The sequence below is a fragment of the Granulicella sp. L60 genome, assembly GCF_009765825.1.
Lineage (GTDB): Bacteria > Acidobacteriota > Terriglobia > Terriglobales > Acidobacteriaceae > Edaphobacter.
The window spans coordinates 1-115,343 of sequence record NZ_LMUR01000004.1 but is presented as its reverse complement, the minus strand read 5'-3'; the positions used below and the strand labels follow the sequence as shown (position 1 = coordinate 115,343).

The 115,343-nt window shown below is 55.5% G+C and carries 90 protein-coding genes, 2 tRNA genes, 3 rRNA genes, 1 pseudogene and 1 riboswitch (1 of these 97 running past the window's edge); of the genes and pseudogenes, 56 read left to right on the top strand and 40 right to left on the bottom strand.

What is annotated here, in order from left to right:
- A protein-coding gene (locus GSQ82_RS02850) for a sigma-54-dependent Fis family transcriptional regulator (protein ID WP_158790512.1) crosses the window boundary here: on the bottom strand, nt 1-977 show its 5' portion. The gene continues 121 nt to the left of window position 1, outside the view; the window shows 977 of its 1,098 coding nt (coding positions 1-977); the start codon lies at nt 975-977; the stop codon falls past the left edge of the window.
- Nucleotides 978-1,480: 503 nt separating this feature from the next.
- Here GSQ82_RS02850 and GSQ82_RS02845 point away from each other — a divergent pair.
- Both GSQ82_RS02845 and GSQ82_RS02840 read left to right on the top strand, forming a co-directional pair.
- Nucleotides 1,481-2,929, top strand: coding sequence for a sigma-54 dependent transcriptional regulator (locus tag GSQ82_RS02845; protein ID WP_158790511.1), 1,449 nt, complete (start codon nt 1,481-1,483; stop codon nt 2,927-2,929).
- A gap of 17 nt (nt 2,930-2,946) precedes the next feature.
- Nucleotides 2,947-3,435 (top strand): hypothetical protein, encoded by a 489-nt coding sequence (locus GSQ82_RS02840; protein WP_158790510.1) that lies wholly within the window; start codon nt 2,947-2,949, stop codon nt 3,433-3,435.
- A gap of 518 nt (nt 3,436-3,953) precedes the next feature.
- Here GSQ82_RS02840 and chrA read toward each other — a convergent pair.
- Together chrA and GSQ82_RS02830 are read right to left on the bottom strand one after the other, a co-directional pair.
- Nucleotides 3,954-5,279, bottom strand: a complete 1,326-nt coding sequence (gene chrA, locus GSQ82_RS02835) for a chromate efflux transporter (protein ID WP_158790509.1) — start codon at nt 5,277-5,279, stop codon at nt 3,954-3,956.
- A complete protein-coding gene (locus GSQ82_RS02830; protein WP_158790508.1) occupies nt 5,276-6,010 on the bottom strand; it encodes a GntR family transcriptional regulator in 735 nt (244 codons plus the stop codon). Before GSQ82_RS02830 ends, chrA begins: the two co-directional genes overlap by 4 nt.
- Before the next feature lie 383 nt (nt 6,011-6,393).
- Here GSQ82_RS02830 and GSQ82_RS02825 point away from each other — a divergent pair, with 383 nt between their 5' ends.
- Nucleotides 6,394-7,767 carry an alginate export family protein gene (locus GSQ82_RS02825; RefSeq protein WP_254061380.1) on the top strand — a complete coding sequence of 458 codons (1,374 nt, stop codon included), beginning with the start codon at nt 6,394-6,396 and terminating at the stop codon, nt 7,765-7,767.
- Nucleotides 7,768-7,861: 94 nt separating this feature from the next.
- Nucleotides 7,862-9,124, top strand: coding sequence for a cupin domain-containing protein (locus GSQ82_RS02820; RefSeq protein ID WP_158790507.1), 1,263 nt, complete (start codon nt 7,862-7,864; stop codon nt 9,122-9,124).
- 78 nt (nt 9,125-9,202) lie between these two features.
- Here the strand turns inward: GSQ82_RS02820 and GSQ82_RS02815 are convergent, their stop codons facing one another.
- On the bottom strand, nt 9,203-10,132 hold the full coding sequence (locus GSQ82_RS02815; protein ID WP_158790506.1) for a branched-chain amino acid transaminase: 930 nt from the start codon (nt 10,130-10,132) through the stop codon (nt 9,203-9,205).
- Between the two features lie 219 nt (nt 10,133-10,351).
- On the opposite strand from GSQ82_RS02815, the gene GSQ82_RS02810 reads away from it, so the two are divergent.
- Both GSQ82_RS02810 and GSQ82_RS02805 read left to right on the top strand, forming a co-directional pair.
- Nucleotides 10,352-11,032 (top strand): MarC family protein, encoded by a 681-nt coding sequence (locus tag GSQ82_RS02810; RefSeq protein ID WP_254061379.1) that lies wholly within the window; start codon nt 10,352-10,354, stop codon nt 11,030-11,032.
- A 50-nt stretch (nt 11,033-11,082) separates the two neighbouring features.
- Entirely contained in the window at nt 11,083-12,204 is a 1,122-nt protein-coding gene (locus GSQ82_RS02805) for a serine hydrolase (RefSeq protein ID WP_158790504.1), read from the top strand.
- A 4-nt stretch (nt 12,205-12,208) separates the two neighbouring features.
- Here the strand turns inward: GSQ82_RS02805 and GSQ82_RS02800 are convergent, their stop codons facing one another.
- Together GSQ82_RS02800 and GSQ82_RS02795 are read right to left on the bottom strand one after the other, a co-directional pair.
- The gene (locus GSQ82_RS02800; RefSeq protein WP_254061378.1) at nt 12,209-12,721 is read right to left on the bottom strand and encodes a DUF4337 domain-containing protein; all 513 of its coding nucleotides are present in this window, start codon (nt 12,719-12,721) and stop codon (nt 12,209-12,211) included.
- A 48-nt stretch (nt 12,722-12,769) separates the two neighbouring features.
- Entirely contained in the window at nt 12,770-13,591 is an 822-nt protein-coding gene (locus GSQ82_RS02795) for an alpha/beta hydrolase (protein WP_158790502.1), read from the bottom strand.
- A gap of 879 nt (nt 13,592-14,470) precedes the next feature.
- On the opposite strand from GSQ82_RS02795, the gene GSQ82_RS02790 reads away from it, so the two are divergent.
- The 6 genes from GSQ82_RS02790 to GSQ82_RS02765 all read left to right on the top strand — a co-directional run bounded on the left by GSQ82_RS02790 (nt 14,471) and on the right by GSQ82_RS02765 (nt 20,443).
- Nucleotides 14,471-15,972, top strand: a 16S ribosomal RNA gene (locus GSQ82_RS02790).
- A gap of 315 nt (nt 15,973-16,287) precedes the next feature.
- Nucleotides 16,288-16,364: transfer RNA gene (locus tag GSQ82_RS02785), tRNA-Ile, on the top strand.
- Nucleotides 16,365-16,400: 36 nt separating this feature from the next.
- Nucleotides 16,401-16,476: transfer RNA gene (locus GSQ82_RS02780), tRNA-Ala, on the top strand.
- Between the two features lie 399 nt (nt 16,477-16,875).
- Nucleotides 16,876-19,827, top strand: a 23S ribosomal RNA gene (locus GSQ82_RS02775).
- Between the two features lie 157 nt (nt 19,828-19,984).
- Nucleotides 19,985-20,101: ribosomal RNA gene (gene rrf / locus GSQ82_RS02770) — 5S ribosomal RNA — on the top strand.
- Together the 16S, 23S and 5S rRNA genes with 2 tRNA genes alongside form the textbook arrangement of a ribosomal RNA operon.
- A 102-nt stretch (nt 20,102-20,203) precedes the next feature.
- Complete coding sequence (locus GSQ82_RS02765) at nt 20,204-20,443, top strand: KTSC domain-containing protein (RefSeq protein WP_158790501.1); 240 nt, start codon at nt 20,204-20,206, stop codon at nt 20,441-20,443.
- A 35-nt stretch (nt 20,444-20,478) separates the two neighbouring features.
- Here the strand turns inward: GSQ82_RS02765 and GSQ82_RS02760 are convergent, their stop codons facing one another.
- On the bottom strand, nt 20,479-22,314 hold the full coding sequence (locus GSQ82_RS02760; RefSeq protein ID WP_158790500.1) for a gamma-glutamyltransferase family protein: 1,836 nt from the start codon (nt 22,312-22,314) through the stop codon (nt 20,479-20,481).
- A gap of 218 nt (nt 22,315-22,532) precedes the next feature.
- Between GSQ82_RS02760 and GSQ82_RS02755 the strand changes: the two genes are divergently transcribed.
- Nucleotides 22,533-23,381: a TlpA disulfide reductase family protein gene (locus tag GSQ82_RS02755; protein WP_158790499.1), complete on the top strand. Its 849-nt coding sequence runs from the start codon at nt 22,533-22,535 to the stop codon at nt 23,379-23,381.
- A gap of 89 nt (nt 23,382-23,470) precedes the next feature.
- Nucleotides 23,471-24,418, top strand: coding sequence for an S-adenosyl-l-methionine hydroxide adenosyltransferase family protein (locus tag GSQ82_RS02750; RefSeq protein ID WP_254061377.1), 948 nt, complete (start codon nt 23,471-23,473; stop codon nt 24,416-24,418).
- A 54-nt stretch (nt 24,419-24,472) separates the two neighbouring features.
- Here the strand turns inward: GSQ82_RS02750 and GSQ82_RS02745 are convergent, their stop codons facing one another.
- The 6 genes from GSQ82_RS02745 to GSQ82_RS02720 all read right to left on the bottom strand — a co-directional run bounded on the left by GSQ82_RS02745 (nt 24,473) and on the right by GSQ82_RS02720 (nt 30,474).
- Entirely contained in the window at nt 24,473-26,191 is a 1,719-nt protein-coding gene (locus GSQ82_RS02745; protein WP_158790498.1) for a DUF4097 family beta strand repeat-containing protein, read from the bottom strand.
- A 4-nt stretch (nt 26,192-26,195) separates the two neighbouring features.
- The gene (locus tag GSQ82_RS02740; protein ID WP_158790497.1) at nt 26,196-27,509 is read right to left on the bottom strand and encodes a B-box zinc finger protein; all 1,314 of its coding nucleotides are present in this window, start codon (nt 27,507-27,509) and stop codon (nt 26,196-26,198) included.
- Nucleotides 27,506-28,498 (bottom strand): anti-sigma factor, encoded by a 993-nt coding sequence (locus GSQ82_RS02735; RefSeq protein ID WP_158790496.1) that lies wholly within the window; start codon nt 28,496-28,498, stop codon nt 27,506-27,508. The genes GSQ82_RS02740 and GSQ82_RS02735 overlap by 4 nt, the downstream gene beginning before the upstream one ends.
- 1 nt (nt 28,499) lies before the next feature.
- Nucleotides 28,500-29,315 (bottom strand): RNA polymerase sigma factor, encoded by an 816-nt coding sequence (locus GSQ82_RS02730; protein WP_158790570.1) that lies wholly within the window; start codon nt 29,313-29,315, stop codon nt 28,500-28,502.
- Nucleotides 29,316-29,424: 109 nt separating this feature from the next.
- A complete protein-coding gene (locus GSQ82_RS02725) occupies nt 29,425-29,790 on the bottom strand; it encodes a nuclear transport factor 2 family protein (RefSeq protein ID WP_158790495.1) in 366 nt (121 codons plus the stop codon).
- A 171-nt stretch (nt 29,791-29,961) separates the two neighbouring features.
- On the bottom strand, nt 29,962-30,474 hold the full coding sequence (locus tag GSQ82_RS02720; protein ID WP_158790494.1) for a superoxide dismutase family protein: 513 nt from the start codon (nt 30,472-30,474) through the stop codon (nt 29,962-29,964).
- Nucleotides 30,475-30,643: 169 nt separating this feature from the next.
- Between GSQ82_RS02720 and GSQ82_RS02715 the strand changes: the two genes are divergently transcribed.
- Nucleotides 30,644-32,164, top strand: coding sequence for a S10 family peptidase (locus tag GSQ82_RS02715; RefSeq protein WP_158790493.1), 1,521 nt, complete (start codon nt 30,644-30,646; stop codon nt 32,162-32,164).
- A gap of 219 nt (nt 32,165-32,383) precedes the next feature.
- On the opposite strand, the gene GSQ82_RS02710 is transcribed toward GSQ82_RS02715, so the two are convergent.
- From GSQ82_RS02710 to GSQ82_RS02670, 9 genes are all read right to left on the bottom strand, one after another.
- Nucleotides 32,384-32,986, bottom strand: coding sequence for a thymidine kinase (locus GSQ82_RS02710; protein ID WP_158790492.1), 603 nt, complete (start codon nt 32,984-32,986; stop codon nt 32,384-32,386).
- A gap of 237 nt (nt 32,987-33,223) precedes the next feature.
- Nucleotides 33,224-33,703: a VOC family protein gene (locus GSQ82_RS02705; protein ID WP_158790491.1), complete on the bottom strand. Its 480-nt coding sequence runs from the start codon at nt 33,701-33,703 to the stop codon at nt 33,224-33,226.
- 71 nt (nt 33,704-33,774) lie between these two features.
- Nucleotides 33,775-34,164 (bottom strand): VOC family protein, encoded by a 390-nt coding sequence (locus GSQ82_RS02700; RefSeq protein ID WP_158790490.1) that lies wholly within the window; start codon nt 34,162-34,164, stop codon nt 33,775-33,777.
- 148 nt (nt 34,165-34,312) lie between these two features.
- Nucleotides 34,313-34,735 carry a VOC family protein gene (locus GSQ82_RS02695; RefSeq protein WP_158790489.1) on the bottom strand — a complete coding sequence of 141 codons (423 nt, stop codon included), beginning with the start codon at nt 34,733-34,735 and terminating at the stop codon, nt 34,313-34,315.
- A 140-nt stretch (nt 34,736-34,875) separates the two neighbouring features.
- Entirely contained in the window at nt 34,876-35,529 is a 654-nt protein-coding gene (locus tag GSQ82_RS02690; protein WP_158790488.1) for a potassium channel family protein, read from the bottom strand.
- A gap of 197 nt (nt 35,530-35,726) precedes the next feature.
- On the bottom strand, nt 35,727-36,086 hold the full coding sequence (locus GSQ82_RS02685; protein WP_158790487.1) for a YbjQ family protein: 360 nt from the start codon (nt 36,084-36,086) through the stop codon (nt 35,727-35,729).
- A 75-nt stretch (nt 36,087-36,161) separates the two neighbouring features.
- The gene (trpD, locus tag GSQ82_RS02680) at nt 36,162-37,268 is read right to left on the bottom strand and encodes an anthranilate phosphoribosyltransferase (RefSeq protein ID WP_158790486.1); all 1,107 of its coding nucleotides are present in this window, start codon (nt 37,266-37,268) and stop codon (nt 36,162-36,164) included.
- Between the two features lie 40 nt (nt 37,269-37,308).
- A complete protein-coding gene (locus GSQ82_RS02675) occupies nt 37,309-37,887 on the bottom strand; it encodes a PPC domain-containing DNA-binding protein (protein WP_158790485.1) in 579 nt (192 codons plus the stop codon).
- 300 nt (nt 37,888-38,187) lie between these two features.
- Entirely contained in the window at nt 38,188-39,732 is a 1,545-nt protein-coding gene (locus GSQ82_RS02670) for a radical SAM protein (RefSeq protein WP_371417151.1), read from the bottom strand.
- Nucleotides 39,733-40,165: 433 nt separating this feature from the next.
- On the opposite strand from GSQ82_RS02670, the gene sucC reads away from it, so the two are divergent.
- From sucC to GSQ82_RS02645, 5 genes are all read left to right on the top strand, one after another.
- Nucleotides 40,166-41,344: an ADP-forming succinate--CoA ligase subunit beta gene (sucC, locus tag GSQ82_RS02665; protein ID WP_158790484.1), complete on the top strand. Its 1,179-nt coding sequence runs from the start codon at nt 40,166-40,168 to the stop codon at nt 41,342-41,344.
- Complete coding sequence (gene sucD, locus GSQ82_RS02660) at nt 41,344-42,219, top strand: succinate--CoA ligase subunit alpha (RefSeq protein ID WP_158790483.1); 876 nt, start codon at nt 41,344-41,346, stop codon at nt 42,217-42,219. Before sucC ends, sucD begins: the two co-directional genes overlap by 1 nt.
- Nucleotides 42,220-42,434: 215 nt before the next feature.
- Nucleotides 42,435-44,168, top strand: coding sequence for a hypothetical protein (locus GSQ82_RS02655; RefSeq protein ID WP_158790482.1), 1,734 nt, complete (start codon nt 42,435-42,437; stop codon nt 44,166-44,168).
- Between the two features lie 92 nt (nt 44,169-44,260).
- Nucleotides 44,261-44,455, top strand: coding sequence for a type II toxin-antitoxin system VapB family antitoxin (locus tag GSQ82_RS02650; RefSeq protein WP_158790481.1), 195 nt, complete (start codon nt 44,261-44,263; stop codon nt 44,453-44,455).
- A complete protein-coding gene (locus tag GSQ82_RS02645) occupies nt 44,452-44,820 on the top strand; it encodes a type II toxin-antitoxin system VapC family toxin (RefSeq protein WP_158790480.1) in 369 nt (122 codons plus the stop codon). The genes GSQ82_RS02650 and GSQ82_RS02645 overlap by 4 nt, the downstream gene beginning before the upstream one ends.
- Before the next feature lie 9 nt (nt 44,821-44,829).
- Here the strand turns inward: GSQ82_RS02645 and GSQ82_RS02640 are convergent, their stop codons facing one another.
- Nucleotides 44,830-44,991: a hypothetical protein gene (locus tag GSQ82_RS02640; RefSeq protein ID WP_158790479.1), complete on the bottom strand. Its 162-nt coding sequence runs from the start codon at nt 44,989-44,991 to the stop codon at nt 44,830-44,832.
- Nucleotides 44,992-45,086: 95 nt separating this feature from the next.
- Between GSQ82_RS02640 and ndk the strand changes: the two genes are divergently transcribed.
- The 3 genes from ndk to GSQ82_RS02625 all read left to right on the top strand — a co-directional run bounded on the left by ndk (nt 45,087) and on the right by GSQ82_RS02625 (nt 47,011).
- Complete coding sequence (gene ndk, locus GSQ82_RS02635; protein ID WP_158790478.1) at nt 45,087-45,503, top strand: nucleoside-diphosphate kinase; 417 nt, start codon at nt 45,087-45,089, stop codon at nt 45,501-45,503.
- A gap of 61 nt (nt 45,504-45,564) precedes the next feature.
- A complete protein-coding gene (locus GSQ82_RS02630; protein WP_216846999.1) occupies nt 45,565-46,377 on the top strand; it encodes an oxaloacetate decarboxylase in 813 nt (270 codons plus the stop codon).
- Nucleotides 46,378-46,384: 7 nt separating this feature from the next.
- Complete coding sequence (locus GSQ82_RS02625) at nt 46,385-47,011, top strand: HAD family phosphatase (RefSeq protein WP_158790477.1); 627 nt, start codon at nt 46,385-46,387, stop codon at nt 47,009-47,011.
- Nucleotides 47,012-47,033: 22 nt separating this feature from the next.
- Here GSQ82_RS02625 and GSQ82_RS02620 read toward each other — a convergent pair whose 3' ends face one another.
- Nucleotides 47,034-48,260: an SGNH/GDSL hydrolase family protein gene (locus GSQ82_RS02620; protein WP_158790476.1), complete on the bottom strand. Its 1,227-nt coding sequence runs from the start codon at nt 48,258-48,260 to the stop codon at nt 47,034-47,036.
- Nucleotides 48,261-48,453: 193 nt separating this feature from the next.
- On the opposite strand from GSQ82_RS02620, the gene GSQ82_RS02615 reads away from it, so the two are divergent.
- The 5 genes from GSQ82_RS02615 (at nt 48,454) to GSQ82_RS02595 (ending at nt 57,419) form a co-directional block, all read left to right on the top strand.
- Nucleotides 48,454-49,539, top strand: a complete 1,086-nt coding sequence (locus GSQ82_RS02615) for an aldose epimerase family protein (protein WP_158790567.1) — start codon at nt 48,454-48,456, stop codon at nt 49,537-49,539.
- Nucleotides 49,540-49,595: 56 nt separating this feature from the next.
- The gene (locus GSQ82_RS02610; RefSeq protein WP_158790475.1) at nt 49,596-50,300 is read left to right on the top strand and encodes a CoA transferase subunit A; all 705 of its coding nucleotides are present in this window, start codon (nt 49,596-49,598) and stop codon (nt 50,298-50,300) included.
- On the top strand, nt 50,297-50,950 hold the full coding sequence (locus GSQ82_RS02605; protein ID WP_158790474.1) for a 3-oxoacid CoA-transferase subunit B: 654 nt from the start codon (nt 50,297-50,299) through the stop codon (nt 50,948-50,950). Before GSQ82_RS02610 ends, GSQ82_RS02605 begins: the two co-directional genes overlap by 4 nt.
- A 73-nt stretch (nt 50,951-51,023) precedes the next feature.
- Nucleotides 51,024-51,221, top strand: a riboswitch (cobalamin riboswitch).
- A gap of 118 nt (nt 51,222-51,339) precedes the next feature.
- On the top strand, nt 51,340-55,698 hold the full coding sequence (gene cobN, locus GSQ82_RS02600) for a cobaltochelatase subunit CobN (RefSeq protein WP_254061376.1): 4,359 nt from the start codon (nt 51,340-51,342) through the stop codon (nt 55,696-55,698).
- Entirely contained in the window at nt 55,695-57,419 is a 1,725-nt protein-coding gene (locus GSQ82_RS02595) for an AAA family ATPase (protein ID WP_158790473.1), read from the top strand. The genes cobN and GSQ82_RS02595 overlap by 4 nt, the downstream gene beginning before the upstream one ends.
- A gap of 100 nt (nt 57,420-57,519) precedes the next feature.
- On the opposite strand, the gene GSQ82_RS02590 is transcribed toward GSQ82_RS02595, so the two are convergent.
- Together GSQ82_RS02590 and GSQ82_RS02585 are read right to left on the bottom strand one after the other, a co-directional pair.
- A complete protein-coding gene (locus tag GSQ82_RS02590; protein ID WP_158790472.1) occupies nt 57,520-58,395 on the bottom strand; it encodes an oxidoreductase in 876 nt (291 codons plus the stop codon).
- 57 nt (nt 58,396-58,452) lie between these two features.
- Nucleotides 58,453-59,100 carry a TetR/AcrR family transcriptional regulator gene (locus GSQ82_RS02585; protein WP_158790471.1) on the bottom strand — a complete coding sequence of 216 codons (648 nt, stop codon included), beginning with the start codon at nt 59,098-59,100 and terminating at the stop codon, nt 58,453-58,455.
- 283 nt (nt 59,101-59,383) lie between these two features.
- Between GSQ82_RS02585 and GSQ82_RS02580 the strand changes: the two genes are divergently transcribed.
- From GSQ82_RS02580 to GSQ82_RS02545, 8 genes are all read left to right on the top strand, one after another.
- Nucleotides 59,384-60,877 carry a TolC family protein gene (locus GSQ82_RS02580; protein ID WP_254061375.1) on the top strand — a complete coding sequence of 498 codons (1,494 nt, stop codon included), beginning with the start codon at nt 59,384-59,386 and terminating at the stop codon, nt 60,875-60,877.
- Nucleotides 60,874-61,143, top strand: coding sequence for a YtcA family lipoprotein (locus GSQ82_RS02575; RefSeq protein WP_158790470.1), 270 nt, complete (start codon nt 60,874-60,876; stop codon nt 61,141-61,143). The genes GSQ82_RS02580 and GSQ82_RS02575 overlap by 4 nt, the downstream gene beginning before the upstream one ends.
- A gap of 9 nt (nt 61,144-61,152) precedes the next feature.
- Nucleotides 61,153-62,352 carry a biotin/lipoyl-binding protein gene (locus GSQ82_RS02570; protein WP_158790469.1) on the top strand — a complete coding sequence of 400 codons (1,200 nt, stop codon included), beginning with the start codon at nt 61,153-61,155 and terminating at the stop codon, nt 62,350-62,352.
- Between the two features lie 93 nt (nt 62,353-62,445).
- On the top strand, nt 62,446-64,416 hold the full coding sequence (locus GSQ82_RS02565) for an FUSC family protein (protein WP_254061374.1): 1,971 nt from the start codon (nt 62,446-62,448) through the stop codon (nt 64,414-64,416).
- Nucleotides 64,417-64,494: 78 nt separating this feature from the next.
- On the top strand, nt 64,495-64,947 hold the full coding sequence (locus GSQ82_RS24660; protein WP_216846998.1) for a hypothetical protein: 453 nt from the start codon (nt 64,495-64,497) through the stop codon (nt 64,945-64,947).
- 450 nt (nt 64,948-65,397) lie between these two features.
- Entirely contained in the window at nt 65,398-66,192 is a 795-nt protein-coding gene (locus GSQ82_RS02555) for a sulfite exporter TauE/SafE family protein (RefSeq protein ID WP_158790467.1), read from the top strand.
- 435 nt (nt 66,193-66,627) lie between these two features.
- The gene (locus GSQ82_RS02550) at nt 66,628-69,216 is read left to right on the top strand and encodes an Ig-like domain repeat protein (protein ID WP_158790466.1); all 2,589 of its coding nucleotides are present in this window, start codon (nt 66,628-66,630) and stop codon (nt 69,214-69,216) included.
- 86 nt (nt 69,217-69,302) lie between these two features.
- Complete coding sequence (locus GSQ82_RS02545; RefSeq protein ID WP_158790465.1) at nt 69,303-72,686, top strand: TonB-dependent receptor; 3,384 nt, start codon at nt 69,303-69,305, stop codon at nt 72,684-72,686.
- A 61-nt stretch (nt 72,687-72,747) separates the two neighbouring features.
- Here the strand turns inward: GSQ82_RS02545 and GSQ82_RS02540 are convergent, their stop codons facing one another.
- Complete coding sequence (locus GSQ82_RS02540; protein ID WP_158790464.1) at nt 72,748-73,587, bottom strand: S1/P1 nuclease; 840 nt, start codon at nt 73,585-73,587, stop codon at nt 72,748-72,750.
- A gap of 251 nt (nt 73,588-73,838) precedes the next feature.
- Here GSQ82_RS02540 and GSQ82_RS02535 point away from each other — a divergent pair, with 251 nt between their 5' ends.
- Together GSQ82_RS02535 and GSQ82_RS02530 are read left to right on the top strand one after the other, a co-directional pair.
- Nucleotides 73,839-75,308, top strand: a complete 1,470-nt coding sequence (locus GSQ82_RS02535; protein ID WP_158790463.1) for a VWA domain-containing protein — start codon at nt 73,839-73,841, stop codon at nt 75,306-75,308.
- 184 nt (nt 75,309-75,492) lie between these two features.
- Nucleotides 75,493-77,217 (top strand): lipopolysaccharide assembly protein LapB, encoded by a 1,725-nt coding sequence (locus tag GSQ82_RS02530; RefSeq protein ID WP_158790462.1) that lies wholly within the window; start codon nt 75,493-75,495, stop codon nt 77,215-77,217.
- Between the two features lie 21 nt (nt 77,218-77,238).
- On the opposite strand, the gene GSQ82_RS02525 is transcribed toward GSQ82_RS02530, so the two are convergent.
- Both GSQ82_RS02525 and GSQ82_RS02520 read right to left on the bottom strand, forming a co-directional pair.
- A complete protein-coding gene (locus GSQ82_RS02525; RefSeq protein ID WP_158790461.1) occupies nt 77,239-79,671 on the bottom strand; it encodes a bifunctional diguanylate cyclase/phosphodiesterase in 2,433 nt (810 codons plus the stop codon).
- Between the two features lie 198 nt (nt 79,672-79,869).
- Entirely contained in the window at nt 79,870-80,520 is a 651-nt protein-coding gene (locus GSQ82_RS02520; RefSeq protein WP_158790460.1) for a TetR/AcrR family transcriptional regulator, read from the bottom strand.
- A gap of 64 nt (nt 80,521-80,584) precedes the next feature.
- On the opposite strand from GSQ82_RS02520, the gene GSQ82_RS02515 reads away from it, so the two are divergent.
- The 3 genes and pseudogenes from GSQ82_RS02515 (at nt 80,585) to GSQ82_RS24650 (ending at nt 82,786) form a co-directional block, all read left to right on the top strand.
- On the top strand, nt 80,585-80,983 hold the full coding sequence (locus GSQ82_RS02515) for a darcynin family protein (protein WP_158790459.1): 399 nt from the start codon (nt 80,585-80,587) through the stop codon (nt 80,981-80,983).
- Nucleotides 80,984-81,359: 376 nt separating this feature from the next.
- A pseudogene (locus GSQ82_RS24865) lies at nt 81,360-81,703 on the top strand (hypothetical protein); the annotation flags it as partial.
- A gap of 432 nt (nt 81,704-82,135) precedes the next feature.
- Entirely contained in the window at nt 82,136-82,786 is a 651-nt protein-coding gene (locus GSQ82_RS24650) for a hypothetical protein (RefSeq protein ID WP_216846996.1), read from the top strand.
- Between the two features lie 480 nt (nt 82,787-83,266).
- Here the strand turns inward: GSQ82_RS24650 and GSQ82_RS02500 are convergent, their stop codons facing one another.
- Complete coding sequence (locus GSQ82_RS02500; protein ID WP_158790457.1) at nt 83,267-85,048, bottom strand: hypothetical protein; 1,782 nt, start codon at nt 85,046-85,048, stop codon at nt 83,267-83,269.
- Between the two features lie 756 nt (nt 85,049-85,804).
- On the opposite strand from GSQ82_RS02500, the gene GSQ82_RS02495 reads away from it, so the two are divergent.
- From GSQ82_RS02495 to GSQ82_RS24850, 7 genes are all read left to right on the top strand, one after another.
- Nucleotides 85,805-87,193 (top strand): aldehyde dehydrogenase family protein, encoded by a 1,389-nt coding sequence (locus tag GSQ82_RS02495; RefSeq protein WP_158790456.1) that lies wholly within the window; start codon nt 85,805-85,807, stop codon nt 87,191-87,193.
- Between the two features lie 824 nt (nt 87,194-88,017).
- Nucleotides 88,018-88,887, top strand: a complete 870-nt coding sequence (locus GSQ82_RS02490) for a TolC family protein (protein ID WP_158790455.1) — start codon at nt 88,018-88,020, stop codon at nt 88,885-88,887.
- Nucleotide 88,888: 1 nt separating this feature from the next.
- Entirely contained in the window at nt 88,889-89,602 is a 714-nt protein-coding gene (locus GSQ82_RS02485) for a biotin/lipoyl-binding protein (RefSeq protein WP_158790454.1), read from the top strand.
- A gap of 237 nt (nt 89,603-89,839) precedes the next feature.
- A complete protein-coding gene (locus GSQ82_RS02480) occupies nt 89,840-90,142 on the top strand; it encodes an HlyD family secretion protein (protein ID WP_158790453.1) in 303 nt (100 codons plus the stop codon).
- A 59-nt stretch (nt 90,143-90,201) separates the two neighbouring features.
- Complete coding sequence (locus tag GSQ82_RS24860) at nt 90,202-90,420, top strand: hypothetical protein (RefSeq protein ID WP_254061389.1); 219 nt, start codon at nt 90,202-90,204, stop codon at nt 90,418-90,420.
- Nucleotides 90,417-90,617 (top strand): MFS transporter, encoded by a 201-nt coding sequence (locus GSQ82_RS24855; protein ID WP_254061387.1) that lies wholly within the window; start codon nt 90,417-90,419, stop codon nt 90,615-90,617. Before GSQ82_RS24860 ends, GSQ82_RS24855 begins: the two co-directional genes overlap by 4 nt.
- A gap of 68 nt (nt 90,618-90,685) precedes the next feature.
- Complete coding sequence (locus GSQ82_RS24850; protein WP_254061373.1) at nt 90,686-91,597, top strand: MFS transporter; 912 nt, start codon at nt 90,686-90,688, stop codon at nt 91,595-91,597.
- 372 nt (nt 91,598-91,969) lie between these two features.
- On the opposite strand, the gene GSQ82_RS02470 is transcribed toward GSQ82_RS24850, so the two are convergent.
- Together GSQ82_RS02470 and GSQ82_RS02465 are read right to left on the bottom strand one after the other, a co-directional pair.
- A complete protein-coding gene (locus GSQ82_RS02470; protein WP_158790452.1) occupies nt 91,970-93,259 on the bottom strand; it encodes a hypothetical protein in 1,290 nt (429 codons plus the stop codon).
- Between the two features lie 28 nt (nt 93,260-93,287).
- Nucleotides 93,288-94,766, bottom strand: a complete 1,479-nt coding sequence (locus tag GSQ82_RS02465) for an NAD(P)/FAD-dependent oxidoreductase (protein WP_158790451.1) — start codon at nt 94,764-94,766, stop codon at nt 93,288-93,290.
- A 1,083-nt stretch (nt 94,767-95,849) separates the two neighbouring features.
- Between GSQ82_RS02465 and GSQ82_RS25515 the strand changes: the two genes are divergently transcribed.
- Nucleotides 95,850-96,572: a helix-turn-helix domain-containing protein gene (locus GSQ82_RS25515; RefSeq protein WP_371417152.1), complete on the top strand. Its 723-nt coding sequence runs from the start codon at nt 95,850-95,852 to the stop codon at nt 96,570-96,572.
- 369 nt (nt 96,573-96,941) lie between these two features.
- On the opposite strand, the gene GSQ82_RS25430 is transcribed toward GSQ82_RS25515, so the two are convergent.
- Together GSQ82_RS25430 and GSQ82_RS02450 are read right to left on the bottom strand one after the other, a co-directional pair.
- Nucleotides 96,942-97,139, bottom strand: a complete 198-nt coding sequence (locus GSQ82_RS25430; RefSeq protein WP_216846995.1) for a carboxymuconolactone decarboxylase family protein — start codon at nt 97,137-97,139, stop codon at nt 96,942-96,944.
- A gap of 210 nt (nt 97,140-97,349) precedes the next feature.
- Nucleotides 97,350-98,804: a catalase gene (locus GSQ82_RS02450; protein WP_158790449.1), complete on the bottom strand. Its 1,455-nt coding sequence runs from the start codon at nt 98,802-98,804 to the stop codon at nt 97,350-97,352.
- Nucleotides 98,805-99,460: 656 nt separating this feature from the next.
- Between GSQ82_RS02450 and GSQ82_RS02445 the strand changes: the two genes are divergently transcribed.
- Entirely contained in the window at nt 99,461-102,340 is a 2,880-nt protein-coding gene (locus tag GSQ82_RS02445; RefSeq protein WP_158790448.1) for a winged helix-turn-helix domain-containing protein, read from the top strand.
- Nucleotides 102,341-102,533: 193 nt separating this feature from the next.
- Here GSQ82_RS02445 and GSQ82_RS02440 read toward each other — a convergent pair whose 3' ends face one another.
- From GSQ82_RS02440 to GSQ82_RS02425, 4 genes are all read right to left on the bottom strand, one after another.
- Nucleotides 102,534-103,559 carry an alcohol dehydrogenase catalytic domain-containing protein gene (locus GSQ82_RS02440; protein ID WP_254061372.1) on the bottom strand — a complete coding sequence of 342 codons (1,026 nt, stop codon included), beginning with the start codon at nt 103,557-103,559 and terminating at the stop codon, nt 102,534-102,536.
- A 132-nt stretch (nt 103,560-103,691) separates the two neighbouring features.
- Entirely contained in the window at nt 103,692-104,369 is a 678-nt protein-coding gene (locus GSQ82_RS02435; protein WP_216846994.1) for a hypothetical protein, read from the bottom strand.
- Between the two features lie 604 nt (nt 104,370-104,973).
- Nucleotides 104,974-105,936 carry an HPP family protein gene (locus GSQ82_RS02430; protein WP_158790446.1) on the bottom strand — a complete coding sequence of 321 codons (963 nt, stop codon included), beginning with the start codon at nt 105,934-105,936 and terminating at the stop codon, nt 104,974-104,976.
- Nucleotides 105,937-106,198: 262 nt separating this feature from the next.
- A complete protein-coding gene (locus GSQ82_RS02425) occupies nt 106,199-107,155 on the bottom strand; it encodes a GlxA family transcriptional regulator (protein WP_158790445.1) in 957 nt (318 codons plus the stop codon).
- Nucleotides 107,156-107,550: 395 nt separating this feature from the next.
- Between GSQ82_RS02425 and GSQ82_RS02420 the strand changes: the two genes are divergently transcribed.
- The 4 genes from GSQ82_RS02420 to GSQ82_RS02405 all read left to right on the top strand — a co-directional run bounded on the left by GSQ82_RS02420 (nt 107,551) and on the right by GSQ82_RS02405 (nt 111,654).
- Nucleotides 107,551-108,339 (top strand): HD domain-containing protein, encoded by a 789-nt coding sequence (locus tag GSQ82_RS02420; protein ID WP_158790444.1) that lies wholly within the window; start codon nt 107,551-107,553, stop codon nt 108,337-108,339.
- A 150-nt stretch (nt 108,340-108,489) separates the two neighbouring features.
- Entirely contained in the window at nt 108,490-109,335 is an 846-nt protein-coding gene (locus GSQ82_RS02415; protein WP_158790443.1) for an RNA polymerase sigma factor, read from the top strand.
- A gap of 121 nt (nt 109,336-109,456) precedes the next feature.
- Nucleotides 109,457-110,107: a hypothetical protein gene (locus tag GSQ82_RS02410; protein WP_216846993.1), complete on the top strand. Its 651-nt coding sequence runs from the start codon at nt 109,457-109,459 to the stop codon at nt 110,105-110,107.
- 314 nt (nt 110,108-110,421) lie between these two features.
- Nucleotides 110,422-111,654, top strand: a complete 1,233-nt coding sequence (locus tag GSQ82_RS02405) for an aminotransferase class I/II-fold pyridoxal phosphate-dependent enzyme (protein ID WP_216846992.1) — start codon at nt 110,422-110,424, stop codon at nt 111,652-111,654.
- 456 nt (nt 111,655-112,110) lie between these two features.
- Here the strand turns inward: GSQ82_RS02405 and GSQ82_RS02400 are convergent, their stop codons facing one another.
- Entirely contained in the window at nt 112,111-112,581 is a 471-nt protein-coding gene (locus tag GSQ82_RS02400; protein WP_158790441.1) for a hypothetical protein, read from the bottom strand.
- Between the two features lie 371 nt (nt 112,582-112,952).
- Nucleotides 112,953-113,438 (bottom strand): response regulator, encoded by a 486-nt coding sequence (locus GSQ82_RS02395; protein ID WP_158790440.1) that lies wholly within the window; start codon nt 113,436-113,438, stop codon nt 112,953-112,955.
- A gap of 605 nt (nt 113,439-114,043) precedes the next feature.
- Between GSQ82_RS02395 and rpiA the strand changes: the two genes are divergently transcribed.
- Entirely contained in the window at nt 114,044-114,751 is a 708-nt protein-coding gene (rpiA, locus tag GSQ82_RS02390) for a ribose-5-phosphate isomerase RpiA (protein ID WP_158790439.1), read from the top strand.
- A gap of 84 nt (nt 114,752-114,835) precedes the next feature.
- Nucleotides 114,836-115,291, top strand: a complete 456-nt coding sequence (locus GSQ82_RS02385; protein ID WP_216846991.1) for a DUF417 family protein — start codon at nt 114,836-114,838, stop codon at nt 115,289-115,291.
- The last annotated feature ends 52 nt before the right edge of the window (nt 115,292-115,343 follow it).

Sequence of the window (115,343 nt, the reverse complement as noted above, 5' to 3'; positions counted from 1 at the left end):
TTATAGAGCAGGGAACGATAGCTGATCTGGAGCCACTTTGCGGTCTTCTGGCGGTTCCAGCTGTTTTCCTGCAGCACCTTGAGGATGATCTGGCGTTCGAGGTCGTGGGTGGCCTTTTTGGTGATGGTCTTGAGGGAGACTGATTCGCTGAGGTCGATGTCGGTGACGATGCCGCCGTGGGGCTGGTCGGGCATCAGCTCTGCGACCAAGGCCTCTTCGCTTCCTATAAGGACGTAGCTTCGGATGAGGTTCTCGAGTTGGCGGATATTTCCCGGCCAGTGATAGTTCTGCATGAGGCGGACAGCGCTCTTGGAGAGTAATTCCGGTGCACAGTGGAAAGTTTTTGCATAGTGGTCGATGAAGTAGTCGATGAGGATGGGCAGGTCGGCGATGCGCTGCCGCAGGGGCGGAAGATTGATGGTGACGGCGTTGATGCGGAAGAGGAAGTCCAGACGGAAGGTTCCTTCTTCGACCTGGTTGCGAAGATCGCTGTTGGAGGCGGAGACGAGTCTAGTGGCGATGGTGCGTGGCTCGTGGCCGCCGACACGGACGAAGGTTCCATCCTGCAGGACCTGAAGTAGCTTGGATTGGACGGCGAGATCGAGGCTGCCGACCTCGTCCAGGAAGAGGGTTCCGTTGTGAGATTGCTCGACACGGCCGAGTTTTGTGGACATTGCGCCTGTAAATGCGCCTTTTTCGTAGCCGAAGATCTCAGTTTCGAGGAGAGAGTGGGGGATGGCGGGACAACTTACCTTGACCAGAGAGCCGTTTGCGCGGAGGGAAAATGCGTGCAGAAGGCGGACACAGATCTCCTTGCCGGTGCCGCTCTCCCCCTGGATGAGAACGGGGACATCGGTCTCCGCGACGCGCTCGAGCTTATTTCTGACAGACTGCATTGCGGCGGTCTTGCCAAAGATAATGTCGAGCGGCGGCAGATTCAGGGCGGCGGTAGAGTCGGAGTTGTGAACCAAGGTCATTTTTTTCCTATTCGCTGGGCGCAGCGCAAACTTGCAATGTTCTTCACAGTGCACGTAAAGCGCCAATCGAAAGGCTGTGAAGAAAAAAAGGCGCCTTTATGGCCCTCAAATATGGATTCGGCTGTACGAGCTGGAGTTCGAATCGGATTGGAATTTTGATTTTTCTAGATTTTTCGGGGTTACCATTTGGGATTTGACCAAAGTAACCTTGCAAAAAAAGTTGTTTTTTTCGCATTGTGTTGTGACACGTAGCATGTAAGCTAGGCCTACCCGACAGGGGAGTGGAAAAGCTTTATCTCTTTTGTCGGCAAAATTGTTAACATTTATTTCCAGAGTCATCTTGTAGCATCTAAAATCTGCCTTAGGTAATACGTTGTGAAGACTCCCCACTTCGCGACTGACGGATTACCGGGATGAGTGGCGGACTCGACGTACGATCCGGGTCCGAGAGCAATACAAGGGTTGGGCCAGCGAGCCTAGGCCTGAACAATAGGGGTATTGGTATGTCAGCTTCGGTTTCGTATCCGGTCTCTGCCTTCAAGTCGAGTGGTAAAGCGCGTGCCCAGGTTCTGATCCTGGAGCCGGATCTTGCAGTGCTCGATTATCTTCGGACGACGCTTGCGCCTCAGTACTCTCTGAGTCTCTTCTCAGAGGAGCAGACTTTGCTGGACCGGCTGGAGAAGGCCGAACAGCCTGATCTGCTGCTGTTGGCGTTGCATACGAATCGGGACCCGCTTCCGCTTTTGACCCATATCCGTTGCACTAAACCGCATCTGCCGGTGATTGTGTTGTCGTGCTCGGCAGAGCTTCGTGACCTGGAGATGGTGATTCGGCTGGGCGTTCGCGCCATTGTGATGAAGCCGTTTACCGGAAGCGATGTGGAGCAGGCGATCGAGGAGCACCTGCTGGCTGCGGACAAGAAGATGCCCGCGGCGGATGCGCTGAAAGAGATTCCGCTGAACGAGACGCACTCGTTTGTGCGTTCGAGCAAGCGGATGCGCGATCTGGAGGCCCAGGCGGCTCTGGTGGCGCGCGCCGATATTCCTTTGCTGATTCTGGGCGAGAGCGGCACGGGGAAAGAGATTCTTGCTCTCTATACCCACAAGATGTCTTCACGGAGTCAGAACATCTTCCTGAAGGTCAACTGCGCGGCGGTTCCGGCGGATCTGCTGGAGAGCGAACTGTTCGGATATGAACAGGGCGCGTTTACCGGGGCGGTGAAGACGAAGCCAGGTAAGTTCGAAGTATGCACGGGTGGAACGATCTTCCTGGATGAGATCGGCGAGATGCCGGCGATCTTGCAGGCGAAGCTGCTGCAGGTGCTGCAGGTGCTGCAGGATGGAACGTTCTCGCGTCTGGGCAGCCGGTCGCCGATGAAGGTGGATGTGCGTGTGATTGCGGCCACGAACATCAATATGAAAGAGGCGATGGCGAATAAGACGTTCCGCGAGGATCTGTACTACCGCCTGAACGGATTTACGCTGAGCATTCCGCCGTTGCGTGAGCGCAGGGAGGAGATTCCGGTGCTGGCGGAGTATTTCATGCGCAAGGGGGCGAAGCGGTATGGGCGGGAGCCGCTGTCGCTGTCGCCGAACCTGCTGAATGCGCTGGCGGAGCATACGTGGCCGGGAAATCTCCGTGAACTGGAGAATGTGATCAATCGGTATCTGGTGCTGGGGGAGGAGCGGTCGATTGTGGACGAGCTCTCACCGGCTTCTGTGTATCAGGGCGGCTCGGCTGCGGTGCAGCAGGAGGCTCCGAACGGTGCAGGGCTGAAGGCGATGGTCCGCAATCTAAAGGGTGATGCGGAGTCTGTGGCGATTGCACAGGTATTGGAGGGTGTTGGATGGAATCGGAAGGCAGCGGCAAACGATCTGCAGATCAGCTACAAGGCGCTTCTGTACAAGATCAAACAGTACGACTTGTCTCCACGGAACCACGCGCAGAGCTAAAAAAGACTGGAAAAGAGTTGGCTGAAAAAGAGCTGTCCGATACTTATCGCATTGTCATCCGCTTTGAGAACCATGCTGTGAGGGGTTTGATAGAGCCCAGCGAGTTGGGGTCGATCGACCAGTTGCTGCGGAATAATCCTGTCTATCCACTTGATTCGATTCGGCTTCGCGTGCTGGAGACGGATGTGGTGGAAGAGGTGGCGACGAAGGACGCCAAGGCGGTCTTCTTTGTGAAGACGTTTGATGGAGATCTTCGCCATAGAGCCCTGCATTTTCATGAACATGCGCCGGTGGTTCAAGGGCTTTGGGTGCGGGTGTACTTCTATGACGGCGAGATGATCGAAGGGATTATCAGCAATACCCGGGATTTTGTTCTGGAGTCGGGATTTTTCCTGAAGCCTACGGATCCGAATGGAAATAATCGGCTTGTCTATATTTTGAAGGGCGGGCTGAAGGATTTTCATGTGTTGGGCATGAGGAATGTGTCGAAGACTACGACTGCCTGATTTTTCTGATTTTGCATAAAAAGTTGCGGGTGGTGGTGGGCGCGGAAGTGTGCGTTTTGCTGGGATTTTTGAGGCACTTTTGGGAAAAGTGCTGCGCCGGTGTGGTTTTTTGCTGGTGAGTTGTGGTGGATAGTGTGGTGGGCGTGGTCGTTTGACTGTCGCTTTTCCGGGGGCTTAGGGTACGCCACGGATTTCGGATTTATTTTCATTGGTTGATTTTTGGGAACTGCGTCTGGCGGTTTTAGCCGAGTTATAGTGCCGACGAGTCGATTTGCGGCGCTTTGGGTTTGTGGACAGTGGACGAGAAGGTGTACCCCAGGGCTGAAGCCCCATTTTGGGCGGGGTTGAGAGACCCAAGGCTAAAGCCTTGGGGTACCTCAGATGCAAAAGCGCAGATTTCAGGCACGGCCTAGTCCGAGCAACTTTGCTACGGTCTTGGGATACCTCAGAAGCAAAGCGTTGGGTTCCTCAAAAGTAAAAGCCGTAACGTCTCAGACAAAGTCTCGGAGCAGCGGTTACTAGAGGGTGAGTAGGTGGCGGAGGAGGCCGAAGGCGATGCTGATTAGGATGAGGTAGATGACGTTTAGTTTGAGTTTTTGCAGGAGAAGGAGAGAGAGGATGATCCAGGTTAGGGAGATTGCGTCGAGTCGGTGGAGGGTTACGGTGCCGGAGGGGAAGAGGACGGATCTTCCGAGGAAGAGGGTGAGGTCGAGGATGGCTCCGACGACGACGGCGGTGATCAGTCCGAGGACGCCCTGGATGGTGGATCTGCCTTGTGTTCTCTCGACCAGGGGTGCGCCGGCGAAGACGAATAGGAAGCAGGGCAGGAAGGTGTAGAAGGTGGTGGCGAAGAGGCCGAGCGTGCCCATCCAGAGGGAGCCGTGGAAGTGGTTGTAGGCGGCCATGAAGCCGACGAAGGCGACGACGATGATGAGTGGGCCGGGGGTGGTCTCGGCGAGCGCGAAGCCGTCCGTCATCTGGAGGCGGGTGAGCCAGTGCAGCTTTGAGACGGTGATCTGGGCTACGTAGGGGATGACGGTGTAGGAGCCGCCGACGGTTACGAATGCGGTTTTGGTGAAGAAGAGGGAGAGGCTCTTCCAGAAGGCGAAGTCCGGGGTAAAGAGGTAGAAGAAGGGCAAGGGCAGGAGCCAGAGCAGGGCGGTGATCGCGGTGAGCTTTGCGGCGTGTTTGAGGAGCGAGGCGGGCTCGGGCATGAGGGAGTGCCGGTTGATGTAGTAGCCTGCTTCGTCTTCGCTGGTGGCTGCGTTGCCGGGGATGTGAAGGAGGCCGGGACGCAGGCGGGCGAGAATGACTCCGAGGACGATTGCGCTGAGCAGGATCAGGGGCAGGGAGAGATTGAAGAAGAACATGCTGCCGAATGCGCCTGCGGCTACGAGGCATTGGATGATGCCGTGGAGCGCTCGTGTGGCTACACGTTGCAGCGCGAGGATGACTAGTGCGATGACGGCGGGTTTGAGGCCGTTGAACATGGCGGCGATGGCTGGGAGGTTGCCGAATCGCACATAAATGAGGCTGAGCGCGAGGAGGACAAACATGGACGGGAGTACGAAGAGTGTTCCGGCGACCAGGCCGCCGCGTTTGCCGTGCAGTCTCCAGCCGATGTAGATGGCGAGTTGTTGGGCCTCGGGTCCGGGGAGAATCATGCAGTGGCTGAGGGCGTGGAGGAAGCGGCTGTTGCTGATCCAACGCTTCTTCTCAACGAGTTCGCTGTGCATGATGGCGATGTGTGCGGCGGTGCCTCCGAAGCTGATCCAGCCGAGTTTGAACCAGAAGCGGAGGGCTTCGCGGAAGGAGGGCTTTCGGGTTGCGGCGAGCTGGGTCAACGGGAGGGCTTCCGGGCGAGACGCGTGACGAAGCGGATGAGGTCGCCGCGATAGGAGAGTCTTTCGTAGTCCACGGGCTGGCTGCCGGTGGAGTATGAGGTTCGTTCGATGCGGAAGATGGGGCTGCCTGGCTTTATGTCGAGTGCGGAGGCGACGTTGGCTTCGGCGGCTACGGCTTCGAGCTTGTACTCGGCTTCGACGAGGGGGATGTTGTACTTGCGTTCGAGGAGGGAGAAGATCGGCTTGACGGTGAGGTTGTTGGTCACGATCTTTCTGCCGATCTCGAGGGGGAGATAGGTCTCGTCGAAGGAGATGGGAACGCTGTCTGCGAGGCGGACGCGATGAATTCTGACGACGCGCTCGCCTTTGGTGAGGCGGAGGTGGCGGGCTACGATCTCGTCTGCGTGGACGATCTTTTTTTCGATGAGGCGGGCGGTGGGCTTGCGGCCGAGGTTCTCCATGTCTTCGACGAATCCGCTGAGTTCGGTGAGCTCCTGGGTGATCTTGGGTTGGGCGACGAAGGTGCCTTTGCCGCGATGGATCTCGACGAGGTTGCGGAGGATGAGGTTCTGGATGGCTCTGCGGATGGTGATGCGGCTTACGTTGAAGCGTGCGAGGAGTTCGTCTTCGCTGGGCAGGCGGTCTCCGGGCTTGAGGGATCCGCTGGCGATCTCGGAGGCGAGGACGGATTCTACCTGGGCGTAGAGCGGGCCGGTGGGTAGAGAGGACATGTAGATATTATAACGTCATGTTGTCTGTCGGGCGGCGGGATGGAACGGGCTGCTGGTTTTTTCTCGTGTGGCTGCTGGGGTCGGGGACAAGAGGAAATTCGATTTGATACGTATTGTTTCGAACAGGCGGGGGAATACCTTACCATAACCGTGTTTGACTGACGTTAATACTAGCGAGTATCTTCACGAGCGAGGTCGCATTGCCGATATCTGCTGTGTAGGTTTGGCGTTCAGGTCTGTTGTTTTGCGTTTTATGTGGTCAGGAGATTACGAAATTGGAATTTGCGACCGGGTTCAGAGGTTGTTGGGTGAAGTTGTTTAGGGAAGGTGCAGTTGGGATCGGTACAAACGAGAGAGCGGATGGCGGCGGTCTATGTAGGAGCGTGGCTCGATTCGGATTGCTGGCGGCGGTGGTGGCCGGGACCGGGTTTTGCTGGCAGGTTCAGGCGCAGCAGGTTGCGGTGCGGTACATCGATTATCCGCAGACGCGGGGCGCGCAGCAGGAGTTTCAGCTGAAGGGGATTCCGAAGTGGGTGTCGTTCGATATGTACCTGAGGGGACGGACGGAGTATCAGAGTTCGGACAACTACATCTCGGGGAATGGGCAGACGTATGAGCTGACGCGTGCGTATGGCGGGATGGAGGTGCGGCCGACGAAGTTTCTGACTGGATATATTCAGTTCATCGATACGCATGCGCTGGGGTTGCCGTTGAAGTATGTGGCGGCGAATCAGCGGGACGTGTTTGACGACCGGCAGGCGTATCTCGAGTTTCATACGAAAGAGGTAAAAGTATTTGCCGGGCGGCAGGAGCTGAAGTACGGCGGCGAGCGGCTGGTGGGTATCAGCGACTGGACGAACAACAGCCGCACGTGGGATGGGTTTCTGGCGCGGATCGGAGACAACAACCGGCTGGATCTGTTCAGTACGTCGGTGGTGGCGGTGCATGCGAGTTCGCTGGATAAGCATGGCGCGGGGTTGACGTTCCACGGAGCTGTGGGGACGATCGGGACGTGGGTTCCGCATATGGTGATACAGCCGTTTGTGTACTTCAAGTCGTTTCCGGGGGAGACGAGCCAGCAGGCGATCAAGGGGTCGGATCTGTTTGTGACTTCGGGAGCTGAGGTTGCGGGGCAGTTCCCGATGGGGCTGGACTTCGATGCGATGGGCGCGCTGCAGCGTGGGAACTACGTGAACGACACGGTGAAGGGCGCGGCGGGTTATGTGAAGGCGGGATGGAACTTCAAGAAGAGGACATGGAAGCCGCGTTTCCGGGGCGAGTACGACTATGCTTCGGGAAATAATCGGAAGGATCTGAATCGGGTTGGGACGTTTGACCAGCAGTATCCGAGTAACCACAATGCGTTCGGCTTGACCGACTTGTTTGGATTTCAGAATATCAAGCAGGAGAGGATGAATCTGGATCTGATTCCGTCGCAGCGGCTGGCGCTGCTGTTCCAGCAGGAGTGGCTGCAGATGGCGACGCCGTTCGATAGTATCTACAGCGGATCGGCTGGGGTCGTGGTGAAGGCACCGGTGACGGGACTGTTGAGTTCGGATATCGGGCGGGAGTTCGACGCTGCGGGAAAGTACCTGATCACGAATGCGGTGGTGGTGAATGCTGGGGTGGGGCACTTCTCTCCAGGGACGGTGATGCGAGAGAATACGCATGGGGCTCCGCTGACGATCGCTTACTTCAGCTTGACGTATCGGTTCAAGCTGGATCATAAGGGGACGGCGCCGACACCGGCGCCTTGATCTTTGGTTGCGAATGTAGCGGTTTATAAACGACGCTTTTGCGTGGAATGTTTCATCTAAGTTCAAGTTTCACAGTGAAGAGAGGACGTTCATTATGGCAGAGGAAAAAGATCAATCGAGGTTGAGCCGGCGGAAGTTTCTTGAGACCGGGTCGGCGGTGTTTGTAGCTGCGGCGGGGTTGCAGGTCGCACAGGGGCAGCAACAGCAGAACAAGATCTATCCCACGGATACGCATACGGGGATCAATGAGAGCCAGCCGGGGCCTCCGCCGAATACGCTGCTGGATGAGCAGAATCCTGATTCGGCATGGCCGCCGACGACAGATGCGGGCGGACAACAGCCGTTCAAGTACTCGTTTTCGCTGGCGCATAAGCGGATTGAGGCGGGCGGATGGACGCGGCAGGTGACGGTGCGCGATCTGCCGATCTCGAAGACGATGGCTGGCGTTGAGATGCGGTTGATCTCGGGCGGCATTCGGGAGCTGCACTGGCATGTGGCTTCGGAGTGGGCGCTGATGCTGTATGGCTCGGCGCGTATTACGGCGGTGGATCAGAAGGGCCGAGCGTATGTGAACGATGTGCATGAGGGCGACCTGTGGCTGTTTCCGGGCGGCATTCCGCACTCGATCCAGGGATTGGGGCCGGATGGATGCAAGTTTCTGCTGGTGTTCAAGGATGGAAACTTCAACGAGTTCGGAACGTTTTTGCTGACGGAGTGGATGCACCATACGCCGAAGGAGGTTCTGGCGAAGAACTTCAATGTGCCGGAGTCGACGTTCGAGAAGGTGCCGGCAAAGGAGTTGTTCATCTTTCCGCGGGAGCTGCCGCGTCCGTTGGCTGAAGAGAAGGCGCAGGTAGAGGCAGGTACGGGTGCGGTGCCGAATACGTTCGATTTTCGGCCGAGCGAGATGAAGCCGACGAAGGTGTCCAAGGGCGGAGAGGTGAAGATCATCGATCGCAAGAACTTTCCTGCGACCGATATTGCCGCTGCTATTGTGACGCTGAAGCCGGGCGGACTGCGGGAGCTGCACTGGCATCCAAACGCGGACGAGTGGCAGTACTACGTGAAGGGCAAGGGCCGGATGACGGTGTTTGCCGCAGGCGGGCTGGCACGGACGATGGACTTCCAGGGCGGCGATGTGGGGTACATCGATATCTCGATGCCGCACTACATCGAGAACACGGGAGATGAAGACCTGGTGTTTGTCGAGGTGTTCCCGACGCCGTTCTACGAGGATATTTCGCTGGCCGAGTGGCTGGCGCATACGCCTTCGCGGCTGGTGGATGAGCATATTGCTACAGGTGAGGATTTCCTGAAGAATATCGCGAAGAAAGAGATGGTCATTACGCCGGAGTAGCTGGCGAAAACGATGTGGTTACAAATAGAGGAGGCGGCCGCAATGGCCGCCTCCTCTATTTGTAACTGGTTTGATTGCTTATGCGCCGACGGGTTCGGCGACCTTGACGTTGACTGGGGTGAGCCAGTTGTGACGGTCGGGGCGGGTGCCGTTGACGATGCCGAAGAACTCGTCGTGAAGGACCTTGGTGATGGGGCCCATGGTGCCGTCGCCGACGAGGATGCGGTCGACGGAACGGAGGTGGGTGACTTCGGCGGCGGTGCCGGTGAAGAAGGCTTCGTCGCAGATGTAGAGCATCTCGCGTGGGAGCGCCTGTTCGACGACCTCGATGCCGAGCTGGCGGGCGAGGGTGAGGATGGAGCTGCGCGTGATGCCGTTGAGGACCGAGTTCGCGAGCGGGGTGGTGTAGAGGACGCCGCCGCGGACGAGGAAGAGGTTTTCTCCGGAGCCTTCGGAGAGCAGGCCGTTGGTGTCGAGGCCGATGCCCTCGGAGTAGCCGTTGATCTCGGCCTCCATGCGGATGAGCTGAGAGTTCATGTAGTTCGCGCCGGCCTTGGCGAGGGTGGGCATGGTGTTGGCGGCGAGGCGGTTCCAGCTGGAGACGCAGACATCGGCGCCAGCGTCACCGTGGACGTACTTGCCCCAGGGGAAGTTGGCGATGTAGATCTCGACGGGAGACTTGAGGGGATTGACGCCCATCTCGCCGTAGCCGCGGAAGGCGATGGGGCGGATGTAGCAGGGGGCGACACCGTTGGCCTCGACGACGTCGATGACTGCGGTGGTGAGCTGCTCCACGGTGTAGGGCAGGGGCATGCGGTAGATCTTGGCGGAGTCGACGAGGCGGGCCATGTGTTCGGGCAGGCGGAAGATTCCGGGGGTGTAGCAGCGGATGCCCTCGAAGACCGAGGAGCCGTAGTGGACGACATGGGACATGACGTGGATGTTGGCCTGATCCCAGGGGATGAGCTGTCCGTTGTGCCAGATGTGGTTCGTGGTTTGTATGTGCATGCTTACGCTCCTCGGGCTGAAGAATAATTATAGCCAGTTGGCGCGGGGATTGAGTTGGTTCGCAGCTTTTTTACAGAGGGGCTTTTGAGGGCGTGTGTCGGCCGGATGGTTTGGACGCTTGCTGCAGTGAGGTGGCGGATGTTGCAGTAGATGCAGGCTTTGGTGGGACTGCCGCGCATGGGCTAAGCGGTGTGGCGGGGAGGCGTGAAAGAATGGAGCGTGTCCTTTGATGCTCATACTGTAAGTTTTGCGGTGCTGGAGAAGTCGGCGTATGTGCGGTTCTCCGTGCTGGCGCTGAGCTCTATCTTTTTTCTGGTGGACCCGTTCGCGGCGCTGCCTACGTTTCTTGCGGTAACGGCTGGGGCGGATGCGCATCGGCGGCGGAAGATGGCGTGGAAGGCTTCCGTGACGGCGCTGGTGGTGCTGAGCGCGTTCGCGGTGGCGGGGCAGTACATCTTCAGGATGTTCGGGATTACGCTGCCGGCGTTTGAGATTGCGGGCGGGATTATTCTGCTGCTGATTGGGCTGGACATGCTGGAGGCGAAGCGGTCGCCGACGCAGGAGTCTACCGAGGAGACGACGGAGGCGGCGCAGAAGGAAGATGCGGGGATTGTGCCGCTGGGGATTCCGATGCTGGCCGGGCCGGGTTCGATTACGAGCGTGATGGTGCTGGTGGGACAGGCGCAGACGAAGTGGCAGATGGTGGCGATTCTGATGTCGATTTTTATTACGGCGGCGATTTGCTATCTGGTGCTGGGGAACTCGGATAGAGTGGCGCGGGCGATGGGCGATACGGGTGTGAGGATTCTGGTGCGCATTATGGGGTTGCTGCTGGTGGCGCTTGCGGTGCAGTACTTCGTGAATGGGCTGGTGGATCTGGGTGTAATCGCAAAGCCTTAAGTCTGGAGGATTGCGCAGGAGATTCATTTTGGTTTGCTAAGATCTGCGTCATGCGGCGTTGTCTGGGGATCCTCTCTGTGCTGTTTGTGTTGTGTGGGCTGGCGGTGCCGCCGGTGGGCGGCCAGAGCACTCCCCGGATTGTGGGGGACGTGGTGCCGGGTGCGGATTGGCAGCAGACGTCGCCGGAGTCGGAGGGGTACTCCAGTAGGCAACTGGAGGCGATGCGGGGCTGGTTGAAGACGCAGGCTACGGGTTCGATGATGGTGATCGTCGGGGGCCGGGTGATCTTCTCGTATGGAGATGTGACGCATACGAGCAAGGTGGCGAGCGCGCGGAAGAGCGTGCTGGGGATGTTGTATGGGAAGTACGTGATCAATGGAAAGATCGACGCCTCGAAGACGGTGAAGGAGCTTGGCCTGGACGACAAGGTTCCGTTTCTGCCGATGGAGGAGAAGGCGACGCTGGAGCAGTTGATGGCGTCGCGATCCGGGATTTATATTCCGACGGGCAATGAGGATCAAAGAAGGCTGCTGCCACAACGCGGATCGGAGTATCCGGGGACGAACTACTTCTACAACAACTGGGACTTCGATGCGGTGGGCGTGGCGTTTGAGAAGGCGACGGGGTTGGGGATCTATGACGCACTGCAGACGGACCTGGCGGCGCCGCTGGGGATGCAGGATTACATGATCTCGAAGCAGAAGAAGATCTTTTCGCCGGAGAGTCTGCATCCGGAGTATGCGATGTATCTTTCGACGAGGGATATGGCGCGGCTGGGCTTGCTGATGTTGGACTACGGGATGTGGAACGGCAAGCAGGTGATGTCGGGGGACTGGGTTCGGTATATGACGACGCTGGTGACGCCGTTTCGCGAGATGCATCCGACGGGATTTCAAAATGCAGGCGAACCGGAGCGCTGGGGGTACGGGTTGCTGTGGTGGGTGTGGGATCAGCCGGGGTTTGTGGGCGGTGTCTACACGGGCTTTATGCAGGGTGCGTATAGCGCGATGGGCACGGGCGGGACGTTTATCACTGTGCTGCCGGCGAAGGACATGGTGGTGGTGCATCAGGTGGATATCGACAAGGACTATCGGGCGTCGGTATCGCCGTCGAGTTATATCGCGATACTGTCGATGATCGCGAATGCCAACTGTATGGATGATTGCAAGTAAATCTTTATTTCAAGAGTAGAACGGAGGCGGCGATGAGAAGGCCTCCGGCTCCGATGGCGAGGCCGAGGAGGAAGTAGGCTCGGCGGCGCGTGAAGAGGGTGATGGAGCAGAGGACGACGGCGATCTGGAGGAGGGCTTCGCCTAAATCGTAACGGGCGGCTGTAGCTTCGGCGCGGGTGACTTCATGCTCGAAGTCGCGGGCTTTCTCCTGTTCTTCGGCGAGGTCTTCTTTCCACTTTTCGATATGCGCCTGGTACTCCTTCGTCTTGGCGGCTACGGCGGCGGGATCGTTGCTGGGCTGCAGGCCGAGGAGATCGACGTCGACGGAGAGGTTGTCCATGCGGATCTTCTTGGCCTGGTACTCGTTCCACTGGTCGCCAGCGCGGGATTGCATGAGGACGGCTTCGGTGTGGCTGCGGTGGCCGAGGACCGTGACCATAGCGACGAGGACGGCGAGGATGGATATGCCGAGGGAGATGCTTCTGAGGGATTCGCCGCCCTCCGCGGATTCTTTCATCTGATCGGCGAACTCGTGTATCTCTTCTGGCTCCATAGTGGGTTCATTCTAGCCTTCGGAAGTGGGCGTGTGGAGGACGAAGTCGATGATGGGCTGCCAGTAGTCGAGGGTGGGGCGGGAGTAGGGCTGGCTGTGGGTGAAGCCCTTTGGCTGGACGAGCTGGACGGAGTGCCTGGAGTGGGCTTTGGCGGTGGCTTCGATCTGCAGGGCCATGGAGGAGGGGAATAGCTCGTCGGCGTCGCCGTGGACGATAAGGAGGGGAAGGCGGACGTCGGCTATGGTGCGGTGGGTCTGCCAGATGTCGGGCATGAGCGGAGAGAGCGCGGCGTGCACCAGGGCTGCGGAGGCAAGGCGTAGAGAGTTGAAGGACTGGCAGAGAATGAGTCCGGCTGGAGGCGGGGTGAGGTGAGGCGCGGAGTCGGTGGCTACGCCGCTGCCAAGAGAGAAGCCGAGGAGATGAATGGGGGTGAATGGCGGAATAAGGGAGCGGAGGGTTGCGTAGGCGGCCTGGGCGTCCTGACGGAGGTTGTGCGGGGTGGTGGCGCCGGTGCTCTTGCCGTATCCGGAGTAGTGAAAGATGAGGGAGGCTATGTTGTGCTGCGCGAGGAGGGTTTGGACGGATTGCCAGTAGATGAGGCGATCGCTTATGCCGTGGAAGAGGAGGATAGCCGCGGATGGAGCGGGTGGTGTGGTGAAGACGGCTTCGAGGGTGCGGTTGTTGTGGGGAATCGTGATGGACGGGGTGGAGGAGGTAGGTGTTGGGGGCTGGCGGGAGTTTTGCCTGGCGATAAGGAAGGAGTCGTAGGTCTGGATCACCGTTTTGGTGATCGAGATGAGGAGTCGAAAGCGTTGGGCGTCGAAGCGTGGCATAGGGGTAATCTTTTTTAGGTGCGTGTTTACTGGGTCAAAGTGAGTTTTCTACAAAAAGAATAGGTTATTCACAGGCTAAGGGTTGCATGAACGTAGCGTGACTGCTAATCTCAGGAAGTCGCAAAGAGGTGTACGGCAAGAAACGAAGTGAAAAGCATAAAAGCTTGCACGGAAACGAAAAGCACGATACTCTAAGTGAGTTGCAAAGAAAAAAAGAAATACTGCTTCGCACCTTGGTTCTTGAAGTTTGAGAACAGTAGCAAGGGATGACGGAGCGCAGTCCAAGCGTTTGATCGCGGTTTAGAGTCTAAGGGCCTACCGACAATCCAAACCCAAGCCACTGCAGTCGATTTGAGATGTACCAGGAGCTAAGTGCTCCGCGCTTGTCTTTCGATTCAAGCGTAACGATGTTTTGATATTTTGTGCTGTGCGAATGATTGTTAGCTGGTTTCGACGGATTTCTTCTGAGCCAGAAAAGCTCAAAGAAAACGAAGAAAAAAGTTGACAAGCGAGACGAAAGTTGATAATCTCAGAAAGTTCGCTAAAACGTTGCAAGCTGCTGAAGTAGTCCTCGACAGGCTGAAGATAGCCGAAAAGAAGTAGAACGAGAGACAAAGTAAGTAGCCAATACCGACGACAACAGCGCCTCAAGTTCGAGGACACGAATATGGCTTATGCCGATTCAGTCCTTGATCCAAAGCTGCCCGCTTAGGTGGATGCAGTTCGGATCTTTGACAACATAGTTGAACGTGCCAGTCGTGAGATGATACGAAATTTGGTTTAGTCATTCTCACTAGTTATAAACCTCCGGGTGTTTTCGAGCACCGGGGGCGCTTGATCCGCACCGACCCCTGTCGATGTGCGGCAAGCAAACCAAGATTAAACGAGAGTTTGATCCTGGCTCAGAATCAACGCTGGCGGCGTGCCTAACACATGCAAGTCGTACGAGAAAGGGGAGCAATCCCTGAGTATAGTGGCGTACGGGTGAGTAACACGTGAATGATCTACCTCCGAGTGGGGAATAGCTGAGGGAAACCTCAATTAATACCGCATAACACTTACGAGTCAAAGCAAGCAATTGCGCTTGGAGAGGAGTTCGCGGCCGATTAGTTAGTTGGCGGGGTAATGGCCCACCAAGACGATGATCGGTATCCGGCCTGAGAGGGCGCACGGACACACTGGAACTGAAACACGGTCCAGACTCCTACGGGAGGCAGCAGTGGGGAATTTTGCGCAATGGGGGAAACCCTGACGCAGCAACGCCGCGTGGAGGATGAAATATCTTGGTATGTAAACTCCTTTCGATGGGGAAGATAATGACGGTACCCATAGAAGAAGCCCCGGCTAACTTCGTGCCAGCAGCCGCGGTAATACGAGGGGGGCAAGCGTTGTTCGGATTTATTGGGCGTAAAGGGTGCGTAGGCGGTTTGACAAGTCTGATGTGAAATCTATGGGCTCAACCCATAGTCTGCATTAGAAACTGTCGGGCTTGAGTATTGGAGAGGTGAGTGGAATTTCCGGTGTAGCGGTGAAATGCGTAGATATCGGAAGGAACACCTGTGGCGAAAGCGGCTCACTGGACAATAACTGACGCTGATGCACGAAAGCTAGGGGAGCAAACAGGATTAGATACCCTGGTAGTCCTAGCCCTAAACGATGATTGTTTGATGTGGCAGGTACCCAATCCTGCCGTGTCGAAGCTAACGCGATAAACAATCCGCCTGGGGAGTACGGTCGCAAGGCTGAAACTCAAAGGAATTGACGGGGGCCCGCACAAGCGGTGGAGCATGTGGTTTAATTCGACGCAACGCGAAGAACCTTACCTGGGCTCGAAATGTACATGAATCCGGCAGAAACGTCGGCGTCTAGCAATAGACATGTATATAGGTGCTGCATGGCTGTCGTCAGCTCGTGTCGTGAGATGTTGGGTTAAGTCCCGCAACGAGCGCAACCCTTATCTTCAGTTGCTACCATTTAGTTGAGCACTCTGACGAAACCGCCTCGGATAACGGGGAGGAAGGTGGGGATGACGTCAAGTCCTCATGGCCTTTATGTCCAGGGCTACACACGTGCTACAATGGCCGGTACAAACCGCTGCAACCCCGCGAGGGTGAGCTAATCGGAAAAAGCCGGCCTCAGTTCGGATTGGAGTCTGCAACTCGACTCCATGAAGCTGGAATCGCTAGTAATCGTGGATCAGCATGCCACGGTGAATACGTTCCCGGGCCTTGTACACACCGCCCGTCACATCACGAAAGTGGGTTGCACTAGAAGTCGGTGCGCTAACCGCAAGGAAGCAGCCGCCCAAGGTGTAATTCATGATTGGGGTGAAGTCGTAACAAGGTAGCCGTAGGAGAACCTGCGGCTGGATCACCTCCTTTCTAAAGAGAACATGTCGGCGTATTTCAACGTCCTGCGAATGCAGGCAGTTTGGTTTTGCGACCATACTGAGTTGAGGTAGCGATCGACAACCATCTGCATAAGCGCAAGCAAGTGTAGATGAGCCTGAACTAAACCTTCTTTATTTCGTACTCTGTCAACACCGATGGTCAATAGCGGCGTAGCTGCTATGCACGTTCAACTGTGTCCTCGAAACCTTTCGAGAGAGCTCGATTTTTGACTCTTTGAGTCAACAACAGAGCAGCCTGCGCATCGGGTGTCCCAGCTAAAAAGCTGAGTACTGATGCTGTAGAGTCGGGCCTGTAGCTCAGTTGGTTAGAGCGCACCCCTGATAAGGGTGAGGTCGGTAGTTCGAATCTACCCAGGCCCACCACCTTTATCTCGCTGCTCAGGTATACTGAGCATCGATGGGGCTGTAGCTCAGTTGGGAGAGCGCCTGCTTTGCAAGCAGGATGTCATCGGTTCGATCCCGGTCAGCTCCACCATTACTTCTCGATTGGCATGTTCGAATATGTATCAAGCGATGTCTGCTTGAGGTTGAGTCTCTGCGGCTTGTAAATGAGCCAAGAGGTTGAACCTTGAGCAGGAATGCTCAAGCCGCCTAAGGGCGCGATGCGACAACGTAGCAATACGGTTCGCCTTATGATTTTTGACAACTGAATAGATTGGGTAAATATAACTACAAGGCTGAGCAGCATGTCTTCAGGTAGTTTCTGGAGAAAGCTGTCAATCAGTATTGAGTGTCTTTAGAATAATTTTCGTGTTACCGGCTGATATCTCGCACGTTGAGATTGAAGCTGTACGACACAGGCGTGGACTATTATCAAACGTAGATTCTCTATGTTGCAGAGGTTTTCACTCTGCTGCGTGCGAGTAAATTCTATGGTCAAGCTACTAAGGGCGCACGGTGGATGCCTTGGCAGAAACAGGCGATGAAGGACGCGGCAAGCTGCGATAAGCTTCGGGGAGCGGCACACACGCGTTGATCCGGAGATTTCCGAATGGGGAAACCCACCCAGGTAAAACCTGGGTATGTCCAACTGAATTCATAGGTTGGAACAGGCGAACGGAGGGAAGTGAACCATCTCAGTACCTCCAGGAGGAGAAAGAAACCTCGATTCCGAGAGTAGTGGCGAGCGAAATCGGAACAGCCCAAACCCGTTGCATTAAGGTGTATCGGGGGTTGTAGGGCCTGCGTAAGTAGAGTTACCAATCTGGTTGCTAGTCGAATCTTCTGGAAAGGAGATCCAAAGAGGGTGACAGACCCGTAGACGAAAGCGATCCAGACTCGAAGCAGGTACCTGAGTAAGGCGGGGCACGAGAAACCCTGCTTGAATCCACGGGGACCATCCCGTAAGGCTAAATACTCGTTTCTGACCGATAGTGAACCAGTACCGTGAGGGAAAGGCGAAAAGCACCCCATTGAGGGGAGTGAAAAGTACCTGAAACCGTGTGCCTACAAGCAGTGGGAGGACTATGCCCGTAAGGGAATGTCTGACCGCGTGCCTATTGCATAATGAGCCGGCTAGTTATTCTTGTCAGCAAGGTTAAGCGTGAGCGAGCCGCAGCGAAAGCGAGTCTGAATAGGGCGATAAGTTGGCAGGAATAGACGCGAAGCGGGATGATCTACCCTTGGCCAGGTTGAAGGTGAGGTAACACTCACTGGAGGACCGAACCGGTGTTTGTTGAAAAAAGCTCGGATGAGCTGAGGGTAGGGGTGAAAGGCTAATCAAATTCCGTTATAGCTCGTTCTCTCCGAAATAGCTTTAGGGCTAGCCTCGGGTGATTTGGATTGGTGGTAGAGACATGGATGGACTAGGGGGCTTTCCGGCTTACTGAATCCAATCAAACTTCGAATGCCAATTACAACCAGCCCGGGAGTCAGACTGTGGGGGCTAAGCTTCACAGTCGAAAGGAAAACAGTCCAGACCGCCAGCTAAGGTCCCAAAATTACAGTTAAGTGGGAAAGGAAGTCGGAACCCTCAGACAGCCAGGAGGTTGGCTTAGAAGCAGCCATCCTTTAAAGAAAGCGTAATAGCTCACTGGTCAAGGGGTCCGGTGCCGACAATACAACGGGGCTAAAACTGTATACCGAAGCTGCGGATGCACACCTTTTAGGTGTGCGTGGTAGGAGAGCATTCTGTCGTGGATGAAGCGTAACTGGGAAGATACGTGGACATTACAGAAGAGACCCTGCCGGCATAAGTAGCGATAATGAAGGTGAGAACCCTTCACGCCGAAAGTCTAAGGTTTCCTGAGGAAGGTTAATCCGCTCAGGGTTAGGCGGTCCCTAAGCTGAGGCCGAAAGGCGTAAGCGATGGAAATCCGGTTAATATTCCGGACCTCCCAATATCTCGTTATCACGATGGGGTGACGCAGAAGGATAAGCAGGACCTCCTATGGCTATGGGGTTCGATACGCGTAAGCTGGATTCTCTAGGCAAATCCGGAGAGTCTTAACAGTGAGGCGTAAAGCAGTAAGCTGAATGGCTGAAAGCTGCTGATTTCATGCTGCCAAGAAAAACCTCTAAGGAGAGAGATTGGGAACCGTACCACAAACCGACACAGGTAGACGAGGAGAATATCCAAAGGCGCTCGAGTGAAAGCTTGTTAAGGAACTCGGCAAATTAGACCCGTAACTTCGGGAGAAGGGTCGCCCTTCAGGGTGCAAGCCCAGAGGGGCCGCAGTGAAACGCGAACGGCGACTGTTTAACAAAAACACAGGTCTCTGCAAAGTCAAAAACGACGTATAGGGGCTGACTCCTGCCCGGTGCCGGAAGGTTAAAGGGAGAGGTTAGGGCGCAAGCTCGAAGCTTTGAACTGAAGCCCCGGTGAACGGCGGCCGTAACTATAACGGTCCTAAGGTAGCGAAATTCCTTGTCGGGTAAGTTCCGACCTGCACGAATGGAGTAACGATCGTTCGACTGTCTTAACGAGTTGCTCGGCGAACTTGTAGTACCGGTGAAGATGCCGGTTACCCGCAGCTAGACGAAAAGACCCCGTGCACCTTTACTATACTTTTACTATGAGTTACGGCAATTGCTGCGCAGGATAGGTGGGAGGCTTTGATACCAGACTTTTGGGTTTGGTGGAGCCAACGGTGAGATACCACCCTGCGATTGTTGTGATTCTAACTTACTCCCATTATCTGGGAGAAGGACATAGTAAGACGGGTAGTTTGACTGGGGCGGTCGCCTCCTAAATTGTAACGGAGGCGCGCGAAGCTACACTCAGGTCGTTTGGAAATCGACCGTCGAGTGCAAAGGCATAAGTGTGGTTAACTGCGAGACCTACAAGTCGAGCAGATGCGAAAGCAGGCCTTAGTGATCCGGTGGTTCTGTATGGAAGGGCCATCGCTCAACGGATAAAAGGTACGCCGGGGATAACAGGCTGATCGAAGCCAAGAGTTCATATCGACGCTTCGGTTTGGCACCTCGATGTCGGCTCATCACATCCTGGAGCTGTAGAAGGTTCCAAGGGTTCGGCTGTTCGCCGATTAAAGTGGTACGTGAGCTGGGTTCAGAACGTCGCGAGACAGTTCGGTCTCTATCTGCTGTGGGCGTAGGAGATTTGAAGAGGGCTGTCCTTAGTACGAGAGGACCGGGATGGACGAACCTCTTGTGTTCCAGTTGTCCTGCCAAGGGCACGGCTGGGTAGCGAAGTTCGGTTGTGATAACCGCTGAATGCATATAAGCGGGAAGCACGCTCTAAGATGAGATCTCCCAACCCAAAAGGGAAATGAAGGGCCCTAGAAGACCACTAGGTTGATAGGCTGGAGGTTGAAGTGCAGTAATGCATGTAGCTTACCAGTACTAATCGCCCGTTCGGCTTGTCCATAGAATTTACTCTGCGCAGTGAGAAAGTCCACTGTTCTAGAGTCATTCAATACAAGCTTTGTAGTTATAACTTTTGGATAAAATACGCAACAATGTAATACGTCTAAACCCAATCTATTCAGTTGTGGAAGATCGCGAGAGCGAAATTTCAAAATTTTGCCGGTGAGTTTACCGCGAGGGTCACACCCGTTCCCATCCCGAACACGGAAGTTAAGCCTCGTTGGGCCGATGGTACTGCACGCGTAAGTGTGTGGGAGATTAGGTGATCGCCGGCATAATATAGAAGCCCCATCCTTTCGAGGATGGGGCTTTTTACGTTATAAGCAATAGTCTTCGGAGTCAATTGATTGAGCAGGGCGGTGCCGCATCGAAGATGAATGAAGCGAATACGCGTCGATTCAATGAGCATTGCTTCGATTGGATATCTTCTGCCGAAGCGTGAGCTTGAGATTGAATTTCGCGATAGCGGCGATGTGTATTGCTATTTTGATGTCCCAGAGGAGATCTTTGCGGCGTTTATGGCTGCAGAGTCCAAAGGGACTTATCTGAATCAGGTATTCAAGCCCAGGAAAGATCGCTATGTCTTGATTTTAGAGGGCAAGAAGCCGCGGCCGTAGTGACCAGCTGAGGGGAAGTGCTGAAGTCAGTGTGGCTAGTAGGCGAGGGCGCAGCCGTCGGCTCGCATCTCTGAGGCGGCGGAGTAGACGCGGTCGGTGCCATCCATGCGGTGTTCGATGCATTCGTAGCGGCCAAAGCCTCCGTCAGATGGGCCCATCGGCCAACCCAGAGCGATGAGGGCTTGCCTGGTGGATTCGGGAACGCCTGCTTCGAGGCGGAGGATGCCGGTCGGGCCAAGTCCTTTGGGATCTTCGCCCATGCTTTGGGAGGAACCTTCGTGATGCCAGCGGGGACTGTCTCCGGCGGCTTGGATGTCGAGGCCGTAGTCGACTCGGTTGATGATGATCTGTGACTGGCCTTGCGGCTGCATATCACCGCCCATGACGCCGAAGGACATCCAAGGTTTGCCGTCTTTGGTGGCGAAGCCGGGAATGATGGTCTGGAAGGGGCGCTTGCCGGGGGCGTAGATGTTGGGGTGTCCGTCCTGGAGAGAGAAAAGCTCGCCTCGATCCTGAAACATAAAGCCGAGTCCGTCGGCGACGAGACCGGAGCCCATGCCGCGGAAGTTGGACTGGATCATGGAGATCATGATGCCGTCGGAGTCCGAGACGGTGAAGTAGGTGGTGTCGCCGTGGCTGGGGGCCTGGCCGGGGTGGACTGGCGTGAGAATGCTGTCCAGTTTGATGAGCTTGGCTCGATCGGCGGCGTAGGACTTTGAATTTAAGAACTCATACGGGATCTTGGCGAAGTGCGGATCGGCATAGTAGCGGGCGCGATCTTCGTAGGCTAGGCGCTTGGCTTCGATCTGAACGTGGATGGATTGTGGGGACTGGAAGCCCATCTTGCGGAGGTCGAAGTTTTCGGCGATGTTGAGGAGCTGGAGGGTGGCGAGGCCCTGGGTGTTGGCGGCCATGCCATAGACGTCAACGCCGCGATAGTTGGTGACGAGTGGGTCGCCCCACTCTGCGTGCTGGTCGCGAAGGTCTTCTGCGGAGAGCCAGCCGCCGATGCGCTTGAAGTAGGCGTCGATGGTCTTGGCGATTGGGCCGTCGTAGTAGGCATTGCGTCCGCCTTGGGCGATCATGCGATAGGTACGGGCGAGGTCGGGATTGCGGCGAACGTCGCCTTCATTCGGAGCTTTGCCGCCGGGGGCGTAGGTGTGAAGGGCGTTCGCGGTCTCTTCTACGCCGGAGCCGGTGCGGGTGAAGGCGGTGAGATTTCGTTTGATGTAGAAGCCGATGATCTGGGGCGTGGGAGAGCCGGTCTCGCAGTAGTGGATGGCCGGTTCGAATAGCTCTGCCCACTTGAGTTTGCCGTAGCGCTGATGCAGGGTCCACCAGGCATCGAGTGCGCCGGGGGTGGAGACGCTGATCGCGCCCAGAGCAGGAAGAACGCCGTTCTTTGCGCGGGAGCGAGCGGTTTCTAGGGTGAGGGATTTGGGAGAACGCCCTGAGCCAGCGAGGCTAACGACCTTGGAGAGCTTGGGGTCCCAGATCATGGCGTAGCAGTCGCCGCCGATGCCGGAGCTGGTGGGTTCGACGAAGCCGAGAGTAGCGTTGGCGGCGATTGCGGCGTCGATGGCGGAGCCGCCCTTTTTGAGGATCTCGATGGCGACGAGCGTGGCTAGCGGATGCGCGGTGCCGGCGGCTCCGGAGCAGCCCATGGCGGCGGATCGGCTGGCAAAGCTGGCTCCGGAGACGCGATCGCCGGCGTGAACGTCGGGCCGGATGAAGCGCTCTTCTCCTGCGGGCTGGAACTTTGGCAGGGACTCTTCGGAGGGCTTGGAGACCTGGGCAGACGCGGGTGAGAAGGATGCGACAGAGCCAGCGGCGGCGAGTGGGAGGGTGGCTAGAAAAGAGCGACGGCGCAAGATGTTTCTCCTGTAAGCGAGATGCAAAGAAGAGACGACCGAGGATAAATCACAAAAGAAATATCGGGTCTGAGATATTCAATATATCAGCATGAGCTAGGGGTGACCTTTTGCTGGATACGGATGCCAAGTAAACGCGGCAGCCAGCTCAAATTCAATATCCCTCAAGGATAACTCCGGCTAGAATCTTCGCAGACTCCGAAGGTTCACGAGACCGCATGCTGACGATAAGCCGTACGCTTTTGTTTGCTCTTCCGCTTCTACTCGTTACTGCTCTCTGCGCGCAAGCGACGGAGTCCTCGATTACGAATCAGCTTAGGGGGTTGCGCGCAGTACCAACTGTTGAGCGGCCTGCGGCAACGATCAGGATCGCGATGGACATTCGTACGCTTCCTGTGGGGCTTCCGAAGCTGAAGCTGGCGGATGGACTTGCACACCTTTCCACTGAAGGCGACCCAGGTCGGGAGGCGCTTCAGAGTGTTGCCGATACGCTGTCGCAGACCTTGTCTGAATCGCCGCTGCCGGCGAAAGGTGGAGAGCCTGCGATGCCGTACATGGATCTGGCCAGGCTTGCGCGATATGAGCATGTGACTGTCGATTTGAAAGATCCTCTCTTCGCAAAGGCGGATGAGATTCTTGCGGCGAATGACGCAGAGATTGAGAAGGCCGATTTTACGTTGAAGGATTTACACGGCAAGAAGGTTACGCTATCGGAACTTCGGGGCAAGATCGTACTTGTGAACTTCTGGGCGACGTGGTGCCCGCCGTGCCGTCTTGAGATGCCAGATCTGGATGCAATCTATACGCACTTCGAGCCGCAGGGGCTGGTGATTCTCTCGATCTCCGATGAGGATGTGTTCAAGGTTGGCTCATTCATTAATGCAGCGAGATATCATCCGCCGGTCCTGCTTGATCCTGGTGCGAAGGTAGCGAAGGTGTTTCACGTTGACGGTATTCCGAAGAGCTTTGTCTTCGATCGCGATGGCAAGCTCGTCGCGCAGTCTATTGATATGCGTACACAGCATCAGTTTCTTGTGATGCTGTCAAAGGCTGGTCTTCACTCCTGACAGAGGTTGACATCGATGCAAGGCGAGGGCACGGCTCGTCGTTATGGTCGTTATGATTGAGAGATTCCTATTATTTGGAGCGTTCTGTCTTGAGACGATTCGATCTATTTCGTAGATTCTGCTTTGTGGTTGTGCTGGCTAGCTTGTTGATTGGGGGCTCGGGCGTTTGGGCTTTGGGTCAGGTTTCGACTGGCGAAGGACAGCCTCGGCACGATGGGACGGCGTTGCGGACGATTGGCTTCATGACGGACTTCGATGTGAAGGACGATGCGGTAGGAATCTGCAAGGCGGTGATGGATGGAGTGGCTCCGGGAGTGCGGATTATCGATATCACGCACGAGGTGACGCCGTATGACATTGCAGAGGGTGCGCGATTTCTGGCGGGTTCGGCTCCTTATTTTCCGAAGGACGCGGTGTTTGTGGTGGTGATCGATCCGACGGTGGGGAGTGCGCGGAAGGCGATTATTGCGAGGTCGAAGAGGGGACAGTTTTTTGTGTTGCCGGACAACGGGCTACTGACGCTGGTGCAGGATCATGACGGCATCGAAGCGGTGCGGGAGATTACGAACCCTGCGTGGATGATTGGGGCGAAGACCTCGTCGACGTTTCATGGGCGGGATATCTTTTCGCCGGCGGGAGCGCACCTTGCGAGGGGGGATGACTGGACGGCTGCGGGACCGGTGGTGGATGTAGCGAAGCTGGTGCGGTTGGATGCTCACAGTGCCACGGTGGATGCGGCGGGACTGCGTGGCGAGGTGATCGGGACGGATGGACCGTTCGGGAACCTGGTGCTGAATGTTTCGGCGGATATGTTTGCGAGTCTGGGCTATCGGCTTGGCGATGTGGTGCCAGTGTCGGTGGGTGGGACGATGTTTCAACTGCCGTTCGTGAAGACGTTCAGCGATGTGGAGGTGGGCAAGCCGCTTGCTTATATCGATTCGCGCGGGCGCCTGAGCTTCGGGATCAACCGGAGAAACTTCTCGGAGCAGTATGGGGTTCAGGCGCCTGCGGAGGTAGTAATCGCCAGGAAGCAGTAGGGTCTCGGTCGCTTCATCGGTGCGGTGTTGCGGGTGGATCTAGTCTGCTGAGCGTTACTGGTTGTCGTCGTCCTTGTCTCGATGGTTGAGGTTTTTCGTGGCTTTCCTGGCTTCGGCGGCGGCCTCGGCTCCGGCTTGTTTTGCTTCGCGCTGGGCTTCCTGCATAGCCTGTTGTGCGATTTTATTCGCGTCTTTGATCGACTGCTGTGCGTCGGGTGGGATCACCGTGATCTTTGGCGGCATGGGCGGCATCGGAGGAAGGGGCATGATGCTGGCTTGCTTGAGCTCGACGTCGCCCTGGGTGGTGGTGATGCGGAGCAGCGGGCCGCCGTTGCCGATGGTGCCGCTGAGGGTGTTCTTCCGGCTGTCGTCGTCGGTCTTGATCTGGGAGAAGTCGCCGTCGATGTTTCCGTTGGTGGCTTCGAGCTGGTAGGCGAAGTTGGCTTTTTCGGGGAGGGTGACGCTGACGGAGCCGTTACGGTTCTCGATGGAGAGGTTGCTGAGCGGAGGAGCGCTGGTGACGTCTACTGAGCCGTTGCGGTTGATGACGGCGAGGTCGCCTGCGATGCGGTCGAGGGTGATGTTGCGGTTGCCGGTGGTGAGAGTGACGGGACCGAGAGCGTTGCTGGCGGTGAGGTCGGCGTTGTTGGAGATGTCGATCTCGCCGTCGAGGCGTGCGAGCTGGAAGTCGGTGCGGATTGTGTGGAATTTGATTGGGCCGCGGATGCGCTCGAAGTGCGTGGTGCCGAAGAAGTCGCCGCGCATGGTGAGGGGGCCGCTGAGATCGGAGAGGGTAGTGTCGTGGCCGTGGCCTTCGATACTGAGGGCTCCGGTGACGCTGTGGGCGGAGAAGTCGGAGTCGCCGTTGTTGACGCGGGCGATGACGTCGCCGGTGATGGCTGCGAGCTCGACGTCGCCGTGGTTGGCGGTGATCTGGACGGGAGCTTTGATGGCGGTTACGTGGACGTCGCCGTGGTTGGCGGTAATGGTGATAGGCGCGGCGGCGGGGAGGGTGACGGTGATGTCGGCACGGGCGCCGTCGAGGGCGGGGACGGAGAGGACGAGGCTGCTTCCGTTGGAGGTGAGCGACGGGCTGAGGTGCTCGGCTTTACTGTCGGCGTCGGAGTCGGAGCGGGTGTAGACCTGCTTGTGGACGGCGACGTGGATCTGGTTGTCGTCGCTGGTGCCGGTGATGGAGACGTCTCCGCGCGGATTGTTGATGGTGAAGGAGGAGCCGGTGGGGAAGGCCTGCGAGAGGGTCTGATCGCTCTCGTGCTTGTCGCCGAGGAACTCGTCCATGTTGTCCTGGTTGAGGTTCAGGCCGGGGAAGACTTTGCTGGTGCCACCCTCGCGGATTCCGCTGAGGATGAGGCCGGTGAGACCCAAAAGAAGAAGCATGGTGAAGACGCCTCCACCGACACCGCGGCGGTAGCGGGGTTTGTCCGGGTCTGACTGCATGTACTGGTCGAAGCCCCACTCGGCGAGCATGATGATGCCGGCGCCGACGAGGATGAGGGGCCAGAAGCGGCTGTACCAGTCCCAGAGGCGGTGGCTGTCGAGGTGGCCTGTTTGCACGAGGAGGAAGATGACCCCCAGGGCGATGAGTACAAGCGGCCCGAGGATGGAGCTTCGGCGCTGGCCGCGGAGCTGATAACGGTAGGCTTCGCGTTGGGCGCGGGCGTAGTCGCGCTGGACACGGGCCTGCTCCTTGAGGACGCGACGCTGGTACTTCCAGTCGTTTCCGTAGGGTGGTGGAGGCGGATAGGCTCCCATGGGTTTAGCTCCCTTCCTGGTCGTGGCTGGTGGGAGGGACGACTGGGGCGACGGGAGCTGCCGGGGCCGGTGGAGGAGCAGTGTATGGGTACGGTACGGCCGGCGGGTGGAAGGAGGCGCGCTGGAAGACGGCCATCAGACCGGCGACGATGATGAAGAGTGGCCAGCTGCGGCCCCAGGAGAGGATGTCGAAGGAGTCCAGAAGGAAGAGAACGCCGACAAGGATGACCCAGATGGAGCCACGGGCGGCGCGGAAGAGCCGGTACTGGTAGACAGGGGTACCGTCGTCTGCGAGGCCGTAGCCGGTTTCGGTCATCTTGTGGACGAAGAGCCAGACGCCGAGCCCGATGAGCAGGAAGGGAACGATGCGGTGGACGGGGAAGCCGTGGAAGAGGCCCGCGTTGCCGATGAGGAAGATGCATCCCAGACCGATGAGCCAGAGAGCGCCTGCGGGGAAGCGATTTCTCGGTATGGGTAGATTGGGGTCGGGCAGGTTCGGGTTGTAGGGGTACGCAGCGGCTCCGAAGGGCTGGGCCGGTGGAATGGGTGGGGTGGCGTAGCTCTCCCAGGAGGGCGTGTTCCACGCTGCGCCTTGGGATTGGGCCGGGGGGACGGTCTGGTAAGGGGCTTGCTGGGCAGACTGGGTCTGGTATTCCGTCGCTGCGTAGGGAGTGCTGCCGGAGGGTGGAACTGAGCTGTCGGAAGGTGGCGGCGGGGGTGTGCTGTACGGAGGATGGGAGCCGGGCCAGGCTTTGCCGAAGCCGAGGCGTTCGCTGAGATCGTTCAGGCCGAAGGGGTTGGGAAGCGGTGTGCCGTCGCGGCGGGCGCGGGCGGTGTGGTGAGCCTCGATGACCTGATAGCACACCCAACCCGCAATGAAGATGCCGAAGATGCCGTTCTCATTGGCGAGGCTGATCAGGATGACAAAGACGACGAGGTGAACGACGCCTTTGGCATACTGGCCGTTGTACATGGCGCCGACGCCGGGGATGAAGCCGAGGAGCGCAGCCAGGCCGGGGTTCGGCTCGCCGGGGAGACTTGGCGGAGGGATGACGCCGTTGACGGTGTAGTTCACGTCGCCAGCGGTCCCGGTATAGGTGTAGGTCCCGCCGGTGGGGGTGGAGGTAAAGGTGCCGGATGGGTTGCCACCAGAGGCTCCGGCTGGCGGGGGAACACCCGCTCCGGCGAGTCTGGCGGCCAGGCTCTCTTCGCAGTAGACGGCAGAGCCGACGTTGCGTGTGCATTCCTGGCAGAGTGGTTTGCCGCAGTCCTGGCAAAAAGCGATACGTTCACGATCAGGATGGTTTGCGCAGTTCATACCAATCCCCCTTCCTGCTTCAAGACACTGGGAATAAAGACAACAAAATCCGGGGCGGCGGCGAAGAGCGGCTGCCGTGGTGATTCGACCAGATGCATCGAGCCGCCGGGGATATCGCGCCGACTGGAGCCGGGATTGCGCGGGCGGTTCTGCTTCTGGTCCTGATTTTTGCCGTCAGGCTGCTGCTGATTCCCAGTGGGGGAGGGGGCGGACCCGGGCTTTGCCGCGGGGTCGTTCTGGGGAGCTGGCGTGCTGGTAGGGCGGGAGGATCCATCGTCGTCGGAGGAGCGTTGCAGGTCTCGGACGCGGGATTCCAGTTCGTAGACGACGCGCAGGTTGTCGGAGTAGCGGACGACCTTGGCCTTGGCCTCGTAGCAGCTGCGCAGGATGCTGGAGGGTTTGAGATCGCTGGCTCGAAGCTCGCTGAGCCGGACGCCGGTGAGGTTGAGAGTAAGGGCGATGGAGAAGAAGGCCATCGCGGCGGTCATGGCCAGGCGAGGCTGCAGCATGGTGTGGCCAACGGAACGAAGGCCATGGGTGAGACGGGTGCGGAAGGGAAGGACGTTCGTGGAGGCGTAGGCTGCGGGCTGAATCCCAGCAGGCACCAGCATGGGGCGGCCGAGCAGGGTGTTGGGGATGCGCGGGCGAAGGTAGTCGTTGGCGCCAAGGACGATGGCAGGGGTGGGGTTGTTGACGGTGTCGGGAGTTGCTTTGCCGCTGGTCTGGGCGAGGATGCGCTCGAAGAGGCTGGCGGGCGGCTCCGGACGGGGAGACTTGAGCATCTCCATCCAAGTGGCGCCGCGCTGAGCGTCCTCTAGCATGCTGGAGCAATTAGGGCAGCCGACCAGGTGGAGGTCGAAGGCGGCCTGGTCTGCGGCGGAGAGGGTGCCGTCGATGGCATCGGCGAGCATGGCCTCGCACTGCGCGCACCGCTGCGGATCGCTGACCGGGCTGGGTTTCGCGCTGCCGAATTGATTGAAGTCTGCCACTTTAAACCACCTGCCCTTCTATACGTTTCAAAAGCCTTGCAAGTTCCCCCCGACCGCGACTGATGCGGCTTTTTACGGTGCCTTCGGGGATGCGTAGAACCTGCGATATCTCTTTGTAATCCATATCCTCCAGATCGCGAAGGATGACGGCTTCGCGGAGCTCTGGGGAGAGCTGTTTGAGCGCGTTCTGGACGCGGACCTTGAGCTCGAGGCCGGCGACGTGGTGCTCCTGCGAGGGACGCGGATCGGCGAGGCGGTCTGCCATGGTGGGGCCGTCCTCTTCGCCGTCAAAGGTGGCGTCGAGGGAGTCGGAGGCGCGGTCCAGGCGGGTGCGGCGGAAGTGATCGACCAGCAGGTTGCGGGCGAGGGTCGTGATCCAGGTCTGGAAGCTGCCTTTCTGGGTATCGAAGCTGGCCAGGTTTTTGTAGAGCTTGAGGAAGACATCTTGCGTGAGGTCCTCGGCGTCGGTACTGGAGCCGGTGAAACGATAGCAGATGGCGTAGATGCGGCGGTGCTGCGAGGAGACAAGTTGTTGCCACGCCTGCGAATCACCGGCCATGCACTGGCGTACCAGTTTGGCGAGTGCTTCGTTTGCAACTTCTTGTTCTGCCGTGCGTTCCAACTTCGCCTCGAATGGTTTTACGGGTGGAAGCAGTGTACCCCGCGGACCGGGCTGTGGAGCGATTTGTTGCAGCATGGGTGGTGCAGAAGGGGTGCTGGAGATGGTGCGCGGGAGGCGACGAGGCGCGGGGCTGGAGCCTTTGTGGAGGCCGGGAAGCCGGTTCGCCGTCGGGATCGCTATGTGCAAAACGCCCATGCTGCTAGTACGCATGGGCGTTGCGGTTAGTTCACTTTTAGCTTCCAGCTTCTTCGTGTTCAGGTGTTTGCTTACTCTTTGAGGGAGCTACCGATGTGCCGGTTTGGGTTCAAGAGGCAGGATAGGCGACCGTACAAGAAAGAACAAACTTGCCGTTGCGAACGACGGAGGTGTCGTGAAAGGTGAGGCCGAGGGAGTGGATGGTGAAGTTGCATACCACGACGTCTTTGTGAATGGTCTGGAAGTGTACGACGGTGGACTCGGGCTTTCCGCGCAACATGGCGAAGAGGTTCTCGAAAAAGCCACGGATGGCAGAGCTGCCGATGAGAACCCCCTGGGGAGTGGAGTAGACGGACTCCTCGGAGAAATCGGACATGACGGTTTCGATGTCGCCGGCCTGCGCTGCAGCTACATGGCGGTTCCATACGGCGAGTGTTTGGGTTTCAAGGTGTTCTGAGTTCTCAGTTGTCGTCATGGTGTTCCTTCGCGATTATTTCTGGATTTGATCCGGCATGGAAGCGGTGCTTCCATGTCGTTCGGACGTTTGCGGGGTACGATTGGCGAGTTTTGGGCGCTGAAACAGGCGGATACGGTCTCTACAGAGAGAGACCGTATCCGCCTGTCATGTGTATGGATTGGATCAGAGCTAGGGGGTGGAGATGACGCCACAGGCGATGCGGTTGCCGGCGTTGCCGGTCTTCATGTCTTCGGCCATGGTGTGGACGATGATGGAGGTGCCGCCGTTGGCGAAGATGGAGTTGGGTGCGCCGGGGGCCATGGAGAGAGTATCGACCTTGTAGGTAGCCTGGCCGATGTGACCCTCACCGATGGTGATGCTGTTGGGCAGGTCGCCGGCGAGACGGACATAGACTCCCGGTGTGACGGTCTTGCCGTCGGGGTTGAAGTGGCCGCCGGCGGTCTTGAAGTCGGGAGCGTCACATTTGGGATTGGTGTGGACGTGGACGGCATGTTCGCCGACGGGGAGATTTTTGAGGTCGAGCTTGATCTTGACGCCGTTTTTGAGGGGGCTGAAGGTTGCGGTGCCGGCGTCTTCGCCTGCGCTGGTTTTGAGGCTGACGACGACGGAGTCTTTCTTGGGTTTGGCGAGGGCCGGAATGGCGAGGAGGCAAAGGGTGAGGGAGGCGAGAAGTCTGCGCATAGAGTAGTTCTCCATTCAGCTACAAGATCAGGATATCGAAGTATTTGTCTGTATGTGTCACGGCGTGGAGCATGTATGTAAAATTCGAGTCATGATTTCGGCTCGCTCTTTTGCATCTTCAAAATCTTCCAGATACCTGGTTTCGTCCTTTCTATTTACAACTTCGCTGATGATTTTTTCGCCAGCTCCGCTTGAGGCTGCTGTGCAGTCGGGGCAGGATGCTTCTGCGCATGTGGACGCGAAGACTACGGGAGGGGATGCGAAGGCTGCTGCTGCAGATGCGAAGACGGCGACGCCGGGGATGATGACTACGCTGCCGCCGCTGCCTGCGGATGCGCATGTGGAACAGACGATCCAGTTGAACGGCAAGGCGCTGCACTACACCGTTACCGTGGGGACGCTGCCGGTGCGCGACAGCAAGGGAGTTTTGAGCGGCGAGGTGGTTTATACCGCGTACACGGTGGAGGGAAAAGACAGGCCGGTGACGTTCGCGGTGAACGGGGGGCCGGGTGCCTCTTCGGTGTATCTGAACCTTGGAGCGATCGGGCCGAAGCGAGTTGCGTTTGGCGCGCAGGGGAATAGTCCGTCGGATCCGGCGACGCTGAATGACAATCCGGGAACATGGCTGGACTTTACCGATCTGGTGTTTATCGACCCGATTGGTACGGGTTTCAGCCGGTCGCTGGTGGCGGAGGGTGATGCGAAGAAGTTGTTTTTCACGCCGACCGCGGATGTGAATTATCTATCGCGGAATATCTACGACTGGCTGGTAAAGTATGGGCGGCTGGGTTCGCGGAAGTACTTTGTAGGGGAGAGCTATGGCGGGTTTCGCGGGCCGCGCATGACGCACTATCTGCAGACACAGCTTGGCGTGGCGATGAGTGGGGTGGTGCTGGTGTCGCCGTATCTTAACCCTGCGGTGGACGAGCATCCGGACTTGTCGCCGCTGCCGTGGATGATGACGCTGCCTTCGATTGCGGCGGCGCACCTGGAGCGGGAGCATAAGCTGACACCGGAGGCGATGGCGGAGGTTATCAGCTATACCGACGGGGAGTATGTGGCGACGCTGATGAAGGGCAAGAGCGATCCGGCGGCGACGGAGAAGATGCTCGCGCATGTGACGGAGATTACGGGACTCGATCCGGTGTATGTGCGGCGTTCTGGCGGCAGGCTGGAGACGCAGTCTTACCTGCGCGAGGTGTTCCGGTCGGATGGAAAGCTGGGGAGCAGATACGATCCGAACCTGGTGTCGTACGATCCTTTTCCGTGGGATCCGGACCAGCGCAGCAATGATCCTTTGCTGGAGAGCATCATTGCGCCGACGACGACGGCGATGGTGGACTTTGTGACGCGTGTGGTGGGTTGGAAGACGGATGCTCGCTACTATGCGCTGAGTGGTGACGTGGGGTCGCAGTGGGAATCTGGCGAGGATCTGAACAAGGGATCTGTGGAGCAGCTGCGTGAGTCGGTGGCGGCGGACCAGAAGATGAGGGTGCTTATTGCGCATGGCTGGGGCGATCTTTCGTGCCCGTTCATGGGGTCGGTGCTAACGGTGAACCAGATGCCGGCGATGGGCGATCCGGGGCGGGTTTCGGTGCATGAGTATCCGGGCGGGCATATGTTTTATAACCGGCCGGAGAGTCAGTTGATGCTGCGTAAAGATGTGATGGAGATGGTGAATCTTCACTAAAGGCGCTGTCCTGCCGGACGGGCCCACTGCTCGTGGGGAGGTCACTTCGTGACTTTTGTACCGGCCTTGGTGGGGCTGACTTCTTGGGGCCTCGTGTTGCTCGGCGGAGGATGATTCCGACCATTGGGAGGAGCTTTGCTGATGGTGATTGCGTGACCGGTATACGCGTCACGAAGTGACCTCCTGCTGAGGAAGCGGCCTGTCCGGCAGGACACGGCTTTAGAGGGTGGGAAGTTCGAGCTGCTCGGATTGATGTTCGTCGGTGAAGGGGGAGAAGTGGGTTCGGCAGCGGGCTTCGTAGAGGCCGGCGGCGCCTACGACAACGAGCTCCTGGCTTTGGCCGAGGCGCTGGGTGTGGATGGCGGGCTGGCCGCAGACCATGCAGACGGCGGAGAGTTTGGTGACCTCGTCGGCGATGGCCATGAGGTTGGGGATGGGGCCGAAGGGCTCGGCGGCGAAGGTGGTGTCGAGGCCGGCGAGGATGATGCGTTTGCCGAGGTGAACGAGCTCTACGGTGATGGGGACGATGGAGGCGTCGAAGAACTGGGCCTCGTCGATACCGATGACGTCGATCTCGTCTAACTGCGGCAATAGTGAGGCTTTGAGGTGCTCCACGTTGGTGACGGTGCAGGCTTCGTGCGTCTGGGAGCTGTGGCTGGCGATGGAGGTGCGGTGGTAGCGAAGGTCGATGTCGGGCTTGTAGCAGGCGACGCGCTGGCGGGCGATGCGGGCTCGCCTGAGGCGGCGGATGAGCTCTTCGGATTTGCCGGAGAACATGGGGCCGGAGATGACTTCGATGCGGCCGGGGAGGGTGGGGGTCATGGAGGAGCCTTTTCGGTGGTCTGTGGCTATCGTAACCGGGGTTGGCGGTGGATAAATCGGGTGTAACTTTGCTCGTTTTTCCTGCGCGTGGTGGAGTGGGGTTTTTGCAGGGTTTTTTGCGAAAAGTGGGGTGCAACGCGTGGTTTTTTGCTGGTGAGTTTGTGGTGGCTCGGTGGTGAGTTGTGGTGGTTTCGCGGCGGGTTTTTCTGCTCGGAAAAATGTGACAGGTTTTGAGATTTATTTTTGCGGGGCGGGGCCGTTGAGGTGCGAGCCGTCGTAGATGGAGTCTTCGGGAGTGTCGGTGGGGCTCTCGAAGTCGAGCTTGTAGCCGTCGGGGTCGGTGAAGAGGACGACCCACATGGCGTTGCCGACGGATGGGCGATGGGGTTGGAGGCCGCGGGCGATGGCTGTGTGGTAGATGGCGAGGGCGTCGGTGCATTGGAAGCAGATGGAGACGCCTTCGCCTAATTTGCCTAGGGGCTTTTGGCCGGGTTGGTATTGCTGGAGCATGAGGGCTGCGCCTTCGCGCTGGAGCCAGCACCTACGGAGTTTACCGTTGTCGATCCACTCTTTGGTCTTGGTGAAGCTGAGTCCGTCGAGGTAGAAGCGCAGGGAGGCGTCGAGGTCGGAGACCCAGAGGAAGGGGACGGCTTGCTGGATGTTGTGCGTGGCTGTGGATTCTGGGTTGAGTTCTGGATTGGTTTCTGGAGTTGTCATGCCGGCTCCGGATGGTCCGAGGTCAGGAGATGAGGGTGGTGCGTTGCTGCGGGAGTAAGACTGCTGCGAGTTCAGGGTTTGGGTGGGACGAGGGGTTGCCAGAGTTCGAGGCGATTGCCTTCGGGGTCGGTGATCCAGGCAAAGCGGCCGAACGCGGCTTCTTCGCGGTGGGGGTCGATGGTGACGCCGGCGGCGGCGAGCTGGGCGAGGAGGGCATCGAGGTCGTCGACGCGGTAGTTGATCATGGCCTGCTGGTGGTCCTTACCGAAGTAAGTGGTGTCCTGGGGGAAGAGCGACCATGCGGTTGAGCCGGTGGCGGGTGGGAGTTCGTCGGTCCAGAGGAATTTGGCGCCGCCCCACGCGTTGGGGACGATGCCGAGGTGGGTGGCGTACCAGTTGAGGAGAGATTTGGGGTCGCGGGCGCGCAGGAAGACGCCGCCTATGCCGGTCACTCGGGCCATGATTGCCTCCTGTGGTGATTCTTATTGTGTCGTGTGGGATTGGCAAGGAGATTCATGGGATGGCGGGGGGAGTTTTAATGCATGGATTTCAAATAGCCGAATTACTTTCAGGTTGTCGGCGGCCCTGAAGGAATGACGAGATGAGCGTTTATCGGGACTTACTGGCACCGCGGAAGTACCACTCGACTCCATAGCGATCTGTGAAACGCCCGTAGATCCCAAACGGCATCTCTCGCAGCTCAACGAGGAACTCCTGATCGGCGCCGTCACGCAGTTTCTCAAAGATGGGTGAAAGCTCGTCCAAACTGTCACCAGTGGCATACATAGCAGTTGTATTGCCGAGTTGTCGCTGATGGGTCGGGTGTAGCCAATCCGTCGCTGAGAACTCTACATTTCCGCTCTTAAGAAGAGCGTAGGTGATCTTGTGATGTTGTTCCGGCGGGAACTGAGCCTTCATGGGAGTGTCTCCGAGCCGCGTCAGGGTAAGATCGTCGCCGAAGCAAGACTGATAGAACTGCATCGCCTCTGCGCAGTTGCCATCGAACAGGAGGAACGGGGTCAGACTGAGCATGGATACCCCACTGGGATCAACTTCACGGGAATTGTAGGCTCTCAGGCTTCCTGAACACAAAGGCTTCCTGAACACAAAGCGATCGGTCTCGATAAGTCGGCTTGTGGGTAGGATAGCCCGGAAGGTCGAACGCAGGCACGTTATGGCAGGTTCGCGTCGTTGAAGCGGTAGCCTGCGACGAGGCGGGAGATGACGACGGCGATGTAAAAGACGCCGATGACGGCCTCGAATGCGGCGATATAGCGAACGTAATGGTTGATAGGCTGAACATCGCCATAGCCGACGGTGGTGAGTGTAGATAGCGAGAAGTAGAGGTACTCGCTTTGCTGATTTATGGGGACGGGGGAGTTGAAGCAGTTGGCCAGGTGGTGATCGAGTATCCAGTAGAGCTGCGAGAAGGCGACGGCGATGATGAGGTAGCTGATGACTGCTTCGGAGATGGCGCTGGCGGCGACGCGGGACTTGTGGTTGAAGCGCGACAGGATACCCCAGACGATTGAACAGGAGAGGGCGAGGCCGATGTAGGGCGAGACGTGCCAGCGTTCGCCAAGTTGCATCTGGGCGATGTGCGCGAGGATCCAGAGAGCAGCGAGGGGATAGATTGCAAAGCGAAGGATGCGTCCGCTGGCCATGTAGCTGCAGCCTGCAAGCAGAGCGGTTTCCAACAGAACAGCCATGGCAAAACCGATGTAGGGATGCGAGTCGGCCACCGGCGAGGCCACCAAAAGCGCGATGAAGAGGCACATCAGCAGCTGGGAGCGGTACTTTCGAAAGAAGGCTCGTGTGCGTTTCAAGAAACTGCTCCACTGGTGGCGGCGATTTTTACGGGCGTCGGGTTTCTGCTCACCGATGGTAATGGGTGACTGGATTTGAGTATGCCATTGGGGGGATGGTGCGTCCAGATGGATTGTGCGCGTTTGTCTGCCGACAGACGGCGATCACCCACTGCGGGGCGGGCGCGAGGGGGGATGTAGCTTGCTCTACAGCTTTTCTACGATTTTTCTACGATGACGGCGGTGCCGTAGGCGATGACTTCGGTGACGCCTTTTTGGAGCTCGTTGGCGTCGTAGCGGAAGGCGATGATTGCGTTGGCTCCGAGCTGGGCGGCGTGGAGGCTCATCATGGCGAAGGAGTCCTGGCGGGTTCGCTCGCAGAGTTCGGTGAAGAGGGTGATGTCGCCGCCGATCATGGTCTGGAGGTTGGCTCCGAGGGTGGCGATGACGTTGCGGGAGCGGACGACGATGCCGCGGACGACGCCTACGTTCTGGACGATGCGGTAGCCGGGGAGCTCGAGCGCGGAGGTGATGAAGGCATGGTTGAGGGCCTGGCTTGGTGGAGGGTAGGTCGACATGAGAGGTTCGCTCCTGCGGGCGCGTGGATCGGGTCGGCGAGACTCTGGCGCGGTCCGATACGAGTTGCGTCTGCTTTAGTTTTTACGTGCGAGGGCGGCGATTAGTTCCACGACGGCTCCGGTGTCGATGGTGTGGGCGGCGAGGGTGACGCCGGTGTGGAGGTCGCGGGTGAGGCCGGAGGCGACGAGGACGGCGGCGGCGTTGAGGAGGACGATGTCGCGGCGGGGGCTGCGTTCGCCGGCGAAGATGGCGGTGAGGATGGCGGCGTTGGTGTGGGCGTCGCCGCCGAGGAGGGCTTCGATGGGGGCGCGGGTGAGGTTGAAGTCTTCGGGGGTGATGGTGGAGAGGGTGACGGTGCCGAGGAGGTCGGGTGCGCCGCGGACTTCGGCGAGGTGGGTGGGGCCGGAGATGGAGATCTCGTCTAGACCGGTGGGAGGGCCGCTGGGGGATTCGGCTGTGCCGTGGACGACGAAGGCGTGGCGGGTGCCGAGTTGGGCCATGGCTTCGGCGACGAGCGGGACGAGGTGTGCGGCATAGACTCCCATGACCTGGGCGGAGGCTCCGGCGGGGTTGGTGAGGGGGCCGAGGAGGTTGAAGACGGTGCGGACGCCGAGGGCGCGGCGGACGGGCATGACGGCTTTCATGGCGGGGTGGAGGCTGGGGGCGTGGAGGAAGGCGAAGTGATGTTTTCTGAGGGCGACGGAGGCTTCGTTGGGGGTGAGGCCGACGGGGATGCCGAGGGCTTCGAGGACGTCCGCGGAGCCGGTCTGGGAGGTGATGGCGCGGTTGCCGTGTTTGGCGACCATGATGGTGGGGGAGGTGATGTTTGCTGAAGCGTTCTTTGTAGGGGCGATGGTGCCAGCGGCGGCGGCGACGAGGGCGGCGGCGGTGGAGATGTTGAAGGTGCGGCTGCCGTCGCCACCGGTGCCGCAGGTGTCGACGAGGGTGAGGCGCTCGGCTGGGGTGAGGGGGATGGGGGTGGCGGCGGAGCGCATGGTGTCGACGAAGCCGGCGAGTTCGGCGGGGGTTTCGCCACGGGCGGCGAGGGCTCCGAGGAGGGCGGCGATCTCGATGTCGGAGAGGTCGCCGGCGAGGATGTGCTGCATGAGGGTGCTGGCCTGTTCGCGGGTGAGGAGGGCGCGGCCTTCGACGATCAGCTTGAGTTGAGGCTGGAGGGGCATTGGGTTAAAGCGTAGCAGGTGTGTGGGCTGCGGCTTTGGGCTACTGGGTGGGGTCGATGAACTTCATGCCGGAGGCGTCGTCGGGCTTTTTCTTGAGGGGCGTGGTGTTGACGGTGACGAAGACTTCGAGGGTGGGGTCGACGTGGAGCTCGAATGCGTGGCCGCCGATGGTGGCTCCGGTGGATTTGCCGAGGACGACGTGGGTGTGGACGATGGGTTTGCCGTTGTAGGCGGCGATGTCGCCGATCATGGAGAGGACTTCGACCTGTTCGGTGACGGGGATGCGGTGGTACATCTTCTTTGGTAGATCGAGCCAGGCGAGGGTGGCGCTGCTGACGGCTCCGATGGCGGTGAAGTGGGCGTCGTCGATCTTGTTCTGGATGGCGAAGTCGGTGAGGCCGCTGATGGCTTCGTCGCCTTTGTGGAAGATGACGGCGTAGACCTTTTCTTCGGGGGTGTCCTTGACCTGCTTGACCTCCATGTGGGGAGCTTTGCCGGTGGGGACGGGGCGGGAGGGGGAGATGTAGAGGCTGTCGTCTGGTAGCTGAGCGTTGGCCGGGAGGCAGGCGAGTGCGGTGGAGGCACAGGCGAGAGAGAGCAGGACGGACTTCAGCTTCATGCGTGGTTCCTCCGGTGCGGGGCGGAAGTGCTGAGGTTTTATTTTAGTCGGGTTGTGGTGCGGATGTTTGTTGGTATCGACATATAGAACGATGCGGGACTGTCCCGCATGTGGTGCGAGATAAGGGGAGGGTATTGGCACGTTGAGCGTATGGCGGGTCCTTCGACTGCGCCTCTCGCGATAAAACTGCGAGAGGCTCCGCTCAGGATGACACTTTCACTATCAATCCATCACTTTCGCTCAGGATGACACTTTCTATATCAATCCATCACTTACGCTCAGGCTATATGTCGATACAGCCTAGAGGTCAGGGTTTGGGAGGACGATGAAGGGTGAGGTCTCCTGCGGGCCGAGGAAGGCTGGGCGGCGCAGGTTGGCGGAGGAGAAGGCGAGCTCCCATGCGGGGGACTGGAGTTCGGGCATGGGTTTAGCGGCGAAGAGTTTGCGGCACTGCTTCGCGGTCCAGCGGGCCCATGTTTTGGACTTCTTGCGGCGGGCGCTGTCGGTGGAGATGCCGGTGCCGGCGTACATCTGGCGGTAGAGCTTGGAGAGGAACATGAAGGCGACGCGGGCGCGGAGGGTTGGGGTGCAGGCGGAGCGCTGCCAGATGGAGGACCAGTCGTAGAAGCGGTCCCAGACTTTTTGCGTGCGCTGGCTAATTTCAACCGAAGTCATCGTCGGGTGCGGGGTGAACATCTTGGGACGGATGGCGGTGGGGATGAGCCAGTAGCGGGTGATGGGGATGTCGCCATCGGGGGTGGCTACGACTTCGGGGGCTTTGGCTTGCTCTTTCTCCCAGCGGTTGAAGTCGACGGTGCCGGGGAAGGGGGTCATCATGACGAACTGGGCGAAGGTGACGCCGGCTTTGAGGGCCATCTCGACGGTGGCGTCGAAGGTGGCGGGCTTGTCGGTGGGGAGGCCGAAGATGAAGGAGCCGAGGACGTGGACGCCGTGTTTTTTGAAGGTCTGGAGCTGGCGTGCGAGGGCTTCGCCGGAGTAGTTGAAGTCCTTGAAGACGGCTTTGAGGCCTTCGGGGGTGACGGCTTCTACGCCGACGAGTGCGCCCTTGATGTTGGCTTTGCGCATGGCGTCGAGGTACTCGCCGTCTTCGCCGGCTTCCATGGTGATCTGGGTGAAGAAGACCATGTCTTTGGGGAGCTTGGCGAGTTCGGCCATGAGGAGGAAGCGTTCGGCGCGGATGGCGGTGAGTTCGTCGAGCTTGGCCTGATTGTTTTGTTCGCGTGCGAGGCGGAGGTCGGTGAGGGTGACGGGGTAGAAGTTGTCGTCGGCGAGGGCGATGAAGCGGAAGCCGATCTGGCGGAGGTTGACGATCTCGTCGATGACGGACTGGAAGGCGCGCTGGCGGGGCTGCTGACCGTCGGTGCGCCAGACGCTGCAGAAGGAGCAGTGTTTGGGGCAGCCGCGGATGGTCTGGACGGAGGCCCACATGTACTTGTCGCGGGGCATGAGATCCCAACGGGCGGCGAGGAATTCGCTGCCGCCGATGCGTCCGCCGTCGTAGATCTTCTGGAGCGGTGCGCCGGTGAGGAGGTCGGTGACGGCTTTGCCCCAGGCGATGTCTCCGTCTCCGGTGACGACGGCGTGGGCGTGGCCGCGGTCGAAGGCTTCGTCGGGGAAGAGTGTGGCGTGGATGCCGCCGTAGATGACCGATGCTCCGCGTTCGTGGGCGATGCGGCCGACCTCGTAGCCGCGGAGGGCATTACCGGTGTGGACGCTGATGCCGACGATGTCGCCGGGCTGGATGGACTCGGGGACGATCTGCTCAATGGATTCGTCGATGAGGATGGGGTCGCCGGCGATGGAGGGGGTGGCGGCTGCGAGCACGAAGAGCCATCGAGGAGTGATGACGGCGGTGCCAAAGGAGTTGTCGCTGGGGTTTACAAGATGGACGCTGATTGAATCCGGCCTTTTCTCGTGCGAGTGCGGTGGATTCTGAGAGCGGCTGTCTCGAATGTGCGTGAATCAGTGCGGGCCGGCATGATCTCGGATCATGACTATTTCCGCCAAAGTAATGTCGTTTATCATACATTGCGCGCAGGGAGCCTGCTTGGGAGCAGGTGAGTGGAGAGAATCGCCTCCGGGGATTGCCTTCGAACTGAGAGCTGATGCGGTGTTAGCAAGATGAACCTTCCATGACCGAACCGAAAGACTGCTTTATGGGGCTCGGGCGGTAACCGCACGTTTGTGCGAGATTGCGTTGCGGGGTGTTGTTGGAGTCCGCTACACTTCTCGCGCGAGCGAAATTTAAAAGACACCTATGAAAATTCACGAGTATCAGGCAAAAGAGATTCTGCGGAAGTACAACGTGCCGGTTCCGGGCGGCGAGATGGCGACCACGCTGGAAGAGGCGGACACGGCTGCGAAGTCCTTGTTTGGCGCGGGTAATGCGGTGGTTGTGGTGAAGGCGCAGATCCATGCCGGAGGCCGCGGCAAGGGCGGCGGCGTGAAGCTGGCGAAGACGCTGGAGGATGCGAATGCGGCGTCGAAGGCGATCCTGGGGATGCAGTTGGTGACGCACCAGACGGGGCCTGCTGGGCAGAAGGTGCAGAGGCTGCTGATTGAAGAGGGTTCGGCGATCGATCGCGAGCTTTATCTTGGGCTGGTGCTGGACCGGGCTTCGGCGAAGATCGTGTTTATGGCTTCGAAGTCGGGTGGGATGGAGATTGAAGAGGTTGCGGCCAAGGACCCGGATGCGATCTTCAAGGAGTACGTCGATCCGGCGGTGGGATTTCAGCCGTACCAGGCGCGGAAGCTCGCGTTCAAGCTGGGGTTGAAGCCGACGCAGATTCAGCAGGCGGTGACATTCATGCTGGGGCTTTATAAGGCATTTGTAGAGACGGATTCGACGCTGATGGAGATCAATCCGTTTATTACGACGAAGGACGACAAGCTGCTGGCGCTGGATTGCAAGATTAATTTTGATGACAATGCGATGTTCCGGCACAAGGATTTGAAGGAGCTTCGCGATCTTGCTGAGGAAGATCCGCTGGAGGTTGAGGCGAGCAAGTATGCGCTGAACTACATCAAGCTGGATGGCACGATTGCGTGCATGGTGAATGGCGCCGGGTTGGCGATGGCGACGATGGACATCATCCAGTATGCGGGCGGGAGTGCGGCGAACTTTCTGGATGTGGGCGGTGGCGCGAACCAGGAGCAGATTGAGAATGCGTTTGGGATTTTGCTGAGCGATCCGAATGTGAAGGCGATCTTCATCAACATCTTTGGCGGGATTCTGCGCGTGGATGTGCTGGCGCAGGGTGTGGTGAATGCGGCGAAGAAGCTGGGTGTGAAGATTCCGATTATTCTGCGGCTTGAAGGAACGAACGTGGAAGAGGGCCGGAAGATTCTGGCGGACTCGGGATTGAACTTTCAGGTTGGGACGACGATGAAGGAAGCGGCGGATCTGGCTGTGGCTGCTGCGAAAGGTGGGAAGTAATGGCGGTACTGGTTGATAAAAATACGCGGTTGATTGTGCAGGGAATTACGGGGCGTGAGGGTACGTTTCACGCGAAGGGCTGCGCGGAGTATGGGACGAAGGTTGTGGGTGGGGTGACGCCGGGTAAGGGCGGGACTACGCATGAAGGCTGGCCGGTGTTCAATACCGTGGAAGAGGCGGTGAAGGAGACGGGCGCGAATGTGTCGGTGATCTTCGTGCCGCCGCCGTTTGCTGCGGATGGGATTCTGGAGGCTTCGGCTGCGGGGGTTCCGCTGGTGATCTGCATTACAGAGGGGATTCCTGTGCTGGACATGGTGAAGGTGTGGGAGGTCGTGAAGGGGACGAAGACGCGGCTGATCGGGCCGAACTGTCCGGGGGTGATCTCGCCGGGTAAGGCGAAGGTGGGGATTATGCCGGGGCGGATTCATAAGGAAGGCTCGGTGGGGATTGTGTCGAAGTCGGGCACGCTGACGTATGAGGCGGTGTACCAGTTGACGACGCGGGGGATTGGACAGTCGACGGCGATTGGGATTGGCGGCGATCCGATTATTGGGACGACGCATATCGATGCGCTGAAGCTGCTGAATGAGGATCCGGAGACCGAGGCGATTATTATGATCGGCGAGATTGGCGGGTCGGCGGAAGAGGCTGCGGCGAGGTACATCAAGGAGAATGTGAAGAAGCCGGTGGTTGGATTTATCGCCGGGCAGACGGCTCCTCCGGGACGGCGGATGGGTCATGCTGGGGCGATCATCTCTGGCGGCGAGGGTACGGCTGCGGAGAAGATGAAGGCTATGTCCGAGGCGGGGATTACGGTGGTGAAGTCTCCGGCGGATATTGGTGAGGCTATGGCTCGGTTGTTGGGGCGGGCTTAGACTTTCTAAAACGCGGATGACTGAGAGGCCGGAGAGTGATGCTCTCCGACCTTTTGCGTTTGAGAAAGATCAGTACAAAAAACAAAATCAGACGAGTGAGAGATGTACATTCCCACTCATCGCAGAGTGCGCGATGAATGGGGAACCCGATTAGTTTTGGTTGGTGTCAATGGTTTGCTTCGGGCTCCGTTCTGTTGGGTTTGTATACTTCGTGCATGCGATTAGGTGCTTTGTGTCTGGTGATGGCTTTGGCTGGTGGGGTTTCGTTGAGTGCGCAGACTGGAGTTCAGGCTGTGTCGGCTTCGTTTCCGGCTGCGCAGTCGGGTAAGGCTCTGGATGGGCGGCTTTACTTTTTGTTGTCGAACGATGCGTCCGAGGAGCCACGGATGCAGATCGACGATACTCCGCGAAGCCAGATGGTGTTTGGCGTGACCGTGGATGGGATGAAGCCGGGGCAGCGGGTGGCGGTGGGCGACGATGCGGCGGGGTATCCGGTGCGGAGTTTGAAGGATGTGCCGGCGGGTGACTATACGGTGCAGGCGGTGCTGGATGTGTATGAGACGTTTCATCGGGCGGATGGGAAGACGGTGAAGCTGTCGCCGGATCGGGGCGAGGGGAAGCATTGGAATCTTGCGCCGGGAAATTTGTATAGCAAGCCGGTGAAGGTGCATGTAGGTGCGGGTGGTGCGGCGATTGCGATCTCGCTGGATCAGGTGATTCCGCCAATTGTGCCTGAAGCGGATACAAAATATGTGCGACATATCCGGATACAGAGTGCGCTGCTGACGAAGTTCTGGGGGCGGCCGGTGTATTTGAGTGCTGTGGTGCTGGTGCCGGAGGGTTTCGATGAGCATACGGAGGCGCGGTATCCGCTGCTGGTGTTTCATGACCACTTTGTGACTGGGTTTGAAGACTTTCGGACGACGCCGCCGGATGCGAATCTGAAGCCGGATTATTCGGAGCGCTTTCATCTGGCGGGGTACAACCGGATTCAGCAGGAGGAGGCTTACAAGGAGTATCAGACGTGGGTTGCGCCAAAGTTTCCTCGGGTGCTGGTGATGAAGATTCAACATGCGAATCCGTTTTATGACGACTCGTATGCGGTGAACTCGGCGAATTTGGGGCCTTATGGGGATGCGATCGAGACGGAGCTGGTGCCTGCGGTGGAGAAGCAATTTCGCGGGATTGGGCAAGGATGGGCGCGGTTTATGTATGGCGGGTCGACGGGCGGGTGGGAGTCGCTGGCGGTGCAGATCTTCTATCCGGATGACTATAACGGGGCGTATGTGGCCTGCCCGGACCCGGTGGACTTTCATGCGTATATGACTCGGGATTTGTACAAGGACGACAACATGTTTTATATCGAAGGCGCGAATAAGCGGGTGGAGCAGCCTTCGATGCGGGACTATCTGGGGCATACGCTGATGTCGATGCGGGACAACATGGCGTATGAGGCGGCGCTGGGGGATCGCGGGCGGTCGGGCGAGCAGTTCGATATTTGGCAGGCGGTGTATTCACCGGTGGGTGAGGATGGGTATCCGGCTCCGATCTTCGATAAGGAGACGGGGAAGATCGACCATAAGGTGGCGGAGTTCTGGCGGGAGCACTACGACCTGGATGCGAAGCTGCAGCGGGACTGGGCGACGCTGGGGCCGAAGCTGCAGGGGAAGATTCACCTGTATGTGGGGACCGACGATACTTATTTTTTGAATGATGCCGTTTATCTGATGGAGGATTTTTTGAAGACGACGGGGACGCAGGGGCATGGGGTGCCGTATGAGGGCGAGGTGAAGTATGGACCTCGGGCGGAGCACTGCTGGAACGGCGATCCGACGCTGCCGAATGCGCTTTCGCGGCTGCACTACAACACGATGTACCTGCCGCAGATTATGGAGCGGATTGCGAAGACGGCTCCGGCGGGGGCGGATGTGACGAGTTGGCGGTATTAGGACGGTGCGACGGCTCAGGGCGGTGGATCATTGGCGGTATGCGATAATCGTCATCGTTTGATGCTAAAATTTGTGCCTGGAGGGTGAGAACGATGCGAACTACTCTTGCACTGGATGATGCTTTGATGGAGCGGGCGGCTTCTTATACCGGGCTTCGCGAGAAGTCTGCGCTGGTGCGTGAGGCGTTGAAGGCGCTGATCGAACGCGAGAGCGCACGCAGGCTGGCTGCGCTTGGGGGTAGCGAGCCAAAGGCAGCTTATATTCCGCGACGGCGTCCTGCAAAGTGATTCTCGTCGATACTTCGGTCTGGATAGATCATCTGCGAAAGGGTGAAGATCGGCTGCAATCTTTGCTGAAGAGCAACCAGGTGCTCTCGCATGCTTTTGTGATTGGCGAGGTTGCTATGGGAAGTTTCAAGCAGCGTGGCCTGATCTTAGATGGGCTGCGGAATCTTCCTCAGGCCACTATCGCAGAGGATGACGAAGTCCTTGAATTTATCTCAAGGCAGACGCTCTTCGGGACAGGCATTGGGTATATCGATGTTCATCTCCTGGCGGCGGTTAGGCTGACTCCCGGTGCGTTGTTGTGGACAAGAGATAAGCGCCTCAAGGAGATCGCAGAAGGTCTGAGTTTAGCGGCACCTGAGAGCTAACGCGATATTTCAGGTCTGGCGGCGGTAGAAGAGGCCGGCGGTGAAGAAGACGATGGCGACCATGAGGGCGATGCGGGCGTGGAGGACGTTGTGAAGGCGCAGGCTGATGAGGCTGTCGGCGAGCCAGGCTGCGAAGCCCAGGAACCAGATCCACGCTGTCTTTCGCATCATAGGCATGCTCCAGAGAGGTTTCGGCCGGGCCGAAGGGGCGCGGTGGGATGGCCTTGTTCTACACTATTGTTAGAGACTCACCCAGGAGAAATACGTTGTCACAGCGCACATTCAGCATTATCAAGCCGGACGCCGTTCGTAAAGGCCACTCTGGTGCTATTCTCGCCGCGATTGAAAAGGCGGGGTTTAAGATTGTCTCCATCAAGCGGCTTTCGATCTCGAAGGCACAGGCTGAGGGTTTTTACCATGTTCATGCGGCGCGTCCGTTCTTTGGCGAACTGACGGAGTTCATGTCGAGCGGACCGATCTTCCCGATGGTTCTGGAGAAGGACAACGCGATTGCCGACTTCCGCAAGCTGATGGGCGCAACCAACCCGGCGCAGGCGGAGGAGGGAACGATCCGCAAGCAGTTCGCTTCGTCGATCGGCGAGAACGCGATTCATGGTTCGGATGCCGAGGATACGGCGGCGTTTGAGATTGGATTCTTCTTCGCGGGTTATGAGCTGAAGTAAGTGTTCCGGCAATACAGAGAGTAATAGCGGCAGGCATGACCGGGCTGGAAGAGTGCCTGGTTTGTCTGCCGCCTCTGTCTTTTTGATTGATGGTTCTAAGGGGTTGCGTATGGCCGCTGATGTGAAGGCGAAGCGCGCTGCTTTTCGCAAGCTGCATGATGCGGGATGCTTTGTGCTGCCGAATCCGTGGGACATCGGCAGCGTGCGACGGCTGGAGAGGCTTGGCTTTGCGGCGCTGGCTACGACGAGCTCCGGATTCGCGTGGGCGATGGGGCGAGAGGATGGGGAGATGTCTCGCGATGAGGTGCTCGGCCACATGAGGGAGATCTGTGAGGCTACCGATCTGCCTGTGAATGCGGACTTTGAGGCTGGGTTTGCCGACACTGCCAAGGATGTGGGACGGAATGTCGCACTTGCGGTGAAGACGGGAGTTGCGGGGCTATCGATAGAGGATCGGGTGGGAGCTGAGTTGTACGATCTGGAGCTTGCGTGTGAGCGTATCCGGGCGGCTCGCGAGGCTATCGATGCATCGGGGGAAGATGTTCTGCTGGTAGGCCGTTCGGAGGGCTTTCTGGTGGGTCGAACGGAGCTATCTGCCACGATTGAACGTCTTGTCGCTTATGCAGAGGCTGGTGCGGATTGTCTGTATGCTCCGGGGATAAGGGAAGCTTCGGATATTGCGGCTGTGGTGTCTGCGGTTGCGCCGAAGCCGGTGAATGCTTTGCTGCTGGCGGGGATGCGGGTTGCGGATCTGGCTGCGGCGGGAGCGAGGCGCGTGAGTGTAGGCGGTGGACTTGCTGCCGCTGCGTGGGCTGGATTCGATCGCGCAGCTCGACAACTTATTAACGAAGGAACAGTGCCGCCACGCGGCTAAGGAGATGATGTTGAAGAACGAAACGCGGAAGTTGACGTTGCCGGAAGGGCCGTTCAAGGCTTATTTGTTCGATTGCGATGGGACGATTGTGGATTCGATGCCGCTGCACTATAAGGCGTGGAGCAAGGTGCTGGCGGAGTGGGGATGCGAGTTTCCGGAGGAGCTGTTTTATTCGTGGGGCGGCATGCCGGTGGCGGAGATTATCGCGACGCTGAATCAGCGGCAGGGGCTGTCGATGCCGGCGGACGAGGTGGCTCACCGCAAGGAGGGGATGTACTTCGATATTCTGCCGCAGCTGGAGGCGGTGCCGGAGGTACTGGAGCATATCGAGATGACGCATGGGAAGATTCCGTTTGCGGTGGTGTCGGGCAGTACGCGGGACTCGGTGACGCGGTCGCTGGAGGCGCTGGGGATTCTGGATAAGTTCGAGACGCTGGTGTGCGCGGGAGACTATGTGAAGAGCAAGCCTGATCCGGAGCCGTTCTTGGTGGCGGCGGCGAGGCTTGGCGTTGAGCCGAAGGACTGCCTGGTGTTTGAGGATACGGAGATGGGGATTCAGTCGGCTACGGCGGCGGGGATGGCTTCGGTGAAGGTGCTGCAGCCGTGGGAGCGGGAAAAGATACTAGCCGGGTAAGGCAGCTGGGTGCGTTCGGATTTTATTTGGTGAAGAGGTTGAGGTCGATGGATTCGCCCATGGCTTTGTAGCCTGCATCGTTTGGGTGGAGGTGGTCGCCGGAGTCGTAGAGGATGACGAGCATGCCTGGATGGGTGGGGTCGGTGGTGGCCTTGTCGAAGTCGATGACGCCGTCGAGTTGGTTCGAGGTGCGGATCCAGTTGTTGATGGTCTGGCGGATGGTTTCGCCCTCGGGTGACTGGTAGCCTGCGCCGACGTAGGGTGTGAGGGTGGCCCCGATGACCTTGATGCCGTGGGTGTGGGCGCGGGTGGCGAGCTGGGTGAAGCCGAAGATGAGATCGTCCGCAGTGACCGGGTCGCGGGGATGAGTGGGCGAGGTGGCGTTGCCGATGTCGTTGATGCTCTCCATGATGACGAGGTACTTGACGCCTGCCTGGGCGAGGACGTCGCGGTCGAAGCGGGCGAGGGCGGAGGGGCCGGTGTTGACGTGCAGGATGCGGTTGCCGCCGATGCCTTCGTTGAGCACGCCGAGGCGGTCGGTCTTCTTGTTGGCCTGGAGGCGGCGGGCTAGGACGTCGGGCCAGCGTGAGTTGGTGTTGCGTGTGCTGGCGGCGCCGTCGGTGATGCTATCGCCAAGGGTGACGATGGAGGCGGTGTCGTTGTCGGCGGCGACGTCGATTCCTTTGAAGAAGTCCCATGAGGTGTTTGTTTGGGGTGAGTCGAACGTGGCGGCGCTGATGGCGTTGCCGGGTACGAGGTAGTTGGTCTGGCTGGCGTTGGGGTGCTGGGTGAGCTGGGTGACGGGCTGGTCGGGCAGGAAGAGGCTGACGGCAAGGTCGGCGAAGGGCGCAACTTTGAGGGGAGCGGGGTCGCTGACGATGAGGGCTCCGGGAGGAATGGTGACGGAGGCGCGTCCGCCGAAGGTGAGCGGGGTGGCGCTGGAGGGAACGATGGCTCCGGCTCCGGCGCTGAGGGCAACCTGGGCGGCGGTGATGGTGAGGGGTTCGAGGCCGAACTCGTTGGTGAAGATGACGCGGATGGATGGGCCGCCGATGGAGATGTGCACGATCTCGCGGAGGGTGGTGCCGTCGGTGCCGAGGGCAGCAAACTTTGTGGCGGTGTTGTTTGGCGCCATGGGTGAGGCGGCCCAGGTGCCGACCCAGTGGTCGGGCGTTGCGGCGGTGGCAAGGCTAGTGGTCAGGGCGAAGAGGCAGAGAAGGGGAAGAAAGAATCTTGTGCGCGCGGTCATGACCATCCTGGGCTCGATTGTTTCGACGATCCATCTTACCGTGATCCGACTTCGTGTGATTCGATGGCGGTTTCGTGACGGGATGGGTTCACGTATAGTTGCGAAGGTTGCCGGAGTCGAGGCGACGATGCCGCGAGACGGCGGATCGAAAGACGAGCATGGGGGGAGTATCACGATGAGATGGCTAGGGATTATGCTGCTTAGCATGACAACTGCAATGGCGGCACACGGCTCTGTGACGAAGACGACCTTTGGAACCACGCCGGACGGGACGGCGGTGGATCTGTATACGCTGAAGAGTGAGGGGATTGAGGCGAGCGTGATGACGTATGGCGCGCGCGTGGTCTCGATTAAAACTGCGGATCGCGATGGCAAGATGTCCAATGTAGTGCTGGGATACAGCGCACTGGATGGATACCTCGCGGATAAGTCGACCTACTTCGGCGCGATTGTGGGACGCTATGGAAATCGCATTGCGTTCGGCAAGTTCTCGCTGGATGGGAAGCAGTATCAGATTCCGACGAACGATCATGCGAACTCGCTGCACGGCGGCACGGTGGGGTTCGACCGGATGGTGTGGCAGGGACGCGCGATTGCAGACGGCGTGGAGATGACGCTGGTGAGCAAGGACGGGGACCAGGGATTTCCGGGGACGCTGACGGTTCATGTGCGGTACACGGTCCATCATGGAGCGCTGCGTATCGACTATGTGTCTTCGACGGACAAGGATACGGTGGTGAATTTGACGAACCACTCGTACTTCAATCTGGCTGGCGATGGACAGGGAACGATTCTTCACGATGAGTTGATGCTTCCTGCGGATCAGTACACGCCGGTGGATTCGGGATTGATTCCTACAGGCGTGCTCGCTCCTGTGGAGGGTACGCCGTTTGACTTCCGTAAGGCGACGGTGATCGGGGCGCGCATCGACGAACCGAACGAGCAGTTGAAGCTTGCGGGCGGGTACGACCATAACTGGGTGCTTCGCGGAAAGAACGGCGAGGTGAAGACGGCGGCGCGGGTCTACGATCCTTTGAGCGGACGCGTGCTGACGGTGACGACGACTGAGCCTGGAGTGCAGTTCTATACCGGGAACTTCCTGACCGGGGCAAAGTACGGCACGGCACAGGAAGGGCACGAGAAGCATGCAGGGTTCTGCCTGGAGACGCAGCACTTTCCGGACTCGCCGAATCATCCTGCTTTTCCGACGACGGAGCTGAAGCCGGGTGAGACGCGGCACAGCACGACGACGTTTACGTTTTCTACGCAGGCGAAGTAGTACGTACAAGAGAGAACGCGGCGTGTGTGCGGCCGCCGCGTAAGGACTTCGAATCGATGAATAAAGTTGTGGAATCCGCCGATGCAGCGGTTGCAGATGTTGTCTCCGGGGCGACGATCATGCTGGGAGGGTTTGGGCTCTGCGGCATTCCTGAGAATCTGATTGCGGCGCTGGTGCGGAGGCGCGTGACTGGGCTGCATACGATCAGCAACAACATGGGTGTCGACGGCTTTGGCATGGGGTTGATGCTGGAGGCTGGGATGATCGCGTCGCATGTGGGGAGCTACGTGGGCGAGAATCGTCGGCTGGAGGCGCTGGTGTTGAAGAACGAGCTGGACCTGACGTTGATTCCGCAGGGAACTCTGGCAGAGCGGATTCGTGCGGGTGGCGCGGGGATTCCGGCGTTCTATGTGCCGACGGGGTTGGGCACGGTGGTGGCAGAGGGCAAGGAGACGCGGAAGATCGGCGAGAGGACGTATGTGCTGGAGCAGGCGTTGCATGCGGATGTTGCGCTGATCAAGGCGTGGAAGGGGGATCGGCTGGGGAATCTTGTGTATCGCAAGACTGCGAGGAATTTTAATCCTGTGATGGCGACGGCTGCGGACCTGACGATTGCTGAGGTGGAGGAGTTGGTTGAGCCGGGGGAGCTTGATCCTGACCACATTATTACGCCAGGAATTTATGTAAATCGCATCGTTGTGGGCGCGGCGTATCGAAAGCCGATTGAGTCGAAGTTTATCCAGTCGGGAGGTGCGGCGTGACGGGCAAGGAGAGGATTGCACGGCGGATTGCGCGAGAGTTTCAGGATGGCTTTTATGTGAACCTGGGCATCGGTCTGCCGACGATGATTGCGGGGTATGTGCCTGCGGGGATCGATGTGATGTTTCAGTCGGAGAATGGGATGCTGGGGGTGGGTGGGCCGCCGACGGATGAGTGTGCCGATCCTGATTTGATCAATGCGGGTAAGCAGCCGGTGACGGAGCTTCCGGGGTGCTCGTTCTTTGGCAGCGAGGAGTCGTTTGCGATGATTCGCGGCGGCCACATGGATATGAGCGTTCTCGGGGCGATGCAGGTGGATGAGAAGGGCAATCTCGCCAACTGGACGATTCCGGGAAAGATGGTGAAGGGGATGGGCGGGGCGATGGATCTGGTTGCGGGTGCTCGGCGCGTGATCGTTGCGATGGAGCACCAGACCAAGGACGGGGCTTCAAGGATTTTGAAGCAGTGTACGCTGCCGCTGACTGGGCAGAGTGTGGTGCACGATATCGTCACGGAACTTTGCTGGATTCGGGTGACAGCGAACGGGCTTGTGTTGACCGAGGTGGCGGAGGGGATGGACGCTGCCGGGGTGCAGGCGCGGACGGAGGCGAGGTTGATGGTGTCGCCGGAGTTGCGGGTGATGACGGCTTAAAGGGCGTTTGTGATGAGCTGGAACGCTGCGTCTGCGATGACAAACGGCTGACATTCGGCGTGTGGCCTTGTGGTATAACGGGACTATCTCAGGTGCCCGCCAGGGCATAACAGGGAAGTCCGGTGAAGAGCCGGCGCGGTTCCGCCACTGTAAGTGAGGAAAGCTGCTTTGATGTACCACTCGGCGTGACGGCTGGGGAAGGTAAAGCGGCGGTGCAGTCGCTGACTGCAACCTCCAAGCCAGGAGACCTACCTGAGAGCAGCCAGCAGGCTTCTGCGGAGAACAGGACGATGCATGATTCCAATTTTTTCATACAGCTTTTACCCTAAACACCTTTGTCTGGTTGTCGAGACTCTGACGTCGACGTCGCAGGTCTGTGGGAGGACGCTTTGAGTGACCTGCATCGTCAGCGTGTGGTACGGGCGGATGGACGTCCGGTAAATATCGTTCAGAGGCGTGCGCATCTCTCGTATTGCTTCACTGGCTGCTGCTGCGGCAGGACGGAGCGCGGCTATGCGCAGGTTCCGGTGGAGACGTACAAGGAAGAGTGGATGCGGCGGAGGATGCGCAACGCTGTTCATCTGACGAAGGCGGGATGCCTGGGGCCGTGTGTGCTATCGAATGTGGCGAGCCTGGTGTTCGACGGGCGCTCGGTGTGGTTCCACTCGGTGAATAGCCCGTGGCAGGTGAAGCAGATATTTGCGTATATCGACTCGATGCTGGATACGGATCGCTTTCTGCAGCCTCCTGAGGAGTTGCTGGAGTATGTGTTTAATTTTTACGACTGGGATGCGCGGCCTGCTGCTCCGGCGTTGATCTCGATTGAGGGTGAGAGGAAGACGATACAGGGGATTGCACTTCTGTCGCATGCCGATACCGATCTGGTGACGCTGCAGAATGCGCGGCCCGCACTTCCCGAGGGTGTCGACCTGGTGCCGTACTCGCTGAATGGATTGCGTAGCGAGGAGCAGATGGTTGCGCTGATCGAAGGTGCGTTGTCTCGTGCGCGGATCATCGTGCTGCGTCTGCATGGCCCGCTGCAGTCGGTGGCCGGCTTCCGCCAGCTGCGTGCGATGTGTGTTGCGCAGGATAGATTTCTTGTGGTGGTGAGTGGAACGGGTGAGTTCAATCCTGAATTTCTTAATGCGGGCACTGTGGAGGCGGATGTTGTCGCTTCGGTGACGACCTATCTGGAACGTGGCGGCGCTACCAATATGGCGGAGTGCGTGAAGTTTCTGTCTGACAGGCTGCTGCTGACTGGACATGGATACGAGCCGCCGCTGACGCCTGCCGAGCATGGAATCTACATGCAGGACATGGAGCATGCGGAGTATGAGGACTGGATGCGGCGGGTAGATCCGGCGAAGCCTACCGCGGCTATTCTGTTTTATCGCGCGCACCTTCTAAGCGGAAACACGGCGTTTATCGATGCACTGGCCGAGGCTGTGGAGGCTCGGGGGATGAATGCGCTGTGCGTCTTTACTTCGAGCATGAAGGCGATGGATGATGGGTTTCCCGCTGCGTTGCGCCTGGTGGAAGGACGGGCGAACGTGATCATCTCGACGTTGTCGTTTGCTTTGGGGCAGATCAATACGGGCGAGGTGACGGCTGCCGGCGAAAATATTTCGATCCTGGAGCGACTTGGTATTCCTGTAGTGCAGGCGATATCGAGCGGGATGCCGCGTGGGAACTGGGAGGTGTCGCGGCGTGGATTGAATGCGCTTGATACTGCGATCAATGTGGCGCTGCCGGAGTTCGATGGACGTATCATCTCGGTGCCGATCTCGTTCAAGGAGCGCAACGCGGCGCAGGGTGGGGATCTTTATGTGCCGCATGAGGAGCGGGTGGATCGTGTTGCGGGGATCGCGGCGAGGTTTGCGCGGTTGCAGCGTCTGCCGAATGCTTACAAACGAGTGGCTTTTGTTCTAACGAACTCGTCGACGAAGGCAGCGCAGGTAGGGAATGCGGTCGGTCTCGATTCACCGGCTAGTCTTTTGAATCTTCTTCGTGCGATGAAGGGACGGCGGTATTCGATTGGGGCGCTGCCGGAGTCGGCGGATGATTTGATTCATGATCTGATCTCGCGTGGGACTTATGACGATGCGCATCCGCTGGATGCATCGCGTGCGCATCGCTACTCTCGTGCGGTATATCGGCAGAGGTTTGATGGCTTTCCTGAGGCTCCTCAGAAGCGGATGAGAGAGATGTGGGGGCAACCTGCGGATCGTGGTTATACGCTGCGGTCTTCTTCGCCGAAGATTGATAAGAAGCTGATGAGCGAGGTAGCGACGAAGATTGCGGCGATGGACCATGAGCCGTGGACCGCTGCGGACGATTATTTATTTGCCGCGATGCATCTGGAGAATGCTCTGATTGCGATTCAGCCGCCGCGTGGATATGGGCTCAATCCGGATGCGATCTATCACACGCCGGACCTGCCGCCTACGCATCATTACACGGCGTTCTATCAGTGGCTGGCTACGCCGGTGGAGGCGGGCGGCTGGGGTGCCGATGCGATTGTGCATGTGGGCAAGCATGGCACGCTGGAGTGGTTGCCGGGCAAGTCGATTGGTTTGTCCGGCGATTGTTTTCCGGATCTTTTGCTGGAGGATATGCCGCTCATCTATCCGTTCATCATCAACGACCCGGGTGAGGGAAGTCAGTCTAAACGCCGAGCGCATGCGGTCATCGTCGACCACCTGACACCGCCGATGACGAGTGCTGAGACCTATGGACCGCTGGCTGCTTTGAATCAACTGGTGAATGAGTACTATGCTGTGGAGAAGCTGGATCCGTCGAAGCTGCCGTTTATTCAACAGCAGATATGGGAGCTGATTCAGGATGCGAATCTGAAGGCTGATCTTGATCTGAGAAATATGCTCTCGCGGGATCATGGCGACCATAAGCATGACTGGGATGATGAGTTGACGCCTGAGGGTGTGCCGGCGACGCTTGCTGAGATGAGCGGGAGTGAGGTGGCGCACCTGATTGAGGATATTGACGGCTATCTGTGTGAGCTTGGTATGGCACAGATTCGCGATGGACTGCATATTCTCGGGAACATGCCGCCGCTGCCGGAGATGCTGCGGTCGATGACGCGGTTGGTGAATGCAGGGGCTCCAAGCTTGCTGGATAGCATCGCGAGGAATCTTGGCTTCGATTATCAGGTGCTTCTAGATGAGCCGGGGCAGAGGTTGGAGAAGGCGGTTACGTTCGACGCGACGGTCTGCCACACGCATGCCGATGTGCTTGAGACTTTGGATGCGATGGCGTTGGATCTTTATACGAGGCTGGAGGAGTTTGGCTTCCGAATCGACAAGCTTGATGAGGTGCAGCGTGCGGTTATTGGTTCCGTCTCGGACGAGGTGACGGAGGCGCTTGCCTTTGCGTGTGAGCAGATTGTGCCGAAGCTGGAGCGTGCGAATGAAGAGGTCGAGCACGTTCTCGATGCTTTGGAGGGACGGTATGTTCCGGCAGGGCCTTCGGGTGCGCCAACACGGGGGATGGCGCATATTCTTCCGACGGGAAGAAACTTCTATGCGGTCGATCCTCGAGCGTTGCCGTCTGAGGCGGCGTGGCGGGTGGGGCAGCAGCTTGCGCATGAGGCGATTGAGCGTTACCGCGCGGAGGAGAATAAGTATCCGGAGACGGTGGGACTGAGCGCGTGGGGAACGTCGCAGATGAGAACGCACGGCGATGACGTCAGTGAGGTGCTTTCTCTGCTCGGCGTGCAGCCGATGTGGAATAAGCAGTCGCGGCGGCCGGAGGGGATTACGCTGATTGCGCTGGAGAAGCTTGGGCGTCCGCGCATCGATGTGACGTTGCGGATCAGCGGATTCTTTCGTGATGCGTTTCCACACTTGATCGATATGATCGATGACGCAGTAGCGCTGGTGATTGAGCAGGATGAGCCGTTAGAGATGAACTTTCCTCGCAAACACTATCTGCGCGACCTCGAAAAGAATCGAGATGAGGGGATGGAAGCGGCGGAGGCTTCGGCGCGGTACAGAATCTTTGGTGCGAAGCCTGGGAGTTATGGCGCGGGGATTTTGTCGCTGATGGAGACGCATCATTGGAAGACAGATAACGACCTGGCGAAGGTCTTTCTGGAGTGGGGCGGCTATGCGTATGGCAAGCAGGCGAATGGTGTGGATGCTCGCGCTATATTCGGCGAACGGTTGAAGAGCGTGCAGGTTGCGCTGCACAATCAGGACAACCGTGAACATGACATCTTCGACTCGGATGATTATTTTCAGTTTCACGGTGGTATGGTGGCGACGATTCGTGCGCTCACTGGCGTGCAGCCCAAGGCATACTTCGGTGATAGTTCGCGGCCGGATGCGGTGCGTATGCGGGATCTGCGGGAGGAGGCGCTGCGGGTCTATCGCTCGCGCGTGATCAATCCGAAGTGGATCGAAAGTGTGAAGCGGCATGGCTATAAGGGCGGGCTTGAACTGACGGCGACGGTGGACTATATCTTCGGCTTTGATGCTACAGCGCATATCGCTCCTGACTTTGTCTACGAAGGACTGGCGGAACACTATGCGCTGGATGAGAGCACTCAGGATTTTCTGAAGCAGTCGAATCCGTGGGCGCTGAATGCGATTGCGGAGCGGTTGCTCGAGGCCAGTGAGCGCGGTCTGTGGGAGCAGCCGAAGGCAGAGATGCTGGAAGCGCTACGCGGAGTTCTGCTGGATAGCGAGGCCCTGCTTGAGGCTCGCGGCGAGACCAGGAGGGTGACAGTATGAGCCGCGCGGTCTATCCATTTGCAGCAATCGTAGGGCAGGAGCAGATGAAGATGGCGTTGCTGCTTGCCGCGGTGGACTGGCGTTTGGGCGTGTTGTTGCGCGGTGACAAGGGCGCGGGAAAGACGACGACGGCGAGGGCGCTTGCTGAGTTGTTGCCGCAGCCCGCACGGTTCGTCAATCTGCCGATCGGTGTCACTGAAGATCGTTTGCTCGGCGGAATGGATCTGGGAAGCGCGTTGAAGGGTGAGCCGTCGCTTCGTCCCGGTCTGCTGTCGGAGGCCAATGGCGGTGTGCTGTATGTGGATGAGGTCAACCTTCTGCCTGATCATCTTGCGGATGCTCTTCTGGACGCGGCCGCGACGGGCGTATGTACAGTTGAGCGAGAGGGTTTTAGCATCGTGCAGGATGCGCGGTTTGTTTTGATGGGAAGCATGAACCCTGAAGAGGGCACGCTGCGACCTCAGTTGTTGGATCGGTTTGCTCTTGTCGTGGATATACACACTTCGGGAGTTGTTGCGGAACGAAGAAAGGTAGTGGAACGGAGGCTTGCGTACGACATCGATGCGGAGAATTTTGCGGGCCAATGGACGGAGGAGCAGTCTCATCTCCAAGAGCGCGTCGTTGCTGCACGGGCTCGACTTTCATCTGTTCGCCTTCCGCCAGAGATGTTGGAGCGGATCAGCACCGTTGTATGCGAATTGGGTGTGCTTTCGCTTCGTGCGGACCTTGCGATTGCGCGGGCAAGTTGTGCGCAGGCTGCTTTGTTGGGCAACGACGTCGTTTGCGAAGAGCATATCGATGCTGTGCTTCCGCTGGCACTTGCGCATCGTGTTAGCCGCGTGCCTCAAACTCCTCAGCCTCCGCAGAGTCAACCGCCTTCTGCCAACCAGCCGCCTGCATCTGAGCAAGAATCTAAGGCCAAGGATGAGCAGACGTTTGGAGAGGGAAGGGAACAGCAGTTTTCGGCGCAGAAGATCAAAGTGCCCGAGCTTCGCTGGCCGGTTGAGGATAGAAACGGAGTTGTGGCTGCACGAAAGGAGCAGGCTCCGGGGCCAGTTGTGAGGAGCAGGCGGACGGAGTCTCCCGACGAGTTGGATGTGCGATCTTCCGTCCTGGAGGCGGTGACGCAGACAGGGCAGCCAAAGCCGCGGCTGCAGGATTTGTATGAAAAAGTTCGTGAACCTCTGGCGGGGTCACGGTTTGTGTTTGTCGTTGACTCAAGTGGATCGCACGCGGCACGAGATCGTATGCGGGTGGTAAAGGGGGCGGTTGCCGGTCTGGTGAAACGTTCGCCGCGTCGGCGTGATGAGGTGGCGGTGATCGTATTTCGAGGGGAGAGGGCGGAGGTCCTGGTGGAGCCTACGAACGACGTCCCGACGGTGCTTGTTGCGTTGGAGTATCTGCCGACGGGCGGGCGGACTCCCCTGGCGCACGCACTGGAGCTTGCACATCAGTTCATTACTCCTGAGACGCTGCTGCTTTTGATTACGGATGGCCGCGCGAATGTTGCGTCTCGTACGGATGATCCTTGGCGTGACGCGCTCCAGGCGGCGGCGAGAATTCAATGTCAGGCACTGGTGATCGATTCTGAGTTCGGTAGCGGAGCTCTTGGCAGAGCGAAGGAGCTTGCTGAGGCGATGCACGCGGAGTTGATCCACCTAGATGCTCTTGAGGCTGGCTTTGACTTTCCCATTTTGCTGAAGAGAGTGCAAAGTCGGTAGGCCTGCCCTGGATAGAGAGGTGGCGAAGACGGTATATTCACCTCTCCACCACCTCTATTTAGGCTATCGCAGCTCGGTGCGTGATGTTCCTTATTGTTCGTTACTTCGAATCGACCAGGTGGGCGAGCCTTTTCGCGGGATCTTCGGTTCCTTCGTAGTCGGTCGACAGGCTCAAACTCTTCCACCTCTCGTCCTCCGCGGAACGCTGTGCCGCAACCAAGCCAGCGAGGTAGACAGCGTCGCTCCCCAGGAGCAGTCGCAGCGGCGGTTCAGCCATCTCCGCGACCTGGAGGATGACTTGCGCGGCTTTTGTCGGATCTCCCTGCTGTTTACCGCTTGAGGCTCGCGCATGTGCAGCGTGCGCGCCGACAGTGGCTTTGTACACGTCGCGTATCGCCGCAATCTGCATCGACGAGCCGGCCCAGTCGGTACGGAAGCCGCCCGGTTCGACGATGGTGACCTTGATGCCGAGAGGGCCGACTTCTTTGGAGAGCACCTCTGAGAAGCCTTCAACTGCCCACTTGGCTGATTGATAGGCGCTCAGGCCCGCCGCTCCAAGGCGACCACCGATCGATGAGACCTGAATGATATGTCCTGAGCCTTGTTTGCGGAGAACAGGAATAGCAGCGCGTGTGACGTTCACTACGCCGTAGAAGTTCGTGTCCATCTGCGCCCGCAGATCTTTATCGGTAATGTCTTCGATGGCAGCTATATTGCCGTATCCAGCGTTGTTTACGACGATGTCGAGACGACCGAAGGTGTCGACAGCAGTTTGAATTGCGTTGCGGGCGGCGAGCGGATTGGTAACGTCGAGTTCGACCGCATGGACCTGGTCGCCATATCGCTCAACGAGACCGGCAAGTTGAGCTGGATTGCGAGCGGTAGCTATCAACTGGTATCCGGCTGATAGAACAGACTCTGCGAGTTGACGACCAAGACCGCGAGAGCTTCCGGTAATGAGCCACACCTTAGACATAGTGAAATTTCTCCTCTAAGTAATGGATGAGTACTCACTCATAATGGATTCAGGCAGTTATCTTTTTACACTCTTCCAGAACATGTCGAATCCAAGGTCGCGATACCAGTCCGATTCCCTGGGATTCGACGCCATGAAGTTCATGGTGGTTTGTGCAGAGTTGTCCAAGGTTGCCGCGACGAATGCCATGGGAATGTTTTGTAGAATGCCTTGCTCGATCGCATCCTCGCCTAGAGTCTCTATTTCAGCAAAGGGTGCGGATCCGGCTTCTCTTGATTGAGTCGTGAGGATACTGGAGAGTTGAAGTTGTGTCAGGACCTTCCTCTGTTGCGGATGGCTGATGCCCCATGTCGTGTAGCAGTTCCATACGTGCTGGAGTCTGCTCCGAACGCTCTTTTTGCGGGGAAATCCAGACATCATCGCGTCGGCCAGATCCTGCTTGATCTCTCGATAGAGCGCATTGACTAGATCGTCTTTGGTTTTGAAGTAGGTGAATAGCGTTCCCTCGGCGATGCCGGCGAGAGCTGATATCGCGGAGGTCGGCGCACCCAGACCACGTTCTGCAAATATCTGCGTCGCGGCAGAGATAATCGCGTTTCGCTTATCGTCGCTCTTTGGGCGTGCCAGGTTGTTACCTCGAATGCGTGTTCTGTCAATGATATACAGGATAGAGGATGTGCCAATCGTTTTCCGGATCCCTCGCATCTCTAACGCGGAAGCGAGTGGACTGCTCTCTTTGATTTTGACTTATGCGAATTCGCAATTCTGCGCCGATTTAAGAAGCAGCACCTAGGATACATTTGAAGCTGCGTAAAAGATGATGCGCCGGGCTTGTTGCCGCGCCGATGTAGTAGCCGCTGTGATGCGGTGGGTCTGGTGACGGATGTAGAACGAATCGTAGGATTTCTGTATCACGGCGTGGGGTGTTTCTTATGCCGGATGGACGCGAAAAGGTTGGTCAAAAGAGATGGGGAGGCGCACAACGCGGATGATTGGAGGGAAGGGCGCCTGCATGCCGCGGAGGGCTGTAATGGTGGCTGCGGCTCTGGCTTCCTGCTGGAACTGCGCGGTTCACATGGGGCTCGCGCAATGTGCTGGGGCTGCATCGACTCCGAAGGCGGCGTCTGATTGCGTTGTGCATGCGCTCCCACTTCGTACGGTTGCGACGTTGAACCCGGCCCAGACGTATTCGCTGGCGCAGCTTATCGATGTCGCGGAGCAAAACAGTCCCCAGACGCAAGTGGCGTGGGAGCGCGCAAAGCAGGCCGCAGAGAGGCTCGGGATCGCCAAGAGCGCGTATTATCCGGTGTTGGCGGGGGTGGCAGCGTTCGCCGATAGCCGTGTCATCGAACCTTTTCCGGAGCCGCTTGCTCCTCGCGGCTATGTGATGGCGGAGGCTGTTGTGGTGCAGCCAGAGGTGACGCTCGAGTATCTTCTGTTCGACTTTGGCAGGCGAGGTGCGGCGGTGGACGCTGCTACGGCGGAGAAGCTGGCTGGAGGAGCGAATTTTATTCAGGCTAATCAGGATGTGGCGTTCCGCGTAGCTACTGCGTACTACAGACTTTTGACTGCACAGGAACGATTGCAGGCTGCCACCGAGACGCTCAAGACAGATCAGACGACGCAGGACGCGGCGGAGGCACAGTTGCAAAACGGCCGCGCGACGCTGCCTGACGTTCTCAATGCCAGGGCCCAAACGTCACAGGATGTATTCGATCTCGAGACTGCGGATGGAGATGAGAAGATAGCGCGTGTGCTGCTGACGGAAGCGGTCGGAGTGGAGCCTTCGCCCGATATTCGCATCGACGATCAACGGGATACGCAACTGCCACAGATGCTTACTTTGCCGATCGATGCGCTTATCGAGAGGGCAGTCGCCGATCGGCCGGACCTGATGGCGCAGGCCTCCGAGATTCGGGCTGCGGATGATGAGGTGCGAAAGGCGAAGGCCGCATATCGCCCCACGATCTCTCTTACTGCGGATGCCGCCCAGACAGTTCTTTGGCCATCTGTCGACTTTGGCAAGGTGGGCTATGCGAATGAACCGACGTGGGCTGCGACACTTGGAGTGGAATGGCGAATCTTTGACGGAGGCGAGCGCAGAAATCAATTGGCTATGGCTCAGTCGAAGCATCGTGAGGCACAGGATGAGATGAGGGAGAAGCATGACCAGGCAGTGCGTGAGGTGTGGACTGCTTATATCGCGTTTCGTGCGGCGCTCCGAAAGCAGCAGGCGGCAGTGTCGTTGATGGAAGCGGCGACAATGTCGTACTCGTCTTCCTTGGAGGCTTATAAATATGGCGTCAAGAATTTGATTGACGTAGTTACCGCCGAGAAGCAGTTAGCGCAAGCGCGTCTCTCCAGCGTCTCTGCTCGTTCTCAACTTTTTTTGGAGGCTGTCGATCTGGAGTTCACTACAGGAAATCTGCTTCGACATAAGCCATCGGCAACGCAGCCTCCCCCGCAGGATGGACATCCATGAATAATGTAAAGAAAAGTTATCCGTTCGCAATGCTGCTTTCTTTGATGGCCCTTACGGGATGTAGCCATGCTCCTTCGGTTGACATCCTCGGCTCATTCTTCCCTGTCTGGATGCTTTGCATCGCGCTCGCTATCGTGTTCGCTTTCGTGGTTCGTTATCTCCTGCTTCGATTTCGCTTGGAGCCCGAAGTGGGGCCGCTGGCGCTCTTCTACCCTTGCGTCGTACTTTTCTTCACAAGTCTGCTTTGGCTGATCTTCTTTCGATAGGAACAGAAAATGGAACAGGTGGCTGAAAATCTCGGGCGTAAGCGGCTTGGACGCTGGATCGGCGTTGGCGTCGTCGTTGCGGCAGTGCTTCTTCTGCTCGTCGTCATCCTGCAGACGGACCGCCACCCTCGCACGGATGACGCTTCGGTGAGGGCGAATCTCATCGAAATTGCGCCGGAGGTAAGTGGACGACTTGTGCAACTCCCGGTAAAGGACAATGCTTTTGTGAAGCAGGGTGATCTGCTGTTCGCGATCGATCCACGTCCGTATGAGTACGCCCTGCAACAGGCACTATCCGACCAGGAGGCTCTGGAGCAGCAGATCATCGACGAAAAGAGGCGGATTGCAGCTCAGCGTAGCGCAGTGCAGGCGGCACAGGCTGGGGTTCACAATACGAGAACCGGAATTCGAACTGCAGGCAGCAGTGTCGATGTTGCCAAGGCAAATGTTGTGCGTGCCCAGGCTTCCGTCGCGGCTGCGGATGCTCAGCTAAGGTATGCGACGAACAATCTCAATCGAATTGAGCCCTTGCTGCAAAAGCAATATGTAACGGTTGAGCAGGTCGATCAGGCGCATACGTCGGTGCGTGTAGCGCAGGGAAACTATGACGAGGCGCAGGCTGCCTTGGTTCAGGCGCAGGCTCAGGAGACTCAGTCTATGCTTCGCCAGCAGGAGGCCGATGCTACGGCTGCAGAGTCAGAGGCCAAGCTGGGACAAGCGGTTCACACGGTCGATACGGTCGATACACTCATGTCTGAACGTCCGGCCAAAGCATCGAAGGTGGACAGCGCGCGGCTCGATTTGGAGCGCTGCCGCGTGGTCGCTCCGTTCAATGCCTATGTCACGAATATGAACATCTCGGAGGGCGCTTACGTTCGCCCTGGGACTGCGGTGTTCACTCTCATCGACACGCGAACCTGGTATGTCATCGCTAACTATCGCGAGTCCAAGCTGAAGAACATCGGGCTTGGAACACATGTCGATGTCTTCCTGATGTCGCATCCAGACAGAAGGTTCGATGGGGTTGTGGAGAGTATCGGGTACGGCGTCTTTCCTGAAGACGGAAAGATCTCCGAAGGACTGCCCGACATTGAGCGCACCCTGAACTGGGTTCACCTCTCCTCGCGATTTCCTGTGCGTATTCGTGTGCAGAATCCGGATCCTGCGGTCTTTCGCATTGGCGCAACTGCAGTAACAGTTGTGAGGTAAGAGAGGATGAGTGCAGCTTCATCGCTCTGGGCGCAAAAGGTATGGAACGACCTGCAGCCTACTCCAGGGCGGCTGAGCAGTTCGTTGCGAATTGTGTTGACCACGATTATCGCGCTCATCCTCTTTATGACTCTGCGGGTGCCGGACGCATTCATCGGACTGTTCTTCGTATTCATCGTCGGACGCGATAGCCCTTCGACCACCTTCCGTACAGGCATGTTGATTATGCTGACTCTGGTTGCCGCGGTCGCGACAGAGCTTTTAGTTGTAATTCTTTCCGATAACGATCCGATTGCTCGTGTGCTTGGTGTTTCAGTGGTAGCTTTTGTCGCAGCGCTTCTCACAGTCACCACCACGCTTCCTGCGTTTCCGCCTATATGGGGTTTTCTCTTCTGCACTCTGATCGCATTGTGGGAGGTCCACGCGCCAGCAGGCACCCTGGTGAAAAATTCGCTATGGTTCGTGGCTGCCTGTGGCATACCGATTCTTTGTTCCATCGCAATCGAGTATGCCTTTCGTTCTCGAAGCCCAGTCGACATTCTTCAGGAGGAGAGGCGGACAAGGTATCAAGTTCTGTGGAAGATGTTTGCGTTATATGCCCAGGAAGATGCAGGCGAGGCTCTATCAGGTGCCCGACTGCAGGTGATTCGATTGGCTGCGGCGGGTCAGACTGCCATGCAGCGCCTCTACGATACGATCGTCGATCGAAATCTGGATCCAGGAGATCTTCCCGTTGGCGTGAGGGTGAGGATCTCGATGCTTGCGGAGCTTATGGATGTCTCAGCAGCATTTAGCGCGCAGTTCCCTGTGGCGGAAGACGCTGAAACTCGGAAACGCTGTGCAACGATCGCCGATCTCTGTCATACATTCAGCCAGAATCTTCGGCCCGCGGAGAAGGGTGAAATCAAGTTGAGAATGGGCGTGAACGAGACCCTGTTGGATCGGGTGGAAGAAGCGCTCCAGAACATCCTCTCGATGCCGCCCAACCTGGAACCGACACAAGATCGTAAACTGATCGCTCTCCCGTCGAACAAAGTCCCATTTTTTATTCCTGGATCCTTTAGCAACATAGACAATATAGCGTTTGCGCTGAAACTCTGTCTCTGCGCCACAGTTTGTTATGTCATCTACTTTGCCGTTGACTGGCCGGGAATAAGTACTGCAGTGATTACAGTATTCATTACAGGATTAAGCACAAGCGGCGCCATCAAGCAAAAATTTATTTATCGTCTACTGGGTTCCGTTATCGGAGGATTGATCTTCGGACTAGGATCCGCAATATTTCTGTTTCCGTATATGGACTCGATAACCTCGCTGGTGACGTTGGTTGCGGCAGTTTGCTTTATCGCGACGTGGGTCGCGGGTGGAAGGATATTCAACTACGTCGGCCTGCAGATCGCCCTTTCTTTCTATTTCGTAGCGCTGGAGGGATTCGGCGCTCCTACTCGACTTGCTCCACCACGTGATCGATTGGTCGGAATCCTGCTTGCGCTCATCGTGATGTGGTTTGTGTTTGACCGGATTTGGCCGGTGCGAACCGTCACGGTGATGCGCCGCACTCTTGCGGCGGTTTTACAAAATGATGCGAAACTCTTCCGGTTGGGGATGGAGAGCACAGAGTATGAGGCACGGTTGGAGCAGGCCGATATGCTGCGAGACCGGATCGGTAAGACGGTTGCATCTCTTCGAACGATGAGCGATGAGGTGGCATACGAGTTTGGAGAGAACCGAGCACTGCATATTCACTCCAGCGAAATAATGCTCAGGGCTGCCTTTTCCGCTGTTGCTTTGTTCTGGAATGAGTTCGTCATCCTACACGCCGAACATGACAAGGATTTTCTCCTGGCACCGCACTTGATCGCGTTGCGGCGAGAAGTCGCGGAACGAATGGAGAAAATGGCAGAATCAGTGGCTCACAAGGAGGCATACTTAACCACTGGGCCGATAATTTTGCCGGAGCGAAGACCGCTTGAGACGCTCCGCTATGAGGAGTACGCGAACAATGTAGCTTCGCGCTTCAACGATCTTCAAGAGAGTATTGCTTCGCTCGGCGTGAAAGTCTGACAGAATAGCCGATAGTAGTAACAGAGACCCTATTCTTGAATAATCTCTTTATTCGTTATTATGAACTCTGGAGAAGACATGAACTCTCAAACAATTATCGAGCAAATCGACTCAGAGATCTCGCGGCTGCAACAGATCAGGGAGTTACTGCAAAGCACCGAGGTTAAGAAAAGCACTGAGGTTAAGAATGGACCGAACCGTTCTGTAACGAGCAAAGGCGTATCCAGAAATCTCGTGGTCAAACCAGGCAAGCGTGCGATGAGTGATGAAGCGAAGGCAAGCATCGCAGCGGCGCAGAAGAAGCGCTGGGCTAAATCAAAGAGGGCAGAGAAGAAAGCAGCGAAGGTAAAGGCCGCGCAGTCTGTAAAAAGAAGAATATCTACCTCAAAGGATGCAGCGGAGCCAGTTAAAATCGCAGCCTCGGTGAAAGTTGTAAAATCTCCTGCCGCTGCCAAGCCGGTGGAGAAGAAAGCTCCCGCGAAAGCTGCAAAGTCGATAAAGTCTCCGGAGACTCGGACGAGTAAGGTCTGACGACAAAGCGTACGCGAAAAGAAGATGGAGAGGCGGGCTGCCAGGCGAACGATGGATGGCTTAATGCATCCACGAATATCGAGCCTCGTAATCTTGTCTACAAGGATGAAATGGAATTGAAACCACACTGGGCTGCCGAGGTAGATGCCCATCAGCCCAGTGTTCAGAGCTATCTTTCCGCACCCATGTTTCACTTTGAGCTCCTTGCGGAGTCTTAGTCTATCGTCGAGCAAAAATATCTTGAGAATAACCTGCCGCGGACGCTGGTTCTCATGGGGGAGGCCGCTCGATATGTATGCCGATCCAGTCGGTACGCCGTCAAATGATGCAGCTTGCCCAGGAATCCAAGTGCATTGCAGAAATCCTGATAATAGGATATTCATTATTCGTATATTCAGAGTGGGCCCGGCTACAGCCGCATCTTCAGTAATCTCCTGAAAGAGAGCCCTGATGAATCCCACTCTCGTACATCTTCTTTACGGGGCGGTCTTGCTGGGTGCCGGTCTAGGCTGCGGGCTGGTCAATACGCTCGCCTCTTCGGGGTCGGCTATTTCACTGCCTGTACTCTTGATGTTTGGGCTGTCGCCCCTCGAGGCAAATGCGACCAATCGATTAGCGGTGCTATTCGGTTCGCTCATGGCGTTACGTACCTTCCACGCCAAGGCTGAGGTGAACTGGCGCGCCGGCATCGTGATGGCGATTCCCGCTACGTTGGGCAGCGTGTTCGGTGTGCTGGCTGCGGAGAGAATCCCGGGGCGCAGCATGGGACTGGTTATCACAGCGGCCGTCATGGCAGCCCTTCTTTTACTCGTCTTCAAGATGCGAAGCGTACTCGAGCGGCCGCAAACCGGTATCGCTGGCATTACCACATCCGGTATGTTCGCTTTGCTTGGCGTTGGGTTTTGGCTCGGCTTCATCGTTCTGGATGGAGCTACCTATCTTCTGCTTGTGCTGATTCTCATGTTCCACTTCGATCTCGTGCGAGCGAACGCTCTGAAGGCACTCCTCGGCGTCACTACCACGCTGGTTCCGATTGTGATGTTCGCAAACTCCGGCAGCATCCGCTGGCGGGAGGGCCTCTTGATGTCGGTCGGCAGTGTTGCAGGCGGATACTTCGGGGCACGGCTCACCATGCACGAGCGCGCGAAGTACTGGATCTTCCGCACGCTCGTCGCCGTACTGCTGTTGGAGATTATTCACCTCGGCATCCAGTACGGTGCACCTTACCTACATCACGCGAGCTGAACTCAGTTTCGGTAAGTTACCTATGATTTTCCTGCGTACGCTAACTATTACACAGTATGTTAAGCGAGCATTGCCGACCAAGTTACTTCCGAGTCTATTTTCCAGCTTGCTTATGAAACTCGCTTGTGTAAGACATTCATACTCCGTCAATGCCGAGTTACAGCATGTTATCGAAAGCCTGGCGCACATGTTTGCGCTTGGCTGAACGTCCACAGCGCCCCGAAAGTTGCACTTGGCATGAATTCAGACAATTTGTTTATGTCTCATTAATAAAACTCATGCTAAATACATCTTGTTCATCTTGACTTAGCTAATGTGTGTCGGCGAGTGTTTTCCGGCATGTTCTATTAACCGTTCAAACGGAGTTCCCCGACTTATCGTGGAATTCCGGGGGGCTCTATTTTGATTCGCTTTAGATTTTCAGAAAACTACTCTATGCTGCGGTCTTCTTTCTTTGTTCTTTTCTCTGCTCTGGTCTTCGGTTTGGGTTCGGGCTTTTGGGCCTTCGGTCAAACGGCACCACAACTTCTGCCATATGCAACGACGCTGGTAGCTGGCGGCGGAACGACTGCAACATTTACTGTTCCTGGAACCTGCCCGGTCAGCGGCAGACCGGTCATGGACAAATTTGGTGACAACTGTCTTGCGACTGAAGTGCAACTCAATGACCCTCGCTATGTCACCGAAGACTCCGCAGGTAATATCTTCATCTCCGATACAAAAAATGCGGTAATTCGCCGGGTTGACGGCGCCAGCGGAGTGATTACGCTGATCGCCGGCGGCGGCACGTTAGGTAGTGGTACCACCACGGAATATACCAGCGGACAGGCGTGCGGTGACACCGACAAGAACTACGCAGCCGACTATCAGGGAGATGGATGCCTTTCGAGCTCAGTGAAGCTGGGATCTCCCGAAGGATTGGCGATCTCTCCGATCACGGGCAATCTTTACTTTGGCGACATCACGAATGGAACTGTCCGCATGATTGCCGCCGGATCGAACGGTTCGGTTACCGGACCCGGGTTGATCTCCAATGTGGTAGGAAACGTAACAGGAGTGAAAGCCACGTTTGGATATGCAGCCAACACTGCTTCGTCGACGATCAATCCAGCGACACAGGGAGCGCTCGACGATCCTTATGGTGTGACGTTTGATAAACAGGGGATTCTGTACGTTGCAGAGGAAGGCAAGAATGCTCTGCTCGCTGTGAATACGACGCAGTCTGCAGTGACCGTTGCAGGGATTGCGATTCCTGCGGGCACGATTGCAAAGCTCGCAGGGTTCCAAAACTTGACGGATGGAGCGTATTGCCCGAACGGCACTAGTGGCACCACAGGATGCGCGTTCGGCAACTGGACGAATGGCAGCAGTGCAAGCACCGCGCAGTTGGATAGCCCGATCGACCTGACGGTCAGCTCCACAGGCAATATTTTCTTTGCGAATAACTTCAGTACGAGCATTGCTATTGGTGAGGTTTCTGCGGAGGGTTCTATCTCGACGTATGCGGGTAAACAGGCGATCGGCATGGTGACCAATACGCGCGCGACGGCGAACACGATTCCTATCGGTTCGCCCTATGGCGTCACCGTTGATGCGAATGGGAATGTGTATGCTTCCGACGCCCTCAAGGGCTGGGTGTGGCGCATTGATGCAGCGAACCAAGGTATCTACGTGATTGCAGGCGGAGGAAGCTCGTGTAACTCTTCGCCCTATGGCGACGGATGTCCGGCAGGCCAGACGAAGTTTTCTACGGGAACAGCGGCGATGGATAAGACGAGTGGACTGCCATATGCGTCGGCTCCAGGCGTTGGAGGATTATATTCAGATGTCGCCGGCTCCCTGATCATAGCGGATGCGACGGCAAACCTGATTCACAAGATCGCAACCAATGCGGACTTCGGCACAATTCTACCGACACAGCCAACCCAGACGATCGATATTCACTTCGGTGCAAACGATGGTCCGGGTGGTGTAGCGTACACACTTACCAGCAACCCTGGAAACTTCTCAATTGGTGCGGCTAGCTGTACTTCGAATAGCGATAGCACGACCGACTGCCTACTTCCAATTACAGCGACACCGACGCAGGCGACCTCGGGTGCATTCTCTAGCACGCTGCATATCGCCAGCGCAAAAGGTGGCTCCGCTGATATTCCTTTGACTGGGAGCCTGGAACTAAACCAGCTTGCCAGCACTACCTCACTTACTCTCTCCGCCAACAGCACAAACCCTGTCTCCCCAGTGACCATCACAGCTACGGTGAGCAGCACCACAAACTCCGTTCCGATCGCGGGTACGGTTACGTTCTACAACGGCGGCACGCAGATTGGAATGCCCCAGAACGTTGTGAACGGGCAGGCGTCTATTCAGAACACGTTCGCTGCGGGTATGTACTCCATTACAGCGACCTATAGTGGAAACCAGTTTTTCTTTGGTTCGACCTCGGTCGCCTCTCCCATCACCTCAGTGATCCCGACATTTACAACCACGCCGCTGCAAACGACGCTCACCGTCGCGCAGGGTCAAACTGCGGCAGAGGGTCTCACGCTCATCACCGCAGGTGGCTATGCCGGTACGGTGTCCTTTGCTTGCTCCGGACTTCCGGCCAATGCCTCATGCCTATTCAATCCCTCTTCTGTATCGCTTGGAGCGGGAGGGGCTGTGGTGGCACTATCGATTCTCACCTCAGGGCCTGGCAGCTCCTCAGTTCATCCCTTTGCACTTCCAGGTTTCCACGGAGGGCAGATTGTATTTGCCTGTCTTCCTGGAGCAATGCTGCTGTTGATCGTGGTGCGTCGCCGTCCTAACCGGAAGCTCCCAATCTCTCTCTTGTCCTTGGGCGTGCTGATAGTTGGGACAGTTTTCCTAGGCGGATGCAGCGGCGGCACTCAGACTGCGCCGTCTACATCGACTGGAACAAGCGCTGTGACGGTCACTGTGACTGGAACACCCAATGTCGTTTCGACGGGAACAAATATCGTTCAGACGATTCCGTTGACCTTGGTAGTCACGGCTCAGCCATAACAGCTCCCGTCGCGATAGATATGGAAGATAAAAGCACCACGTGGCCGGACTTTCCCGGCGTGAAGCAGATTTCAGGAGATTCATTGATGCAGCGCAACTTCATTTTGTTTCTGATGCTAGTACTACTCCTTGGGCATTTTGTAACTCCTAACTCGATCGGTTATGCGCAATCTGCTGCAACGGGCGCAATCGGTGGAACCATCGTGGATCAGGGTGGCTCCATGGTCTCTGGCGCAACGGTTACCGTGACGAACACAGCAACAAGCGCGACACGTTCGGCTATTACCAATGGCGCGGGGCTCTATCGCCTTCCGGAGCTTGAGCCTGGAACCTACACCGTGGTAGTCACCTCTACTGGGTTTGCCACCTATCGAGAGTCGCAGGTGCCAGTCACCGTCGGCGGTTTTACCGATATCTCACCCAAGCTGACCGTTGGTAACGTCAGCCAGACGGTCGATGTCACGGATACCGCGCCAATGCTGCACACGGACTCCTCCGAAATATCCAGCGTCATCGATCAGACTCAGATCGACAATCTGCCGATCAATGGCCGCCGCTGGTCGAGCTTCGCCCTGCTCACTCCTGGCGTTGTCTCCAACAGCGACGGCTTCGGTTTGCTTAGCTTCCGCGGCATCAGCTACCTGCTCAACAACAATACCGTCGACGGTGCAGACGACAACCAGGCGTACTTCTCTGAGGCCCGAGGCCGCACCCGTGCTGCATATTCCATCTCTCAGGCGGCGGTGCAGGAGTTTCAGGTCAACACCTCCAACTACTCTGCCGAGTACGGTCGCGCTGCCGGTGGCGTAATCAACACGGTTACCAAAAGTGGCGGCAACCATCTGCATGGCGAACTCTTCTTTTACGATCGCGACAACAATTTGGGAGGAGCCGTCAATCCGTATACCCTCTTGACGGTGCCGAACGCCGCAGGCAATTACGTCACCTCTCCATACAACCCCAAAGACTGGCGCAAACAGTGGGGATTTGGCGTAGGCGGCCCACTGATTCACGACAAGCTCTTCTGGTTCTACTCCTACGACCAGCAGAAACGGAACTTTCCAGGCACTGCGCGCGCCTCCGACCCCGCCGACACCTTTGCTCCGGCAAACTCCTCACTTCCGGCCAACGAAAGTTGTAACACCAGCACTGGCACTCTAACCGTCAACGGTGTTGCGGAAGGCACTGGAACGGGCAACCGTCCAGGGGCGCCATGGGGAGGAGACTGGGAGTCTTGCCAACTCGCATCCGCAATCGGATCGAGCTATCAGGCTGGAGCCGCCTACTATTTGCAGGGCCTCGGCATCATGAACTCCTTTCTTGGCACCGTGCCACGCACCGGCGATCAGGTTATCAACTTTCCTAAGCTCGACTGGCAGATTAGCGAACGTAATCACTTGGCTCTTGAGTACAGCCGCTTCCGTTGGGACTCGCCCGCGGGCATGGAAACTCAGGCTTCAAACTTTGATGGTCGTGCTTCCTTCGGTAACGATTTTGTCAAAGAGGACTTTGGTATCGCCCGCCTGACTACTGTCCTCAACGACCACATGGTCAACAACTTTCTTTTTCAGTATGGCCGCGACCTAGAGGTTGAAACTTCCCAGGATCCACTACCCAACGAACTTCCGCTCTCGAACAACCAGTTCAACCGGCCTCCCAACGTTGAAATTGGATTTGAGTATGACCAGCAAGGCTTCAACATAGGCAAGCCCGACGACCTCGAGCGCCGCGCCCTCCCCGATGAGCGGCGTCTTCAGGGCATGGACTCCGTCTCCTGGAGCCACGGAAAGCACCTGACTAAGTTCGGCTTGGACTACAACCATATCTCTGATTACATCAACAACCTCTTCGACGAAAACGGAACTTACGAAGAAGACTATTCGTGGGAGTTCATCGGAGATTACCTGCACTCTGTGCTTGGTATTGGTGGAGCGAACTACGGCGCAAGCACCGGAGGTGGCAACTACTTCAGCTTCTCTCAGGGCTTTGGCAATCCATCTGCTTTGATTGCTACCGATGAGTATGCAGGCTTTCTGACTGACGACTGGCGCATCACTCCACGACTGACTATCACTGCCGGTGTGCGATATGAGTATCAATACATTCCATCGAGCCCCACGCCCAACCCCAGCCTTCCACAATCGTTCGGCCATCCCGACGACCGAAATAATATCGGGCCACGTGTTGGATTTGTTTATAACCTTTATGGCGACTCAAAGACCATTCTTCGTGGCGGCTATGGCCTGTACTACGGACTCGTTCCCAATGCGAATATTCTTCAGACCTACCTGGAATCGGGCGGTCCCAATGCACAGATCAACTATAGTGGCATCTTTCAAGCTCCCTGTGCGCCTGTCTTCCCCAATATCTACACCAATCCATCAAAGCTTACCGGTTGTGCAGGCGCCTCGACGATTGCTTATCTCTCTCCACATCTTCAGAATCCACAGGTTCATGAAGCCGATCTGGCTCTCGAGCAGGATCTCGGCCACAGTATGACCTTCTCTCTTACTTACATGGGCTCCTTTGGTCGCGAACTAGACAGCTCCAATGACACCAACGTGGCCCTAACCGGAAACGGAACCATCTCTTACGTCGTGAATAACAACACAACCCAGTCAGGTGTTCCAGGTGCGTATGTCACGCTACCGCACGGCGGGAAGAATGCTCCGCTTTCCAACGGCTTCGTCTACACCACTACATTATTTACCGGGACCAATCGTCCTAATCCCAACTACGGCGATATCCTCGAGATTGCCAGCAACGTCAACTCGAAATACAACGCCCTGGCAGTACAGTTGAATCGTCGCTATAGCCATGGACTATCCATCTTGTCCAACTTTACCTGGGCGCATGCGTTAGACTTCAACCCCTACATCGGAACGGGTGTCCCAACCTTCAACGTCTTTGATCCTACTAACCTTGGCAAAGAGTACGGCAATAGCTCGCTCGACGTCCGACATCGCTTTGTCTTCGCGGGCATCTATGAGCCAGCAATCCATATTGTGGGTTGGAAGAAGTATCTTGCCGATGGTTGGAGGATCGCGCCAGTTGTGCAGATTCAGAACGGTCTGCCCTACACTCCGACTGTTAGCGGAGGCACGAACGAAGGGGAGTTCAAGAGCATCAATGGCGTAGGATCGAGTGCGGACCGTATCGATATACTAGGTCGAAACCAAGTCACGATGCCGAAGACCGCGAATGTGGATTTGCGCTTAGGCAAAAACTTCTATCTCCCAGATAACCGTCTCGGCAGCTATCGTCTGGAGATCTTCGCTGAGGCTTTCAACCTACTTAATCACCAGAATATTACTAGCGTTTCGCACGGCGCTTACTCTATCTCTTCTGGTAGCGGAACAACGCCGAATACACTAAACTTCGTACAAAACTACGGGACTTACCTCAACGCGAACAGCAACAATACCTATAGCCAACGTCAGATGCAGCTCTCCGCTCGCCTGCACTTCTAATCTACTAGACGAAAGTAAGCAGGGTGGTTTTGAGTAGTAGCCACTCTGCTTATTTTGCAAACTACTGTGCAGCCGAAGGTGACGGTGGTGCAGTAAATATCTCATTCAGCACATGGGCCAGGCGAAGACCACCAAGTGCCAGTTGTTGATCGACGACCTTAATCTCCATCTCGTAGTATCTGGAGTCGATCAGAGTGCCGGCAGGAACAAATGCATGTTGGGCATAACGATGTGAAGCATTCGCCCAGACCGTCGGATCGCCTCCATCCTTGCGCTGCCAATCATTCTCTCGAATCTCTGATCTCAGTAGTCCAAGATACCCCTTTTCATGCATATTACGATACTCCAACAGGCCTTCATCCCAAGCCCCGTGCAGGTTGCACTCGGAGCGTTCGTCGCATTGCATCGTGCCAAACAGGATCACATGGATATCATTACCTTCACGCGCCTCGCCGATCGCGTGAAGGTAATGATGGATATCGCCAACCAGATGTACCAAAAACTTCAGTGCAAATGCCTTCTGCTTTTTGTCTGTCGATGAGCTCTGTGGTTGCTCTTCGAAGTAGAGAATCCGATCTGCCACACAATCGCGCCACTTCGACTGAGGATCGTTGTCAGGTTCAGGACAGTCCCGTACGCGGTCATAACTACTTGCCGAGCCGGGAATATTTACAAAGTGCCACCGCGCTGTTTCACGATGATCTTCCCTGTATTCATCCGCCCAGGAGGACACGTCCGCGAGACTTTGCTTGCCGAGGAGATAGCGCACATTTTCCTGTGCCAACGGCGTCAGATAATCCTCGGCCACCATCGCAGTCAACCGGTGTCCCTCGCGCCCCCATGCGAAGCACTGCTGTACCAAGGCAAAACAGAACAGATAGACAACAAGAATTCGTTTCACTATTTCTAACCGCCTTATGTGCTTTATCAAAAGTTCGAGTTAGACTTACCTGCTCGTCATTCTAGCCATATCGTCACGAAAAGATCAGACTATCTAACTACACAAGGATGACGCCGGTTTGTGTACTCTTAAGAGGAATATCTATGGAGCATCACTTGAGAAACTCCGTCTTCGGAACTGCTTTATGTTTTCTTGCCTTGGCTAGTACCACTCTCATTTTTGGAGCGCAGGCTAAAGCGCAACAGCCTGATGTGCCTACCCTAAACGTTAGCAGCCGCATCGTCCTGCTCGATGTCGTCGTCACTGATAAGCAAGGAAGACCTGTCACAGATCTAAAGCAGAGCGACTTCGCTGTATATGAAGACAAGCTTCCTCAGAAGATCTCTTCCTTCGAGGTGCCTTCCGTTCACGAACTCCCCGTAGTATCCAGTACAACTGAGCTAATCAATCCCGATGACCCTAAGAGCTTCGGACAGTCACCAGTTACTGTCCTGGTGCTTGACGAGCTCAACACCCACTTTGAAGACTCTTCTTTCGCCGTGCGCTCCGTCCGGCAGTATCTCGAATCTCACCCTGCGCTTCTTGCCCAACCCACGATGCTGCTCATCGTCGCTGACAACCGTTTTCATATGCTTCAAAACTTCACCCAAGATCGCGAGGCTCTCCTCAAAGCGCTCCGCGAACAGTCCGTCCACTACGCATGGAAGCTCGAAGGCGATAAGAGCATTGGCTATGGGCCAGTCGAACGCCTCGACCAGTCTCTCAGCGCGCTTGAGCAGATCGCTCAGGCTACCGCTCGTATTCCAGGCCGCAAGAACCTCGTCTGGGTCGGCCAGGGCTTTCCTTCACTCGATCCTGCCGAGCTTGCCACTCATGATCTGGATCTAGTCAACAATACGATCCAGCATGTGACCGATGTCCTCCTCGATAGCCGCGTTACTCTTTATGCCGTTGACCCAACTACCAGCGCTGCCGGTCTGACCGAGATAACCGATCCCACCCAGCTTGAGTTCGCGCAGGCAGCAGGAGACACGCTTGCCACCAACGTTGATCCCTTCGCCTCAGAGGCATCCTTCGACCGTCTCGGTCCCGTCACTGGAGGCCGCGTACTTCGCGGCATGAACGATATCGACAAACAGATCGCGCTCTCCATCGATCTCGGCACTCACTTCTACACGATCGGTTATGTCCCATCGGGAAGCAGCACGGTGCTACACCAGTACCGCAATATCCACGTCGTCTGCCTTCACCCTGACCTTACGGTGTCTACTCGCAACGGCTACTATGCTCTCCCTCCAAAGACTGCCAACTCAAGCGAGACGCTTACCTACGATCTCAACACTGCTGCTCTCAGTTCTATCCCGCTCACGGCACTCCGAGTTACAGCCGAACCAGCGAAGCCCCTGGCAGATTCATCGCCCACATATACCGTCCATGTGGATGCGACGATGCTTTCATGGCAGCCTGCAGAAAACGGTAGCCACTCCGTGAAGGTAGCCATCCTTGTCGTCGCGCTCTCGGCGAAGGACAAGATCCTTGCCCACACTCTGCGAAGCGAAACTGCGCTCGCAAGGGCGGGGGCTGATCTTCAGCAGGCAGGTAAGAATGCTGACTTCATCATTCCCACTCCTCTACCCAAAGGAGCAACGCGTCTGCGCTTTGTCGTTCGCGAAACCGCTACTGGACGTATGGGTACAGCGGACATAAAGGTTTCTCCATAGGTAGAAAAACTTTGGCGATGCTCCATCGAAAACGCCGAATCTTGCGTCCTGCAACCGGAGTGCTGATTGCCGCACGATCGACTCGACACGGAGTAAAGTTGTCTACATGGGAAAAACGGCTGTTTGTTTGATTGCCTGCGTGATATTTGCTGGTGGCTTAGGTATAGGTGCCCAGGCGCCCTGTATGAGCTCCGGAATGGCGATGCCGCCGATGGATGGAATGCGCCCCATTCCCCCGCCGGAGCAGCTACCCGTCCCTATCCATATGACCGGAATCGGCAACTCGCACATCACCATTAAAGCTAACACCGAGACGCAAGCGTGGTTCGACCAGGGACTCACGCTGCTGCATGATTTCTGGGACTACGAGTCGGCGAAGGCGTTCGAACAGGCCATCCGCACAGACCCTAACTGTGCGATGTGCTACTGGGGACTTGCCCAGGCGGAAGACATGCGTGGTGGTCCTAAAACGGTCTATAGCAACAAAGCTCTTGCTGAGGCGGTGCGTTTGAAAGGCAAAGAGAGCAAACCTAACCGCCTCTACATCGAAGCCGCCGAAGCCCAGTCTGCGGAAGAGGAAGGATCGCACTCGAAATCCATCGCAATCTATCGAGAACTGGTAAAGAAGTCGCCACGTGATATGGAGGCGAGCATCTATCTCGCGAATGACGTCGGCGATGGCTATGACAAAAACGGTGACCCGAAGCCAGGTCAGAAGGAAAGAATTGCGATTCTGGAAGCTGTGTTGAAGCAGGCTCCTGAAGACTCCGCCGCGAACCACTACTGGATTCATGCCATGGAGCCGAGCAATCATCCCGAACAGGCGATCCGAAACGCAGCTCTTCTTGCCAGCCTCGCGCCAACGAGTGGCCACATGGTCCACATGCCCGGACACATCTACTACCGCGTAGGGGATTACGTCAGCGCCGACCGTTGGTTTGCTGCCTCTACGGAGGCCGATGAGCGCTACATGCGTGAGCAGCATGTAGGTGTCGATGACGACTGGAACTACGTCCACAATCTCATGTACGCCATCGCCAATCTGATGGAGCAGGGCCGACTCAAGGAGGCCAATGCTCTGTCGGACCGGCTGGCGGGAGCACGAGGCGAGCTTTCGGCGACACTCTACATATGGAATGCACGAGACCAGATGTCACGCGTGAGTCGGCGCCTTCCGGTGGCGTTGCGCGTGGGCGACTGGGCAACGGTGCTCACCATGCTCGAAGACGGAAATCTCCTTGAAGATAAGAAGACAGCCAACCTGCGCTTTCTTCGCGACGAACTGCGCATCTTCGCCCAGGGTATGCAGGCACTTGATCGCGGAGACCTCGCATCCGCACAGTCAGCTTCGGCGCGGATGGACGCAGGCCTCTGGCGCCAGGGTCAGGAGGCACAGCCCGTCGCCGCCGACAAGCTCAAAGCGGACGCCACCAAATCAACCCCACCCATGGATTCCCTAAACCCCGATGCCCTTGCAGGCCCGCTGGTCAGTATGTTCAGCATCGAGTCGGTCGAACTGCGCGCGGGCGTGCTTTTGCTCCAGGGAAAAGTCGATCCGGCAAAGAAGCTATACGAGCAGGCATCACTGACTGAAAAGAATCTTGGTTATCGCGAGCCTCCCTTCTGCATCCGGCCAGTCGCCGAGACGGAAGCTGATGCTCTTCTGCGCGCAAAAGACTATGCAGATGCAAAGACCGCTTACCAGTCGGCGCTGATCGAGCGGCCTGCTTCGGGGTTCGAACTGTACGGTATTGCGCGCGCGGACGAACTCGCAGGAAACACCGTGCAAGCCCAGACGGAATATCAGACCTTCCTGAAGGCATGGCCCTCGGCGGACTTGGAACTCCCTGAGATGCTGCATGCCCGCAAAGCATCGGGCGAGACAGCGCATCTCACCTCATCCTTCTAGGATCGGCCTCGCATGCCGGATTCAAGCAACCGCATGCCACAAGCCTTCCATGCTCCGGAGATACTCTGTCGCCTGGGCAGCAGGAAGCGGTCGTTTGAAGAAAAATCCTTGGATACGATCACACCCCAGCAGCCTGAGTTGCGACATCTGCTCGTCATTCTCTACGCCTTCGGCTATGACCTTCATGCCCAGACTATGCGCGAGCGAGATGATGGCCTGAACGATCGGATAGGTTCCCTTCGTCTCCGCGATGCGCTCGATGAAGGACTGATCGATCTTCAGTGAATCGACAGGTAGCTGGTGCAGTCTTCCAAGCGAGGAGTAGCCAGTGCCGAAGTCGTCCACAGAGAATCGAATACCCATACGAGCCAGCACCTCGATCTGATCGAAGGCATGCCCAGTCTCCGGCATCAGCGTTGATTCCGTTACTTCAAACTCCAGTATCCGCGGGCTGAGCTTATGCCGGTTCAGTGTGTCCATTACCTTTTTTGAGAAGTCGAATCGAGTCAGTTGCAATGGTGACAAGTTCACCGCAACTCGGACCGGGGGTAAGCCATCGTTCATCCACTCCCGGCTCTGTCGGCAGACCTCCTCCAAAACCCAGTTGCCCAGCGGCACAATCAATCCGCTCTCTTCGGCAATCGGAATAAAACGTGCCGGAGACATCTTCTGAAGAAACGGATCTCGCGATCGTACGAGTGCCTCCAGCCCATACAATTGACCGTCCATCGTCATCTGAGGCTGGTAGTGAATCTCGAAGTCCCCGTTCTTGAGCGCCCTTCGCAGGCTTACCTCTACGTCGCTTGCCTCTGAGGCAGAGACGCTGATCGCTTTCGATACGCGAACATATTGAGCTCCACCCCGATTCTTTGCCCGGTACATCGCAGTGTCTGCATCCCGCCACAATCCCGCTGCGGTCTCTCCATCTTCCGGATAGATCGCTATCCCGATACTGACCGCCAACTCGATCTCGAAGCCATCAATCTGCACCGGCGGCTTTAGCGCATCGAGCATAGCCTCAGCGACACGCTCTGACTCTGAACTCTCGCTTATATCGTAAAGAAGCAACGCAAACTCTTCGCCACCCGTTCTGGCAAGGGTGTCCACACTACGCAACCGCTCTCCCAACCGCTGTGCAATCTCTTTGAGGCAGAGATCGCCGGCCACATGCCCATAGGTGTCATTGATCTGCTTGAAGCGATCTACATCAAGGCACAGCAGCGCACTCTGGTGACCGTACTCACTGGCATGAGCCAACGTCCGCTTCATTCGTTCTTCAAACAGCGCTCGATTTGGCAGTCCTGTCAGTATGTCGTGATGCGCCTGAAGCACAAGTTGTTTATGCAACCGTTGACGCTCCGTGACATCTTGCATTAATGCGAAGGCCACCTCTCTGCCTTCGAGGATCAGAGGGTGGCTCGCGATATCCGCCTGCACAATGGAGCCATCCTTCCGCTTGTGCTCCCATGGTCCCGAGAGCTGCTTCGGCTCCGTCGTTCGGAGCTCCATCGGAGCTTCGCTGCATCCGTCAGGCTGCACATCCAGCAACGTCATCCGCTGAAACTCTTCCTTCGTGTAGCCGTAATGCGTCACCGCAGCATCGTTCACCTGCAGAAAAGCCAGCGTATCCCGGTCGTACATCCACATCGGGTGCGGATTTCCTGCGAACAGCAGGCGATACTGTTCGCTCGCGATCTTCGCGGAATGAATCTCTTCTTCGAGTAAAACGAGAATCATTCCCGAGGCGACGAAGTACTTTGGCAGATTCCAAATCTCGGCATTCACTACCAGGTCCGGCGCAATACGCGACAATACCTCGCCCAAAGCCCAAACGGCTGCCCACGCATAGAGAGCCAGACTTACGGTTCCCGTGCCTGCCGTAAGGCGACGCTGCTCGAAGCTGAATAGAACCGCATTCAGACTGAAGCACTGCGTGAGAATCACCTCAACGACCGCGTTGACGTCCCCATGCAGCAGCGACACCACCAGCCATACACTGCAAGCCGCGATCAACGGTAATAAAGCGGATAGCAGCTTCCAGTTGGTCCTGTAGAACGCTATCGCCAGGATCAGAGTCCCGATCTCCCCAGCGCACGCACAGACCAGCAGACCGGCAGGCGATGTATGAGGTAGTGCTGCAAGAGTCACCGCAGCAGACCACGGAATTCCGATCAGGTAAAGGACCGCCACCCAGCGAACCGCGTTCCCGCGAAACACCTCGAGCGACAAGACAAAGCAAACTCCGCAAAGAATTAGCGCCCATAAAGCGGCGATGTCCTGAACTGTCTGTCCGGTTACTCCTGTCGGATGAAAGAGCAATCCGAGAAAATGCAGCAGAACGAAGAACCAGCCGAGCAGCCAGAAGAGTACGCGCTCTGTCGGCCTCTTGCGATAGATCGAGGCGAACAAAAGAACGACGAATATAACAATCAGGAAATCGATGACCTGGTTCATGTGCTCCGCGATTGGTCAGGCCTAAAAGATCGTAAAAGCTTCACACTATCTCATAAGCTCCTATCCCTCAACGGCACAAAAGTTGTAGACCTATTGGCTTCTTTAGATCGAGATGATGACTTTACGGATAAAGAGCGCTTATTTTCAGCAGCTTGCGTTCCAGATGGCGGTATTATCGCTCGTCCTGTACCTTCCCGCTTATCCCAGGAGATATCCCTTGACCGCCCTCAGCGTGCGACGCTCCAGGTTTTTCCATTGAACGTCGCCGCGAGCGAGGGCGCCGTTCATAAGCGCACGCGCGATCCATAGGACATCATCTGCGGCTTCTCCGAGTCGCCCGAGCCGTAGGTGCTTGTTATGTTCCGATAGCATCCTGCAGAGCAGTTCGCGAAGCTCCCCATCACCAACCTGATGTCCATCGTCTTCGATCAGTCTGTCTTCCGCAGCCTCAAGGAGACGATAGAGAGAGGGACGGTCGCGATGCGTGGCGATCATTGCCTGCACCAGCTTTTTCAAACCCTGCTCTAGGGAAAGGTGATTGATTTCCTGGAACGTATGACGAAGCTTTGCGAGCGTCCTTGCCTCGTACTGCTCGATCAACGCGGCCAGAATTGCATCCTTGCCGGGAAAGAACTGGTAGAGCGATCCGATACTGACTCCGGCCTTGATGGCGACAGCGTTCGTGTTGAAACGGCCTAACCCCTCGCGCTCCAGGATGTGAGCAGCTGCCTCAAGGATGACTGCTACAGTCTCGGCAGACCTGCGTTGTACGGGCGTCTTTCTTGGCTGGATCGGTACTCTTCGAGAGGGTCTGCTTGCGTTATGAATGCGAGTTGTAGATGTGAGCATTTGCTCACATACTAAATGCACTGCATGGCGCGCGCGCAAATTTCTCGAAGAGGGACATATGTTTATGGCAGAAAAATTGGGTACGACAGAGACGCAACGCAACTCTTCTTACTTGGAGAGCCCGCCATTATACACATTCTTTATGCTTGTTAAAACAACGCCACGCTGGCTGCAGGCTCCGGAATCAGTGCGCACTGCTTTTATGAAGGACGAAGTGATGCCATTGCTGAAGCGATGGCCCGATGTGACTCTGCGTTATTACGACGCAGAGTTTTTCACGACTCGTTGTTCGGATGTCATGGTGTGGGAGACGAAGAATCTTGTTGCTTATCAGGCTCTCGTCGAAAAGCTACGCGATACGCTTTTCTGGGATACGTATTTTGAGATCGTAGAGATCATTCCTGCGATGGAAGTTGCGTATGCCAGCCTCGACAATGCGCCCGCGGTCGATCAGGCTACGTAGTAGATAAGAGAGGGCCGGGACGCCGGTCCTTTCTTTGCATGAGATTCGCATAATTCTTTGGTGGAAATTTTTATTTCTTACAACTGCCACTTTAGGCAATTTCAGACCAGCCCGAGGTCCATCAACTCCCGCTACAGCGTCCGATTACGCGACCAGACTATCATGGACAACGATCATATTCAGGTGCTGCCGCACACGGTATGGCTGCCTGAATTAGCAGCCACTGCCAGCAAATTACGTCCTGTTCCCCGCAAGACAAAGAGCCGAATCAGCCTCAGTTATTCCTTTCCTGAATAATCGACCCTCTACTATTTATTGGACTTCGTGAAACGAACCACTCTACGTTGACGCATATCGCAACCGACTCCACGGTTGAATGAGGTGCTCAATGCAGATCAAAGTCAGACTCGATTCGCGGCTCGCCGACAGGTGGGCAAAATTCTTCACCAAACAACGAATTGCCCGCGCCGCTCGTGCGCTGGCTCCAACCCTTTTTGCGCTTGCCTTCGCAGGCGTTGCCCATGCGCAGGGGACGATGGACTTCTCTGGCGCCCAGACCCTTATGGGCACCTTCAAAACTTTCGCTGTTTACGCGGGTGCGGTCATCTGTTTTGGCGGACTCATCTTCGCCGGAATCCGCATGATGTTGGGAGATTTCAAGATGCGATCCCAAGGCTTTTCGGTGCCGGAGTGCTCGGTTGGGGAGCCGGTTGGATCGGACCTGATGAGGGCGACGTTCACCCCATGGAGGAGGCGCAGGGCTTTCGAGCGCTTCTGAATCTGGAGGAGCCGAAGTACAGCATCGAGCGGATCGCAGCGCGTACCGGCAAGAATCCTGCCTACATCGCGGCTCGTTTGAAACTGACCGAGCTTGCGCCCGTCGTTGTCGACCCCTTCTACTGCGAGGAGATCGGCGTTGGCCATGCGCTCCTGCTGGCGAAGCTTCAGCCCGACCAGCAGGAACAGGCGCTTGCCGCCTGCTTCAAAGAGGATTGGAGCGCGGGAGGGCAGAAGCCGAAACGCATCCTTCTCCCCGTCCGTAGTCTGCAGTTCTGGATTGAGTCGAACATCCTGCTCATCCTCAAACTCGCATCCTTCGATAAGCGGGACGCGCAGCTTATGCCAGCAGTAGGAAGCTGCGTGGAGTGCCCCATGCGAACAGGGCATAACAAGCTCCTGTTTTCCGACCTTGGCAAGACCGACGCCTGTACTGCGCCGACCTGCTATCAGTCCAAGGTGGATGCGCATGTCGCCAAAACCATCGCGGCCAAACCCAGGCTCGTCCAGATCAGCACGGCCTATGGACAACAGAAGGAAGGCAGCGCCACCTTGCCACGCAACAGGCACACCGAAATCCGGTCCGAGAAGCCCTCAAGCAAAGAAGAATCCACGCGACCGGAGCTCGAGACCTGCAAATTCACGAACGAAGCCATCGTGTCGGAAGGCATCGACAAAGGGGAACTGCGCAAAGTGTGCACCGAGTCCACCTGCCCGGTGCATCATCCCAGGCAACGTCCGCAGCGAATCGTGGAGGATACCAAATGGAAGGCCCAACAGGAAAAGCAACGTAAGGAAGCCGCGACTGCCAATACGACCGGCATCCGCATCCTTGCGGCCATCAGCAGCGCAGCCGTTCCGGTTCGGCTGATGAAACGCGACCCGCTCTTCGTGGTCGAGCGGATGGCTTCTTTGTTGGACGAAAAACCGTCTCGCGGTGGTGGCCAGGAAGCGTGGTATCAAGAAGGCAAAGACAGCGATTCCATCGGGAAGCTGTTCGCCGCCTATCTTCGCCGTACCGAGTAGAGCGCCTTAGGTGGGATATTGGTCGAATTAACTCTTGTCCATGCGGCCTCGCGGGAGAACGTCGCACAGGTGCTCCGCGATGCTGCCACCGTCTATAAGGTGGCAGCATCGCGATTGCGCTCAAGGTGAAGCAGGAGTTGGCGGCCAGGACGAAGGCAAAGAAGGAAGTGAAACCTGTAACCGGGAACGCAAAGAAAGCTGCTTAAATTCCATCTCTGCGAGAGGCGGCAAACATGCCGCCTCTCATTTTTCGTTGCTCAAAACCGCGCAGGGAGAACACCCTTCGGTTTCTGCCTGCATCCATTTCCCGCTTGTTTCCCGACAATACCGGTCTCAGCTCCGTTGCCGAGCCAACAACGCCGCAGGCCCGATCTGAAATCTCAGCTCAAAGGCGCTGTTATCGAGAGCTTCCTCGATAACAGACGCCACCGTCTCCGAATTTCGCACCACTAATATTCGTCTAGCATACTGTCTTATATCCTAAGGAATGTAATAACGGAAACTGGTATAGACGAAGTTATTGATCGCTTTAGGAGCGCCGCCAACCCCGGACCATCCGTCGCGATTGAGATAGCTATAGGCCGCGCCATATTGAAGTTTGCCTGCAGGGCCGTTATAGATGCTGTATACCCAGCCACCCGAGAATTGGGAGATATCTCTGGTAGCCCCGAGGCAGGGACTGGCACCTGGAGCGAAACCGGTACCTGCTGTCGGTACAGCCTCGACGTTGCAGCCCGTATTGTTTGCGTTTGGAGGAGCATAGCCCACAAGTGTTCCGCTGTTGCTGATATAGAAGGTGCGCTGGACATATTCCGAGCCTGCATATCCGAAGATGTCGAGCTTCTTCGTCGGGTGATACTCAAGAGAAAATAGACCCTGTGCATTGCGCAGCGGCGAAAGTGTGCCATTGGGACGAACGGTGATATCAGGAAGGAGAGAGACGCCATAACGCCCAGTACCATCACCGGCAACTACGTGCAGGCCCATCTCAACCCTGGGAGCAACCGGGAAACGGGCATTGGCAACGAAGCCTCCGCCAACTCGAGTATCGTTCTGCGCCCCAACCGCTGTTGTAGCGCCTGGATAATAGCGATCCCGAAAGAAGCGCACTACGCCGCCGATTTCGTAATGACCAAATCCCGGTTCATAGCTGGCTTTAACCAAGACATCAGGCGCTACCTGGTTCGTATAGTTTGCGCTGGAATTATTGAGACCGCCCAGTGCTCCTGGATTTCCAAAGAAGAAATTAGATGACGCGTTCGAGGCGCTGAATTGATACTGCGAGTTTTCCAAGGCCATGGCAAGAGTAAGCTTTGGTGTGAATGAATTCTGCAAGCGGAAACCTGCCTGCCTGAGATAGGTATCACCCACATGAAGATTCTGGTCGAAGATGAGGGGAGCCCATTCCGATCCAGGATCGGTTGTTTTCTTGTCTTCGGTGAGGAGGGTCCACATCTGGCCGCCGGTGAACTTAATATGTCCAAATGTCGCCTGTCCCCATGCCTGCCGTACCCGAAGGGTATAGCTATTGCTCTGTAGGTTGTTCGAGGTAATGCCGGCGGATAAGAAGTCTCCCTCGAAGAATCCACTCACTGTTCCGAACGGAGCCTTGCCGCTGAAGAGAGTGGAAAGACGTGTTGCTCGAGCGCTGGGCACCCATTCACTGGTGTGCGCTTCTCCAGAATTCATGTAAGGCGTTGTGCTGAAAGCGGTATAGATGTCGTCATTCATTGCTCTTTGGCGCCATATGCTTTCACCGGCCAGAAATCCCCCGGGAGTGATCGTCATGCCCTTGTACCGCAACGCGACTGGTTCATCGATGCTCTTTTGCAGAGCCTTCTGATTATCTCGAACCTGCTGGACGCTGTTGCTTACAGCGACATCCCTCTCGCGAAGATCAGTTACTGAAGTCTGAAGGCCATCGACTACAGTTATATTCTGCCGAAGCGTGCTGTCAATGTCGTGAATTCTGGTGGACGCTGTTGCAGTCGTTTGCTGAGTATTCAGGGTCTGTGTCTTCAGCGCCTCGATCTGCTCGTCCTTCGCAGCAAGCTTAGCTTTAAGTTCGTCAATCTGGCTCTGCAGATCTTCGCGCATCTGCTGGATCTGGGCTTCAATGGAGGGAGTGGCGCTCCTTTTTGGCAGTTTGCGATGGACCGATGAAGGTTGCTGCGGGGCTGTCGTATTGGATTGTGCTTGAACGAAGACGGTGGTGCCCGAGAATAGAACAGCAGCGGTGAAAAACGTTGAGATCGAATTCATATAGGACCTCCAAAATCCGTAACTCGTGTAGACATGGTTTGCTCAATATTCCGGGAGGGGGGACAAACCAGCGGGTGAAAACTCGTCATCGTCGCGCTCGGGCGTATACATCCGTCGTCGCTAATAATGCCCTTCACACGTTTCGATTCATTCCACCTAGCGCCCTCTGTGGGAGGTGATGGCAAAATTCGCCAAAGTCTTAATGGTCCATTCCCCCGTCGACCTATACCGCGGGGAACCGATATGAGCCCGCTTGCTGCCGAATGACTTTAGAGAGGGTTCAGTTCGCGTTGTTTTTCAACGTGACTTCGCGCGTCATTGGCCGCAACAAGATACCGATTGTTGCCTGCCCTATCACTTTAGGGTGAGCGCACGTCGATATCTTCCAGAAACGCACTGTTAATCATTCAAAATGCACGATTGGATACGAGATTCAGAGTTCAATCCGCAATAGCTTATAAAAACATTTGTGTCGCATCCGAAGCCAGCCCATATAACTGCGCTTCAAAGCCATGTTGCTCCAACATCTGAAGCACGCACGTCACGCCATCGCCCTGTCTTGTACACACTCTGCCGTGCGATAAGGAAAAATGTCGGTGAAATATGAAAGATCTTCACGAAGGTAGTCTCATAGAATTTCTCTAACTGAAGTTTATTTCTGCAAAGATTGCCTTCGCGTGTTTACCTCCGCAAGGAAATATTGCGTTGCAGACTTTCATCCAGAACTGACACAGACAGCGATTTGCGGGAAGGCATATGAACAAGTTTCAGGCTATTTTCGATAAACAGAAGGCTTATTTCGATACGAACGTCACCAAATCCTATGAATGGCGAATCGAGCAATTAGATCGTCTTGAAAAGATGTTAGGCGAGAACGTAGACGCGTTTCGCCAAGCCGTATGTACGGATTTCAAAACAGCAATATCAGAATATGTCTTTGAAGTTGCTGCGCCTTTCAATGTCATTAAATCCACCAAAGCCCACTTGAAGTCATGGATGAAACCGGAGCCTGTGGTGGTTCCCACAGCTCTCGCGGCGTCGGGACATACAGCTGTGGTGTTGAGAGAGCCTTATGGCGTCTCGCTCATCATGGGACCGTCGAATGGTCCGCTTATCCTTCTCTTTGATCCCGCCATAGGAGCATTATCTGCGGGAAATACGTGCATCCTCAAAGTCGCCGAGGCAAACGTGGCGACCAGCGCTTTGCTGGCGGATCTTGTTCCCAAGTACTTTGAGCCAGAAGCAGTAACCGTTGTGAGCGGTTCCCGAGACGAGATTACTGAACTTCTCAAACTTCCTTATGATTTTATTTTCTTTACAGGCAGCGTCCCCGTGGGGAAAGTGATTATGCGAGCTGCCGCCGAGAATCTCACGCCCGTGATTTTGGAGCTGGGCGGTCAGAATCCAGCCTTCATCGAGACAACGGCTAATCTGAAGGACGCAGCAAAGAAGGTTGTGTGGGGAGCGATGGCTTGGGGTGGGCAATGGTGCACATCACCGGGATACGCTTATGTCCATGAGTCAGTTCTTCAGGATTTTCTCACTGAAGCGAAGAAAGCTATTGTCGAACTCTACGGCAATGACCCCAAAAGCAACCCGGACTATTCGCGCATCATAAGCAAAAAAGCGGCGCAAAGACTCATGTTTCTTATCAAGCAATCAAAAGTATTGTCGGGAGGGGCGACCGATCCCGAAGCGCGCTACGTGGAACCAACTATTCTCTTTCCCGTAACCTGGGATGACGAAATCATGAAGGAAGAGATATTCGGTCCTATCCTTCCCGTTTTGAGCTATAGCGATTTTGATGAGGCCATTCGCGAAGTGAAGAAACGCCCTAAACCTCTGGCGGCATTTCTCTTCAGTGACGATCAATCGACGAAGGACCGATTCCTGACAAACCTTTCTTTTGGCGGCGGCGCGATCAATCAAGTGAATATCCATCTGTATATCGACACCATGCCCTTCGGCGGCGTCGGCAATTCAGGAATTGGACACTACTACGGGAAAGCTGGATTCGACGCGCTAACACACGCGAAGTCAATCCTGATATCCCCACCAGATGTTGCAATCGAACATCTCTTCCCGCCCTATACAGCCGAAAAGCTCGAAGAGCTTTCTCAGTGGTCGGAATACCCGAAAGAGTAGCGCCTCATCTATGTCTCAGTCCTCCGCCTACAACAAAAGTGTGATGCGGAGGGAGTGGAGCATATTTTATCTAGTGTGGCATGTGATTAGCTCCGCAGTACCATACGCACTGTCTGACGGACAGACCTAACCGTATCGGGCTCCGGAATCAAATCCGAACTCCTTCGAGAGCTCCGGGGCGATTTTGGAAGGGAACACTGTGCAAATCAGAAAATCAGCTTACACAGCATTCCTATATGTAATTTGCATCTCGGTTCCGGGTCGTCATGCCTCTGGGCAGATATTGGACGGTGCTAATTCGGGATCGATCGCGACGCCGCGTCCCATCAACCCTTCGACTAGTACCACAAACCCAAGTGCTCGCGAGACGCAAAACCAGAATCCGTACCTAGGAGTGTTCCAACCGGTCCTGTGGTGAATGAAACTCTTAGCTTTACATTGCATCAAGCTGTATAACGCGGTCTGAAGTACAACCTGGGACTCATTGATAGCCTTCAGGCGGACGCTGCGGTGCGGGCGCAGAGACTTCGCGCGTTGGTGGCCCTTTTGCCGAATATCAATGCAAGGGCGCAACAGGCCTACGAAAATATTTCCTATAACGAGATAGGTCTCAAGGTTCCTCCTATAGGAGGGTTCACTCTTCCATCCACATCAGGAGCATTCGGTTTCCAGGATGCCCGGATCAGTGCGACTCAGTCGCTGTACAGTCTGGAGCTTACCGATCGGTATCGTGCCGAAAAGGCTTTTGAGAGCGCCTCGCTTCTGAACACCAAAGACTCGCGGGATGTAGTCGTCTTCGCGGTTGGATTGGCTTTTTTCAGGTCGTGGCAAGCAAAGCCAGACTAGAAACCGCGCAGGCACAGCTAGCGTTTTCCAGGGAGCTCGACTCGCAGGTTTCAAACCAATACCGCTCAGAGGTGTCGCCGGAGATTGATGCTATCAGGGCGCAGGTGGAGCGCCAAACAGCAGAACAACGGGTGACGAATGCTGCCAATGAGCTCGAAAAGGACAAGCTTACCCTTGGCCGTATCATCGGCCTTCCTCTTGAGCAGAACTTCATGGTGCTCGGTGGCGAAGAGTATCGGCCATTACCCGAGGCCACTGAATCTGGAGAGCAACAGCAAGCCATGAGCAATCGAGCGGATCTGGCCAGTGCTCGGCAAACCGTTCGAGCAGCAGAGTTGGCAGTGAATGCCGAAAAGGCACAAAGGATGCCTGCGCTTTCACTTGGCGGCAACTACGGCACAGGTGGCACTAACTTTGCGAATGCCAATCAGCTTTATGAGATTTCGGCAGGGGTGTCCGTTCCTATTTTTACTGGAGGAAGAATCAAGGCTGATATAGATGAGGCGAAAGCCGTCCTGGGGCGAAGAAGTGCGGAATATCAGGACCTTGAGGGCAGGGTGAAGTATGACATACGTGTGGCACGGCTCGATCTTGCCTCCTCCGAATCGAGTGTCAATGTGGCTGCAACCAACAAGGCGCTCGCTGCACGCGCACTCGTTCAGTCCCAGGACCGCTACAACAACGGAGTGACGAACTATCTCGAGGTAGTCCAGGCCGAGGAGACTCTTGCCGCTGCGAATGACAACTATATTCAGAGCCTCTACTCGTTCAATGTTTCGAAAATAGCGTTGGCTCGCTCTCTCGGAAACGCAGACACCCGATTGAATGATTTATTCGGAGGAAACTGAAATGACGCAACAGGCTGAAGATACGCCCGTCTCTCCCGATGCAGCGACCACCAATTCTGCCAGCGATTCTGCGCAACAAGCGAGCCACGGCAGTGGTGGGAGACGTCTCATAGTGATCGCGCTCTTTGTCGTCATAGCTGTAGCAGCTGTCCTATGGTGGCTTCACGCGCGGAGATACGAAACCACTGATGATGCACAGATCGACGGCCACTTCGATGCCATCAGCACAAGGATCAGTGGCACTGTGGTCTATATCAATCCTGATGTTGAAAACGACCATTATATAAAGGCCGGAACCTTATTGCTGAAACTCGATCCTCGGGATTATCAGGCGGAACTGGAACATGCGCAGGCCGCGCTTGAAACGAAGGAGGCTTCGGCACGTTCCGCTCAGGTAAATGTGCCGATCACCGACGCGACCGCGTTCAGTCAGTTACGTGGTGCAGAGGCAGCACACAGCGAGGCACTGGCGAATGTCAGGACCGAGGAGGCGAATCTCGTCGCCGCCGAGCGCAGGGCAGATGCAGATGAAGCTGTTGCGTCCCGCTCCGAGCGTGATCGCGTCCGTTACCTGGCTCTCGTCGAGAAGCGGGAAGTTTCTCGCTCGTTTTATGACGCGCAGGACACAGAGGCGAAGTCAAGTGCACAGGCTCTTGATGCCGACCGGGCGGTCATCATCGCAGAGAGGGAGAAAATATCACACTCCAAAATCTAGTTACTGAGCGTCAGGCTCAAGTGGACGCGGCGCGGATGGCTCCTCAACAAGTGGTCGACGCACGCGACAGGCCCCAATCCAGAATCGGGGAAAGAGACCAGGCAAGAGCCGATGTTCATACAGCTGAGCTCAATCTGAGCTATACAAAGGTTTATGCCCCTGTCGGTGGGGTCATCGGCCGAAAGACGATCGAACTTGGACATCGAGTACAACCTGGTCAATCTCTGCTAATCAGTAGTGCCTACTGATGACATCTGGGTCACTGCAAATTTCAAAGAAACTCAACTTGGGCTGATGCGGCCGGGCCAACCGGTGACCATTCACGTCGACACCTTCGGCAAAGACTACAAAGGAATAGTCGAAGAGATGGCTGGGGCCGCGGGGCCGCTCTTCAGTCTTTTTCCTCCGGAAAACGCCAGCGGAAATTATGTAAAAGTCGTCCAACGCTTTCCAGTCCGTATTCATCTTGATAAAGACCAGGATCCTGATCATCTGCTCCGCCCCGGTATGTCTGTTGAGCCAAGAGTGAAGGTTCGATAAATTGCACTTCGCGTCTACAGAATATTCAGCTCGTCTGGAGGAAAAGGGGAGTGGCAGCCATGGCGACAATCCCGGAGCAACTCGCAGATAGGAAGCCCGTCATCAATCCCTGGTTCATAGCAATCACTGTTATGCTCGCAGCCTTTATGGAACTGCTGGATACATCGATTGCCAACGTCGCGCTTCCCTATATCGGAGGAGGCCTGGGAAGAAGCTACGATGAGGTGACTTGGATCCTTCGACGTACCTTGTCGCGAATGCTGTCATCCTTCCGATGAGCGCATGGCTAAGTCGCGTTTTTGGGCGTAAGAATTACTACCTGGTCTGCGTAGGGCTGTTCACCGTGACATCTTTTCTATGCGGTATTTCACCCTCACTGGGCTTCATGCTGCTCTGTCGCATTCTGCAGGGTATCGGTGGCGGCGGACTTGCTCCAGTCGCGCAGGCGATCCTGGTCGATACGTCCCCCCTCTAAAAGAGCATCTGCCTTTGCACTCTACACGGTAGTTCTGGTCACCGCTCCCGCAATTGGACCGGTGCTTGGTGGATGGATTACAGACAACTACAAGGATCTTCTTCATCAACGTTCCGATCGGGCTGCTCGCACTTTTTCTGACGAGACTCATTCAGGACCCGCCAGCTTTTACCGCAGAACGTGCAGCTTTGCGTAAGAACGGCAAGATTTCGATCGATGGTACGGGCATTGCACTGATCATACTCGCGTCCGCTGCATTGGAGATTACCTTGGATCGAGGTCAGATCGATGACTGGCTTGGAAGCAACTTCATCTGCTGGACCTTGGGGTTGGCAGTATTAGGATGGATCGGAACCATCCTCTGGGAACTCTATGTCGACGAGCCGATTATTGACTTCCGGCTGTTGAAGAACCGAAATTTCGCGATCGCTGCGGTGTTGTTTTTTATTTTTGGAATTGGATTCTTCGGAACCACAACCCTCGTACCTCAACTTCTTCAAGCGCTTTACGGCTATAGGGCGATCGATGCCGGATTTGTGCTCGGGCCTGGAGCCCTTGTCATCACGGTGCTCGCACCCATTTCTGCACTTCTGCTCCAAAAACGTATCGTCTCTCCAAAAATCATGATGACCTTCAGGCTGTCGGTTGTCGGAGCCTCATTGTGGCATTTCAGCACCATGAATCTGGACACGAATGGAGGCCACTATCTGATGGGCCGAGTTTTTCAAGGGATCGGCTATGGATTCTTCTTTGTCCCGGTCAATATGATCGCCTATTCCATGTTGCGTCCGGAGCAGAACAATAAAGCCTCCAGTCTCACAAATCTATTTCGTAACTGGGGCGGAAGTTTCGGCATCGCATTTATCACGACCTCAGCTGAGCGACGTCAGGACCTGCATCAAGTGAATGTTGGCTCGGGACTTGGTTCAAGCTCACAAAGCCTCCAGCAACATATCCATGCGCTGACAGACTATCGGTGAGTAAAGGATTCACTGGACCGAACGCAGCCATCGGTGCGTACGGGCCGATCCTATAGGCAATTGCATGATCAGACGCAGTTTCTGGCATTTATGGATTATTTCCGTGTCATTGGCTGGGCGACTCTGGCGAGTGTGCCTCTCGCCTTCCTTATTAAGAAGTTTGTACCTTCAGATGGGCCATCCGCAGGCCATTGAGCAGCAACGCATTTAGCTTAAGGGTCTCATATACAGAGAGTGCGACCGTCTCAATTTAAACTTCGTCCTTAAAATCCAGACTCGGGACCGAGTAGATGCCCATAACTTCAAGTACGGTTAGCTCGTCTCCCCGTCGTATGTGTGTTGTCTTGGTGGCAGAAGCATGTTTTCGCGATCCTAACCGAGCGCTAGGCGGTGGGTATCAACATTTGCGATACTTTCTTTAAGAGACTCAGTCATTACGCTCAGTAGAATCTCTATTGCACGCGATAGAAGACCCGTAATTGGTTCAAAGCTGAGGTGGGTGAGTGTGAGTTTACCCGCCACTGTCATAAGCCCTACTGTCTGCTCTCCCTCAAAGCCTACCGAGACCATGGGGCCCGCGATTCGGTGCAACGACATTTCTCCCCATGTGGTGGCGAAGTTCCACGCGCCAAGATTGGTCTGAAGGAGATCGAAGCCGAAGATCTTCTCCGACAGCGCTGCGTATTCTGCTGCACTATTCAATCCTTGGTATAACCCTGCTATCGTCATACGATTCTCCACGATCGAGCTGGGCAACAGTTTAGAGTCTAGCTGTTCCTTCGCATTTGCCACGATTTGCCAGAAACCTTCTTGGGATTTGCCAGAATCGAGGACGATTACAGAAATGCCCACTGCATATAGCAATTCATCCGTCAGCTGTAGCCTGCTGCGCAGATCGATCGGAAGAAAAATGCGCACGGGGAGCTTTTGCCAAGCGTCACTCAACTGCTGACCGGCCAAAGTAAATGCGGCTGAGACCGCGTGACCTATGGTAGCTCCATGTTTGCGAGTCATCTCGCGCAAAAGGTTAGTCTGATCAGCGGTAAGCGTCTGTACTTCCACCTTTGCTTTTTTTGATTGATCACGAAATGCAGTTGACCAGTTTTGCGGAGGTTGATCGACCGAAGATGCCGGAGCCGACCCAAGGTGTTCCTCTATGAGCTTATCCATACTCTCTGGCAACTCATACGGTTTGAACTCAACGCCATGAAAGGTCTGGAGAATTTCGTGGAGGAAGTGCATCGCACTCATAGCATCCGCTATAGAGTGATGAAAGCAAAGAATGAGGTCGCATTTGTCGTCGCTCTGGAGGAGCGTCACGCGCAATAGTGCGGAGCTCTCCGGTGTGAATGGGGTATTCATTTCCTCTTCAGACACAAACTTCCAATGCAGATCGTTCTTCCTTGTTACACAACGGAAGGATATCCGTGGACTAGCTTTCACGAAGACGAGCTCATCATCCATTTGAGCGACAGCCACATGCAGCATAGAGTGTCGCGTTCCGGCCGTGCCGATTGCTTTATGCCATCGCTCTTCTGATTGCGTACCGTGAAATGATGCTGTCAGAAGGAACTGCAATGGACGATTTTGATTCATGAGCCAGAACCAGCGCTCGGCTGTTCCGAGTGCGCGTAGAATCTTTTGTTTTTCAACGTTTGGCATTCTTGTTTTCTTTCTAGTAAATCTCGGACTAGACTTTTGAGTTTGAATACGACATTAGAGTTGGCGTTTGTGAGAAGAGGTAGACCAAACCTTCGGCGAATGTCGGGTGTGCAAAGGTTGAATCGCGAAGAACAGTGTAAGGTAGCTTTGCGCTCATCGCGAGTTGAACCGGCGCCATCATTTCTCCAGAAGAGGCACCACAAGCCGTGAAGCCGATAATGGTATCGTCAGAGGCACTAATGAGTGCCTTGAGAAAACCTTCTGTTTCGCCTGTCGTTCGGGTACGCAATACAGACTTCATTGCAAGCTTTACAAGTCGATAAGAAATGTTTTTTTCTTTCGCCTCTGTTTCGCTGAGCCCGATACGAGCGAACTCGGGGTCGACAAATAAGCACGAAGGCACTAGACGACCGGTAGTTGACCTCGAGAATCCAGCGAATCGATCGCGCAAAACGCGAAAATCGTCATAAGCAATATGAGTGAAATGTGGACTGCCAGCGCAATCGCCGGCTGCAAAGATGCCAGAGGCGGTGGTTTCGAGATGCTCGTTTACCCGAACAAACCCCTCCGGGGTGAGATCAACCCCGGTCACATCTAAGCCGATATCAGAAGTATTCGGTGTGCGACCTGTGGCGACCATGAGATGGGTACCCTTTAGTGTTATCGGCTCTCCATCCTGTTCCAGATTTAGCGTGATCTTCTCGCCAGACATCCCACTGACTTCTTTTAGCTTCGCGCCCGTAACAATTTCAATTCCCTCTACGGTGAAAACCTTGAGGAGGAGTTCAGAGACATCGCTATCTTCCTTATGAAGGAACCGCTCATTGCGCTCAATGAGGGTAACCTGGCTTCCGAAACGGCGCATCACTTGGGCGAATTCCAAGCCTATATAGCCTCCGCCGAGTATGAGGAGATGTCCTGGCACCTCATCGAGCTCAAGTGCTTCCACATGAGTCAGTGGGGCCGCTTCGACCAATCCGGGAATAGAATCTATCAGAGAACGAGACCCTGTACTAAGGACGATTGTCTCTGCGGTAAGTAAGCGAATCCCACCATCTGCCAGACCAACTTCCATGAATTTCGAGCCGACAAATTTTCCTTCGCCGAGAATCAATTCGGCGCCGCTCTTGGCAAACCGTTCCTGATGCATCGCGACGAGACCGTCGACCATGGCGCGTTTTCGTCCTCGGATAGCCGTAATGTCGATTGCAGAATCGGCTTTATGCATCCCGTAGGATTCCAATTGCGTCGCGGTATGGACCACTTTGGCAGAATGAACAAAGTTCTTAGTGGGCAGGCATGCGATATTTGGGCAGGATCCGCCTATATATCGGCGTTCGACGAGAGCCGTCTTCTTACCATTTGAGGCAAGGTTCCAAGCAATGTACTTTCCTGCCTCGCCACTGCCTAAGACAATCGCGTCGTATGACTCGACCACCGTTTGGGCAAGACCATTTTCAGCCGACTTGCGTTTATCCACAGTGTCACCCGAATCTTTAGAAGTCATTGATACTCTCCGGATCGAATCCTGAACGAAATTGTTTGATGGTTCGGCACGGTCTTTGGCTTCTCTGTTGGATTACCAAGATTGGCCCTACGACCGCATTCGCCGCACAGAAGTGGGGCTATAACGTTCCGAGTCTATAGGTATTTGTGTTGACGATCTTTCGTTAATGAATCAAGCTTTCCCAAAATGCACGTCCGTCCAATTTTTCAGCTATATAAGGGGCTCAACACAATTGAATCTTAGTGAGTCGTGGATGACCGGGGGAGCCCGGGCCTTGGTCGCATGATCGACGAGCCACGTGTGCAATGACGGCTGATATGCTTCGGAGAATTCCAACAAGTCTTAACTATTCTTCACAAGTCATAACTTTGTTAGCCGCTAAATTGCGTGTATCTATATGAATTGAGCATGTTTAGTTTAGACACTTGCATGAACTAAGTTTTCACAAGCGATCACGGAAAACTCGATAGGCACCATTGATTATGAGGTAGTGACAAGCAGAATAGGCGCTCTCGCAATTGAAACCGCTTAACGATCTAAGTCGGTCGTTACGTTTTAGCGGGCCGTCACAAAGATAACAATTAGCTGAATACCCACGCGTTTAGCCGTGGTGTCAACACCAGCGTCGCCCCGGTCTCCGAGCCTCATGCCAGCGATGTGCGTTCTCTAAAACATCACCTGTCGATCGCCTATGAGGCGATAAGTTGAGAACTAGGAAATGGTTGGCGATCACAATTCCGGTACTAACATCGACAACACCTCAGCTAATTCGAGTCCGGTGAGTCCTTTTTCATTTCTACATATTCGTCATTATGTTCGGAGTACTTTGTGAAGCCGGAGTTTGCACTTCCACAATCTGATCAGTCAAAGAAGCCGACGAGTGGCGGTGAGCAGCTTCAGCCGAGGTCGCCCCTCATTCGCTCCGAGGTAGAGTGGCTCAAGCCTCCATCACTTGAATCTGCATCGTCCGGAAGGGAATCTCAGGTAATACTTTCTCGGTGGGTTATACAGGAACCGGCTTCTCCGATAGAATTCTCTTCCAATGGCGCAGAAGACGCCCACACGCTTACGCTTTTTCGCAAAATGCCGATAGGCGAGTGGCATTTCGGCGGCAAGCCGTTTAATAAAGGCTATGCTCCTGCCGATTCACTCTGGATCAAAGAGCCATTTCAGGAAGCTCGAGCAATATACTATGAGGGTTTCACGTGCTTCCGAGTGTATCTGCCTCAAGCCTTGTTGGCCGAGTGTTACGAGACCGCATATGGCCGTGCTCCTAATGCACACCTGGTCTTATCGAAAACAAAACGTGTAGATTGTCCCACTCTCAAACACCTCGTCAAAATGCTGGTCGACGTTGATGATAACGGTGGTCCCGCTGGGCCGGTATTCCTCGACGGCATAAGTTTGGCTATCGCGTCTCGCTTGTTAGCACTCGACTCGAAAAGAGCACGACTCAAGTTTCCCGGAAAACAGCCTTCGGAACTATCAAGATGGCGGCTAAATCGGTCGATCGAATACATCGAGGCAAACCTGCTAAAGCCGATATATCTGATTGAGCTCAGTAACGCAGTTGGGCTTTCTCGAATGCACTTTGCGGCTCAATTCCGCGCGGCCACTGGTTATACGCCGAATCGCTACATACTTCGACGAAAGATTGCCCACGCACAAACTTTACTCCGAAATCCGTCCATGTCAATCGTTAACATAGCGCTGGCGCTTGGATTCAGAACTCAAGCCCATTTCACATTTGTGTTCAAAAGCATTGTCGGACATCCTCCCGCTTATTGGCGCAAGCATTGTTCTTAGCCCTGTCCCGTATCGCTTCTCATGGAGGCGGAGTTTAAGGTGCAGCAGAAATCGGCAACGTGAATACTTCCGCCTTCAGAGTGGCGATATGGCGCTTTGGTCACGAGGTCCGGAAGCAAAGAGTCGTTCCGGCTAGATGGCTGAGGGTCACAGAAATGTCTTGAGCCGAACGGAAAGATTCTTGTCGCAATGAAACTCTCGTTGGTGGCTGCATCTGCGAGCAGACGGAAAAAGAGGTCCTCTCCGTCCAGATAGGATTACCGACGACTCCAGCCTCCGCACTGCCTTCCAGCGGAGGGACTTGCACTCTCGTGGAGAGAAACGTGCGCGACCTGGGCTACGCTTCGCATCACGCAATTCCTCTCCAAACTAGCATTCGGCAGCGGCTTCGAACGCGTCGAGTGTACGAGTCGAATAGACCAACGCAGCGCCAGCATTGATGGAGATTGCAACGCCCAGAGCCTCGGCTATTTCCTCCTTGGTCGCGCCCTGTTCTCGCGCTGCAGCTACATGGAAGGTGATACAGCCATCGCATCGAAGGGTAATGGCGACCCCGAGAGCGATCAACTCTCGGGTTTTCGCATCGATGTGGTTGGTTCTTTGCGCCGCGTTGCCCCATTACTGTGTAGCCCTTGACAGTGTCAGGAGTAAGTCTGGCCAGACTCCCAACTCCATCTATGAGTTGGGAACGATAAGTATTCCAATCCTGCATGTGCATAGAAAGTCCTGTCAAATAGTTGGTATTTTGAGGTGCGCCGGATATTTGTGAGCGCGACTCTATAGCTTTATGAGATGGTCAAGATGCAGAGCTCGCGCGACACCAGCACCATATGCGGAGTCTGCCCGAGTACAGTTCGCAATATGACGCTCAATAACCTCTAGAGAGGCACCCGTGATGTTACGGGCGGTATTCTCGAAGAGAACCTGTTGCTGCTCAGGGTTCATCAGCCGAAAGAGATTGCCCGGCTGTTCCCAATGGTCGTGGTCAACACGATGATCCCAGTGATCTGCTTTGCCCTCTATAGCGAGTGCAGGCTCAGCATACTCCGGTTGATTGTCCCACACGCCCTGAGAGTTTGGGTGATAGTTCACTGTGGATCCAAGATTTCCGTCCGTACGCATCGCTCCATCCCGGTGGTAGGAAAGAAATGGGCATTTCGGAGCGTTGACAGGGATGTGGTTGAAATTGACCCCCAGGCGATAACGTTGTGTATCTCCATAAGAGAAGAGCCGGCCCTGAAGCATCTTATCAGGAGAAAAGCTGATCCCTGGGACGACGTTCGCAGGGGAGAATGCTGCTTGCTCGACCTCTGCAAAGAAATTATCCGGATAGCGGTTGAGTTCCATTACTCCGACTTCGATCAAGGGATAGTCCGCTTTGGGCCAAACCTTCGTCAGATCAAATGGATTGTGTCGATGCGTCTTCGCTTGTTCCTCCGTCATTACCTGGATAAAGAGAGTCCACTTCGGAAATTCTCCGCGCTCAATAGAATCCAACAGATCGCGTCCATTGCTCTCACGGTCAGTTGCTACCAAGGCCGCAGCAGCTTCGTCCGTAAGGTTTTCGATACCTTGTTGGGATCGGAAATGGAACTTCACCCAGACGCGTTTGTCTTCGGCATTGATCATGGAGAAGGTATGACTGCCGAAGCCATGCATATGCCTAAATGACTTGGGTATGCCTCGATCAGACATAATTATGGTTACCTCATGCAACGCTTCAGGGAGCAATGACCAGTAATCCCAGTTGTTCTGCACGCTTCTGAGTCCAGTTCTTGGGTCTCGCTTAATTGCATGGTTAAGGTCTGAAAAACGCAGGGGATCACGAAAAAAGAAGACAGGCGTGTTATTGCCGACGATATCCCAGTTTCCATCCTCGGTGTAGAACTTGAGAGCAAACCCTCGAATATCACGTTCCGCATCGGCTGCACCACGTTCTCCGGCTACAGTGGAAAACCGGGCGAACATCGGAGTTTGTTTTCCGACCTTAGAGAAGATCGCCGCCTTTGTGTATCGCGAGATGTCATGGGTAGTCGTGAATGTTCCGTGTGCTCCCCACCCTTTCGCGTGCATTCGGCGTTCCGGAATCACCTCCCGATCGAAGTGTGCTAATTTCTCGATCAGCCAAATGTCTTGGAGAAGGGCGGGGCCGCGCGGACCAGCAGTTTGAATATTCGTATTATCAGGAACCGGAGAGCCGGTCGAGTTTGTGAAACGTTCGGAGTTGGACATTCGTGTTCCTCACTTTTTGAGATCTGAATCTTTACCGGATCGTGCGTCGCCCGCATTCGACTGATATCGGCTCGGGGCCGAGTCCGCGTGTTAAATGGGGGATCCTTCAATGTTTGTGCACATCATTTTTGTTTGCTTCTGGACGTAGTTCCGACGACCCCATGCCAGTACTATCTGGCGCGATGTTTTATGGTGGTGCCACCGTGACAATTGCTTCGCACCGGCCTCGTATATCGTCGAAGGTATCCTTGATGAAAGGAGTTTCGACTGAAGACAGTGTAGGCAGAACGGAGGGCTTAGGTCTTTCGCTATCCAATTAGCTTTGCGAAAATGCACGGAGTTAAATGACCCCATCGTCAATTCCCTTTGGAATTGCATTACTATCCGAAAATGTCCTATTTTGCTGCGGTTGTGTCGTGGCGAATTTCAGGCGCTAGAGTTAGTGTTGCTTTGGTTGTGAGTAACGGCCAAAGAGAGATTAGGTAGAGCTTATCTTTTGGCCGAGAACGTGAGCCGTAGCGTTGCGACCAGAACGGCCCACAGCGTGAGTGTGTGCCGAAGTAAGAATCTGGTCAGGCTCTCGAAAAGCGAAGGTTGCTCGACTCTGGCAAGGACATGTAGCGACGATGGCTAATAAGCGGCGAAACCCAAGGTTTATGAAGGCAAGTAAAGATAATTCGCGAACTGCCTCTATTGTTGTATTTGGTCCGTTCTGTCTCCTCGTTAGCGAACGGCTTCTTAAAAAAGAAGGCGTGCCAGTACGAGTAGGGAGTCGCGCTCTTGATATTCTATTGGCATTAGTTGAGCAGGCAGGCACGATTGTTAGCCACCAGGATTTGATCGAGGCGGTATGGCCCGGCGTTACGGTCGATGAGAGCGCGCTTCGCGTGCATGTATCCAATCTTCGAAAAACGCTGGGCGACGGAAAGGCCGGGGCCAGATATATAACAAACGTGCTGGGGCGCGGTTACTGCTTTGTCGCGCCGATTGCAGATAGGTCAGTTGAAACACAGATCCCGTCTGTTTCGTCAAAATCAGGATTGAGCTTCGCATCGAATTTGCCTCCTCAGCTTCAACGGATGATTGGACGCGATGAATCTGTTCAGACAATTTGTTCTCAACTGCTGAGCAGTCGCTTCGTTAGCATCGTGGCATCTGGCGGAATGGGTAAGACGACCGTCGCTATATCGGTTGCATACTCTCTGTTGTCAGGGTTTGACGGCGCGGTCGTGTTCGTCGATCTGGGATCGATTGCAGATTCTTCTCTAGTGGCCAACACTGTGGCATCGACGTTAAATATTCATGTCCAAGGAAATGACCCTGCGTCTTCCCTCATAGCTGGTCTGGTTAATCGAAAACTTCTTCTTATTCTTGATAGCTGTGAACATCTTGTCGAAGTAATTGCACCTCTTTCTGAGGAAATATTCAATGGTGCTTTGGGGGTTTGCATTCTCGTGACAAGCAGAGAGGCAATCCGTGCAGAAGGAGAACACGTCTACCGACTTCCATCACTGGAAAGTCCGGTAGAAAGCCAAGCCATGACCGCGGCTTACGCTTTGACTTTCCCGGCAGTACAACTCTTCCTGGAGCGCACAGGTGCAAGTGGAACACAAATTGAACTGAATAATGCTGATGCGGCAGTTGTTGCTCACATCTGTCGCAGTCTCGATGGGCTACCTCTTGCAATCGAGTTGGTGGCTGGCCGCATCAACGCGCATGGGCTTCGAGGTGTCGCTCAACTGTTAAGCGATAGGTTGAGATTGCAATGGCAGGGCCGACGGGCTGCATTGCCTCGACACAAAACTCTAAATGCCATGCTTGATTGGAGCTACGACTTGCTCTCTGATGTTGAGCAGCTAGTTCTGCTGAGATTGTCTATCTTCGTAGGCACATTCAATTTAAACGCGGCGGAAGATGTTGTTGATGGAGAGAATTGCGAAATAGAAGTCGCAGAAGTTTTGGGTAGCCTCGTCGAGAAGTCTTTGGTCGCAACAACCGCTAGCGGGCGAGTAATGATCTATCGTTTGCTTGAGACGACACGTGCCTATGCATTCGAAAAACTGCGCCAAGCCGGTGAATTGAATTTGGTAGCAAAGCGGCACGCCTGTCATTTCGTTCAAGTTCTTAAACTGGTCGATATCCGCAATCCGACGTTTTGGGATCGTGAAAGCTCTTTCAAGATCTCGGCTTACCTCGGCAATGTACGAGCGGCACTGGAATGGTGTTTTTCTGATCATGGTGACACTTCGATTGCTGTAGATCTTTCTGCCTCGGCAGCACCGCTCTTTATTGAGGCTTCTTTATTGAGTGAAGGCCTCAGATGGAGTCGAGAGGCAGTATCGAAGCTAGCAAATACTTACCTTGGAACATCCGTCGAAATGAAGCTCCAGGAGGCGCTGGCGACATCGTTGATGTTTACCAGAGGGAATAGTGATGATGTTAGGATCGCAATCACTCGAGGATTGGAACTCACGGAGATGCTTGGAGACCAGCCATATCGACTCCGGTTTCTTGCGGGTCTCATGATCCTTTCCACCCGCATCGGCGATTATCGCGCGGCGTTAAGCCTCTCGCAAGAAAGCAAGCTCTTGGCGTTGAGCCTGGAAGACCCAGCCGGTATTATTATGTCGGACTGGATGCTCGGCTTTGCTCAACATCTCTCTGGAGATCAAGAGAATTCTAAAGTGAACTGCGAGGCGGGACTCGCGCTGGCTGCCGCATTTCCGAGTCTCAAACTATCGCTCTTTGGCTATGACAATCGCATTCTTGTAGTTGGAGCTCTGGCTCAGGGACTTTGGCTTCGCGGTTTTCCCGAACAAGCTCTTCAGGCGGCGTCACGAGTTTTAGATGAAGGAGATCTCGAAGAGCGTCCTGTCACTAAGTGCATGTCTATGGTGTATACAGCCTCTGTCTTTCTCTGGTGCGGTGATCTGGCAAAGGCTAAAGAGATTATAGAGACTCTGATTGGGCATGCCGAACGCTATTCTCTGAGGCCTTATCGGGCAGTCGGCCTTGGCCTCAAGGGAGAACTCCTCGTGAAAGGAGGCCACGCTGCGGCAGGAGTACAACTGTTGTACGACGCCTTGAAAGTCTTGAATGAAGAGCAGCACAATATTCAGGTAACCGCGCTCAGAACTGCGCTCGCCGAAGGGCTCGCGTTTCTCGGACAATTCAATGCGGCTTTGATAGCCATCGATAAAGCTATTGACCAGGCGGAATTTAGCGGGAGTTCATTCGACATGCCCGAGATATTACGAAAAAAAGGCGACCTCTTGGGCGCAAGGCAGGAGCCGGATACTCAAGGAGCGGAAGTTTTCCTAAGGCATTCGCTCGAGCGTGCGAAGAATCAGGGCAACCTGAGTTGGGAACTGCGGACTGCAAGGAGCCTTGCGAAGCTCATGGTTCGGCAAGACCGATTCGATTCTGCTTTGAACTTGCTCAGCAATGTATATGCTCGTTTTACTGAGGGTTTTGATACATTTGATCTTCAAGAAGCGAAAAAAGACCTGGAATACATGAAATCATTGTGCAACTAATCGCGCAGAAGATTTGATCGCGCATAGTGTCAAGCGTGTTCGTCGCGGTGTGATAAGTACCCCAATGTCCCAACGAGAGTGGAAGGTGAAGCTTGTTACATAAACAGGCTTCACCCGCACACTTCAGGCAAAGTGTCTTCTCCTTATGTTGCAGGGTTCAGTTCGGGTCGATTCACCTCCCTATCGTTTTCAGTTATGTATTCATAGTGAGGACGACGCGGAATAGAGCCTTACCGGACATCATGCGCGCGTATGCCTCAGGGGCGCGCTCGAGAGGCATTGTCTCGATCATTGCAGCTACACCTGCAAGTGAGCTGAATTTGAGTGTGGTATCTGCCGTAGCGGGATCGCCGGTTAGCCCACCCTCAACGGATCGGGTGCCGAAGATCAGGTCGGAGGATGACAGCGCAATTGGATCGGGGGTTGCCCCTAGCACAAGAATGCGACCTCGGGGGCGAAGTCCCTTCACGACGTCTGCGGTTGCTTTGCCACCGGATGCTGTGGCCAATATCAATGATGCACCACCAAGCGCTTGCAAGGCCTTGGCGACGTCCGCAGTAGAACTGTCAATATAGTGATGTGCTCCGAGCTGCTTTGCCAATTCCGCTTTGTCGGAGCCACGCCCAATGGCTGCAACTTCAAATCCCATCTTCCGGGCATATTGGACACCTAGGTGTCCTAAGCCTCCGATTCCTAACACCGCGACCAAGTCACCGGCCTTTGTTGGTGCATCACGTAGCGCACTGAAGGTAGTGAGCCCGGCACAAAGCAGGGGAGCTGCGTCGATGGAAGAGAGGTCATCCGGAATAGAGATGAGACCACTTGCCTTAGCGATCATGACTTCGGCGTAGCCGCCGTCATGCTGAATTCCGGTAAATTCCTGATTTTTACAATTGACCAGATCTCCCCCACGACAAAATGTGCAATGTCCACAGCTTCCACCGAGAAACCCAACGCCAACGCGCTGACCGACAGTCCAGTCTTCGACACCTTCACCTTTGGCCTCGATGAGGCCTACGACCTCATGGCCTGGGACACGCGGCCATTCAATAGGAAAGACTCCCTCCACTGTTCCTGCGTCAGAGTGGCAGACGCCGCATGCTTCAACCCGGATACGCACATACCCGGGCATTGGATCGACAACCGGCTTCATAGCCAGCTCTAACTTTCCGGGACTGACAGCCTGGAAAGCACGGTACATGAATTTAGTCTGTGACATATAGTTCTCTACTCCTCTATCTGGTCTGAAAGCGAACTCACACACCGAGCTCAACTTCAGGTCTGATCTCAGTTGTCTTGATTGGGCTTCTCTTGGCGAAGGACAGTGGAAAGCCTGCAGAACTTTTATAGTTTATGAAAACTTCACATTGCTAATGTCGATCGAAACCATTACCGGCTCGAGATTAGGCCGACTATCCGAATTTCGAGTATAGGCGCGTCTCTTGCTTGGTAGTCGAATACCATCCACCTCGATATAGTCGTATACAAGTTGTGCCGCCTCGAAGCCACCTGCGACATCGACGTTGTAATCATGGCGCCGAAGTTGATACTCACTATCAAAGAAAAAGTCCTGAACAGGGCTGTGTGTGGCGATCTCCTTAGGAAATATCGCACGTAGTACCCGCCAGGTTTCACCAGTCTCGATCCAGGGACTAATCTCAGAAACGTTGACACCATTCATTGCAAGCAGGAATGGCGTTGTGAGATATGTCCACAGAGCATAACCGTTGAAATACGCTCGGTGCAGGGGATCCCACGGCGTTAGCATTTCATGCCCTACGAAAGACTCCCGAGGATTGTCTCGTTGAGAGACGATGGAGCCATCTCCTTTGAGGATTGCGATATGTTCTGGAACGAATGAGGTGTGCCAGTCAGGATCTCCGAAGGGTTTAACCGAAGAGCGTTCTTCGTGAAGTGAAACCGTCATTCGACGGGGAGTTGGATCTTGTACCAGATTCTTCATAGCCCAAAAAGCGCCGCCTGTAACGATGGTTGCTTCTAAACGGCTAAATTTTTTCCAACGATGCAATCCCCCGTGTTGCTTTGACAATCTTGGTAACTAATTCGTGCATCCCAAATCCTCCTATGGTAAATCGGTCTCAAATTGTTTGTTCCTAAAACAGTGAGGAGACCGATGTAGTGAAGCAGATCAACAGAACTGTGCCCCTCAACAGAAAGAGGGTCCGGATGGCTGCATGAACCTGGTCAATCCAAGGTAGTGGTGTCCAGGCGCAACGGAGATTGCCTCCATCGTTCCAGCATTAGACTGATTTCGCACTCACGAGGATCTCTCGGATATGATCATCCGCAAATAGAAATAGTGTAGGAGAACGACGAGAAAGAGTCTTTCGCAATTTAACTCAGCTTTACCAAAATGCACGGCCGCGGACGACGTCGTATTGAAAGTCTTTTCAAATCTGGCAATGTTCTGGCATGTGACGAAGTGGGACTTCCTACGGCTACATTGCTCTCGTGCGCAAGATGGAGCCGCTTAGCTGTTCGATGAGACCTCGCAGGTTTGCTAATCCTCGCGGAAACAGAAGTGTCATGGTTCGAAAACCAGAGAGACGTTTTTTGAAGCCGATCCTTCATATGCTGAAGGAATGTGCCTAGCGCCATTTCTCATAATCGAGTCATTTCAACCATGTGCTTTCACGCAGTCTGCGGTAGCTCGCGAAGTACAACATGAGTGCGACTGTTCCTATCAACACCGATATTGGGTACCTGTAATTCGGAGCTTTCATGACGAACGGTAGTATCCCCACTGCCAGCGCCGGGGGCATATGCACTTTAAATATCTTCAGGATTGCAATCGAACAGAACATAGCCACGATCACACCCACAAAACCGGCATCGAAGACGTGACAGAACACAAGCCCGACAGAGGCAGTAAGAAAGCTAATCACTGGAAATAGTATGGGGCGTTCCATCCAGCCTGGAATCTCCGGGTGCCCGAGAATTTCGTAGGCCACAACAATTAGGGGAGGGAATATCAAGAAGAAAAGTCCCGTGACTTGTGCGAGCGTTCCCAAAACCAGTACAAATGCAACAAGGGCGACGCTCCAAAAACGATCGTGAGGTGGTGTCTCGAGATCGTCAATCACCTTTGAATCGATCTCTTCTTCATGTGACAGGCTGGGTGCTTTAGGGGCACATCTCTTCCAGATGAGTAGAACTAAAACGAGTACGCTTAGTCCCACAAAAATACCAACAGGATAGATCCAACTTCGCTCGGATAGTACCATTGGCAGCACGCCCGCTGAGATTGCAGGGGCGATCGTCGATTTTAGAAGTTTGATTACAATGAGGCTGACTGAAACAATCAAGGTAATAGCTATGGCATTGAAGTTCGTGTGACGCACGACAAATAAACCAAAGAGCGCGGCGATTGTCGGGGTTATAACGAGCTGCCATGGTTGGCCTGCCCATTTCCCTTGAGGTCGAGTAAAAACATCATGCGACAATGCTGCGAGTTCGGGGAATAGGAGCAAAGAAAAGCCAGTCTTTTGAGCCGAGAAGGCAATGATACCCATGTAAATCAGGGCCAAGGCCTCTCCACTTAAAGATGTTCTGTGTTTATTGTCGACGGCGTGCATACAGCTCCATGACGTGCGATTCGTTAGGCGGGCGAGATGCTCGCTACTGAGAAATTAGATGATGACAATCGACATATAGCATCTCTCATTTCTCTTCACAAAGGATTGACATGACAAAGCATCCCTTGTTGGTATGTAGTGCTGCCATAACCCTGATGTGGTGGCGTTAGGATAAGCATCTCAGCCGGTGTTGTATCTCTCCGTCAAACAGGTCACCCGTGTCAGAGCAAGCTCTCAAGACATCGTCTTGCAGGAAATGATTTCAGAATGGCCGAACTGCTGTGCTTTTGAAGCGGTTTGTGTACTCGCCCGCCGTGATTCCAAGAACACGCAGAAAGACCCGACGCATTGAATCCGCTGTACCGAAGCCGCATTGATCAGCGATTTCTTTCAATCCCATTGTGGAGCTGTCGATTAATTGCTGAGCGGCTTCGACCCGCATCCTGTCGACAAACTGGCCTGGATTCATCCTGGTCTCTTTTAGGCAGACCCTAGTGAAGTGTCTCGCGCTCATGCCGATCCTGTCCGCCAGACTCTCAACTGAAAGGTCTGCTTTCAGATTCTCGAGCATCCATACTTGTAATTCTCGGAGTGGTTGAAAAGTCACGGCCTGTCGAGAAAGCATATGACTAAACTGTGCCTGTCCTCCTGGGCGTACCAGGAACATCACCAAAAACCGCGCAACATCGAGTGCTGCCCGATGTCCGTGATCTTCCTCCACGAGAGCCAGTGACAGATCGATGCCGGCAGTAATACCAGCAGAGGTGTATACGGATCCGTCACGTAAGAAGATCGGTTCAGGGCGCACTTTGACCTTCGGAAACTCCTTGGCCAACTGATCGCAGAAACGCCAATGTGTTACAGCTTCTTTGCCATCCAGGAGACCGGCTGCGGCAAGGAGAAAAGCTCCGGTACAAATGGAAGCTACTCGCCTGGATCGCGCGCCTGCTTCTGCGATCCACGAAACAAATCCTTCATCATAGACTCCTGTCTCTGCTCCCGCTCCACCCACGATTACCAACGTATCGATGGGACCTGTGATCTCTCTGACTGGGACAGCCCCTGTAAGTGAATGACCTCGGCTGGTCTGCAGACACTCTTCTACGCCTGGATTTCCGATTTGCACATCGTAGTAGGGTGCGTTAGAGAAGACTTCCAATGGCCCGGCTACATCAAGAACCTGAACCGGAGGAGGGCCGACGATGACGACTTTTCGCATTTCTGGATTCTACTTGATGATAAATTCTGACTGGCATCCCTCACAGATAATCATGCAATCCTGCTACCGGGCCTTGTCTTGTAATTCATAGTGAGTTGAAAGATGTCCGAAAGTGTCGTATCTAGGTCGTTGCTGCATGCGGGGTCGAACTCTAAGCTGTTTTACAGCACTCAACGCTCGGGAGAAGGACGATGTTCACATTTAGTTTTTCAGAGAGTTGTTTCGCTCAAAGAAGTCACCTTTCCTTGCAAGCAAACCCACCGTGCGATTCAGAAAGATTAGTTCAATAGTGGAAGACGTTCACTCTGTTTCTTTATAGAGTCAGAATGCTTGGATCACAACCATTCCCGCTGACGCGCTGGCCAACCCAGAGTTTATATACAAGGAGATTCATTATGTCACTCACACGTCGACTTTTCATCAAGAGTGCCCCTCTCGCATCCGTTGCCGGTCTCACCGATGCAGGTCTTGCGCAGGGCGGCTCCCAAACGCCTTCAACCTTTCGCAGTCCAAAGGTCGTGATTCCGGTACCGACTCCGGCATCGCAACATCAGAAAGTTCAGACTGGGGTTCCTGACAGTAAGCTGACACGAGAGGCAACCGGCCTTCTCCGTGAGTTTAGTACTCCACTTCTCTTCAATCACTCCCATCGTGTCTTTTTCTGGGCACAAGAAATGGGACATCGGGCAGGCCAGAACTTCGACGCGGAATTGCTTTTTATTTGCGCTGCATTCCACGATCTTGGACTTCTGAAGAAGTTCAGCAGCAAAACTGATCGTTTTGAGGTTGACAGTGCAAACGCAGTACGTCAATTCCTCGAACATCACCAAGTGCCGAACGCGAGGATTCAAACGGCTTGGGACGCAATCGCCCTGCATACAACTCCAGGAATTGCGGCCTATAAACCTATTGAGGTTGAATTGCTCTACAACGGCGTTGGGCTCGATGTTTTGGGCATTGGGTATGAAGAATTCCCCGAAGATATTCGGCAGAAAGTTGTGGCTGATTATCCGCGCGTCGATTTTAAGCAGAGCATTGCTAAAGCGTTTCTGGGTGGTTTCGAGCACAAGACCCAGACCACGGAAGCGACCTGCAACGAGGATATCTGCTCACACTTCATTCGCAACTATAAGCGCAGCAATTTCTACGACCAGATCCAGAATTCTCCCTTTCAAAACTCCTGAGAGCATCGATCTGCTGTCTGAGATAAGGCAAAGTGTCCAAGAACATTTGAGAAGACCAGTCTGGGTTGCGAAGTGGCATCTTCGGAATGCGACTTTGCAACTAAGACCTGTTTCATTTCTATCTATCGACGTCGAAAGAGATCATACGCGATGGTGCAGATGATTAAGCTGAAATCGAAGGCACTTCAATTTAGCGAATGGAGGAAACAAATGGCTATTCGAGGTGGTTCCAGTACTCTGATGATGATTCCTCTGCCATTGGACGGTGACGTAGGCAAATTAGATGGTGTCGTGTCTTCTCAAAGAACGGCCTCCATGGTTGCGGAAACGTCTGGCCCATTCGATGAGGCAGCCGGACGCGCAGCTTCACCGCGTGATCAAGACTTGGTGTTTGCTGCGCGAACTGGGTGTCGGGCGGCATTCAATGAGCTATGGACACTCTATTCGCGGCGAGTCTACGGAACTATCTTCAATATCGTCAAGAATCCGCAAGATACTGAAGACGCATTACAGGACGCCTTCTTGCGTGCATTTCTGGCATTGGAGACGTTCGAAGGTCGAGCAAGCTTCTACACGTGGCTCACTCGCATTGCAATCAATTCTGCGTTGGGCATTCTACGCAAGCGTCGATGCCGTCCCGAAAGCTCGCTCGACTCGATCTCTCGACAGGACGCTGAATGGACCCCTGAGGATTTCAAAGATTCGGCTCCGGATCCAGAATGCACGTTCGATCAACAACAGAGGCGAGAAAAGCTTCAGCAAGCGATAAACAAACTCCCTACGAACCTCCGGGAAGCCGTCGAAGAGCTCATAGCTGAAGATTCCTCGGTGAAGGAAATTGCCTATCGATTAAATATCTCTCAATCTGCAGTCAAGTCGAGACTCTATAGGGCACGCACTCGACTAACTCGGCTGACTGCTCACCACGGATCGAAAACGCGGACCACGGTCTCCCACCGCTCTGAAGCATCTACAGGACATCTCAAGGGCATGTAGAGCGTCCTGATTTTAACCAAGTGACATGCATCAGTATCGAGAGGAAAATACATTGAATAAGTTAGCTGAGTTGGCGATAAGTGCGCACGGGGGCATGAAAAGATGGCGCGAGTATAACCGAATGAGCGCACATCAGATGGTTGGTGGTGTGCTCTGGTCTATGAAAGGTCAAGATGCCATCATTAATGACTCGCGCGTAACCGTAGAGCTTAATCGCGAATGGGCATCGCACAACCCCTTTGGAGGTGCCGACCGCCGTTCCGTGCTCGAAGCTGGTCGTGTTGCCATTGAATCGTTGTCGGGAGAGGTTCTGAATGAGCGACTCTCTCCACGTAATTCGTTCAGCGGACACACTCTACAAACGCCATGGGACGAGCTCCAGCTGGCGTATTTTGCTGGATATGCCATGTGGACGTATCTGACCACACCATTTCTGTTCGCGCTTCCCGGGGTGGAGTCAGAAGAGATCGAATCATGGGCAGAAAATGGAAAGACCTGGCGTCGTCTACAGGTGAAGTTTCCGGATACGATCGCGACGCATAGTGAGCAGCAAACTTTTTACTTCGATGAGTCTGGCCTCGTACAACGCCACGATTACGATGTAGACATAGCTGGAGGCAGCCCCGCGGCACACTATACATACGAACATCAAGTTGTTGAAGGAATCGTCGTTCCTCTGAAACATCGGGTTCTCATTCGTCAACCCGATAACAATGCCCTTGCTGAACCGCTTGTCGTATCTGTCGATTTGGACGAGATTAGATTCAGCTAGGTTTATTGTCTCTTAGCTCCATAGACCTGCATGGCCCTTACCGCTCGCCTCTGGAGAGCGGTAAGGGCCTTATAAATTGGCTATGATAAGTAAGGTCGACTAGGCATCCAGGACTCGGGCGCATCCCTGTATTTAGCCATACATGTGGGAAGTACGATTGAGCTCTATTTCTATTTTAGGCCAATGCCTTCTGCCGATGCGGTTTAGATGTATTTCTTCGAGCCATTATAAAAACGCAATGTAGAAGTCCAACAGTTGTATGTTAAATGTGTTCGGATGACTCTGGTCACAACGAAATCGTCGAAAGGATGCATATGTCTTTAAAAGAGCTTCAGACGGCTTATCTTGAACTTCAAGAGAGGCGTCTCGCACTGGACTTAACACGAGGCAAGCCATCTCCAGAGCAACTTGATCTTAGTGCGGAGCTTTTGAGCCTGCCGGGCATAAGTAATTCCATCGCCGAAGGTTCAATCGACATTCGCAATTACGGAGTGTTACAAGGCCTGCGCGAGGCGCGTCAGCTGTTTTCCAGCTTGCTGGAAGCGCCTCCCGAGCAGATCGTCTTGGCAAACAACTCCAGCCTCTCCTTAATGCATGATGTACTGGTTTTCGCTTTGCTCAAAGGAACGTGTGATAGCTCTAAGCCATGGTCGAAACAGAACGATATAGCGTTCATCTGTCCTGTGCCTGGATATGATCGACACTTCAAAATATGCGAAGACTATGACATTCGCATGCTCCCTGTGCAAATGCATGAGTCTGGACCTGACATGTGCGAGGTGGAGAAGCTGGTCATGGCGGATCCCGCTATTAAGGGGATGTGGTGCGTCCCAAAGTACAGTAATCCCACCGGCGTAATCTATTCTGAAGCTACCGTGGAGCGGCTTGCGGCAATGGAGACTGCTGCACCGGATTTCCGCATTTTTTGGGACAATGCCTATGCGGTCCATGATCTAACAGATGATGAGAGTCCTCTCGCTAATCTCTTGGAGCGTACTGCAGCTTGTGGACATCCTAACCGGGCGTTTGTGTTCGCTTCTACGTCAAAGGTCACCTTCGCCGGTGCCGGCATCTGTGGTGTAGCCGCATCGCTTGAGAACGTGCGATGGCTGCTCGCCCGTATGGCGCCAAGGACGATTGGGCCAGACAAGATCAATCAGCTACGCCATGTCAAATTTCTAAAGGATAAGGAAGGCATCACTGCCCTTATGAGCAGGCATCGGCAATTGCTTGCCCCAAAATTCGAAGCTGTCCTGAAAATATTTGAAGCGCAGTTATCGGATCTTCCCAATGTAGCGTGGACCAAACCCAAAGGAGGCTATTTTATAACCCTTGAGGTTCCCCCAGGACGCGCAAAGCGTGTGGTCAGCTTAGCTCGCGAAGTCGGCGTCGTGCTAACACCAGCGGGAGCGACACATCCCTACGGGATGGATCCTGAAGATCGCGCAATTCGTATCGCACCATCATTTCCCAATCTGGCCGAAGTGCAACAGGCCGCTAAAGTTGTGGCCCTTTGCGTCAAACTCGCAGTCGTCGAACAGATCTGACAGACTCTAACACTTGAACTGCGGTCACAGTCAACGTACTGTTATCTCGAAAATACATTTCTTCAACCCACTATGAAACAGGCGAGACCCAGATCGTCACCCGCGAAGGGGATCGAAGGTCATTTCTGTCGAGATGAGTCCGAGTTTCTGGCTAATCGTGCCGGTAGAAAGAGATAGTCGTGGAGTTCCAAGATGTCGAACCGCAATATTGGACTTGGCGATGATACAGTGCGTGAAGGTAACTCTGTTCTCAAGCAGTTCATAAGCGAGGCAAGAATGGCACAAACAAGAGTGGAATAAGCAAAATAAAATCAGCTGCTGCGCGCAATGTTGTTGGGAAAAAAGCGCGCCTAATAGCATGCAGTTGGAGCAATAGCACAGCGCAAGCTGCCGGGATCATCCAATGAGCTTGGTGGCATAAGAGGGGGAGCACAACGCCTCCCAGGATTACACAGCCTACGATCTGGACAAGGTGACGCTGAGCGAAATATGTAGCGGCGTGACCCTGCCTATGAAATAAGCCGCTTGCTGTTCGTGCTCCCGTCGATATATGAAGAGACAGTTGAGACAGCAAAGAGTTGCGAAAAGCAGTGCCGATGGAACCAGAGTGATCTGCAGATCCGGCCGATGTGCCACGGTGGGAATGAAAACCGCGGCAGCGAAAAAAGGACCGGAGAGTAACTCTTTTGGTAAGCGGTGCGCACAGGTGACAGTGTGAATGAAGTCGAAGTAACCAGCCAGCAGTCCACCTAAAATGAGGTAAAGACGGAGAGCGTAGACTGGGATGTGTGAAAGAAGCATTCCGAGCGGAATGATCGTGAATGTGATTCCAGCAATGAAAGCGGAACGATGGCGATGATGGAAATGATGACGCTCCTCAAGACTATCTGCACCGAAATGTTGAAGGTGCGATTGACGGCCATCCATAAGTCGATCGCCAACATATAAGATCCACACCATAAGGAACATCGCAAACGGAATAAATTTCGGTATTCACTCTAAGCGTTGCGGCGATGAACCAAGTCCAAAGGCCAGCAACACTCGGAGCATCCAGAGACAGCAGGTGACAAAGATGGAGGATTCGGACGAAGCTCAGACTTCCGCCATGCTTGTCGCGATCACACACATGTTTCAGGTGTCGCTCATTTGATGTCGAGAGCCACATTCATCAGCTAGTCTTTCTCGTCCACCCCCTCGCGGTCACGATGCCAGAGGGCGAGTCTTTATAACGCCATGACGCGAAACTGAAATTTGGAATATAAACTCAATCCCCCGTCAGGAAACAATCGCGTCAGAATCTAAGTTTCGGCAGTGGAACTACCTCGGCTATTAGCCAAGCGGTGCGATTTCGAGCCTCTCCAAGCATTGCATTTTGCCAGTAGGTCCAATGGATGAATAGGCTTATGCACTAAATCGAAATCATATCCATCATTTCTGGCGTGCTTCAGAAGATCTGTCGTCTCTGCTTGGCCCGAAAATAATAAAATGCGGCACTGAGACTGAGCTTGTCTAAAATGGACGGCGAGTTCAATCCCCGTCATTTCTGGCATCGAGACATCGCTGATGAGAAGGTCGGGTTCTATCAGTTGTGATGCGGCAATGGCTTGCTTGGGATGCGTGAATGAGAAGGCTTTGAACCCGGCTCGCCTGAGAATAATGGAAAGAGTCGTCGAGATCACGATTTCATCATCCACTACAAACACTACATATTCTGCTGCGGCGGACGCTTTTTCATTCGGACTGGGCAATATCTTGTCCGAATCTAAAGTCAAACGATTGGCCATAGTCTCTTTCGATAGGAAATAATCGTCTCGCGCCACGATCTTTCAGATAGCTATCAGGCAGTTCCGGCAGGACACCTATTCTTGTCATATTTGAGGAGCTTCAGGAGACACAGTCGATTTGCTGATCGAAGTCCTTCCGAATACGTCATCGAACACCGCCCCGCTGAAGTCGCAATCCTTTACCCAGTCTAAGAAATATCGCAATCGATGTCTTTCCGAATCGCACATAGCTTTGTGAAAAGGCACGGGATCACTAGCGTCTCGAGGATCCGTCACATGGGGATTGATGAATTCTATCTCTATTTAAATCACCATTTCTGAAACCGCAGTCAGTCTAGGGTTCGGATGTCTTTTTTTGCTGCATCCATGTCGTAGAAGTGTTTCGCGCAGGCAATTAGGCTGAAAGATGTTGGAGAGAGTATGCCGAATTCGTCCACTAGAAGGCCGGACGAAGGAGAGGCAGAAAGCCTGTCGCAGGAGTGGTTACGATTTGTCCCAGAGAGAGATCACCAGCCTGCTGCCAAACCCAAAGACTTTACGTATCGCGTGTACAGTTGATGTTTAGCCCGGAAATAAATCGTGATTGCAGGTACAGGGAGTTTTCAATGTCGAACAATGTCATCAACAATAGCGAAGCTAAAGCTCAAATGAAATTGAGGGCTGCTGAACATGTAATTGAACTTGTAGAGTCTGGCATGACTGTAGGCCTTGGATCTGGTTCCACAGCAGCAATGTGGGTGCATTTGCTTGGTGAACGCGTTCGAGACAAAGGATTACGAATTAAGGCGGTGGCGAGCTCAGTGGCTAGTGAACGAATAGGTCAGAGCTACGGTATCCCATTCATAGAACTCCGTAAATGCGATCAAATTGATTTGACGATCGACGGGGCCAACGAAATTGCTCCCGGATTGGCATTGATAAAAGGAGGCGGTGGCGAATTATTGAGAGAGAAAATTGTCGCCAGTGCATCAAAGCGTTATGTTGTTGTCGCCGATTCATTCAAGGTCGTACCTAAACTTGGAGCTTTCCCTCTACCTGTAGAAGTCTTTCCTATGGCGGCATCTATAGTGAGCTGCGCTCTCAAGGAGTTAGGATTTATCCCAGAACTAAGGCTGAATGCCGACGGCAGCACCTACGTCACGATACATGCAAATTATCTTTTTGATTGCAGAGGTCTAACAATCGAAGACCCATATCAAATGAAGGCTGAACTTGATTCGATCGTAGGTTTAGTCGAGCACGGAATTTTCCTGGACATGGTCAACTATGCGGTCATCGGCGGTGAAACAGGTGCCATAGAGAGACGAGTGTAGCGATCCCTGACTCATAAACTTCGTCACGCCCCGTATATTGCATTTGGCGACTAACACTCAATAAATAGAAATGGAAGGTCAAAGATGTCTACCCAACTAAGAACCAACGACTCAGCGGTCTCCACTACGAAGAGTATGTATGCTAAGGCGGCGACTTTAGATCGATTCGGAATGTCACTCCTACGCTTCGGTCTCGTCGTCGTTTTGCTATGGATAGGAGCATTGAAATTTGTTCCCTACGAAGCCGATAGCATCGTGCCATTGGTGGCAAACTCTCCAATGATGAGCTTTTTCTACCATCGTCCTGCGCCGGAATATAAACAGTACATGAACAAAGAAGGAGAGATGAATGCTGCGCACCGCGCATGGCATGAGTCTAATGGGACCTACCCGTTTTCTCATGGGTTGGGGGTTCTAATCGTTTTAATTGGCTTGCTAATCGCAACACATCCTATTCGGCCTCAAATTGCCGCCGTTGGTAGCGCGCTTTTGATAATTATGGCCTGCACTACTCTATCCTTCCTAGAGCATGTTTCATAAATAGATTCGGCCTCAAGCTGTGGACTTCTGCATGAGGTGGGTGGCTTGTTGA

Excerpts from the sequence above, each read along its gene's own strand:
- GSQ82_RS02705 (WP_158790491.1), bottom strand. The coding sequence starts at position 33,703 with ATGACAACTCCAGAAACCAATCCAGAACTCAACCCAGAATCCACAGCC.
- GSQ82_RS02805 (WP_158790504.1), top strand. The coding sequence starts at position 11,083 with ATGCGGCGTTGTCTGGGGATCCTCTCTGTGCTGTTTGTGTTGTGTGGG.
- GSQ82_RS02620 (WP_158790476.1), bottom strand. The coding sequence starts at position 48,260 with ATGACCGCGCGCACAAGATTCTTTCTTCCCCTTCTCTGCCTCTTCGCC.
- GSQ82_RS02590 (WP_158790472.1), bottom strand. The coding sequence starts at position 58,395 with ATGTCTAAGGTGTGGCTCATTACCGGAAGCTCTCGCGGTCTTGGTCGT.
- GSQ82_RS24860 (WP_254061389.1), top strand. The coding sequence starts at position 90,202 with ATGGCGACAATCCCGGAGCAACTCGCAGATAGGAAGCCCGTCATCAAT.
- GSQ82_RS02755 (WP_158790499.1), top strand. The coding sequence starts at position 22,533 with ATGCTGACGATAAGCCGTACGCTTTTGTTTGCTCTTCCGCTTCTACTC.
- GSQ82_RS02445 (WP_158790448.1), top strand. The coding sequence starts at position 99,461 with ATGAAGGCAAGTAAAGATAATTCGCGAACTGCCTCTATTGTTGTATTT.
- GSQ82_RS02730 (WP_158790570.1), bottom strand. The coding sequence starts at position 29,315 with ATGGGCGTTTTGCACATAGCGATCCCGACGGCGAACCGGCTTCCCGGC.
- GSQ82_RS02650 (WP_158790481.1), top strand. The coding sequence starts at position 44,261 with ATGCGAACTACTCTTGCACTGGATGATGCTTTGATGGAGCGGGCGGCT.
- GSQ82_RS02495 (WP_158790456.1), top strand. The coding sequence starts at position 85,805 with ATGAACAAGTTTCAGGCTATTTTCGATAAACAGAAGGCTTATTTCGAT.
- GSQ82_RS02425 (WP_158790445.1), bottom strand. The coding sequence starts at position 107,155 with ATGCGAAAAGTCGTCATCGTCGGCCCTCCTCCGGTTCAGGTTCTTGAT.
- GSQ82_RS02575 (WP_158790470.1), top strand. The coding sequence starts at position 60,874 with ATGAATAATGTAAAGAAAAGTTATCCGTTCGCAATGCTGCTTTCTTTG.
- GSQ82_RS02410 (WP_216846993.1), top strand. The coding sequence starts at position 109,457 with ATGAGCGCACATCAGATGGTTGGTGGTGTGCTCTGGTCTATGAAAGGT.
- GSQ82_RS02550 (WP_158790466.1), top strand. The coding sequence starts at position 66,628 with ATGCTGCGGTCTTCTTTCTTTGTTCTTTTCTCTGCTCTGGTCTTCGGT.
- GSQ82_RS02405 (WP_216846992.1), top strand. The coding sequence starts at position 110,422 with ATGTCTTTAAAAGAGCTTCAGACGGCTTATCTTGAACTTCAAGAGAGG.
- GSQ82_RS02500 (WP_158790457.1), bottom strand. The coding sequence starts at position 85,048 with ATGAATTCGATCTCAACGTTTTTCACCGCTGCTGTTCTATTCTCGGGC.
- GSQ82_RS02415 (WP_158790443.1), top strand. The coding sequence starts at position 108,490 with ATGGTGCAGATGATTAAGCTGAAATCGAAGGCACTTCAATTTAGCGAA.
- GSQ82_RS02815 (WP_158790506.1), bottom strand. The coding sequence starts at position 10,132 with ATGCACATACAAACCACGAACCACATCTGGCACAACGGACAGCTCATC.
- GSQ82_RS24855 (WP_254061387.1), top strand. The coding sequence starts at position 90,417 with ATGAGCGCATGGCTAAGTCGCGTTTTTGGGCGTAAGAATTACTACCTG.
- sucC (WP_158790484.1), top strand. The coding sequence starts at position 40,166 with ATGAAAATTCACGAGTATCAGGCAAAAGAGATTCTGCGGAAGTACAAC.
- GSQ82_RS02450 (WP_158790449.1), bottom strand. The coding sequence starts at position 98,804 with ATGTCCAACTCCGAACGTTTCACAAACTCGACCGGCTCTCCGGTTCCT.
- GSQ82_RS02615 (WP_158790567.1), top strand. The coding sequence starts at position 48,454 with ATGCTGCTTAGCATGACAACTGCAATGGCGGCACACGGCTCTGTGACG.
- GSQ82_RS02520 (WP_158790460.1), bottom strand. The coding sequence starts at position 80,520 with ATGCTCACATCTACAACTCGCATTCATAACGCAAGCAGACCCTCTCGA.
- GSQ82_RS02655 (WP_158790482.1), top strand. The coding sequence starts at position 42,435 with ATGCGATTAGGTGCTTTGTGTCTGGTGATGGCTTTGGCTGGTGGGGTT.
- GSQ82_RS02720 (WP_158790494.1), bottom strand. The coding sequence starts at position 30,474 with ATGCGCAGACTTCTCGCCTCCCTCACCCTTTGCCTCCTCGCCATTCCG.
- GSQ82_RS02430 (WP_158790446.1), bottom strand. The coding sequence starts at position 105,936 with ATGCACGCCGTCGACAATAAACACAGAACATCTTTAAGTGGAGAGGCC.
- trpD (WP_158790486.1), bottom strand. The coding sequence starts at position 37,268 with ATGCCCCTCCAGCCTCAACTCAAGCTGATCGTCGAAGGCCGCGCCCTC.
- GSQ82_RS02725 (WP_158790495.1), bottom strand. The coding sequence starts at position 29,790 with ATGACGACAACTGAGAACTCAGAACACCTTGAAACCCAAACACTCGCC.
- GSQ82_RS02525 (WP_158790461.1), bottom strand. The coding sequence starts at position 79,671 with ATGAACCAGGTCATCGATTTCCTGATTGTTATATTCGTCGTTCTTTTG.
- GSQ82_RS02685 (WP_158790487.1), bottom strand. The coding sequence starts at position 36,086 with ATGTCGACCTACCCTCCACCAAGCCAGGCCCTCAACCATGCCTTCATC.
- GSQ82_RS02515 (WP_158790459.1), top strand. The coding sequence starts at position 80,585 with ATGGCAGAAAAATTGGGTACGACAGAGACGCAACGCAACTCTTCTTAC.
- GSQ82_RS24650 (WP_216846996.1), top strand. The coding sequence starts at position 82,136 with ATGCGAACAGGGCATAACAAGCTCCTGTTTTCCGACCTTGGCAAGACC.
- GSQ82_RS02530 (WP_158790462.1), top strand. The coding sequence starts at position 75,493 with ATGAGCTCCGGAATGGCGATGCCGCCGATGGATGGAATGCGCCCCATT.
- GSQ82_RS02745 (WP_158790498.1), bottom strand. The coding sequence starts at position 26,191 with ATGGGAGCCTATCCGCCTCCACCACCCTACGGAAACGACTGGAAGTAC.
- GSQ82_RS02580 (WP_254061375.1), top strand. The coding sequence starts at position 59,384 with ATGATTGGAGGGAAGGGCGCCTGCATGCCGCGGAGGGCTGTAATGGTG.
- GSQ82_RS02465 (WP_158790451.1), bottom strand. The coding sequence starts at position 94,766 with ATGACTTCTAAAGATTCGGGTGACACTGTGGATAAACGCAAGTCGGCT.
- GSQ82_RS02385 (WP_216846991.1), top strand. The coding sequence starts at position 114,836 with ATGTCTACCCAACTAAGAACCAACGACTCAGCGGTCTCCACTACGAAG.
- GSQ82_RS02740 (WP_158790497.1), bottom strand. The coding sequence starts at position 27,509 with ATGAACTGCGCAAACCATCCTGATCGTGAACGTATCGCTTTTTGCCAG.
- GSQ82_RS02610 (WP_158790475.1), top strand. The coding sequence starts at position 49,596 with ATGAATAAAGTTGTGGAATCCGCCGATGCAGCGGTTGCAGATGTTGTC.
- GSQ82_RS02585 (WP_158790471.1), bottom strand. The coding sequence starts at position 59,100 with ATGCGAGGGATCCGGAAAACGATTGGCACATCCTCTATCCTGTATATC.
- GSQ82_RS02640 (WP_158790479.1), bottom strand. The coding sequence starts at position 44,991 with ATGATGCGAAAGACAGCGTGGATCTGGTTCCTGGGCTTCGCAGCCTGG.
- sucD (WP_158790483.1), top strand. The coding sequence starts at position 41,344 with ATGGCGGTACTGGTTGATAAAAATACGCGGTTGATTGTGCAGGGAATT.
- GSQ82_RS02845 (WP_158790511.1), top strand. The coding sequence starts at position 1,481 with ATGTCAGCTTCGGTTTCGTATCCGGTCTCTGCCTTCAAGTCGAGTGGT.
- GSQ82_RS02420 (WP_158790444.1), top strand. The coding sequence starts at position 107,551 with ATGTCACTCACACGTCGACTTTTCATCAAGAGTGCCCCTCTCGCATCC.
- GSQ82_RS02595 (WP_158790473.1), top strand. The coding sequence starts at position 55,695 with ATGAGCCGCGCGGTCTATCCATTTGCAGCAATCGTAGGGCAGGAGCAG.
- rpiA (WP_158790439.1), top strand. The coding sequence starts at position 114,044 with ATGTCGAACAATGTCATCAACAATAGCGAAGCTAAAGCTCAAATGAAA.
- GSQ82_RS02400 (WP_158790441.1), bottom strand. The coding sequence starts at position 112,581 with ATGGATGGCCGTCAATCGCACCTTCAACATTTCGGTGCAGATAGTCTT.
- GSQ82_RS02800 (WP_254061378.1), bottom strand. The coding sequence starts at position 12,721 with ATGAAAGAATCCGCGGAGGGCGGCGAATCCCTCAGAAGCATCTCCCTC.
- GSQ82_RS02625 (WP_158790477.1), top strand. The coding sequence starts at position 46,385 with ATGTTGAAGAACGAAACGCGGAAGTTGACGTTGCCGGAAGGGCCGTTC.
- GSQ82_RS02395 (WP_158790440.1), bottom strand. The coding sequence starts at position 113,438 with ATGGCCAATCGTTTGACTTTAGATTCGGACAAGATATTGCCCAGTCCG.
- GSQ82_RS02570 (WP_158790469.1), top strand. The coding sequence starts at position 61,153 with ATGGAACAGGTGGCTGAAAATCTCGGGCGTAAGCGGCTTGGACGCTGG.
- GSQ82_RS02675 (WP_158790485.1), bottom strand. The coding sequence starts at position 37,887 with ATGAAGCTGAAGTCCGTCCTGCTCTCTCTCGCCTGTGCCTCCACCGCA.
- GSQ82_RS02440 (WP_254061372.1), bottom strand. The coding sequence starts at position 103,559 with ATGTCACAGACTAAATTCATGTACCGTGCTTTCCAGGCTGTCAGTCCC.
- GSQ82_RS02710 (WP_158790492.1), bottom strand. The coding sequence starts at position 32,986 with ATGACCCCCACCCTCCCCGGCCGCATCGAAGTCATCTCCGGCCCCATG.
- GSQ82_RS02820 (WP_158790507.1), top strand. The coding sequence starts at position 7,862 with ATGGCAGAGGAAAAAGATCAATCGAGGTTGAGCCGGCGGAAGTTTCTT.
- GSQ82_RS02830 (WP_158790508.1), bottom strand. The coding sequence starts at position 6,010 with ATGTCCTCTCTACCCACCGGCCCGCTCTACGCCCAGGTAGAATCCGTC.
- GSQ82_RS02485 (WP_158790454.1), top strand. The coding sequence starts at position 88,889 with ATGACGCAACAGGCTGAAGATACGCCCGTCTCTCCCGATGCAGCGACC.
- GSQ82_RS25515 (WP_371417152.1), top strand. The coding sequence starts at position 95,850 with ATGCCGATAGGCGAGTGGCATTTCGGCGGCAAGCCGTTTAATAAAGGC.
- GSQ82_RS24660 (WP_216846998.1), top strand. The coding sequence starts at position 64,495 with ATGAACTCTCAAACAATTATCGAGCAAATCGACTCAGAGATCTCGCGG.
- GSQ82_RS02795 (WP_158790502.1), bottom strand. The coding sequence starts at position 13,591 with ATGCCACGCTTCGACGCCCAACGCTTTCGACTCCTCATCTCGATCACC.
- GSQ82_RS02715 (WP_158790493.1), top strand. The coding sequence starts at position 30,644 with ATGATTTTTTCGCCAGCTCCGCTTGAGGCTGCTGTGCAGTCGGGGCAG.
- GSQ82_RS02545 (WP_158790465.1), top strand. The coding sequence starts at position 69,303 with ATGCAGCGCAACTTCATTTTGTTTCTGATGCTAGTACTACTCCTTGGG.
- GSQ82_RS02700 (WP_158790490.1), bottom strand. The coding sequence starts at position 34,164 with ATGGCCCGAGTGACCGGCATAGGCGGCGTCTTCCTGCGCGCCCGCGAC.
- GSQ82_RS02695 (WP_158790489.1), bottom strand. The coding sequence starts at position 34,735 with ATGCTCAGTCTGACCCCGTTCCTCCTGTTCGATGGCAACTGCGCAGAG.
- GSQ82_RS02765 (WP_158790501.1), top strand. The coding sequence starts at position 20,204 with ATGAAGCGAATACGCGTCGATTCAATGAGCATTGCTTCGATTGGATAT.
- GSQ82_RS02470 (WP_158790452.1), bottom strand. The coding sequence starts at position 93,259 with ATGCCAAACGTTGAAAAACAAAAGATTCTACGCGCACTCGGAACAGCC.
- GSQ82_RS02555 (WP_158790467.1), top strand. The coding sequence starts at position 65,398 with ATGAATCCCACTCTCGTACATCTTCTTTACGGGGCGGTCTTGCTGGGT.